Below are 115,343 nucleotides of genomic sequence, written 5' to 3'. Positions count from 1 at the left end.
CCAGCTTCCGACGGGAATCGACACGGGAATTCGACTCATCACGCCCGACGCCCGCGCCGCCCAAACTGCGCTTGCCGCAAAAGGACTCGACGTGGGCGATATCCTCGACTGGGAAACGGCCCCACTCATGTTCAGTTTCCGAGACCTCGACGGCAATCGCTTCTACGTCGGCCAGTCCAGCTGACTCGCGATCCGACGGGGACCCTCAACCCGAGGGGGCAGCGATGAAGACGAGCGCACCTCTCGCAACGACAGTCGTCGCGATTGCCGTCCTCGCCATCACCACAGCGTGTTCGCGCGCGTCCGCCGAACCCCCTGCTGACGGCGGCGGTTCGGCTTCTTCGGGGTCCGACCGCAACCGTGCGCAACCATGGTCCAGGGAGAGGGGTTCGACTCGCCGCACACGTTGGACTACGGACAGTCGGTGACCGGCGAACTCTCGCCGGGGCGCACGGTCACCTGCACGTCTGCCGTCGACGGACTGACCTGCACCTCGACCGACGAGTCCGGATCGCGGGGCTTCCATCTCACCGTCGACTCGTTCACGGTCACCTGACGCATGCCCTGGCAGATAATTTGCAAATCCGTCAAATTTCGCCATCCGGAGCGCCAGCAAAGGTAAGTTCTGATGTGCCGCGTGGCGGCGCTTCATTGCATGGTGCGCGGCTCTCGGTCGAGGAGGCCGCCGATGCCCATCCCCAATCTGCCGCCTGGCTTTGATTTCACCGATCCCGATATCTATAAGGAACGGCTGCCCGTCGACGAACTCGCTGAACTGCGTCGGACAGCGCCGATCTGGTGGTGCGAACAACCGATCGGCAAGGGCGGTTTCAACGATGGCGGCTTCTGGGTGGTGACCAAACACAAGGATGTGCGGGAGGTGTCGCTGCGCAGCGAGGTGTTCTCCAGTTACCAGAACACAGCTTTGCCGCGATACAAGGACGACGCGAGTCGCGAGCAGATTGAGGTCGGCCGGATGGCGATGCTCAACATGGACGCGCCGCACCACACCCGGCTTCGCAAAATCATCTCGCGTGGCTTCACCCCGCGGGCAATCGAACTGCTGCGCGACGAACTCAGCGCGCGCGCACAAACGATCGCCGAGGCCGCTGCAGATGAGGGCTCAGGCGATTTCGTGGAGCAAGTGTCGTGCGAGTTGCCATTGCAGGCCATCGCAAGTCTGCTCGGGGTGCCGCAGGAGGACCGCACCAAACTGTTCCATTGGTCCAACGAGATGATCGGCGAGCAGGATCCCGAGTTCTCTCAGATGAACGCGCTCGGTGCTGCCATCGAAGTCGTCAGTTACGCAATGCAATTGGCTGAGCGCAAGTCCGGTGAACCCGGTGATGACATTGTCACCACGTTGTTGAGTGCGGACATCGACGGGCAGAAACTGTCCCACGACGAGTTCGGCTTCTTTGTGGTGATGCTTGCGGTGGCCGGCAACGAAACCTCGCGCAATGCCATCACGCACGGGATGATCGCATTCACCGAGTTCCCCGAGCAGTGGCAGCTGTTCAGAAGAGAACGGCCGACCACCGCCGCCGACGAGATCGTCCGCTGGTCTACGCCTGTGACCGCCTTCCAGCGCACCGCATTGAAAGACACCGAATTGGCAGGCACAAAGATCAAGGAAGGGCAGCGGGTCGTGATGTTCTACCGCTCGGCCAACTTCGACGAGGACATCTTCAAGGATCCGTTCAAATTCGACATCACGCGAAATCCGAACCCGCACCTCGGTTTTGGCGGGCCCGGCGCGCACTACTGCTTGGGCGCCAACCTCGCAAAGCTGACCATCGACCTGATGTTCGGAGCCATCGCCGATCACATGCCGAACCTCAAGCCAATCCGAACAGCAGAACGCTTACGGTCGGGGTTCTTCAACGGCATCACGCACTGGCAGGTCGACTATTGCGCCACCGATGCTGAACGCGCTCAGCGGGTACAAGCCCTTCGGTACCCCACGCTCATCGGGTGAAGACACACCCCGACAATGGCAGCCGACCAGAACAGCGTTGCGAGTACCGGGGTCAGCACTGGACCGCCAAGTGACAGCCCTGCCATCGCATCAATGGCATAACTGAGTGGCTGATGTTGGACCAGGGGCTGAAGCCAGCTCGGATATTGAGATAGCGGAACGAACCCAGTGGAGAAGAAGAACAGCAGAGCCACCACGATGCCGGTCGACTCGGCCAGCACGGTGTTGGTCATGTACAAGGCCAGCGTGGTGACGAGAAAAGCGAACGCTACTCCGAAGACAACGGGAATCGCGAACCACGCCGCTGCTGCGGCAATCCCTTGCCTGAACCGGAAACCCAGCACCAAACCCGTACTCATGACCAGCACTGTGGTGGCGAGAATCCGGATCACCTCGGCCGCGAGCCGCGAGAGTAGATCCGAAGCACGGTGTATCGGTAGCACCCAGAACCGACCGAGCAACCCTTCGTCACGCTCGTGCATGAGGCAGATCCCGCTCGCGGTCGAGCCGAAAACGGCACCTACGAGGGCAGCCATCGGGACGCTGCCATATAGCGCGCTATGGCCGCTGACCGCCGAAACAAGCTTTCCGAAAACAAGATTGATCGATGCGAGGAACATCGGAGGCAGAATCAGAGCCTGCAGGAGCGTTTGGATGTCGTGGCTCCAGCGAGTCAATAGCCTTCGCGTCTGAATCCAGGTATGCAATACGAGAAGTCGAGCGGAGTTCTCGGATGGACTGCGATCGAGATGCGGTCGTACGTTATCGAACAACCGCACCCGGCCCGGCTCGCACACCTGCTGCGCGACGGCGTTCATCGCCGCCGCCACAGAACGAAGGCGTACAACGGCACCGTGACGGCCAACATTGCGGCCAACCAAACCAGCGCAGGCGCGGTTACCGACCACGTCGGCCACGGCACGGAATTCGTGGCATCCCCGGCTAACGCACGCAACGCGTAGATGAACTGCGAATAGAACTGATTGCGGACGAACCCCTGCAGCCAGACCGGAAACTGCTCCGGCGGAAGGATTCCCACTGACAACATCCCGAGAATCAACTGCGGAAGCAGAAGAATGTGAGTCGTCGCCTCGGGATTCTTGGACACGGTGCCGATGAGGTCACCCACAAACGACAGCACGATTCCGATGAGCAGCACCAAAACGCAGAAGCTGACGGTGTAGATGCCACTTCGGTAGAACCGAAAGCCGATCACGTAGCCGCACAGCAGAGCAGTCCCCAACGCTGCTGCGCATCTGTAGAAATTCCCAGACATGCGTGCGGCCAAGGGCGCCATCGGGACGATGGGCATGGCGCGAAATCGCAGATTGATGCCATGGACGGAGTCGGTCGCAGACCTCAGTGCCGCGGACATCGCGGCGAAAAACACGGTCTGCAGCGCAATCATCGGCATCATGTACTGCGCATAGCTGCCGGGTACGACGGTAGTCATGATCTGCTTGAGCGGCAGATACAGACTCGCGGTGAACACTGCGGACAGCGACAACGCGATGAGGAGCTCTCCACTTTTCAGCGTCGGTGCGATCACTCGGATGGTGAGCACCCACCATTGTTGGAGTGGCACCGGCTTCGGCCGGGCCATGGTCCAGGTGCTCATCACGTCACCCCTGCGGTCGGCCGCTTAGCCTCGCGAGTCGTGGTTTCCCTTGTCAGAGCGAAGAACACGTCGTCGAGCGACGGCCGACGCAGTGCGACGTCGGCGAACCTGATACCTGCCGCATCGAGTCGGCGCAGAACCTCTGCGACCGTGGCGACGCCGTCCGGTGCAGAGAACGCGATACGATCCGAAGCAATCGTCAGCGCCGACCTGACGTCGTCGAGCATCAGCGTGTCAAGCGCGTCAGCGATGGCCGAGAGCTCGCGCGGATCCTGCGGGACGATCTCGCACGAACCACTTCCAGTTCGGCGCTTGAGTTCGTCGGCAGTCCCTTCGGCAATGATCGTGCCGCGGTCGATCACGATGATGCGATCGCTCAGCGCGTCAGCCTCTTCCAGATACTGCGTCGTCAACACGGTGGTGATTCCGGCGGTCTTGAACTGTCCGACGAGGTCCCAAATGCTCTGTCTACTCCTGGGATCGAGTCCGGTAGTCGGCTCGTCGAGGAACGCCACCTCAGGGCGCACCATCAGACCGCACGCGATGTCGATTCGCCGCCGCATTCCGCTCGAATAGGTATCCACGCGACGATCGGCGGCGTCATCGAGTTCGAAATCGTGAATCAGCGCCTTTGCGCGGGTGCGGGACTCGGCCTTGGTCAGCCCTTGAAGCCGGCCGATCATCACCAGGTTCTGTCGTCCGGTCAGCATGTTGTCCAAGGCGACCTGCTGACTGGTCAGCATGATCGATCGGCGCACTTTCGCCGCTTGGGAGACCACGTCATGGCCGGCGACCCACGCTTGTCCCCGATCCGGCCGCGTCAGTGTCGACAATATGTGCACCATCGTCGTCTTGCCCGCCCCGTTCGGACCGAGCAGACCGATCACCTCGCCACGGCCCACTTCGAAACTGATGTCGTGCAACGCATGAACGTCGCCGAAGGACTTGCCGACTCCGCTGACGGTCACACTTTTATCGGAAGTAGACATCGGCACCCCTCCTGGTCGCATTGCTCACAGACCGACGGCGAGTTCAAGGTCTTTCAGAGCGGTTTCGATATGACCCGTGAAGCACTGTGGGTCGGGGACGGCCGCGATGGATGCGGCGATTCCGAAATCCAGATCGTCGGCCCTGCTGAACAACCCGAAGTTGAGTACTTGTCCCCTCAGCGTCGGCGCCAACGGGTACATGCCTTCGACACGAGCACCGCCCCAGTACAACGGCTCGCTCCTGCCGCGCACGTGGGTAATGGTCAGGTTGAACACGGGCGGTATCTTGGCCGCCAGTCCCCTCCCCCCGCTTATCGGCGCGCAGATCAACCCTGCGAGCTCAATCGCCAACTGCTGGGGCATCTCTCGGATGATCTGTACGTTGCGTTGCATCGACGCGTGGATGGCTTCCAGCCGTTTCGCCGGGTCGTCGACATCTGTGGCGAGGTTGCACACTGCGGCGCCGAGGACGTTGGCGCGCCGGTCGTCCTCTTCACCGCGCAGGTTCACCGGTGCCATCGCGACAAGGGGAGCGTCGGGAAGTTCGTTGCGCTCGAGGAGATACGCACGCAATGCGCCTGCGCACATGGCCAGCGCGACGTCGTTGACAGTCACCCCGGCCGCCTTGCCGACAGCCCCGATGCGCTCCAGTGGCCAAGACTGCGTTGCGCATCGCCGTGGACCTCCTGGAGCAACGTTGAAGATGGTTCGCGGGGCCCGCATCGCAGGGATCAACTCCCTTTCGCGCAGCGCGGACAGCATCAACTTCAGTGAACGCTTAACGCCGACAGCAGGTTTCGCAGCCGCGGCAGATCCTTGCGGTGGCACCGGCGCCTCAGGCCGCGGCGTCCACCCCACCCGTATCCGGCGGTCATTCGGGTCGGTGGTCATGTGCTCCTGCAAGGTCTTCGCCCCCGACACCCCGTCAGTCATCGCGTGATGGGCCTTCAGATACAGCGCGAAGCGCCCGTCGTTCAGACCGTCGATCACATGGCATTCCCACAACGGCCGAGTCCGATCGAGCAACCGGCTGTGCAGGTCGTCGACCACGCCGAAGAGCTCATTGGTGCCTCCCGGCGCCGGCAATGAGGTGTACCGAACGTGGTAATCGATGTCCGCGCGATCGGCATAGGTCCAGCGCATCCGCGAGGTACCCCGGCGCGTCTTCACCGGATGTCCGGAATAGGCAGGGCTGACGTCGCTGAATGAGCGCAGGGTCTCGTAGAGTCGCCGGGCGAAGTCGGGTTCGGCGTCCTCCGGCGGCCTGAACATTTCGAGCATCCCGAGGTGCATTGGATGTTCTTTGGACTCCAGCAGCAACAAAACTACTGCTTCGGGAGGCGCGAATTTCCCCATCTCGGTGTCCTGTGTTCTTGGAGGACCCCAATCCGCCACGATCAGCCGCAAGCGGCCCCCCGGCCTGACTGCGTGGGAAGGATGCTACTCACCGTCTTGGTCATCGCATTGCAATTCCGGCAAATTTTAACGCAATCGTCAGGACTCGGGCAGGGCAACTTTGATGGATGTAATTGAAGTCGCCCTGACGACTCAGATTGCGGACCCGGCCGGCAGCTTGAACGTGACGGACACAAGCTTGCTTGGCTCGTTCTCCCCGATAACTCGGCACCCGCACCACTAAACAGCTGACACACCTCCGTGTGTCGGCCTGACCGGTGATTATGTGCGCGTGACTCTATGGATACGCGGCGGCAACTGATGCGGCCACCGCCGTACGAGGGTTCTGGGTGGTACGAAGACGACGGACGAGACCGGACTTGTGTCCCGTATCGGAACGAGACCCTCGCCATCAGCGGCAATCGACGCCTAAGCACGGCGCGCGAGATCCTCACCTGAGGGTGATCAGGAGTGGCGCTACGGGGTTTCCGGTCAGCATCAGCCGAGCGACGATCTACCGCAACTTGGCGCTGGTGCCACCTGAATCAGGCGGCAACAAAACCAAAACTCTGTGGTCGGCGCCGGTCGGTCACGGCGAACGCATTCTTCGACGCATCCCACCGCACGAGCTGTATTGATGCCAAAACCCCGCCTATTGCAACGTACTGGAAGGGATTGCGCAGTGCCGATCTCAATCGTAGGTCGCTAACCAATTGTCACGCGGATGATGCGAACATCCTCGATTGACACGTCGAGCACGGTAGCGATGAAATCGCGTGCCATGTAATCGATCTCGCCTTCGTACCGGGCCTGTGTCGTGTCACTGAGATTGATCGAACCATCCGGGGCGACATACCCCGCAAGGCCTGGGACGGTGATCATCAGCCAGCGGCCATCGCGGGTGACTTCGACATCGAATATGGCCATGCGCTGCTCCACACCATGACTCCGCCCAACGGCGAAGTGAGTGAGAGTACTCCACTCTTCCGGCCGTAAACATGCGGCGCCGGGGCGGTCCGCTGCCGGGCGAGCAGGCCAGAACTTCAGATCTTGTCTGACTTTGCCAGGTTGCAGCGGCGGCATAAGAGTTGGATGTTCCCCACCGTGTCGGCACCGCCTCGGGATCGCGGGATTACGTGGTCGAATTCGAGGTAATCGGTCGCGTCGCACTGAACACAGCGGCCATGGTCTCGCTGCCACACTTCCGTCTTGACGTGTTGTGGAATCGGCGTGCGCCGCCCACTGCCGGGCAGAATCGTCCGACGGTCGATCCGTAACGTCGTGTCGATGACCGCTGCTGCCCATTCAGCGTCCTGCACGATGTAATCGCCGCTCATAGTGTTCGAGGTAGCTTCAAGCGTTAGGTAGTGCCGATTCGCGTGAAAGACGTTCAGCAGCTTGCTCAGTGCCATCTCGCTGCCACGCTGCCAGCCAATGAACCGAACCTTTCGATTGGTCACAACCAACTGCCCCGAGATGTCCTGGACGCCGGACTTCAGGTAGCGCAGTCGCCTCGCGGTGACGTTTAGGTAACAGTGTTCGTCTGTGGGCAGATGGAGGCCCTCGGCCGATGCACGAGGCAGGTTGCCGGCGCATACCGATGACAGCATGAACTTGCGGTACAAATCGGTGTCTATCTGGTGCGCCAGCTCTGGCGCCGGTTTCAGTACCGCGGCAGCCCGGCGGAAGTGCGACAACTCTTCCTCCGTGACTACGCCGTCACTCGCGGCGAAGACTGCGTACCGTCGGAGCCATTCGCTTGTGATATCGAGTATGGCTACACGGGAGTCGTCTGCAGTCAGCCCAACGGTCTCCCGCCATCGTTCAAGTTCTGCCCATTCAGGGCCTAAGGGACCTGCAACGCCGAGGACGCGACCTGCGGCGTGAGCGTATTGCCTTTTGAGTTCGTCGATTGTGGTCTTGCATTGCGCGCAGTGCCGGCGGCGAAGCTTGACCGCACCACCGCACCGTTCACAGGTCGAAGCCACGCCGGTGATATTAACTAGTGCGGCAGACAGCCATGACCCCGTCGTAGCACAGCGCCCAGAGACCCTAGACCGTTCGGCGTGCCGCCTTCCCATGTGAATACTCCGAGAATCCTGCGGCCATCGACGACTGCACGGTTCCAAGAACATCCCAAGGCATCCGCCGCATTCTCTACGTGACCGGCCAACAGGCCGCACTCACGGATGAACGGATCGGAGCGCTGATCACCATGCTGGACGTCGACGACCTCCACCAGGCCGTCAAGGGCGTTCGCTACACCGAGCGGACCGTGACGACCCACGATGGCGTTGCACTTGCGGTGCGCGAGTATGGATCACGCACTTCGGCCGACCACACCGTCGTCCTGCTTCACGGATTGTGCCTCGACCAAACCTCGTGGGATGTCGCGCTTCGTCCGCTGCTGCGCCGCTGGGGCCGCAAGGTTCGGGTCATCACCTACGATCACCGCGGCCACGGACGGTCCGGCCACGCCCCGATCCGCACCTACCGGATCGACCAGGCCGCGTCCGACCTCGCCGACGTGCTGGCGGCCCTGGATGTCACCGGCCCGCTCACGCTGGCCGGCCACTCGATGGGCGGCATGATCGCGCTGACCTACCTCAGCCGGCCGGCTTCCCAGCGACCCGCAGACCCTGTTGGACTGGTGCTGGTCGCCACCGCAGCGGGCAAGCTGACCGAGCGCGGGATGGGCCGCCTGCTGGCGACCCCGGCGGTGCGAATGCTCTGCGGCCTGGCACATCACGTTCGGCTGGATGCGGCCGAGCGGGTGATCCGAGCGGTAGCTCCGGCGGTGTGCGCGGCAGTCGCTCGCGCGGGTGATTTCGGCGACGACGAACGCACGACGTTCCTGTCGACGTCGGCGCGGGTGATCGGCCGCACCTCGTTGACCACCGCGGCGGGCTTTCTGACCAGCATGCGGGACTACGACGTGTACGGCGCGCTGGGTGCCATCTGCGCCCAAACCACCGTCATCAGTGGCGAACTCGACGTCATGACCCCGCCGTCGCACGCCTACGACATGGCCGAAGCCATTCCCGGTGCGACGCACTCCCACGTGGCCGCCGCCGGGCACATGCTGCTCCACGAGGCCCCCGACGTCGTCAACGCCGCCATCGCCGACGCGATCACGACGGAGTCGATCCTGGGTGCCGATCGAGACCTGGACGATCTCGACTCAGCTGCGGTTGCGGCGTTCGGCCTCGGCTCCACGGTGCGCGCGGCTTAACTACCTCCGAAGAACTGTGCGCCGAAGAAGTTGAAGCACGCGGGTCCGTCGCAGTTGCCCTGGTTTGGGCCTGGGAAGATCGCGACGTTGATGATGCCCGTGTTGTTGCCCGCGTTGTCGGTGTTGTCCGGCACGATCACGAAGTTGAAGACACCCGAGTTGTTGCCAGAACCGTCGCTGTCATCGCCGACCAACGCGTAGTTGGTGGCAAAGCCTGGGAACAAACGGTTGTTCGTGTTGTTACCCGAACCGTCGCTCCGATTACCGACGAACACCATGTTGTTTCCGAAGCTGCCGACACCGATGACGCTGTTGTTTCCGGACCCGTCACTGTTTCTACTGATCAATGCCATGTTGTTGGCGACGTTGAAGGCGCCGACAACGAGGTTGTTGCCTGAGCCCTGGTTGCCGTTCTCCATCAGCACCATGTTGTTACCGAAGCTGAACGCGCTGGCGACGATGTTGCTGCCCGATGGCTCCAAATCCACAAAGGGCGGAAGTGGCGTCAAGCCGAAGCGGCCGTTGCGATCTCCCATGAACACGAAGTTGCTGCCCCAGCTGCCCGGCAGTAGCACGAGGTTGTTGCCCGCCAGCTGATTGTCGTCGCCGATGAAGGCCCAGTTGGTACCCGTGCTGCCCGGGACCAGTAATTGGTTGCCGGACAAGAAGTTTCGGTCCCCGGCAGTGACGACCTGAAGGCCGGTACCGACGTTATTGGCGGTCAGCAGATTGTTGTCGCCGATGAACGCGAAGTTGAGCCCGCCCACGTCCAGGCCGGATAACAGGTTGCCCCCGCCCTGGTTGCCGAAGCCCGGTCCCGCGTTGGCCAACGCATTGCCGAAGCCGGTCAGCGCCCCGACAAGATCGGGCGGTGCGGGATTCGCGGGCGCAGCCGCTGTGGGGCCAACGCCTGCGGGTCCGGTGGCAGCGGCGGCCTTCGGCTGCACCGCCGCCGTTCGCGGGGTTTCCGATGCCGCGCGGGACGACGTCAACGCGCCGCCCGACGAGGACACCGAACTCTTCGGCATGTTCGACATCAAGTCTGTGCCGGCTTTGGTCAGATCTTTGGTGCTGCGTTGAAGCGAGCCGCCGAAGTCATTGAGTGACTTCTGAACTGAGCCGATGGCGTGCTGTACCGCGTCGCTCACGCTGTTGTTGGTGGCCCCGCCGCCGCTGTTGGCGCCGCCCGCACCTCCGTCGGCATGCGCGACGGGTGACGCCCACCCCGCGAGCAACGATGCGGTGGCCGCAGCGACGAGAAGAGCCCGTCGGCCTCCGTTGTGACGTGTGTTGGTGTGCTTGCCCACGATCGAACCCCCACCTGAATCGGGCCGCATCCCCCCGGATACAGCTAATCTCCCGACCACCATCAAGTGTGTCACAAAAGTTCGCGGGTATCGATGGCAGATCGTTTCCGGTTGCCGCTCGGCGGCGAGGGCGACGCGCTCGATCGATGCCCACTATCCACATCGCGAAATATCTTGCTATATCAGGCTTATCAACTTGTTGATCAAGCAATGTCCACCGTCCGGTATTGCGACCCGTGACCACGGGTCCACGGGGTCGTCCGCCGTCCGCCTGACGTTTGCTACAGCAACAAAACGTTTCGATACGTGCAAATTTGGCAACCATATCCAGACGACCGAGGGCCGGCTTGCCTCTCGGTGATCGACTTTGCCCAGAAACCGGTGGGGGCGACGGGATGATATCGCGGCACGGGATGCGAACTTCCCTGTCGCGAGCGGCTGCGATCACCACGGCTGCGATGTTGGCGGTCGCGGGCTGCGCCGAAACCAGCCCGACAATCAGCCATGCCGACCTGACCAAACTCGACGTGGGCAACTACTCGGCCCAGCTGCGGAACGTACGCAATGAGCCGTCCCTGCCGCAGGGCACCATGCTGGAGGGCATTCGGATGTCCGACGGGGTCGCGGATAGTTCGCAATTCGATTCGCTGCTGCTGTATCTGTGGCAGGCCGACCCGGTTCCGGATACGGCCAGCCTGGTCCAGCTGCTTGGCGAGGGGGGCAGGCAGGTGCTCGACCAATACGGCTGGGTGGCCGGCTATCGCGCCGGCTACGCCGATCGACCACAGCTGGAAAACCGAACCGCGCCGTCGGTGTTCATCGGCATCTCGATCCTGCTCCTCCGGTTTCCCGATGACGCGTCCGCACGAGGGGCGGCCTCGGCGCTGGAACCGATCAGCTGGAAAGACTTCGGCAAAACCGTTCCCCTGCCACTGCCCAAGCACCCTGAGGTAGTTGCGCGGTACACGCCGGGAACTGGGGCGCTGATAGCCGACGCGGCAGTCGGACCGTTTGTCGTGCACCTGATCCTCGAGGCGCCGCCGAATGGGATAGAGACCCATGTGGGCAGCCTCGATCCGGTCTTGGACGCCGAACACGGTCTGCTGCGCGATTTCAAGCCGACGCCGGTTTCAGACATTGCTGCGCTGCCTGTCGATCCCGACGGCCTGCTGGCTCGCATGGTCACCACCGACCCGGTGAATCAGCCACCGGTGACGGGCACATTCGCCGTCTACGGCGCCACCGGCGGACTGCGCGACCAGCCGCCGAAATTCCGCAAGGACGGGCTCTACGAGAAGTGGGGGGTGGACCGAATCGGCGTCACGGCCGAGCAGCACCTCTACCGACTCCGCGATCACCAGGCCGCCATGGACATGATGGAGGCCTTCATCGCCGACTCGTCTGGACGCGAGCACGAAATCGAGGCCGACAAGAACGTCCCCGACGAACACTGCTTTGAGACTGCGCAGCCACCGCCGAATGCTCCTGCGTTCGCCTGCCGGATCGTCTTCGACCGTTTCTACACACTCGTGCGCGGCGATACCGCGATCAGCGCCATGCAGAAAGCGGCCGCCCAATACAAGCTGTTGGCCGAAAACCCCTGACTCCTAAGACACCGGCAGAGCCCGGGCAGGCCATGATGGATGCCATGGAGTCGACCCGCGTGGACAAATGGTTGTGGGCGGTCCGGCTGACGAAGACCCGGACCGATGCCGCCGCGGCGTGCCGAGGTGGACACGTGCGTGTCAACGACCGTCCCGCAAAGCCCGCCACCGCGTTGTGTCCCGGCGACAGGGTGCACGCCCGGATCGGGGACAGAACGCGCGTCGTCGAGGTGACCAGGGTGATCCAGAAGCGGGTCGGGGCCTCCGACGCCGTGACGTGCTACCTCGACCGCTCGCCCGCCGCGCCCGCGACGCCGTATGTGCCTGTGGCCGTTCGTGATCGGGGCGCAGGCAGGCCGACGAAGCGAGACCGCAGGCTGCTCGACAAGCGGCGAGCGAGCCAACGCTGATGGCGAGACTGCTCGAGAACAAGGTTGTCATCGTTGCGGGCCTCGGCGGCATCGGCAACGGCCTCGCGCGTCGCTATGCCGACGAGGGCGCACTGCTGGTGATCGGCGACCTCGACGCCGAATTGGCGGCGCGGGTCGCCACCGACATCGACCCGTCGGGTGAGCGCGTACGTGGAGTGGCGCTCGACGGTGCCGACGAGAACTCCGTCATCTCGACGGTCAAACTCGCCGTCGACGGCTTTGGCCGCCTTGACGGCATCCACGTCAACTTCACCAACGCCGCCGACGCATACGAGCCAGGCGGCGTCGTCGAATTGCCCCTCGAGGCGTTCGACGAAGTAATGCGCGTCAACACCCGCGGGTTCGTGATCTGTGCCAAGCACGCGATACCCCCGATGATCGAAAGCGGGGGCGGCTCAATAGTGTTCACCGCTTCCATCGATGCCTACAACGGCGCAGGAACCCGCGTGTCCTATGCGATGAGCAAGGCCGCCGAACTTGCGCTGATGCGCCACATCGCACGTCGGTACGGCCCGAAGGGTATCCGCGCCAATGCCATTGCGCCAGGGCTGATCTGGCACTACAAATTCGACGAGCAGTGGATGCCGGAAGGCGTCGTCGAGCAGACTCGCGCACGGCAAATGATCAAGTCGCGCTTCGGAAAACCGGACGACGTCGCCGCTTTGGGCGCGCTGTTGCTATCTGATGACGGCAGCTTCATCACCGCACAGACGATCAGTGTCGACGGTGGAGTCACCTTCCGGCCCTGAGCGCAATGTCGTGACATCGCGTCCGACGCGCCCTGCGCAACGCCTTAGCCATCGCTGCTGCCGACTCCGGTGTGCTGGTGATCCTCCAGTCGAATTCCTTGGCGTGCTCGAACCAGACGAAACCGGCGACGTCCCTCTGTTCGGCGACGAAGTCGACGAAGCGGGCGATCCATTTCGCCTTGCGGCCACCACTTTCACTGCAGCCCACTTCGGCGACGAGGATCGGCTTGTCCGAACTGATCGCACGTAATTCACACAGCACATCACCGAAGAGTTCTTCCGGCTCGGTCCATCGGCTCATGGGAAGGCTTGTGCCCCAGTTGTATCCGTCGACGCCGAGTACGTCCACGTAGTCGTCACCGGGATACCACGCCGGTAGCGCACCGACGCCTGCCGCGGTCGGACACCACACCCACCTGACGTTGTCAGCGCCGCGGCTGGAGAACACGTCGTGGATGTGCTGCCACACCTCGACATACGTGGCAGGCGACGTCCCGCACGCGGGCGACCATGGATACCAGTCGCCGTTGAATTCGTGCGCGAGTCGCAGATGCACCGCCGATCCCCAGTCCCTGATCTCGTCGGCCCACCGGCACAGGTATTGATCGAGGGCACCCGAGACGATCGACCTGACGACTGCAGGCGACCGATCGTCGGTCCAGCACCAGGGCTCCCAGGTGACGATCGGATCGGCACCGCAGTAGGCCGCGACTGCTATCGCCGCGATCGGCGGGCTGGCGAAGAAGTCCTCGAACGCCATCACCATCTCGGCGCGGCGGCCCACCGCGTCGGCGACGGCCTGCAGTTCCCGCGCGGCAAGCAGGCCGCCCGGCGTGCTCAGACCGAACTTCAGCGGCGCTCCGACCGCGGTGCGAGGCGCACAAGTCACCGTCGTGGTCCCGTTCACTGGCGCCCCCAAGCTGCCGAAAAACGCTCGATGCCACGTAGCATAAATTGACGTATACGTCAGTGCTAGCAAATTCGCCGACTCGGGCGGCTCAGCGGTAGTAGGTTTCCCCGCCGGTCGGGTAGCCACCGCCAGTGGTCGTCACGTGGACGTGGTCGAAGTGGCCGTATCCGCCGCGCTGCGCCCCGCCTGGCGTGTAGTAGACACCGCGCCAGATCGCATCCTGGATGCCGAACACGGCCGCGTTCTGCAGCACGTACTCCACGATCTGGTTGCCCAGCGCGATGCCCGCATCACTGCTCGGGTTGGGGATCATCACGTCGAGCGCCAGTCCGTCCGGATGCCACCGCAGCGCATCCGGGCGAACGCCACCGATCTCGTGGATCTCGGGGAACTCCTCGCTGATGTGACGCGCAGTCAAGATCGTCCTGACCTGCAGCCCTCTCTCGGGGGCCACCCCCGGCGGCAGCGCGCGGTCGACGACCCGATATCGCGAGGCCGAAACCAACTGAGCAGCAACAGGATTCGCGTCCGAATGCGCACCTGCCGGTTCCACCAACGGCGCCGCAGGCGGTGCCGCGATGATCTCGGCGCAGCACGGAGGCGCTGTCTCGGCCGCAGGCGCAACGTGGGGCGCGGCGGGCTTGGCTACGGGTTCGGCCGCGAACGGATGCATATCCGCTCCGAGGGCGAAGAACATGGCGGCCGGGGCGATGAACGCAGCCAGCGCAACAGGCGGCTTACGCCGCTCCCTGGCTAATGAGTGCCGGCCCACGGCAAGCACCATACGAAAAAACAGGGCCAAATGTCACGAAGTTGTCACGACGGGATCACAGAATGGGGTTCGCGGCACCCGCCCCGCGAACCACAACCACTGCTATACCCGCAGCTCAACGGCGTTTAAGCGGCCGAGATCACCCGCCGAACATTTGTGAAGCCGACGGTCGATCACGGGATCGGTAATGGGCCGCCCCCGCCCTCGGACTCCTGCAGTCCGATGCACTGGCCGGTGTTGGCGCCGGTGCAGGGAATGCCGTCCACCTGCGGCAGGGCCGGGTTGCCCGGGATCGCCTCCGGCGCGGCTTGTTCGCCGCCCGTGACGCAGGCGCCGCTCGTCGGCTCCAGGATGGACCCAGCGGGGCATTCCGCGACCAGGCTCGGTGCAGTCAGGGCCGGCGCGACCGCAATGACCGCCGGAGCTGCCGCAATGGCGAGTGCAAACCCACCTATCGAAATTGCTCGCCGCGATGAACGTTTAACAGTCATCGTCGCCCCCTTTCACGGAGTTATTAACGCAAGCGAAATTAACTGTAGACAGCACCTGAACTCGTTGCGGGCCGAATTGGCAGACCCAACCGGGAGTAAGCTGCTGATGCTGCTGACAGCAACAATTCGCACTGCCGCAGTAGGGGTGGGCCGCGATGAGCGAGACTTCCGATCCGCGCGAGCACGAGCTGACCGTCGAACTGCGCGACATCGTGCGCGAGTACACCGTCGGCGGTCAATCGGTCCGGGCCCTCGACGGCATCAGCTTGCGCCTGTGCGGCGGGCAGTTCGTCTCCATCGTCGGGCCATCTGGCGCGGGCAAGAGCACGCTGCTGCATTTGCTCGGCGCGCTCGACTCCCCCGATTCCGGGTCGATCACATTCGACGGCGAAGAGATCGGCCGTCTCAGCGACGCGCAGCAGTCCGAGTTCCGACACCACCGGGTCGGCTTCATCTTCCAGTTTTTCAACCTGCTGCCGACGCTGTCGGCGTGGGAGAACGTCGCAGTTCCCAAGCTCCTCGACGGCGTGCGACTGGGCAGAGTCAAGGCCGACGCGGTTCGACTGCTCGACAGAGTCGGGCTGGGCAACCGCACCCAACACCGACCGTCGGAGCTGTCCGGCGGTCAGATGCAACGCGTCGCGGTGGCGCGCGCACTGATGATGGACCCGCCGCTGATCCTGGCCGACGAACCGACCGGAAATCTCGATACCGCAACGGGCGCTTCGATCTTGGCGCTGCTCGCCGAAGTGGCTCACGAAGACGGCCGTCGCCGCCTCGTGGTGATGGTGACTCACAATTCCGATGCCGCCGCCGCGACGGATCGGGTGATCACGCTGCAGGACGGTCGGCTCGGCTCCGACGAGATGTCGGTGGTCTCGGGGTGAGAACCGGTTCCGCGATCGCTGCCGCGGCCAGCCGCCTGCGGCTGTTCAGCCTGCGAGAGCTCGCTGTGCATCGGCGGCGCACGATCGCATCGATCGCCGTAATGGCAGTGTCTGCAATGTATTTGGTGGCGGTGTTCGGCATCTTCGGATCGATCACCGGCTCGGTCAACCGGCTGGCCGACGGCATCGCTGGTATCGCCGCGCTCGAGGTCTCCGGCATCACCGACGCGGGCTTTCCCGAAACGATCACCGCCGACGTGGCCGCGGTGCCCGGAGTTGCCGTCGCGGCGCCGATGATCCGGATGTCCGCACCGACGGCGACGGGCCAGGTTCTGCTGTTCGGGGCCGACAAGAGCAGTGCGGATTTGAGTGGTGTCCTGAAAGACGCTGTCTCACAACCGGTCCAACAGCTCTCGCAGACGCCGGATGGTGTGCAGGTCGGCCCGTCCGTCGGCCGCAAGAAGGGCGACAGGTTCCAGGTCGGCTCAGGCCAGGTCACGGTCATCGACGTGCTGACCGGCGAGCAACTCACCGACCTCAACGGTGGGCACTACGTGCTCGCCCCACTTGCGTTGGCGCAGAACGTCACAGGCAGGCAAGGTCAACTCGACTCGATCCTGATCACCACGAAGCCGGGCACCGACCCCGCAACGGTCCGTGCGGCCGTCACCAAAGCCGTCAACGGCCGCGCCATCGTCGCTCCCCCGAGCATGCGGGCCGCACGCGCAGGCGACGGTGTGAAGATGATGAACTACATGGCCCTGATGGGCGCCGTCGTCGCATTGATCGTCGGCGCGTTCCTCGTCTACACGACCATGACGATGGCGATCACCCAACGCAGGCCGGTCATCTCGATGCTGCGTGCGATCGGTGGCAGGCGCGCCACCATTGTCCGGGACATGCTCGCGGAGGCAGCCATTCTCGGCGCGATGGGCGGTGCCATCGGATCTGGTATCGGAATACTGCTGGGCCGCATCACGATTGGCCGCCTGCCTCCGGCGATGACTCAGGGCCTCGAGGCGCGCATCGAATACTGGCTGCCCGGCTACGCGATACCGATAGCCCTGGCGACAACGGTGATCACCAGCGTGCTGGCATCGGCGATGGCCGCGCGGCAGGTGTACAAGGTGTCGCCGATCGAGGCGCTGGCACCCGTCGGCGTCTCGGTGGCAGACCGCGTGCCCCGATGGTTACGCATCGCGATCGGCCTCGGCGCCGTCGCCGTGTTCGCCGTGTCGATCCTGACGGTCCTCGGTCGAACCGGCACCATCGCCGTCGTCGCGATGTCCGCGTTGTTCTGCGCCGAGATCGCCCTCGGCTTCGCGCTCGCCGGGCCCATCGTCAAGGCCAGCGCAGCCACCGCCCGGGTCTTCGGCTCGGCAGGCGCGCTGGCCGCTGCGACCATCGAGCGTTCGCCGCGCCGTGTCTGGGCCACCGTGATGACCGTGCTCATCGCCGTGGTCACCACCGTCGTCATCACCGGCACGAACTCGGACATGATCCGGTCGGCCCGCGGGATCTTCGAGCACGTCGCGGACGTCGACGTCTGGGTGAGCGCCGACTCGCCCGACAGGTTCGCCACCGATCCACTGCCGCAAGGCCTTTCGGAGAAAGTCGGCGCGGTTCCCGGCGTGCATAGGGTCACTCAGGGTGCGTTCGCGTTCGCCGACCTCGGCGGCACCCGCGTGATGCTCGACGGGTTCGCCGCAGGCACCGCCGATGCGCTCTACCACGCGCTCGACACCCGGGTCCGCGACGACGTCCTCGCAGGCCGCGGTGTGGTGCTCACCCAGAACCTCGGCAAGTCCCTGCGCGTCAAGGCAGGCGACACAGTGCGGATGCAGACGCCACACGGACCGCAGCAGGTGACCGTGCTGGCGCTGGTGCCGTACTTCTCGACGGTCATCGGCACCGTCGGAATGAACCTCGATCAGCTGCGGGAGTGGTTCGACCGCCCGGCGTCGACCACGCTTCAGGTCACTGCCGCCGAAGGTGCAGACCCCAAGCGCGTCCTGCACGACGTACGCCGCGTCGTGCCCGCCCCGAACTACGTTTACGACGGAGCAGCGGCGCTGTCGGGCATCGAGGCGCCGATGCAGCAGAGCATGTTCATCGCCAACGCGGTGTGGATCATCGTCGTATTCGTCGCTGCCATTGCGCTTCTCAACACGTTGACGCTCTCGGTGCTCGAGCGGCGGCGCGAAATCGGTGTGCTGCGCGCGATGGGTTCCAGTCGCCGGTTCATCCTCGCGATGGTGCTCGCCGAGGCCGCAAGCATCGGCGTCGTCGGCGGGGTGTTGGGGCTGCTGTTCGGCCTGACGGATCAGTGGCTCTACAGCCTCGTCAGCGAGGACATCATGAACTTCACCGTCGACTTCCGGCCAAGCCCGATGGCCCTCGCGTTCACCGTCGGCGCGATCGCGATCAGCCTGCTCGGCGCGCTGCCGCCCGCGCGAAGGGCCGCGCGGCTCAACATCATCGAAGCTGTCAGCGTCGAATAACCGTCAGAACCCGGCGCGCACCAGCGCGGTGAACAGTTCGGCGAACGGATCCTCGACCGGAATCGCGACCGAGAAATTCAAGAACGGGCTCATGAACGTGTTCACGGTGTGCCCCGCGACCCCGGTGCTAGCTGCGCCGAACCCCAGGTTGTCTTCGGGGTCCGTCCCCGACGTCAACACGTTCGTGAAGAACGGCGTGCGCAGAACGAACGCCACGAAGTGGTTGTCGTCCGGGTCGGCGGCCGACGTCACGGAGAACAGCCCGAAGAAGCCGTGGGTCGACGTGATGAAGTCGGGGTCGACCGCGGACGTCGTGGCGGCCGGTTTGACTGGCTGCGCCGCGGGGGCGGGTTCGAATTCGCGACGCGCTGCGGCCAGCGCCGTGAGGGCCGCAACCGTCTTCAGCGGTGCCGACGGAGTCCTCGGCGCGGAGGCAGCGGCTGCCGACGTGACCACAGGCCGCGAGGTAGTGCCGCCCTTGCGCAGGTCACTGCCGGACTTCTTCGGAGTGACGGCGGCTTCGGCAGCGTGTTTCGGCGGGTGCCGACGCGGGTTCGGGGCGTCCTTCTTTCCCGACGGCGCATCGGAGGATTGCGACGACTCGCCCGCCGAGCCCTTTCCGCTGTCGCCCGGTGCGGCCGAAGCCACGGCAGGCGTATTCGCCGCCGCAAGCCCTATGCCCAGCGCAACCGCCAAGACCCAACCGATTCGCTTTGCGTTTTCCATGGGTGCTTTCCCTCCGCTCACCCGCGCGACCGCAGTTCCTCTATACGGTTCACGGTGCACCCGCGCCAAGGGTTCAAACCTCGACGAGGGTGGCGAAGCCCAGCAGTTGTGGTGTGCACGGTGGCGGCACTGGCGTTCGTCGGATGGTGCGCAGTCCCCCCGTGTCGAATCCGGCCGCCGCAATGTTGTCGACGGTTCGGCGGTTCGGATGACAACCGGACGCCAGCCATGACCACGGCCTGGCGATCAGATCCTGGAATCGACCCATCGCGCCGTCGCCGCGGACATGCTCGAGGACGACCAGCCTGCCTCCTGGCACCAGCACGCGCCGGATTTCGCGAAGGCTGGCGTCCATATCGTCGACCGAGCACAACACCAATCCGACGTGAACGGACTCGAAACTGTTGTCCGGGAAGGGAATCGACTCCGCGATCCCGTCGACCACGTCGATGGCAATGCCTCGGCGGCCGGCGAGGGTCAACGCCATCCGCCGGAACACCGCCTCGGGTTCGACGGCGGCCACCGACGTCACCGCTGGCGGAAGGAACAGCACGTCGGTGCCGGGCCCGATGCCGATCATCAGGAGTCGGCCGGTCGCGTTGCGCATCGCCTCTCGGCGGTACCGGTCGTAGAACAGTTTGCCGAAGACCGGCATACCGAGTCGGTACACATACGGAAAAAGGGGATTGCGACGCGTTATGTTTCGCCCAGATCTAGTCGGAATGGCGGATATTCGTCCCGCATCAACGAAACATACACCGCAACCCGATAACGCCATCTGACGATTCCCATCAGGAGATCGAACATCCCCTGATGGGTTGCACCGGTGAACAACAACCACCCCGCATTGATCACGCAGAGCACTTGCAGAAACGGCTCCAACGCCCAGCAGAGCATGATCTGCGGGAAGCCAAGCAGCCACCATTTCACCAGCACAGCCCAATTCGACAACCGATCGGGATAGTCGACCTCGAGGTCACCGGGATAGTCCGGTCGCGGCGCCATCGTGAACGGCGGGTACTTGTCGGTGGTGTTCATCGGGAATCGGTAATTCATCACTCGCCATGACCAGCGCAGTACCCCGACATTGAATTCGAAGATCGGCCGCGGATACCGTCCGGTGAACAAGATCGCCACGCCCGCAACGAAAGTCGTCAACGGATACACCAGATACAGCCCGATCAAGATCGGGTAGTGCGGCGCCGCCAGCACACACCACTTGACCAGCCACAGCCAGCGGGACGGGGCGTCGATGGCGCCCCGCACGCGCACCGACTCGGTTGTCGTGACAGTCATGAGCTGGTCGCCGCCGAGAGGGCGCGGCTGACCTCAGCGGCGATCCGGCGGTGGCTCACCGCACTGAAGAAAGTCGTAAGCGCCCACGTCATGTACCGGTCAGGGATCACCGCGGCGGGCCGCAGGACGGGTTCACCGTGCGACACCTGCAGCGAGGTCACCCGCGACACCGCCGCCACACTTCGGCGCCGAGTCTTTTCGTACCAGCGCAACGCTTTCGCCAAGTCGCCGTCCCGCCGATCCGCGATTGCCTTACACAGCACCATCGTGTCGAGCAGCGCCTGGTTGGTTCCCTGGGCGAGGGTTGGCGGCATCGTGTGGGCGGCGTCGCCGAGCAGCGTCATCGGCCCGCGCCCCGGCGGTGGTATCGGATGCCGAAAATGCGGATACGGCGAATCGGCGAGATCGTCGTCGGTCAGCGTGACCAGTAGCGAGTCGACGGCCTCGCACCACCCGGTGAAATGCTCACGGATCACGTCAATCGGTTGTTGCGGCCGAACGAAGCCGTAGGACCACGGCAAGTCGAACCACCACTGCACCTCGGAGCCGCCTGCCGGCCACAGCCCCAGGTTTCCGCGCTCACCGATGACCAACAGTGCGACGCGCTTGTCGGCGATACCGCGATGTGTGGCCAGCCCCTGCCAACTGCACCACCCGGTCGGCTCGGCGTCGCCGGCGCCGAGAATGTCGCGCACCTTCGAATGCAGTCCGTCGGCGCCGACCAACAGGTCGCCCTCGGCTGCGGCGCCGTCCTCGAACTCGACCCGCACACCGCCGTCACCACCAGCCACGTTCGCGGCCCGGCAGCCGTAGCGGATGCGGTCGGTCGGGAAACGCTCGAGCAGCCGCTCGAGGACGACGCGCCGCGGAACCATCCGCACCGGTGCGCCCAATCGGTCGGTCATCGCGGTCAGGTCCATCGTGACGAGGGGGCGACCCGTAGAGGTCACCACGCGCACGGCCGAAAGCTCCTGGCCTGCGCCACCCATGTCGACGCCGAGCTGCTCGAGGACCGTCGCGCCGTTGGACCAGATGGTGACGGCGCCGCCGCCCGGCTGGGCCTCGGGTCGCTGTTCGAAGACCGTGACGTCGTGTCCGTCGCGCAGCAATCCCCTGGCGACGGAGATGCCACCCACACCCGCGCCGACGACGAGGACCCGTAGCCTCCGCCCCACGCAAACAGGCTACGACGAAGACTCTGGCAACATAGCCGTCTGATGAGACTGAGGCCGGCCGCGCTCGACCCCCTGATCGTCGGGGTGCTTGGCGCCGCAGTCAGCCTTGGCGGCGCCGCGCGCCCGTCCTTCTGGTACGACGAGGCCGCCACCATTTCGGCCGCATACAGCCGATCGCTGCCGCAGCTGTGGCAGATGTTGGGCAATGTCGACGCCGTTCACGGCCTGTACTACCTGCTGATGCACGCCTGGTTTCAAGTCTTCCCGCCGACGGAGTTCTGGTCTCGGGCGCCAAGCGGCGTTGCGGTTGGAGTCGCGGCGGCCGGCACAGTTGTGTTGGGCCGGCAGTTTTCGTCGAGAACCGTCGCGGTGAGCTCCGGGGTCCTGTGCGCGATACTGCCGCGAGCGACGTGGGCGGGCATCGAGGCTCGGCCGTATGCGCTTTCGATGATGGCAGCGGTCTGGCTGACCGTGCTGCTCGTCTATGCGTCGCGCCGGAACAATCCTTGGCTCTGGCTGTCGTATGCGGTCGCAGCGGCGGGTTCGGTTTTGCTCGACGTTTATCTGGCGCTGATGTTGTTGGCGCACAGCGTCTTTCTGCTCACGTTCCGGCGCTCGCTACCTGTGCTTGTCAGATTCGCCGTCGCGTCGGTGGCGGCGTGTGGCGCCGTGACGCCGTTCGTTCTCGAGGCCATGGGTCAGGTGCACCAGATCGTCTGGATCGCGCCGGTCGGCCACCGCACCATCGAAGACGTTGCGATCCAACAGTATTTCGAGAGAAGCCCGCCGTTCACGATCGTCTCGGCACTGGTGGCGGCGGCGGCCGTCGTGGTGTGGCTCTGCACATCGAAGCGCCCGGCTGCAGAAGAGCGGCAACTGCTGACGCTGGCCATCGCGTGGCTGGTGATACCGACCGCGGCGATACTGCTCTGGTCGGCGTTCGTGGTGCCGATCTACACGCCCCGCTACCTGTGCTTCACCGCGCCGGCGGTCGCACTGGCGCTGGGCGTCTGCATCGGCGCCCTTTCGTTAAGGCCATGGGTGGCGGCCGCCGTGCTCGGTGTATTCGCTATCGCCGCAGCACCGAATTATCTTCTGGTGCAACGCGGTCCGTATGCAAAGTACGGGATGGACTACAGCCAGGTGGCCGATCTGATCACCGCGAAAGCCACGCCCGGTGATTGTCTACTGGTCAACGACACCGTGACCTTCATGCCCGCTCCGATGCGCCCGTTGCTGGCTGCACGTCCTGACGCCTACCGGCCGCTGGCCGACCTCAGCCTGTGGCAGCGCGCCACGGACCGCAACGACGTCTTCGACACCAACCTCATTCCGGAGGCAACCGCAGGGCCGTTGAGCGATTGCCACGTCGTCTGGATCATCACCCAGGCCGACACACCCGGCCAGCGCTTCGAAGACACTGCGGCATACGCGGTTCCCAACGGCCAGGGCTTCCGGTTCCTCGACCGCTGGTCGTTCAACCTGGTTCAGGTCATCAAGGCAGCGAAATAGGCGCTACCAGACCCTGATCCAGTCGATGAGCATCGAGGACGGGAAGGTGCCGCCTGCAGGGTCGCCTGCACCCACGCCACCGACCGCGAGCGTGAACATCGGTGACAGCCAGTAGCCGGGGTTGTTGAACGGCCACCGCAAGTCAGTCACGTTGCCGTGCACCGGAATCGGCTTCGGTGGCACGGTGAAGTACGGCTTGGCGCCGTCGACGTAATCGCGCCAGAACTTGAACCCGTCGAGGTCCCAGCGCATCCGCCAGGTGTGCCACGCGCCGTCGACCATGCCGGGGATCGACTTGCCTTCCCAGGTCTTCCCGTTGGAAGCGGCGTGCACGGTGGTTCCGGGAGCCCATTCCCCGTTGCCGTACCACTCGAACATGTCGACCTCGCCGTCGGGCAGCGGATCCTCGTTCACCGCCCAATACGCCGGCCAGAGGCCGGGGAAGAGGCAGTCGAGTTTGATGCGCGCCTCCCACGTGTGGCCGATCGGCACTCGCCAATTGCCGCGCAGCTTGCCGGTGTAGTACTGGCCGTCGAAGTCATGGGTGGCCATCAGGACGAGGTTGGAGTTGCCGTCGAGGAACACGTTTCGGCGATCGTCGCGGTAGATCCCGTCGACCGGCGGGAACACGTCGTCCTGCCAGGTCTGCACCGTCCAGTTCGCCGGATTGGGTCCCGCGCCCATCGGGCCGTCGAAGTCATCGGAGAACAGGTAGGAACCGGTGTCACCGCTTGGCGGCGCAGCTCCGACCTTCGGTAGCGGGATAGCGGCGGCCAGCGCACCGAGCCCGGCCATCAACATCATGTTTCGACGATCCATCTGAGGCACGAGGTGAACCCTAAAGGTTGATCAAGTGACCGTGCGCGATTTGTCGGCGGTTTTTGTGAATTTGATTAGAGCGGTAGTGTCGGAACCGATTTATCTCCGATCGGGGAGCGACCAGGTGGACCTCGTACTCGGCCTCGCGATGACGTCGGCAGACGTGCGGTGGGTGCTGGTAGCGGGCCCGACGGGCGAGGGCGCCACCATCTGTCGCGACGCCGTCGATTTCGACACGCTGGACGACATCGTCGCCGCGGTGGGGGATCACACTCTGCACGCCATTGGTGTCACCTGGGCAAACGAGGCCGAAGCAGCGGCGTCCACCCTGCTCGACGCGCTCGCGGACCGAGGTTTGTACAACGTCATCACGGTCTGTCAGGAGGAGGCCGCCGACTCGCTCGCCGCCGGCATCGCAGATCGCGGCGGCTATGGCGACGTCGCGGTGTGCATCGTCGAACCCGACGAGGCGCTGGTGGCCCTGGTCGACGCCGAAGGGGTGCGGACCGAGTGGGTCGCGGCGGACGCCGACGCGATGCTCGCCGAACTGGATTCCGCCGACAGCCATCCCGAAGCGATCTTCGTGCTGGGTTCGGCGGACGACCTCGACTCGATCGCCGCCGCTTTCCACGGTGCCGCGGTTCCGGTCATCACGGCCGAGCAGGCCGATCTGGCCTTGGCCAGAGGCGCCGCATTGGCGGCTGCGCGGGCGGTCAACACACTCGATGCGCCACCCACCCGCTGGCGCAGGCCGTCGAGGATCGCCGCGCTGACATCGGTCGCGGCCGCGGCGGCGGTGGCCTTCGTCGTTTCATTGTCCGCGGCGCTGAGCATCGGCCTGACACCAGACAGGGATCCGACTGAGCCGCAACGAGATACCGCGGCCACCACCGATCAGCCGGCACAGCCGCCGCCTGTCACTTCGGTCGCACAGGCTGCGCCGCAACCCGTTCCGGTCGCACCACCACCACCACCGCCACCTGCCGCCGTCACGCCACCACCGGCCCAGACGATCGTCGAGGCCGCGGCGCCCGTACCGGACGCGATTCCGATGATCGAGCCGCCGGACGCTCCGGCACCAGCGCCTCCCCCGGCCTACGTACCGCCCCCTGCGCCGGCATATGTTCCACCGCCGCCCCAACCGCGGCTGCGCGACCGGATCATCGAACGCATCCCGATCATCAACCGATTCCACGAGCCGCAGTACCCGTACGGGAACTAGCGTCGCGAATTGTCGCGCCAGATAAAGCTGTTCACGTACTTGCCCATATCCAACGCCAGCTGCATGTTCACCCCGGACGGGTGGCCGCTGCCGAAGTCGGGGCTGAATTCGTGGTATGGACCGATCGCCGCTGCCACCAACGCATAGTTGTTCTTGATGGCCACCATGACCACCAACCGCAGCCGCGTGAAGGTGCCGGACGTATCTTGCGGGTACTCGTCTTTGACCACACCGTAGCCAGGGTGATAGCCGACCATCGCGTTGGGAATCTCGTAATCCGTTGTGGCATCGGGGTATTTCTCGTCGATCAGCTTCTCGGCGAGCTGCTTCGATGTGTGACCCTCGGCCGACACACCGAAGAACTGCATGGTGCCGGTGTCACCGGCCTTGAAGTCGACGTTCACGCCGTCGGGCTCCAACGCCACCTCGTATGCCGTTCCAGCGCGCGGATATTGGACGGAAAACTTGCCGTCGCTGGACATGAACCACGGATTCGTCTCGACGGGCTTGCCGATGGGGGGCTGCCCGCAATCGGGCGGACAGACGAAGCGCGGAACGCTCGGTGTCGTCAGCACCGACATGGTCACCGCCGCGGCGGTCACCACGACCGCCCCAGCACCCAGTGCCGTCAGCAGCCGGGTGTGTGTGGTGTGAGGCGCGGGCGCCGTCTGATAGGAGTCTGCAGGCGCCGCATACCCGGGCCGCGCCACGGCAGCCCCGACCGGCGCGTGCCGCGCGGCGCGCGCCGTTCGCGACGCAGCGCGGGTTGCGACCCCGCAGTTCGGGCAGAAAGCCGTATTCGGCACCACATGGTCGCAGTGCGGGCACAGCACATACCGGGTCGGGTCGCTGTCATCCTGCGCCTCGTGTAGCAACATGGCCTGCTGCCCAATTCGCAAGGCCAGCAAGGCAATCACCGTCACCGCCAGGTGCAGCCCGACGTGTAGGCCCTGGAAGAACGGCAGCGACTCGGCCAGTCCCAGTACGGCGTAGAGAACAAGTGCGACGACGATGCTCGTCGCGAGCAGAATGCTCGCAGGCCCTCGGCTGACGTCGGCGGGCCGGGTGAACCACAGCGCCGCGCCGACCAAACCGCCGATCGCGGCCGCGGTCAATGGCAGTGCGACACCCTGGATCGCGGCTTGAACCAGAAGATCACTGACCGGTCGGCCGGCATCGGCACGCGGGCCGGTGGCGAATTGGGGAGCCATCCGGGCCAGCGTCGCGGCCGCGGTGAAACCGATGGCGCCCAGCGCGCCGAACACGAACCCGTCCAACGACTCTCGGGTTGACGGTCTGAGCAGTCGAAGCACAATGGCCGGGGTGATCGTGAGGATGGCGGCAATGACCGCGACGGCAACTCCCGTGAGCACCGTCGCGGTGTCGGTCTCGACGTCCCCGAGCGCAGCGTCGTATGTTTGCGCGACGACCCCACCGCTCAACAGAGCCCATCCCACCCCGAGACCGATACCGAGCATCGCGGTCAGGATCAACGAACCGATCGGCAGATCGTCGTCGATATCGGTCTCGTGCAGGTACAGGCCGAACAAGAGCGGAAGTCCGACCGCGCAAACCGCGGTGAGTGGCGCCTGCCAGCGCAGCAGTGCGAACACGACCAACAGGAGAAACAACAGCGCCATCCCCGCCCGGAACGCGGCACGCGAGCGGTGCGGCAGATGGGGGAACAAGGTACTCGCGATCGACAAGCGCAGTACGTGTTCTCCGGCCGCCGCGGCAGACGCACCCATGCGCAGTCGGCCTCGGCCGTCGCCGCGCTGGGCCAGCAAATGCGCGCCGCATGTGCCGCAATACGCGGCGGCTGGCACATCCATGTCGCAAACGGCGCAGTGCATCATCGCGGGGCACTGCCCCTCTGGATGTCCAACAGGTCACGGACGAGGTAGTCGACGTTGGGACTTCCGAGGCCAGTCACCACGTCGTAGCCCGGCTGCGAGGTATCAACGGCGTTGCCACCAAAGCCGATGTCGCGGAACGCGGGCCGATTCGCCCCTGCCGCAACGCGATACAGCAGCGGGTTGATGTTGCCCAGCTGCTTTCCGCCATGCGCAAGCAGGTACTGATTCATCAGCACCGTGAGCGCGGCCCAGATCGGCGCCGCCTGCGATGTCCCCGCGCCAACCGCGTCCTGCCCGTTGAACACGATCCGCACTCCGGTGAAAGGGTCGGCGACAGCCGCGACATCCGGGGCCAACCGCCGGTGCCTGACGTCGCGTTCGATCGACAGGCTGCCCTGCCACGAGGGGCGGTCGAACAACGCCGACACTCCTCCGCTGGTGCCCTGCGACAACGGTGAGTCGATCCAGGCGCGTTCACTCATCCAGCCGCCGTTCTCGTCGGTCGACAAGGTGGTGCCGCCAACCGACGTCATCGTCGGGAGCGACGAAACCGCGTCCAGCCCAATGTCATCCGGCCCGGGAGGTGCCGACCACTCGTCGCCACCCTTGCATTCCAGGCCCGCCGTGTCGCCGCTCGCGTCGAACGCAGAGGTGCCGCGCTTCTGCGCGGCCGCAAGGGCCGCCTCGATGGGAGCCAGGTCGGCGGCCCTGACCAACGCGTCGCAGCCCCACCCGATCGAGAGGCTCCACACCGCGCCCGGAAACTGCCTGTCCACCGATTCGAACAGTTGCCCGATCTTCTCGTAGGCGCCGTCTCCTTCGACGGTGGGCCTGGCGTTGACGACGACCTTCTGTGCGTCGGGCGCAATCGCATGTGCGACTTCGAGATCCATCACGGTCTCGGCGCCGGACGGGCCCGGCTGACCACCGACCACAACCGGTGTGAAGCGTGGCAATCCCGACGAGTCGGCGAACGCGTCGAGGTCGCCCTGGTCGTATCCGCTGAATTCGAAGAACACGATGGTCGCGCCCTTGCCGGTGAAGCCGGCGGCGGCCAGCGGGCCCGCGTTGTACGCCTCCAGTAGCGCCTTCGGGTTGAGCCCGCCATCGGGTACGTCCAGCGGCAGCAATCCCGGCCTTGCCTCATGGTGCGGGGTGTAGCCCAGGATTCGGCCCAGCGCCGTGACGGCATCGCGGACCGGCGCCGGGACCGCCGGCTGTTGCGGCGACGCGTAGAACACCTGCCCCTTGCGGCCCCGGTAATCCTTCACCGGCACGTCGAACGCCGCTGCCACGTCTTGCGCGGCACCCTCGACGACGGCCCACGCGTCCCCCGGTCGCCACCGCACCGACATCCGGTGTGTGCCCGCCCATTGGATCAGCGTCTGCGGGCGTGCCGAGTCGGGCAGCGACGCCGTGAGCTGCACGCCGCCGTTCCGGGACGGGCCGAGATCCATTGAGCCGGCCAGTAATAACGCCAGCGGACCACCGATGACGTTGCGGTCGGCTGGCATCGACTCGGCACGTGCCCCCGCGGCGAGCAGGAGCGCACCCACCGCGAGGATGGCCAGCAGCCGGTGGTGCACCCGAATCTGCGGGTTACGGAACGCCGTTGATACCGGGGTGCTGGCCTGGCGGAACATTGGGCGCCGGGGTCGCCTGAACGGGCGGCGTGAAGAGGTTCCCGCCGGTTGGGTTGATGCTCTTCTCCGTCGGCGCTGCAGCCGGGGACGTGGTCGTCGTCGTCGTGGTCGTCGTCGTGGTTTCGGGTGCCTTTTCTTCCTTGGCACATGCGGCGGTCATCGCGCCCATCGCGATGATCGCGGAGACGCCAGCAACGGCCGCGACGCGACGACCCAAGAGATGTGAATCCATTGTGCAGTCCTATCTATGTCGTAGCTGGCGCTAGTTGTTGCGGTGAACGCCGGGAGGCGCTGTCGGTGCCGGAGGCGCGTAGACCGGCGGCGTGAACAGGTTGCCCCCTGTCGGGTTGATGCTCTTCTCCGAGGGTGCCGCGGGCGGCGGCGCCGCGGAGGTAGTGGTCGACGTGGTGGTGGTGGTCGTTGTAGTCGACGTCTCGGGCGCTTTCTGCTCTTCCTTTGCGCACGATGCCGTTACGCCGACCATCACGACGATCGCCGCACCTCCGGCAACAGCCGCAACACGACGAACCAGGCGTAATGACTCCATGTTGGTTCCTATCTATTGGCCTCGCGACTAGCTGACTTTTCGACCAACGGTAACCACGAGGAATCGCTGTAGCCCAGCCGCGATCATGACACAGTTAACTTCGCTCTGGCTGAAATCGCGGAAAATTGACGTCACTCGTCATTCGTTCCTCCCGCAAACACGGGACAGACCGAACACAAGAAATGTGCGAAAACGGTCGAGTTGCCGTCCGGAAGTTTTCCTTCAAGATGGCAACTCAGCCGAACGAAAAGGCGTACTGCTTTAGGGGAGTCAACCCACAAGCCAGCCAGAGGGAGCGAGATGAACACACTGCGCAAAGCTCTAGCCATCGTCTGCATCACCCCACTCGCAGCCTTTGGCGTCGCGGCGTGCGGCGGTAACAAAGGCGGCGGCGGTGGGGGCGGTGGCGGCGGCGGCGATATCAACGTTGCGCTGACGTCTTTCCCCGACTACGTCGACCCGCAACTCTCCTACACGGTCGAGGGTTGGGAGGTGCTCTGGAACGTCTACACCCCGCTGCTGACGTACAAGCATGCCAAGGGCAAGGACGGCACCCAGGTGGTGCCCGCGCTGGCCGAGAAGATGCCCGACATCTCGCCCGACGGCAAGACCTACAAACTCAAGCTGCGGCCGAACATGAAGTACTCGGACGGAACACCCATCAAGGCATCCGATTTCACGTACGGCATTCAGCGGCTGTTCAAAGCCGACTCCGGCGGCTCGGTGTTCTACAAGGTCATCGTCGGCGCCGCGGACTACGCGGACGGCAAGGCGAACACGATCACCGGCATCAAGACCGACGACAACACCGGTGACATCACCATCGAGCTGACCGAGCCGAACGGCACATTCGAAAATGTGCTCGGGTTGATGTTCGCCGCGCCGGTGCCGCAGACCACCCCGCTGGACAAGGACGCCACCAACACCCCGCCGCCCTCCAGCGGCCCGTTCATGATCAGCAAGGTGGAGGCGCCCCGCACCATGACATTGGAGCGCAACCCGAACTTCAAGACGGTCAAGGACGCCGGCGCCACCGAGGTAGCCGACGCCAACGTCGACAAAATCACCATCACGGAGAACAAGAACAACAGCGCCCAGGTCACCGACATCGAGCAGAACAAGGTCGACTTCATGGTTGACCCGCCTGCGTCGGACCGGCTGCAAGAGGTGAAGACCCGCTACGGCAATCGGTTCCGCATGGAGGACTCGATCAACACCTACTACTTCTTCATGAACAACCAGAAGCCGCCGTTCAACGATCTCAAGGTGCGTCAGGCGATCAACTATGCGGTCGATCCCGAGGCGCTGAACCGGATCTTCGGTGGCCGGATGCATCCCACCCAGCAGATCCTGCCGCCGGGTATGCCGGGCTACTCCGAGTACAAGCTCTATCCCGGCCCCGACATGAACAAGGCCAAACAGCTGATCGCAGAAGCGAATCCAGCGGATCGCGACATCACCGTGTGGACCGACGACGAACCCGACCGCAAGCGGATCGGCGAGTATTACCACGACTTGCTCACCCAACTCGGCTTCAATGCGACGCTCAAGGTGATCGCGGGCGACGTCTACTGGACAACGATCGGCAACCAGTCGACGCCCGACGTGGATACCGGATTCGCGGACTGGTTCCAGGACTTCCCGCACCCGGACGACTTCTTCCGTCCGTTACTGAACGGCAAGAACATCCTGCCGACCAACGGCAACAACTATTCACGCGTCGACATCCCCGCCAACAACGCCAAACAGGACGAGTTGCTGACGAAGCTGATCGGCGACGGCGGCGTCGAAGAGCAGTACGCGGCCCTTGACAAGGCATACATGGAGCAAGCGGTGTGGGCACCGTACGGGAACGAGCAGTACACGACGTTCCTGTCCGAGCGCATGGACTTCGACACGTCCTATCACCATCTGCTGTTCAATCAGGACTACACGTCGTTCAAGATCAAGTAGCGGCGCGATGGTCGCCACCGTCGGCGAAATGGAGGCCCCAGGAGAGCCGCCACTTCCCGCTGGAGTACCCAAATCGCAGATCCAGGGCCGCAGTCCGTGGTATCTGGCATGGCTTCGGTTGCGTCGCAACAAGGTCGCGTTGTTCTGCGCCGGCGTGTTCGTGCTCATCGTGCTGTTCTGCCTCGCGGCGCCGCTGTGGGCTGAACACGTCGCACACACCGGGCCGAACGAGAACCACATCACCGAGAAGGTGCTTATCGACGGGCAACCGACGAATGTGGTTGGGCCCGACGGCACCCCGATCGGGCCCGGGCTGCACGGCCAGTACCTGCTCGGTGCGGACCAAAACGGTCGCGACGTGATGGTGCGGCTGATGTACGGCGGACGCACGTCGATCTACATCGGCCTTGCCGCCGCCGCGGTGACTACGGTGCTGTCCGTCATCGTTGCCCTGCTTGCCGGTTACTACCGCGGCTGGATCGACTCCGTGCTGTCGCGGATCATGGATGTGATCTGGGCTTTCCCAGTGCTGCTGCTGGGCATCGCGCTGGGTACCGCGCTGGCCGTCGGCGGTCTCAAGATCGGACCCCTCGCGATCGCGGGTGACTCGATCTGGATTCCGATCATGATCATCGGCTTCGTGTACGTGCCCTATATGGCGCGGCCGATCAGGGGCGAAATCCTGGCGCTGCGGGAAAAGGAGTTCATCGAAGCCGCCGTCGCGCAGGGCAAGGGGCCGTTGCGGATCATGTTCTCCGAACTGTTGCCCAACATCATCTCCACGATCATCGTGTTCTTCACGCTGAACATCGCCAACAACATGCTGCTCGAGTCGGCGCTGTCGTTCCTCGGCGCAGGTGTGCGCCCGCCAAACGCATCGTGGGGCACGATGATCGCCGACGGTTACGAAATGATTTACACAGCGCCGCATCTGACAATCGTTCCGGGTCTGATGATCATCGCAACGGTGCTGTCCTTGAATGTGTTCGGCGACGGGTTGCGTGACGCGCTCGATCCCCGCGCGAAGATCCGGCTGGAGCACTGAGCCCGTGGCGAAACGAGCATTCTGATGGCCAGATTCATCGTCAGGCGTCTTCTCGGCATGATCGCAGTGCTGTTCGCGATCTCGGTGATCGTGTTTTTGATCTTCAACGTCATCCCGAACTCCGACCCCGCGGCGCGAATCGCCGGCAAGAACGCCGACCCTGCGCTGATCGCAAGGGTCAGCGCGGATCTCGGTCTCGATAAGCCGCTTCCGATTCAGTACCTGACGATGATGAAGCAGATCTTCACCGGTCAGCTGATGTCATATGCCAAGGACCGCAACGTTGTTCAGCAGATCTGGGACGGGATACCCGCCACGTTCTCGTTGTGCATCGGGGCCGCGGTGATCTGGATGGCACTGGCGGTGCTGTTCGGTTACCTGAGCGCGATGCACGCCGGGAAGTTCACCGACCGCGCCCTGACAATCCTTTCGCTGGTCGGCATTTCGATGCCCGTGTTCTGGCTGGCCGCGATCCTGCTGTACTTCCTCACGTTCAAGATTCAGCTATTCCCGACAGGCAGTTACGTGCCGCTGACGGAGGATCCGGTGGGTTGGGCGTCTCACCTGATCCTGCCGTGGTTCACGCTGGCCGTGCTGTTCGTCGGGTTCTACAGTCGAATGTTGCGGTCCAACATGCTCGACGCGATGAACGAAGACTACGTGCGAACCGCGCGGGCCAAGGGACTCTCCGAACGGCAGGTGCGCATCCGCCACGTGCTTCGCAACTCGATGATTCCGATCGTCACGCTGTTCGGGCTGGACTTCGGTCAGGTCGTCGGAGGTGGCGCCATCCTCACCGAGACGGTGTACAACCTCAACGGGGTCGGACTGTATGCGGGTGAGGCGATCCGCAGCCTCGACCTACCCCCGCTGATCGGCGTCACACTGTTCGGTGCGTTCTTCATCGTGCTGTTCAACACGATCGTCGACTTCGCCTATGCGGTGCTGGATCCGCGTATCCGGCTGGGTGAGGCGGCACCGGCATGACCGAAGCGATCCTCAAGGTCGACGACCTCAAAGTCAGCTTCGCCACCGAGGACGGTGTGGTGCAGGCCGTCGGTGGCGTCTCGTTCGAGCTGCGTGCCGGCGAGGTGCTGGCCATCGTCGGCGAGTCCGGATCAGGTAAAAGCGTTACAGCGCAAACGATTACCGGTCTCACCCGTGCCTCCAATGCCAGGATCACCGGATCCGTCAGCTACCGCGGCCGTGAGCTCAACGGGCTCGAGGACGACGAGCTGCGCGACGTCCGCGGCGAGCAGATCGCCATGGTGTTCCAAGACCCGATGTCATCGCTGAACCCCGTTTACCGGGTCGGGGATCAGATCATCGAGATGATCCGTGCACATCGCGACGTGTCGAAACACGAGGCGGCCGACCGGGCCGTGGAACTACTTCGGTCGGTGGGTATCCCGAACCCCGAACGGCGCGTGCGGCATTATCCGCACGAGTTCTCCGGCGGCATGCGCCAGCGCGTGATGATCGCGATGGCGCTCGCGCTCGAACCGGACGTGCTCATCGCCGACGAGCCGACCACCGCCCTCGACGTCACGGTGCAGGCCCAGATCCTGCGTCTACTCGACGATCTCAACCGCGAACGCGACCTCGCCATCGTCCTCATCACCCACGACCTCGGGGTGGTGGCGGAGATCGCAGATCGGGTGCTGGTCATGTACGCGGGCCAGATCGTGGAGAACGCCACGCTGGACGAGACGTTCTACGACCCCCAGCATCCCTACACCTGGGGTCTGCTCGGGTCGCTGATGCGGCTCGACCAAACGCGCGGCACTCGACTTGCGCAGATCCCCGGGCAGCCGCCGTCGCTGCTGGCGCCGCCGCAAGGCTGCCGGTTCGCGCCCCGTTGCCCGCATAGGTTCGACAAATGTGACGACCTACCACCGTTGCAGGCCCGTGTCGGCGGCGAACATCTGGACCGCTGCTGGCTCGACCCTGAAGAGAAGAAATCCCGTCGGGCGCAGGTGATTCCGTGAAGGGCGATCCGCTACTGGAGGTCACCGACCTCGTCAAACACTTCCCGATCAGATCCGGGGTGCTCATCGACCGCGAAGTCGCCCGGGTGCGCGCGGTCGACGGCGTCAGCCTCACCTTGCACGAAGGCGAAACACTGGGCCTTGTCGGCGAATCCGGTTGTGGCAAATCGACGCTGTGCCGCGCGATCTTGCAACTGACGCAGCCGACGTCGGGGTCGGTCAAGTTTCTCGGCGAGGAGTTGGTCGGTCGCTCGCACCGCGACCTTCGCCCGCTGCGGCGACAGATGCAGATGATCTTCCAGGACCCGTTCGCGTCGCTGAACCCACGCAAGCGCGTCGGCCAGATCATCGGCGATCCGCTACAACTGCATGGGCTGGCCGGCGGCGCCGAGTTGAAGCGCCGGGTTCAGGAGCTACTGGACCGCGTGGGCCTTTCCCCCGAGCACTACAACCGCTACCCGCACGAGTTCTCCGGCGGGCAGCGCCAGCGCATCGGTATCGCAAGGGCGCTGGCCCTGCATCCGAAATTCATCGTCGCCGACGAACCCGTTTCGGCACTTGATGTTTCGGTGCAGGCGCAGATCATCAACCTGCTCAAGGAACTTCAGGACGAGTTCGGCCTGTCGTATCTGTTCGTGGCCCACGACCTCGGGGTGGTGCGCCATGTGTCCGACCGGGTTGCGGTGATGTATCTCGGCAAGGTGGTCGAGAACTCGGACACCGAAGACCTGTTCCGCAAGCCGATTCACCCCTATACGAACGCGCTGCTGTCCGCGGTGCCGATCCCCGATCCGAAACGCAACGCCGCCCGCGAACGACTCGTGCTGCAGGGCGACGTGCCGAGCCCCATCGATCCACCGCCGGGTTGCAGCTTCCACACCCGATGCCCGTGGGCCACCGAGGTGTGCGCGACGGACGAGCCCGCGTTGCTCGAGCACGCAGTCGCACACGTGGCCGCCTGTCACCACCCGCGCAACGTCGAGCAGGCCGCCGTCTAGGGCACCTGCTGAGGCTGCGGGTACTCGTACTGCGGGGCCTGCGGAGCCGGATTGTTCGGCACCTGAATCGGGATCGGCACCGGAACGAACGGCACGTTGATGTACGTCGTCGTCATCGGTGGTGTCGTCGTGGTCGTCGTCGTGGTGGTGGTTGTCGTCGGTGTCGTGGTGGTCGTCGTTGTCGTGGTGGTTGTAGTGGTGGTTGTGGTCGTGGTGGGCTCGGTGGTGGTCGTCGTCACCACATGCGTCGTGGTCGGCGGGGGAACGTACGTCGTGACGGGCGGCGGTGGCGGCGCCTCGCTGGTGACGGTGACCGTCTCGACTGGGGCCGGAGCCGCAGGCGGCAGTTCCGCGCTTGTCGGTGGCGGCGGCGGTGCGGAGGTGGCGGTCTTGGCCGGCTCGGTCGCCTTGGTGCTGCCGCTGGCACTTGTGAGCGCGATCGCGACGCCGCCGACAGCAACAACGGCGACCACCGCGGCAATACCGAATATCAACTGCGGCAGCCGATTCCACGTTGAATGCGGCTCCTCGATCGGCTCGGTCGGCGGGACGTACTGAACTTGAGGGCGGGCCGACGTCACATCGGTCGAGTAGATGTCGCCGGTGTAGGGCACGACATCGTCGGCGTCGTCGTCCTGCGACCAGGCGAGCGCACGGAACGTCGCGGAATCCGGCGAGCTGACGGGATCGACGACCGGAACCGGCGGCAGCGGCGCCATCCCGGTCGGCGCCTCGGCATCGGCACCGTAAGCGGCATACAGGGCTGCCCCAACGGCCGCGTCGAGCGCAGGCTGAGGCGTCGTCACCACCGGCGCCTGCGAGTGCTCGGAGAGCTGCGCGGTGATCAGCGGAATGCTGGCACCACCGCCGATGGTGACTACCGCAGAGACATTCGACCAGCTGATCCTGTTGCGCTCCAAGGCTTTTTCCAGAGCGACGAGCACACCGCTCAGTGGCTGCGCGATCAGGTTTTCCAGATCGGCACGGGTCACCCGGATTGCCGAACGGTAGCCGGGCAGCTCGGCCGTCAGCTCGGTGGTGGTTTCGGCAGACAGCCGCTCCTTGGCGTTGCGGCACTCTTCGCGCAGCCTGGTCAGTGAACCGACCGCGGCGGTACCGGCAGGATCGACACCACCGGCGTCGGCGATGTTCTGCAGCACGTGGTTCAGCAGCGCCTGGTCGATCAGGTCGCCGGAGAACTCGGTGTAGCGGGCGGTGTCCTCCATCGGCTCGAAGCCGGCTGCGGCGTCGGCGAGCGTGATGCTGGTGGCGCCGCCGCCGAAGTCCAGCAGTGCGACCACACCGTGCGGGGTGAGGCCTGGGCTGGCGTGCAGCGCGGTCAGCGAGGCGACGGCATCGGAGACCAGCCGGACCGGGGTGCCGTTGGGTGCCAGGCTCGGCTTCGAGCGCATCACGTTGCGCAGCGCCCATAGCGTCGATGTGCCCCAATGTGCGGGCACGGCGATCGCGGTCTGCGGCGACGGCTGGCCGCCACTGGCGTAGACCATCGCCTCGAGGGCGTCGGCGAGCAGTTTGTCGGCGAGATGCGACGACCCGTCGGGGGCCACCAGCGGAACCGGGTCGCCGACCCGCTCGACGAATCCGCTCAGCACGACGCCGTCGGTGTGCGCAGAGGGCACACCGACGTCAGGCGCGGCGTGTCCATGCAGGGTCAACACCGAGCGCCGGATCAGCGGTTGATTGCCGACTCGCGCCGCGACCAGGTTGGTCGTCCCGATCGACAACCCCAACGGGTCGCTCATAACGGAGCTCACGATAGCGGTCCGAGGAGACCAATTCCGTTAGACACTCCGCTTTTTGGGCGCCATTGCCAGCGGGTTTACCTCAACCACATAGCCGGGACACAGGTTTCAATGTTGCGGCCAGGGTTTCGTCCGTGCCGGCCTGGGTACAGCGAAGGCCATGACTTCACTGTGGCTCGCCGATCGAATCGACCGGCCGCTACCGCCAAGTCCGCTGGCCGAGGCCAATAGGTCGGCAGACGTCGCGGTTGTCGGCGCAGGCCTGACCGGATTGATCACCGCCGTCCTGCTGGCCCGGGCCGGCAAGGACGTTCTCGTGCTGGAAGCGCACTCCGCGGGAGCCGGGGCGACCGGCAACACGACCGCGAAGATCAGCCTGCTGCAGGGCACCAAGATGTCGAAGATCGTCGGCAAGCACGGCGCGAAAACCGCCCAGCAGTACGTCCAGGGCAACCTCGAAGGCCAGGAGTGGCTGATTCAGCACTGCGAGGCACACGGCATTTCGGTGCAGCGGGAGGACGCATACACGTACGCACAATCCGAAAAGGGTGTGGCGGCCGCGCGCGCGGAACTGGAGGCGTGTGAGGCGGCGGGCTTGGCCGTCGACTGGGTGGACGACGCCGACGTGCCATTCCCCTATCACGGCGGAGCGCGACTGGCCGATCAGGCGCAATTCGACCCGATGCCCTTGCTGGACAGTTTGATTGTGGAGCTCGACGAGCGTGGCGGTCGATTGGCGCAAGGCGTTCGCGTGCAAAGCGTTTCGGGTAAGGGCGATGGATTGGCCCTACACGTGCGCACCGCCGACGGTGATGAGTTCGACGTCCAAGCCGCGCAATGCGTGCTGGCGACCGGCATTCCGATCCTCGATCGCGGCGGCTTCTTTGCGAGGCTCAAGCCGAGCCGGTCTTACTGCATGGCGTACAAGGTGCCGGGCAACATCACCCGCGGCATGTACCTGTCGGCCGACTCACCAACTCGCTCAGTGCGTTACGCGCCGACGGCCGACGGTGATCGGCTGCTGGTCGGCGGTGCAGGCCATCCGGTTGGCCGCGAGAAGAGCCCGGCGTGCTCGGTCCAGGAGTTGGATTCGTGGGCCAAGTTGCATTACCCGGGCGCGATGCAGACCCATTACTGGTCGGCGCAGGACTACACGCCTGCCGACGAGTTGCCCTACGTCGGCCCGATCCTGCCGGGCAACGAGAAGATCTTCGTCGCAACGGGTTTCGACAAGTGGGGTATGACGAACGGCACCGCTGCGGCGCTGGCGTTGTCGAGTCGGATCCTCGGTGGCCGGATGGATTGGGCGAACGCATTCGCCAGCTGGAGCCCGCACGAGCTGTCAGGCATTCCGAAGGCGTTGCAGGCCAACCTCGAAGTCGGATTCAACTTGGCCAAGGGGTGGATCACGCCGGTGACGCGGATCGGCAACCGCACACCGGAAAGTGGTGGTGTGGTCAGCGGTCCGCCGTGGGACCTGGAGGCCCGCAGCGTCGTCGATGGTGTCGAGCACAGGGTGTCACCGGTCTGCCCGCACCTCGGCGGGATCGTCAACTGGAACGACGCCGACGAATCGTGGGAATGCCCGTTGCACGGCTCGCGGTTCACCCCCGACGGCACGCTGCTCGAAGGCCCGGCGACGCGAGGCCTGACCGCGGCGCAGTAGCCTGTCGCCCATGGGCGACATCGACGAGATCCAGCAAGTCAAATACCGGTACCTTCGTGCCCTCGACACGAAGCACTGGGACGACTTCGCCGACACGCTGACCGAAGATGTGGTCGGCAGGTACGGCGAATCGATCGGCGAGGAGCACCACTTCACGAACCGCGACGAGCTGGTCTCGTTCATGCGCTCGTCACTCGGGCCTGAAATCCTCACCGAGCACCGCGTCACCCATCCCGAGATCACCGTCGACGGTGATGAGGCGACGGCGATCTGGTACCTGCAGGACCGGGTGATCGCGCCGGACTTCAACTTCATGCTGATCGGCGCCGGCTTCTATCACGACCGCTACCGTCGCACCGCCGAAGGCTGGAAGATCAGCGAAACGGGTTACGACCGCACCTACGATGCGTCGATGTCGACCGAGAATCTCAACTTCAAGGTGAAAGCCGGTCGCGCCCTTAACATTTGACGGCTATTTGGTGATCGCGATCAGCGCACCCGGTTGCAGCCAGCGCATGACCTCCACCAACGTGCCATCGTCGATCGCCACGCATCCCGCGGTGGGTCCACCGTCGGTGGTGTGAAGGAAGAACGCACCTCCGTTGCCAGGCACCCTGGCCTTGTTGACGCCCATCACGACGGCGTGTGCGTACTGCGGGATGTCGAGGTTCTCGGTGCCGCTGTCCGGCGATGTGTCGAACGGGCACTGTGCCTTCTTGCAGACCTGCATGGTGTTGTAGGTCGGGCTCTTCATATCGCCGTCCCACCAATGGTCCTTGCCGACTTGGACGTACTGCAGGCCACCGCCGGGGTTGGGCGCGGTGCCGAACGCGAAGTCGAGGGTGTAGATGCCAAGCGGGGTGGCCATGTTGCCGTCGTGGGTCTCGGCGGCGAAGCCGTTGGCGCCGACATGGGCGGGGATACCGGCGCGGACGGCCTCCCATCCCGCAGGGCCGCGTTGGAAGACGTCCATCTTCGCCGACGAACCACCCGCTCCCACAACGGAAATCACCTGCGTGGCATTGCCGACCTGCGGGGCGAACCACGGTGTGAAGTCAGCGTTCGCAACGGGCGCCGCAGTCAGATAGACGGCTGCAGCGCACAGCACAGCGAGCAGTCGGCGCACGCATTCATCGTCAGTGGTGCCACAGCTAGGGTCAAGTAAAGGTTCAGACACGATTGAGGATCGCCGGATCCGGCTACCTTGTCCTCATGGAATTGCTGCCCTTGCGAGGGCGCCGACGCGGTATTCGGCAAATCGGCGAGGGCCTTGGCACCCTGGACCGCGAGGTCTTCGAGGCCATCGCGGAATCACCCAGCCCCCTGCTGGACGCCACCATGCCACGGCTGACCTGGGCCGCTGACCATTCGAAGCTGTGGTTCGTCATCGCCGCCCTGCTCGGCGTGCTCGGCGGTCCATCCGCGCGCCGCGGGGCGACCCGAGGGGTTGTCTCGTTGGCGATAACCAGCCTGTTGACCAATCAAATCGCGAAGAGGATCTGGGTGCGGCAGAGGCCGAATAGGCTGACTGTGCCATTGGCCCGCCGGGGGCGTCGCTCGCCGACATCGAATTCCCTGCCGTCGGGCCACTCAGCCAGCGCCGCGGCTTTCGCGGTGGGGGTGGGTCTTGAGAGCCCGCCGCTTGGTCTTGGACTGGCGCTGTTGGCCGGCTTGGTCGGCCTGTCGCGAGTGGCAACCGGTGCGCACTATCCCGGCGATGTGTTCGCGGGTTTCGGCATCGGCGCGGGCATTGCGGTGCTGGGTGGGCGCGTGGTGCCCCCAGTCGTGGTGACCAAGATTCCGACGGCGGATCCGCTGCGCGTGGAGGCTCCCGAACGACCGGACGGCGCCGGCGTGGTGTTGGTGGTGAACCCGGCGTCGGGCGGCGGAACAGGCGCACGCGTCATCGACGAGGTGCGAGAGGCGTTGCCGCAGACCGAAATTGTCGAACTCGGCGAGGACGACGACGTCGAAGAGGCATTGAACAAAGCCGCGGGACGGGCCGAAGTCCTCGCGGTGGCGGGCGGCGACGGTACGGTGTCGTGCGCAGCCAGTGTCGCGACGGAGGCGGGTCTACCGCTGGCAGTGTTCCCCGGCGGCACGTTCAACCATTTTGCGAAGGACATCGGCTGCGACACCGTCGCGAAGACGGTGGACGCCATCCGGCGCGGCAGTGTGGCCTGCGTCGATCTGGTGTGCCTCAACGAGGGCCGAATGGTGATCAACACCGCGAGCATCGGCGCTTACCCCACGTTCGTGCAGACGCGCGAGCGCCTCGAGCACAAGATCAGCAAGCCGCTGGCGGGGCTGTACGCGATGTTCCACACGCTGCGGCACGACCAGCCTGTGCGCATCACCTACGACAACAAGACGTTGCAGACCTCACTGTTCTTCGTCGGCAATTCGACGTATCTGCCGTCGGGATTCGCACCGTCACGGCGCACGCGCATGGACGACGGCCTGCTCGATGTAAGGATCCTGGAGACGGGCCGACGCTTGAGCAGGACCAGGATCGTCGCTGCGCTTGCGCTCGGCCGCCTTGAGCGCAGCCCGCTGTACCACGAGTTGCGGGTGCCGGAGTTCAGCTTCCGCGCGGTGGACGGGCCGACGGTACTGGCGCACGACGGCGAAGTCGGCAGCGAGGTCACCGAGGCCACCTTCAGCGTGCGGTACCGAGCGCTGCCGGTCTTTCGTCCGTTACCGTGACGGGCCGCACCGGCGGGACGACCAGCAGGCACGCGACGAAATACGCGTAGCCGAAGGCCCATCCGGCGATCACGTCCGTTGGATAGTGCACGTTGAGCACGACGCGCCCGATGCCGATAGCAAGCACAACCAATGCGCCAACCGCGATCAGCCAACCCCTCAGCGGTCGGCGCACGACGGGAAGCGCAACGGTCAGCAGGGCCAGCACCGCTGTCATCACGCCGAGCGCGTGGCCCGACGGAAACGAGCTCGACGGCGCGGCGACCAACGCGGTCGCCGGACGCGGCCGACTGGCGGCGTATTTGGCGATCTCGGTGATGATTCCGGTGAGCTCGACACTGACCACCAGAAACATCGCGACCCGCACGTTGCGGCGCACCAACGCGAAGACGATCACGGCCAGGGTCAGCAGCCGGAACGCGGTGGGCCCGAGCACCGTGCAGAACACATCCCATGCGGTCACCCAGCCGCGGTGGCCGGCGGCATAGCGATGCCCGGCCTCCAGCAAGGACGCGTCAATCGTCGCCAGCCAGGCCCAGTTTGACGCGTAACCGACCCACATCAGCCCGAACACCGCGAAGGCCAGTGCGGCCGACGCGATCAGCCAGGTCTTGCGGGGTGTCACCCCTTCAGCTCTACCACCTCTGTCGCCCGCGCGGCTGCGAGGTCGCGTTAGGGTTACTGGACATGGCCGTGTTTCTGCGAAAGCTGCTGGGAATCGGCAAGCTGCCTGCCGAGTTGCGCGCCGAGGTCGAGGCGGAGGGCATCATTCACCTCGCCGAGTACGTTTCTGTCACTCGGCGGTTCAGTGGACGGGTCCCCGGTATGCGCTCGGCGGGCAGCATTTCGAGTTATGTCGGCTCGCTGGTGCTGACCAATCAACGGGTGCTTGCCACGTTGTCGTCGGTGCCGAAGCTGGCCGGGCGCACCGTCGATCTGCGGTGGGATGCCCCGCAGGGCGGGGCCGTCAAGGGCGAGCTTTCGACGACGGGGCTTCTGCTCGACGTCGACGTCGCCGAGGTCGATCCCCGTTGCAGTGGACATCTTTCGCTGCACTACAAGGAATCGCTGCCCGAGGATCTGCTCATGCGGCTGCCCCGGCGATCTCTGGCCTTCGATGTGCCTCCGGAATATGTGTTCCGCGCCGTTGGTGTGCCCTACCACCCGTAATCGCGCGAAAAGCGTTAGAACGGTGGTGGGTCGTCGCCCCCTGGTGGTGGGCGTGTGGGGAAATAGGCGTCGTTGCAATCGTTTTCGAGGTTTTGGCGGAGTTCGTGGTTGCGGGCGCGTTCTTCGTCGATGCGGTTGGCGCGGTCTTGGGCCCGGGTGCTGGTGCGGCGCGGCATCTTCAGTGCGCGACCAGGTTGAGCACTAGCTGCATGGGTCGGTGTGGTGACCGGTGCGGTGGGTCGGCACAGCGATGGAAACAGCAGCCGGCTACCCGGGTAGGTAGTGAAGGTCTGCCCGCTTGGGCTGGTCCAGATGACGGTGCCATCCGGTAGTTGTCGGTCTAACCAGCCGCAGAATGTCTTGAGCAGGTGGTGCTTTCGGCACAGGCATTTGATGTTCGACGCACACGTCGGCCCGTCTGGATAAGGGATCGTATGGTCCAAGTCGCAATGATCTGCCGGTTCGTCACAGCCGGGGAAGCGACACGTCAGATCCCGGCAGCGCACAAACCGCGCCAACCCCGCCGAAGGCGCATATCGGGGCTCGGGCGGACTGTCACCGGGGTGAATCACCGGACGAATCACCGCAGTGGTGGCCAGTTTGGCCGCGAGCAACGGTGCGGGCAGAATCCCGCCGCCCATCACCAGAGCGGGCTTGGTGTTCGGGCTGCCCGTCGGCTCGGGCTGCGCCAACGCCTGCGCGATGCTCATCTCTCGCAGCTCTGCGGTGCTTGGCCCTTGCGCCTCGGCCCCGTCCAGCCGCGCGGCGGTGTCATCAGTGAGGCTGTCCTGCTCGGCGATCACGTTGATCACCACCGCGCTGGGCGTCTTGGTTGCCGCGTCGCAGTCGGGTCCTCCGCACAGGCACTGCAGCCGGTCGGCACCGTGGCCCAGCGCGCCCAACGCGTCGCTGCGGCGCTGATCCAGCGTGCGCGGATCGGCCTCACACACCGCGCCCGCCATCGCCTCCAACCGTTGATCCAGCGCCGCGCCGTCCTGGCTGAGCAACGTGGCCTCCAGATAGGACACCCCGCTGCCGTTCGCGGCGTCGACCACATCCACATGCCGGCCCCGGACACTGGTTTCAATGCGGCGCACCGCATCGGGGTCAACCCGATCCACCCAGTAATCGATGGCGGCCTCGACCTTGGCCACCGACATCGATCCCCAGCCCACCGCTGCCGCGGCCAACTCCACATCGACTGCGGCCTGCGCCCCGGCGTCGCGGATCAGCCCGGTGCGATACACGATCGCATTGACCTGCCGGTAAGAAATCCGGCCGGTGGCAAAAACCTCGGCCACCCGGGGCAGCCGCTCGCGCAGCGCCATCGCGATCAGCAGCTGATGGGAGGCCACCCCCAGCGACACATCGTGGGCCGCGGCCACCTCAGCGGCCACGGCATCCCAATTGTCAACACACCACTGCTCGCGTTCGGCGCAATCATCGGCCGCCATCCGCGCGGCAAGCACGTCGGCGATCGCGGACAACCTTCGAGCACACACCGCGTTCTCCACCCGCGCCCACGCCCCCACCGCACCGGCACCACAGGCACCGGCCGCGGCCGCCACGAGTTGATCGAACATATGAGCGAAGCTACCCACTTCGAAGGACGCAGACCCGGTTAAACCTGGCCACCAAGCCCAAGCTGTGGATGAATTCGGACCTGGGGATAACTTCGTCAGTGAGCCAAAGGGTTGCCGAATTCCCGCATGCGGTGTTCGGTGGGCCGACGGCAGAAGGAGGACCAACCGAGTGACTGTGCGACGGGACAACGTCCTGCTGGTCCACTGGCACGACCTCGGCCGCTACCTCGGCGCCTACGGCCACACCGACGTCGAGAGCCCCCGACTGGACCGGCTGGCCGCCGAAGGCATCGTCTTCACCCGCGCCCACGCCACGGCGCCGCTGTGCTCGCCCTCGCGCGGCTCGCTGTTCACCGGCCGCTACCCGCAGAGCAACGGTCTTGTCGGCCTTGCCCACCACGGCTGGGAGTACCGCGCGGGTGTTCGCACGCTTCCCCATATCCTTGCCGAATCCGGTTGGCACACAGCGCTATTCGGTATGCAGCACGAAACGTCATATCCGGCGCGGCTGGGCTACGACGAGTTCGACGTGTCCAACTCCTACTGCGAGTACGTCGTCGAACACGCCACCCGCTGGCTCACCGACGCGCCCGAGCAGCCGTTCCTGCTCACCGCGGGCTTCTTCGAAACGCATCGGCCCTATCCGCGGGACCGCTACGACCCCGCGGACGCCGACGACGTGGTCGTGCCCGACTACCTGCCCGACACCGACGACATCCGCGAGGACCTTGCCGAGTTCTACGGATCGATCACTGTCGCGGACGCCGCTGTCGGCCGCCTCCTCGACACCCTCGATCAAACGGGCCTCGCCGAAAACACCTGGGTCGTATTCATCACCGACCACGGTCCAGCGCTGCCGCGCGCCAAATCGACGCTGTACGACGCGGGCACCGGTATCGCGCTGATCGTGCGGCCTCCGCGCGGTGCGGGCATCGAGCCCCAGACCTACGACGAGTTGTTCAGCGGCGTCGACCTACTGCCCACGCTGCTCGATTTGCTCGGCCTGAACATTCCCGAGGACGTCGAAGGTCTGTCCCACGCAAGGGGCCTGCGAGCGGCAGGCGCCAACCCGGTGCGGACCGAGGTCTACACGACCAAGACGTACCACGATTCCTTCGACCCGATCCGGGCCGTGCGGACGAAGGAGTACAGCTACATCGAGAACTACGCAACGCGCCCGCTGCTCGACTTGCCTTGGGACATCGCGGAGAGCGCTCCCGGCCGCGTGATGGAGCCGCTCATCCAATCCGAGCGGCCGGCGCGTGAGCTCTACGATCTCGTCGAGGATCCGACGGAAACGCACAACCTGTTGGCAGCCGACGTCACCGACAAGTCCGAAGCGATCGCCAACGATCTCGCGCTGCTGCTCGACGACTGGCGCCACAAGACCAACGACGTCATCCCATCCGAGTTCGCGGGCACGCGGATTGCCGAGCGCTACACCGAAACATATTTACGCATTCATGGCCCACAGATCACCAGCCGATCGGCGATCGCGGCGGAGCGAGGCATCGAAGAGAACCACAGTTCCGGGCAATAGATTTACTCATTGTGATCGCAATGATCGCCCCTGCCAACCAAATTGAATGCGGTTATGCTCTCGCCCATGTCACATGCGACGGCCTATTTGGTGCTCGCTTCACAGCGCAGTGGCAGCACGCTGCTCGTCGAATCGCTGCGCGCGACGGGGGTGGCAGGCGAACCCGGCGAATTCTTCCAATACCTGCCGACCACAAGCCAATCCCCGCAACCGAGGCAATGGTTCGAGGGTGTCGACGACCCGTCGATCCATCGCCTGCTTGATCCGCTCGACGAAGGCAAGCCCGACCTCGCACCACCCGAGATATGGCGGGACTACATCCGCACCGTCGGCCGCACGCCGAACGGCATCTGGGGCGGCAAGCTGATGTGGAACCAGACGCCCCTGCTGCTGCAGCGCGCAGCGGGCCTGCCCGACCGGTCGGGCGACGGCTTGCTTTCGGCCATCCGCGACGTCATCGGCAGCGACCCGGTCCTGATCTACGTTCACCGCCCTGACGTTGTCTCCCAGGCCGTTTCGTTCTGGCGTGCGGTGCAGACCCGGGTCTGGCGCGGTAGACCCGATCCAGTGCGTGACTCCCGAGCCGAGTACCACGCAGGGGCAATCGCACACGTCGTCACGCTGCTGCGCGAACAGGAGAAGGGCTGGCGGGCCTGGTTCGACGAAGAGAACATCACACCGATCGAGATCGCGTATCCCGTTCTGTGGCGCAACCTCACCCAGATCGTCGGCGATGTGCTCGAGGCAATCGGGCAGGACCGTCGGCTCGCACCGCCACCAGTTCTGGAACGCCAGGCCGATCAGCGCTCCGACGAATGGGTGGACCGCTATCGCGCCGATGCGGACAAGCTCGGGCTACCCACCTGACCCAACCTGCGCCACTACGAAGATCCGGCGGAACGGGAAGAACGTCTTGCCATCGGCCCGCGCCGGGTAGGCCGCGTCGAGCATCGGGATCAGCTCCCGCCGAAACTCCTGCCACTGTTCGTCGTTGAGTCGGCTCTTCACCGGGGTGAGCGCTGTGCCGGTGATCCACTCCAGCACCGGATTCTCGCCGCTGAGTTCGTGAACGTAGGTGGTCTCCCATGCGTCGACGGTGCAGCCTGCGTCACTGAGCAGACCGGCGTACCCCGACGGGTCATCGACCTGCCCCTCCCGAAACGGGAAGTCCTGCAACGCTTCTGCCCACCGCTCACGACGGGCTAGCTCGCGCACGGCCCGGTGCGACGGCGCGTCGAAGTTCCCTGGCACCTGCATTGCGATCCACGACCCGGCGTCAAGCTGCTGGGCCCACCGGACCAACAACGATGCGTGCTCCTGCACCCAGTGCAGCGTCGCGTTGCTCACCACCACGTCGGTGTCCGACCGCGGAGTCCACTCCCGCACGTCGCCGACGTGAGCGTCGACGCCGCGCTCGCGGGCGGACTCGACCATCTCGACCGAACTGTCCCACGCCTCAACGACCGCGTCGGGCCACCGCTGCGCGAGCGTCGCGGTCAGATTCCCGGGGCCGCAGCCCAGGTCGACCACCCGCCGGGGAGCATCGGCGTTGACCCGCGACAACAGGTCGTAGAACGGGCGTCCGCGATGATCGGCGAAGGTCAGGTAGACGTCGGGATTCCACATGCCGCCAGTGTGGCATTCACACAACTCACAGCGGGTTCGCAGCCCTGGCACAGGGCCCCGGCTGGTAAATACCGGCACCGTATGCGTCGTGACTGCCCTCGTCGACGAACCGGTCCGCCCGGTCGCCGCGCCGACGACCGCGCCGGCACGCGCCACGCCCTGGTCGCGGTGGGCGCTGGCCGCACTGCTCGGTGCGACGGCGGTGCTGTATCTGTGGAACCTGTCAGCGAGCGGCTACGGCAACACCTTCTATGCCGCAGCCTCGCAGGCCGGTTCGCAGAGTTTTTCGGCGTGGTTCTTCGGCTCTCTTGACGCGCAGAACTTCATCACCGTCGACAAGCCGCCCGCCTCGCTGTGGGTCAGCGGGCTGGCGGTGCGACTGTTCGGGATGAACAGTTGGTCGGTGCTGGCGCCGCAGGCGCTGATGGGGGTTGCGGCCGTCGCCGTGCTGTATTGCGCGGTGCGACGCGCGTTTTCCGACCCCAACCATGGTGCGGCCGCGGGGTTACTTGCCGGCGCGACCATGGCGGTGACACCCGCCGCGGCGTTGATGTTCAGGTTCAACAACCCCGACGCGCTGCTGGTGCTGCTGTTGACCGTCGCCGCCTACTGCCTGATGCGCGCCACCCTCACCGCATCGTGGCGCTGGCTAACGCTCGTCGGGGTGGTGATGGGCGTCGCCTTTCTCACCAAGATGATGCAGGCGTTCCTGGTGCTGCCCGGCTTCGGTGTCGCGTATCTGCTTGTGGCGCCGACGACTTGGGGCAAGCGCGCGCTTCATCTGCTCGGCGCGGCGGCGGCGTTGATAGCCGCGGCGGGTTGGTGGGTGCTTGCGGTGCAACTGATCCCGGCGAATGCGCGCCCCTACATCGGCGGGTCGACGGACAATACTGTGCTCGATCTGGCGTTCGGCTACAACGGGATCAATCGCCTACTCGGCCACCGTCGAGAGGGAAAGCCGCTCGGCGATTGGGGCAGTTCGAGCGTGCCGATGCTCGGCGGGCATGCCGGTCTGCGCCGACTGTTCACCGGTGAGATGGCCAACGAGATCTCGTGGCTGATCGCGGCGGCGTTGTTCGTCGTCGCATTCGGAACGTACCTGGCCGCGCGGCGAGCGCTGAGCCGCGCCGAGTTGTGTGCGCTGGTGACGTGGGGCGCCTGGCTGCTGGTCACCGGCGTGGTGTTCAGCTTCATGGGTGGGATCGTCCACCCCTATTACACGGTCGCGCTGGCGCCCTCGATCGCCGCACTTGTCGGCATCGGCGCGATATGGGCGTGGCGGCGAAGAGCGCGCTGGGACGGCCGCTGCGCGCTGGCCGCATTGGTCGTGCTTGCCGCAGTGCCATCGGCATTCCTATTGCGCCACAATGCCTTTGGCTGGACATGGTTGCCGTGGCTGATCGTCGTTGTCGCCGTAGTCAGCGCTGTCGGTCTACTGTGGCCGCGCCCACCGGTGATTGCGTTGGTGACCGGAGGTGTGGCTGCGTTGGCCGCGACGACGGCGTTCTCCGTCGCGACGGCCGCCACGCCGCATCACGGGACGATGCCCACCGCAGCCAGGACGTCACAGGTCTCGGGTGGCTGGATCAACGACGAGGCCAGCAATCCCCAACTCGCAGCCATGTTGGCATCGACTCACACCAAATGGTCGGCTGCGACGAACGGTTCTCAATCGGCAGCCGCCCTCGAAATCGCTTCTGGCACATCGGTGATGGCCGTCGGCGGCTGGAGCGGCGACCCGGTTCCGACGCTGCAACAGTTCATCGACGACGTACACGAGGGCAAGATCTCCTACTATGTCGAGGCGGGCCGCGGCCCGAATTCACCAGGCGTAAACGGCAAGGTCATCCGCAGCGAACTGCACACCGCTTCGCATACTCGCGAGGTCTCGGATTGGGTGGCTGCGCACTATCCCGGCACATTCGTCGGCGGATCCACGGTTTACCGGTTGAACTGAGGGCTACCATGCGGAAATGTCCAGCACGCGGGACTCCGACGCCCTTCCCGTCGATCCTCCGATCCCTGTCCCCGACGTTCCCGGTGCCGACGCAACCGTGCGTGGACTGCCGCGCCGCGTCGACCTCACGCTGCGGCAACGTCTGATCGTCGACTCGTCCGCGGTCGCCGACGTCGCCCTTCGCACCGCGATCGCGTCGCTGCTGAGCGCCACGATGCTGCCGGCGACGCTCACCGCCGCGCTGCGCCGGTCAGCGGGCCGCGCCGAACTCGACCACCTCCGGTTTTACGCCGAGCTCGCCAGCGCCCGCGACCCGGAACTGTCCTTCCCCAAACCGAAACAAGAACCGCGAATCTCCTCACGCCCGGCCAGTCCGATTGCCGAGTGGATGGCCAAGGGCCGAGTGAACAACATCCGCTTCGACAGCAGCTTCGAAGCGGTCAACCCGGCGCTGCGCGATCAATGCCACGGTTACGTCCGCAACAACGTGGTGCGCGCACAACACTGGGTCCACGACGATGGTCCGCATCCCACATTGTGCGTGATCCATGGGTTCATGGGTTCGCCGTATTTGTTCAACGGCCTGTTCTTCTCACTGCCATGGTTCTACCGGTCCGGCTACGACGTGCTGTTGTACACCTTGCCGTTTCACGGCGCCCGCGCCGAAAAGGGCTCGCCGTTCAGTGGATACGGATACTTCGCACACGGTTTCGCCGGTTTCGCGGAAGCCATGGCCCAGGCTGTGCACGACTTCCGCTCACTGATCGACTATCTCGAGTTCACCGGGGTCGACAGGGTGGCACTGACCGGCATGTCGCTTGGCGGGTACACATCGGCGTTGATCGCGTGCGTCGATGACCGAATTCAGGCAGTGATTCCCAACGTTCCCGTCGTCACCCCGGATAGGACCGTCGACGAGTGGTTCCCCGCCAACTACGTGGTGCGGCTGCGTGACCTGATCGCAGGCACGGACGATCAGCTGGTGCACGAGGCGACGAAATACCCGTCGCCACTGAACTATCCGCCGTTGGTACCCAAGGATCGGCGGCTGATCATCACCGGGCTCGGCGACCGGCTGGCGCCGCCCGAACAGGCCGAAATACTGTGGGAGCACTGGGACCGCTGCGCCTTCCATTGGTTCCCCGGCAATCACATCCTGCATGTGAGTCAGCCGGACTACCTGCGCCGGATGACGCGGTTCATGCGCGACTTCATGTTCGAATGAGCCTGTCCACCGACAGCGGATTCAGCGCGTCAAGCGCAAGCCGGTGGCGCCCATTCAACGGTGTGGCACCCGCGATCTGGTCCGGCTTGCCGGGGGTTCTGATCGCACATGCCCGGTCGACGCGCAGGTCGGCTGCGCTGCCCGTGATCTCCAGCGCCATCCAGATTTCCGACGATGGCAGCGACGCAACGTCGTCGAGGCTCGCTACGCGATAGGCGGCGACGTAGCCCGACCCGTCGTGCAGACCACCCCACGTTTCCTTGGCATCCGGCCGTGCCGGGGTGTCGGCGCTGTCGACGATCATGGCGTCCCAGCCCTCCTCACGGAGATGGTTCGCCAGCCGCCTCCCGACCACTTCGGCAGTGTCGTGCAACGGAATTCGCGGCGACCGTGCGCGCAGAGCGGTCAGGTTGTCGGCCGCGCCGATTGTGATCCCGATCCAGGTCGTGCGCGAGCCGCTGAGGTCGCGGCTGGTGATGCGGATCTTGTCGCAACGGATGCCGTACCGGTCGAGGTAACCGGCGATCAGCGGCAATGGCAGTCCAGCGGGCTCTACCCGAAGCAGGACAGTGGTGTAGTCCGATGATTGGTGAGCGCCGTTCTTCTGGTTCCGGCGCAGCAGCATCGCCACGCGACGGCCGATCAATGTCATCACGAATGTTCCACGCCACCAGCCGAATAGCACCAGACTGCCTGCCACCGCGATGCCGGGCAGCCACCGGTCGGCTGTCGACGTCCATGGGTAGGTCATCGCCGCTGGAACGATGAGCAGGGCTGCCAGCGCTATGCGGGCCGTCATGTGAGGGGGTCCTTTCGTCGGCGCAATCCGATCGTGACCAGCGTGACAAGGGCCAGCACTGCGGTGCCGATGAGCGCAGCAGTGCGTGGGGTGTTGTCTTCGGCCTGCGGTTCCGGTGGTTCGGCGATCGCTCTGGCGGCCGCAGTATGCGACACGGAAGCCTCGGGTACGTCCCAGGTGAGAGCGGCGACGGCGTCCACGCCGCCGGCGCCAACCAGATTCGACGGTGAACGGGCCGCGCCGTGTGCCGTCGCGGTGATGCGATGGATCACCTGAGCCGCAGTTAGATTGGGAAACTTGCTGCGCACCAACGCTGCAACGCCCGATATGTAGGCGGCCGCATAGCTGGTGCCGCTGATCGGTGACATCTCGTTCCCGTCGTTCGGTATGCCGTTGGCCAGGCCGCCGCCTGGACCGTTGCTCACCGAGACGATGCGCTCACCGGGCGCTGCCACGCCGAGCCAAGGACCTGCCATGGTGAACTCCGATGGCCGACCATTGGCCGCCACGGACCCGGCCGACAACACAAAGGGTTGCCACCACGACGGTACCGACACGGAGGTGACGCTGGCCCAATCCCCGGCGTTCGACTCGCATGCCGCCCCGTCGCGAACGTTGCCCGCCGCTGCGACGATCACCGCGTCCTTCTGCACCGCAGCGTATTTCAGTGCTGCGCCCAGCTCTGTCTGATCAACCGGCTTGTCGGCGGGCACACACGTCACCGCCGAGATGTTGATGACACTCGCCCCGAGGTCGGCAGCCCGCACGACCGCGCGGGCCAAGCTCGCGACGTCGACCGCTGCGCGCGCTTGCGTCGGATCGCTGGCAGAGATGCGCGGGGCGTACTTGGCCGATGTCTGGCGGATCGAGATCAGCCGTGCGCCTGGTGCAATGCCAGAGAAGCCGTCATTGCCCGGTTGGCCCGCGATCAGGCCGGCGACCAACGTGCCGTGCCCATCGCAGTCGGTGAGCCCGTCGGTGGCCGCGACGAAGTCACCACCACCCTCGACGTTCGGTAGCCGTGGACCGGGCTGCACGCCGGTGTCGATCACCGCGACGGCCTGACCATCGCCGCGACTGTGTCGCCACGCCTCAGAGAGGTTGAACGACAACTGGTTTGGTGTCGTCATATGTGGATCCATACCTGGCATCACGCCGGTGGCCACACATGCGCCGCGTTGCGTCATCGGCTGCGGCGGGCCCGGATTGCCCGGTGGCGGTGCGGTCTCGGCATCCACTTGCGGCGGGCTGATGGCGCCCGCCGGCGGTCCGGCACTCATCAGCACGGCCAGCGCCGCCGCGAACACGGAGATTACGCGCAGAGTCACCGATTCAGCACCAACGCGAACAGGCCGGCGAGGTAGGCCATCACCGGGATCAACGACGCGTCGATGGCCGACGCCACAAACCCGACCAGTCGTCGCATCGGGAGCGAGTAGCTATCCGGCTCGCCGATACGCGGATTCAGCGCCACAACCACCCACATCACGACCAGTGCGGCCAGCACGGCAAGCGCCCACCAGGCCGCTTCGTAGCGTCCGGTGACGGCGAAGAGGACCAGCACCGCGACCGCCACGAGGTAGGGGTGCGCGAGCAGCCACGCCTTGCACGTCGCTGAATCCCACACCCGCGCACGCAGTACCGCACCGACGGCAGCGGCCGCCACCAGGTACCACGCCCACGGCGACGACCCTTCCGGACCGACCAACGCAAGCGAGCCGACAACCGAGAGCAGCACACCGCCCGCGATCAAGCCGGTCTGGTGGGACTCGCTGACTCGGACGCGGCGCGGCAGATCCTCGAGCACCCGTAGCGGTCGCGCCGACGGCGTTGCGTCACCCGGTGCGGGGATCACCGGCAGCGGGAACCGCGCCCACAGCGCTGACAACTGCGCCGACTGCACCGTAACCAGGAGCGCGAACAGGACAACGACGCAACCCAGCGTCGCTGTCGGCAACTCCCACATGGTCGCTGCGGCCGCGGGCAGCAGGACGCCGAAGGCCGTGACCGCAGCGGCAGTGAACACCGCGATTGCGCGCTCTTCGATGGTGATGCTGATGATCGACCATGCCGTCACACCTGCGGCCGCCAGCAGAACCTGGGCCGGCCCGAATTCACCAGGCACCGCGAGCAGGAACACAGCGGCCACCGGCGCCAGCCCCGTCACCGCCAGCGCCGTGGCCACCCGCGCCGACCGAAGGCGGCTCACCAACGCCGCGACCACCGTCGCAGCGGCCACTCCACCGGCCATGAACAGCCCAAGCGCTGCGCCGGTCGCCAGCCGGTGCGCGACGGAGAGTCCGGTGAGCACAAGGATCAGGCCGATGAGTGCGCCGACGGCGGCTCGCTGGATATGTGCTGTGCCCCAAGGTCGTTCGCGTGCTGCCGAGAAGAGCGCCGCGGCGTCGGCGATGTCCTCGGCGATGTTCGGTGCAGACGGGCCGGCGGGCAGCGGCTGCAGGGCGAGCAGATCACCGTCGACCACACCGACGGTGTCCAGCGTGGTGTCCAGGCTGAACGGCGCACCGCCGATGGGCGCCAGACTCAGCGGAACCTGCGTTTCGACGCCGTCCTCACTGACCGGCGACACCATGCGTTGCACAGCGGGCAGGATCTCTCGCAAAGGCAGCCCGGCCGGCAGCGCCAGATCGGTCATTCTGCCACTGTCGTCGGCGGTCGCGAGCACGGCCACCCGCACGATCGGCATTACAGCGTTGTCGGGCATCGGTTTTCCGTTCTGTCGAAGTCGCGGGTGAGCTGGATGTCGGGAAACCAGGACCCGTCGGGAAGCGTGGCGGTGAGGCGCTCGATCGCAGCGGCGATCGCCATAGGTGTGCCGGGTGCGAATGTCGAAATCCATTCGCCGTCGAACGCCTTGGCCGGGCTGACGAGGATGCGGCCTTCGGTGGTGTCGACGATGCTGACGCCGACATCCGTTGTGATGCGGTGACCGTCGCGGTGCTGTCCGGCGACAACCTCCACATATGTGCGTCGCTCGTCGAACGCCGCCTCGGCCACGGGACGCGCTGAGGCTGGAATTCCCAAGTAGTCCAGGGTTTCCCGCAGCCGAGCCCCGGATCGCAACTGTTCGTCTGCCTGTGCGCCTGCGCGCGAAGGCAGGGAGAACTCGGTGAACTGGGCTGGGCGCCGCCGACTCAGACCCGATGCCAATACGGGCACCAGCGCGTGCGGGTGGTCGATGTCCATGGCGGTCAATGTGACGAGCCCGGCGTTGCGCAGCGCAACGACAGTGCTCCCGCCTGCGCGTGACACCACTCCGCGCAGCATCGCGCCGCGGCCGCTGACGAATCGCATCTCCAGCCACTGAGCCGGTCGGCAGGTCACCGCAATCCACCGCGTGGCCGACTCATCGATGCGACCGCCGGATAGGACGCCGAGCCGGGTCAGCTCGTCGGTCTGCGCCGCAACGAACGCCGTCCGCTCCGCAACGTCGGCGTATGGCTGCGTGATCGCCAGCACCCATGGGAAAGTGCCCGCGCCGCACGACTCTGCGACAAACCACGCCGCGTCGACGGTCAGCTCAACAGCGTTGGCTCGCACTCAACCCCACTTGGCGCCCTCGGCCTGATCCCGGGCGCTCATCGACATCGTGTTGGTCTCGTGTGTGCTCGCCATGGCGCGGTAGGCGCGGACGAGTTCCTCCATGCCGGCGTTCCATTGCGCCTGCCACGCCTGATAGGTTATCCCGGTGTCGCCTTGCCATCCGCTGGCAAGCGCGGCCTGCTCGCTGGCGATGTCGGCGCCGACCGCGTGCAACGCACCGGCGTAGCCTGCCATTTCACCGGCGTGCGCCAGCATGGCCGGGTAGTTGTACATGATCTGAGACATGACTTGACCCTTTCCGATCAGATAGCGGTGTAGCTGCTGGCCGCGGCGGCGTCCTCGGCCGCGTATGTGCCTGCGGCGTCGCCGATGTTGGCCTGCGCGATGTCCAGCAGCGTGTTGATCTTCGCGGAGACCTCGACGAACCGGGCATGCGCGGCCTGGAAGGCAGCAGAAGATTCACCCATGTGGAAGGCCTGAGCGAACTGGGCCGCCTGCTCGGCCTGCGCGATGGTGCTGCGCATCAATGCAGCCTTCGCACCGAACGCCGCCTCCGAGGCGACGAGTTGCGGAATGTGAGCGTCGAGCAAGCTCATTGATCTTCCCTTCTCTCTTCTGTAGCGGGATCCCACGTTGAGGGCATCATCGGGTTGACGGGGCCGCCGCCGAACGAATCTCCTTGCAGCATCGTCAATCCGGTGGCTTTGGGCGTGCCGGTGGCCGCGGTGCCGGAGAACCCCATCGGGCCTGAACCGCGTGTCGACGCGGTGACGCGCGGTTCCTCGACGGGCGGGCTCGGATCGAGATCGGCGTCCATGTCCATGTATTCGTCGCCGTAGTCCCTCGCGATCGCGCCGCGTTTCTTGCGGGCGCGGCGCCGTTCGCGTGCGGATACGGCTGCCGAAGCCGCTGCGACGGCCGGAATGTCGGCAGCCGGCGCCTTCGCACCGGTCTCGTCACGCAGCGTCGGGGTGAAGCCTTCATCGGGGTCCAGGCCGGGGATCGCGTACGGTACGGCGCTCGCGGCAGCAGGTGCAGCGGGTGCCGCAGGACTGGCAGGCGCTGCGGCACCACCGGCCGCCGACGCGGCAGGGGCCGCCACAGTCGGTGCGACGCCCGCGACCGGCCAGACTCCCGGCTGATCGGCCCTGACCGGAGCAGGCGATCCAGGCACCGGTGCTTCCGCGGGCACCTCGGCCGGCGCAGGCTGATCGAGGTACTGCGGCAGAAGTGCCCCGACCACACCGAGGGTGATCGCCAACAACGGTTGGATCAGCAGCTGCGGATAGGTCAGCGACGCGCCGATCCACGAGAACACCTGGTAGGCAACGGCAAACAGGAACGGCCCCCAGGTGACCAGTGCCTCCGACGGATTGGTCAGAAAATCGGTGATCAGCTGGATCGAGTTGCCGATCGGATCCTGCAGGAAGTTGATGATCGGCTCGAACAACCGATAGGTGTAGTCGGAGTACCACTTCAGCAGCTGCGCAATGAGATCGGCGAGGTTCTGTCCGGCGCCGGCATCGGCGGCCTGCAGTTGTGCGGACGACTGACTGATGTCGGCAACGGCGCGACCGGTTTCCCCGACGCCCGGCGTCAACAGCAACGGCGCAGGCGATATCGTCGGCGTCGCGGCCACCGCAGCACTCGCGACAGCCTGATAGCTGGTCATGGTCGTGGCGGCCTGAATCCACATGCGGACGTAGTCGGCCTCGTTGAGTGCGATCGGAATGGTGTTGAGGCCGAAGAAGTTCGTTGCCACCAGCGCGGCATGGGTGGTGTGGTTGAGCGCGAGCTCGGCCAGGGTCGGCATCGCGGCAACGGCTGTGGTGTAAGCGGCCGCGGCGGTTTCGTGCTGCACCGCTGCCGCCGCGCTGTTGACGCTCGCCTGCGCCAGCCATCCGAGGTACGGCGTGTGCGCGGCGATGTACTGTTCGGCGCTCGGCCCCTCCCACGAGCCGGCCTGAACCGCACTCAGTATCCCTGTCAGTTCCGCTGCCGCCGAGGCATATTCGGTGCTCAGCGACTGCCACGCTCCCGCTGCCGCCAACAGCGACCCGGGCCCGGGGCCGCCGGACAGCAGGGCCGAGTGCACCTCAGGTGGCAGGGCCATCCACACGGGGGCGGTCATGGTCAGCCGCGGGCAATCAGGTACGACGAAGCCGCCAATGCGTCGCCGGTGACATAGCTGGCACCGGACTCGCCAACACCAATCCCGGATCGACCGAGTTCCTCGACGCCCTGCGCCGCGATCGCCTGCTGTGCTGTGGCGTGCGCGTTGAATCCCATTGCAGTGGACAGTGATACGACATCGGCGGCTGGCGGGATAACGGCAGTCACCAGAGGCGCGGCGGCAGTGTGCGCGGCGGCCAGCCGAGCGGTCAGCGCCTCGACGGCCGCGCCGGCGGCGGTCAGGCCCTCGGGTACCACACGCAGGGTCATCAGCTGTATTCCTTTCCATGCGAGGCATGCTCGGCCACAAGTGGGTTGACGAGTTGAACGAAGATTGGAGTTTCTGTGTCGGTGAGTAGGACGCCGCGCCCCGCGGGCAGGCGGCTGAACCGGTGCCCGCGAATCTTGCCGCTGTCGTGCGGGTTACCCGACAGCATGATTGTCGTGGCCTGCAGATCGTTGAGCCGACGCAGCAGTGGCGCAGTCATCACCGCATGCGCCGAACCGGCGGCACGCGCGGTGACGATGACCCGCAAACCGAGATCGGTCGCCTGGGACAGCAGCCCGATCAGCGTCGTCCACGGGCGCTGCCCTGCGTACGGACCCGTCACGGCGGGCGTGTCGGGAATCTGGTCCACATCGTCGATGATCAGGTAATGGGTATGACCCTGATACGTCCAGCCGCTGAGTTCGGCGGCACTCAATCCGCCGGGCGGACGGCGCTTTTCGAGCAGTGCCGACAGCCCGAGCATGGCAGGCAGAATCCGGTCGACGTTGGGCGTGTACTCGTTGTCGGCGAACAGCGGCTCGTCGACGAGCTGCAGCCGCCGGTCGATCACCGTGAACGCGACGTCATTCGGCCGTGAGTTCTCGCGGACAGTGCGGATCAGGTGCCGCAGCAGCGTCGTCTTACCTGACTTTGCGTCGCCGAACACCATCAACAACGGGTTGTCGGCGAAGTCGACGGCGACCGGGGTCAGGTCTTCCTCGCGTTGACCGATGACCACGCGGTCAGCTGCCGGATAGAGCGGCGCAACGGTCGCAGGTGCCAGGTTGGCGGGAAGCAACCTGACCGGGGGTGCCGTGACGTCGGGATATTGGGCGTTGATGGCCGCGATGGACTCCAGCGCGGGGCGGGCGAACAGGAAGTGCTCGGCGGCCATGGTCAGGCCGCGTCCTGGCTGGTCGGCAGGCACGGCTTCAGCGGGTCTGCGCAGCGCGCCCGGCACGCGCACATTGCTGTCCTGTGCGTCGTTGAGCCGCAGCTCGAGCCGCAGCCCGAGCCCGTCACGCATGGCCAGCGGCACTTCGATCCAGTTCGGTGTCGTGATCACCGCGTGGATGCCGTAGGGCATTCCGGTGTTGACCAGTTCGGTGACCTTGGCCAGCAATGGGTTTCGGGTATTGAAGGCGTCGGTGTTGTCGCGGCTGAATGCGTAGAGGTTGTCGATGAGCAGGAACACCTCGCCGTAGCCGTCGTCGCGATCGTCCGCCCCGCGCGCCTGCCGCGAGCGCAACAGCTGCTCGAGTTCGGCGAAGGTACGTCGAATGCGTTCCGGCTCGAGCGGCGAGGCCACACTGCCGACATGCGCGAGATCCTTCAGCGGTGCAAGCTGACCGCCGCCGTAGTCCAGGCCGTAGAACGTGACGTCCCGCGGGGAATGCAGCGCCGCGGCGGACAAGACGAAGGTCTGCAGCGCAGTCGATTTTCCGGACTTGGGCCCGCCGTGGATGACCAGGTTGGCACCCGCCGACGTGGCGTCGAACACCAAAGGGTCGCGACGCATCTCGAAGGGCTTGTCGATCTCACCGAGCGGCCACCGCCACTGTCGAGGGGCAACCCCCGAGCGGTGCACCACGTCGGCGAGGGCGATCGGCTCGTCCAGCGGCTCCAGCCACAGCGGCGGAGCCTTGGGACCATATTGCGCCAACTGCTCGCCGATGGTGGCGATCAGCTTGCGCGGGGGAAGCACGTCGACGTCAGGATCTTTGAGGATCACCGTGTCGGGCTCAGGTTCGACGCGACCGGCGGTGAACAGCTGCGGACGCGGAATAGCTCGAACGACAACGGATTTGTCCACACGCGGCGGTTCGTAGATGCCGTCGACATACGTGCTGCGGAATTTGATCGGCACCGCCCCCGGCGCGGGCACCAAGAACCCGACGCCTTTGTGATCGCGGCCCGACTCGATGTGATAGGCGTCCTCGACGCCGATGACCTGCCGGGAGATGCTGGGACTGGCCACCTTCAAGCCGATCCGATAGGACGTGTTCTTGTCGATGTCCTTGATCCGGCCCACGTCCAGTGTCTGCGACGCGAACAGAATGTGGATGCGGAATGAGCGTCCCTTGCGGGCAACGTAATCGAACAGATCGGCGTACTCGGGATGGTCGGCGAGCATCAGCGTGAACTCGTCGGCCACCACGAACAGCGTCGGCAGCGGCGGCAGTTCGTGGCCCGCGGCGATCGCATTCTCGTACTCGGTCACCGAGTTGAACGCGCTGCCTTGTACACGTCGGCCCGCCTCGCGCAACAGTTGTTCGCGACGAGCCACCTCGCCGCGCAGCGTGTCGGCGAACCTGTCGGCCAATGACCGCTTCTCGGCCATGTTCGAGATGACCGCGACCACCTGCGGGAAGTTGCGGAAGATGTCGGCGCCCGCCTCACCCTTGAAGTCGGCGTAGATGACGATCAACCGGTCGGCGGGATGAGTGGTCAACAGCGCCAACAGAATCGACATCAGCGTCTGCGACTTGCCCGAGCCGGTCATGCCGATCATCAAGCCGTGCGGCCCCATCCCGCCTTCGGCCTCGTCCTTGAGGTCGAAGTAGAGCGGCTCGCCGGTGGCGGTGACCCCGATCGGGACTCGGAGTTCGTCATCGCGGTGGCGTGGCGCCCACAGCGTGGCGACGTCGAGCGCCGAGGCGTCAGGGATGTCGAGCAGCGTGCTAAAGGTGGTCCCGCCGATGCTGGTGGCACGCGAATGGTTCGGGTTGGATTCCCACCGCGACAGCCGCCGTGCCAGGTGGCGGGCGTCACCGGCACCAAGATGGTCTGCGCTGTCGATGAATTCATGCCAGTCGCCGCTGTGCCAGCGCTGAATCGAACCGCCGGCTATTTGCAGGATCGGCCGCTCGGGGTCGGAATATTGTTCTCGGTGAGGAGGGTTCGCCGAACGGTGGATGACGGTGACGCCTGCAGAAAGCAGTGGCCGCGGGTCCGCGTCGGGATCGTCGAGCACCACCAGCCAGTGCTTCGCCGAGCCGTCAGGCAGCTGCAACTCGGACGCATCGGTGTGCAGGTGGCGAGCGGGCCCGACCCCGTCGGCCTCGCCGGGGTTGTCGACATGTGGCAGCCATTTCAGCCAGGACCAGTCGTCGCTTTCCAGATCCGGTCCGCTGAAAGCGATTCCTAATATCGTGGGGTCGTGCCAGGTGGCGGCCTGTGCGATCCATGCCCGCAGCACCCCGCGCACCTCATCGTCGTCGCCGAGCACCGTGATCCGCGACAGCTTGGTCAGGTCAATACCCGCCGGTGCGTCGTGGAGCGTGCGTTGAGTGTCGAGCAGACCACGCAACGTCGTGTGCGAGACGGGTTCGAGGTCGATCTCGTCGGCGGAGTCTTTCACGCGCAGCGTGGTGTCGAGCGGCACGTCGTGCAGCCCGGCGCGAAGCACGAGAAAGTCGTCGTCGTGTGGGTCGCGCTCCCATTGCCTGCGAGTACCGGGGACCACGATGAGCGCTGATGGCGCGGGATGCGACCACTCCAACCGGGCGCGCTGATCGGCTGCGTGCGCACGCACGTTGTCGCGGATCACCGAAAGGTAGCGCAGGTAATCGGCGCGTTCGGCGTCCACCTCTTCTGTTCGCATCTTGTTGTCTGAGCCGCGGTACAGCGCGGTGGCGGCGAGCAGCAAGACGAACGGGAAGAACAACGTCTGCGGCGAGATCAGCCGCATACCGGTGGCGACCAGGGCCACGATCATTCCGACGATCAGCAGCACGATGAGGTAGGGCAGCACGCGGCGCAGCAGCGACGGCGGCACCTGCCGCGGTAGTTCCGGCGGCGGCTCGATGGTGATGGTGCCGGTGCGGGTGGCCGGTGGGGCCAGCCGGCGGTGAGTCTCGAAGATCAACCTGCTCATGGCGCTTGCCTCCCCACACCGTCGGGCGACAGGGCGTCGTGTGCCAACAACGCGTCGGCGCGTGACAGGGTCGGTCCCGCCGCGAACTGGGACAGCACCGACCACGATATCGGCAAGGGGTGGGCCGTCAGGCCAAGCGACGCAGCGGTTTTCGAATCTTCGATGCCGTAGCGGACGCCGGTGTCGCTGACCCAGAACAGCGACGAGTTGCTGTCGACGAAATAGCCGGTGCCCGGCGAAAGCGAGACCCGGTTAGGTGAGCCGACGAGTTCCACGGTATGCAAGCCGTCACGTACTGGCACAGCGGCGCCGGTCAGCAACGTCAGCGAACTCACCTGCGCTCCTTCCGGTTTCGCCCATTGCGCGCACGTGATGGGATCCTTGGCCATGTCGACGAGGGTCACTTTCTCCGACGGATATGCATCGGTATCGATTCCGCGGGCCACCGGCATCCGCGCGATCTCGTCAGCCCCGAGACGTGGTGGCTGTTCCAGACCGAAGGAGTTCGTATTGCGCAGAATCCCGGCAAGCGCCTCGGAAATCGGTTGCAGCCCGTCACTCAGTACCGCGTAATACCGGATGGTGTTGTCGGCTTCATATGCGACGACGACCGCGCCAACCGGGACAGGAACAGACAGCGGGAAGCGAGGGGCTCCGCCTGCGCCGGCAATGGCAGGCGCGGTCAGTGCGGGACCCTCGGGGATTGCGTTGAACAGCCCGACGGGGATCGGCCGCGGCGCCGCAATGTCGGTACCGAGGCCGAGCGCATCGGTCACTGTACGGTCGGCGAGGTCCAGCGCGCTGCGTCTGCCGTCCCACAGCAGCCAGGTGCGCCCCTCGTTCGAAGCGAGGACCGCGTGCAGCGGTTTCAGTTCAGAAGCGCGTTCACCGCCGGTTCCCAGCGATCCGGCGATCACCGTGACCCCCGGATTCGCATCGCCGCACACTGTCCACAGCGCGTCGCGAGATGCGTTCTGCACCAACCGTTCCGGGGCACCCGGGATGCCGAGGAGGTTTCCGCGGGGGAACTTGTCGAGCTCGGCGCTCTTGACGGTTGTCGGGTTGTCCGGCCGCCCGGCGATCAGCCGTGCAGAGGCGAGGTTCAGTACCGGGTGAAGCTGGTCGCCGACCTTGACGTACAGCGCCGCGGTGGACCGGTCGGCCAGCACCACATCGTTGCCTGCCACACCCGAGGGCCGGATCAGCGAGAAGATGAAGCAACCGGCGAGGCCGGTGGTCAACACCAGTGCGCCGACGAGCACGGCACGGGTCTGGGTGCGCAACGGGTCGACCAGCATTCGGGTGTCATGCAGTGCGACACCAGAGGCGATGCGGCGCATGACGAATCGCCAGCCCGACACTTGATGCCGCGTGACGAAACCGCGGCGATGCACCACGCGGTTGGCGTTCTCGTTGACCGGAGTGCGCGACGTGAACTCCCGGCGATCGCGCCCGCTCACCCTGGCACCGACAGCCCGAGCCCGCGCAGCAGCGGAGCAGCAGAGGAGTTGACGTCTTTTGCAGTGATCGTCATCAGTTCGTCGTCGGTGAACTCTTCCGCGTCGGAATGGTCGAGTCGGTACTCGCGCTCCTCCTCCGACCGCTCGACGAGGTTGCGGACGAAACGGCCGTTGCCTGCGATGTCGAGGCTGCGGCGCGCGACTCCCGCGGCGTCCGGCGTCGTCGTATCGGCGAGGTGACCGAACAGCGCCTCCATGTCGGCGAGCGCTGCGTCTTCGAATACGCTGTCGCGCTTCTCGGCCATCCGCATCGCGATCTCGACGAGTTCAGCCGCTGAGTAGGAAGGAAAGTCGATACTGCGGGTGAACCGTGAGCGCAGACCCTCGTTGGTATCCAGGAAGTGGTCGAGGTCTTTGCGGTAGCCGGCGACGATGACCACCAGGCGGTCGCGGTCGTTCTCCATGCGGGCCAGCAGGGTGTCGATGGCCACCAGCCCGAAGTCGTTCTTGGCGCCGGTGGACACCAGCGCGTAAGCCTCGTCGAGGAACAGCACTCCGTCCAGGGCGCTGTCGATGATCGCGTTGGTCTTGGCCTCGGTTTCGCCGATGTGCTGACCGATGAGGTCGGCGCGGTGCACCTCGCGCACGGTTTCCTTCTTCAAAAGCCCTAGCCCGCAGTAGATTTTCGCGACGACACGCGCGATCGTGGTCTTACCGGTCCCGGGCGGCCCCGCGAACACCAGGTGGTTGGTGCGCTGCGCGACGGTAAGACCGCGCTCCTGGCGCCGAAGTGCCATGGCCACTGAGCTTTTCAGCCGCGCCACCTGATACTTGACTTCCTCGAGTCCGATGAACTCGGCGAGTTCGGCTTCCGCCTCGATCAGCAGGTGCGCCTTGCGTTCCTTGGCTCCCGGGTCGACGAAGTCGGCTTCGTCGGGTTCTGAATCCGGGTCCCACGGGTCGGTGCGGGCGTCGATGCGCGCAGCGGTGGTGGTCCTCATCCCGAACGACGAATCCGACAGGGCCTCTTCGATGTTCGCGTTGTCTGGATGGGCCGCGTACAGGTCCTGCAACAGGTCGTTGGCCTCGTCGTCCTCACCCTGAGCGCGTAGCGAGAGCGCCTTGGCGAGCGCCCCGTCAACGGCGGCGACCGCGACAGGCCCTTCGGGCTCCTCGAGATACGACAGTGCGGGAGCGAACATGCCCAGCCGGGCCAGCGCGATGCCGAGTGTCACCCGGGCGGCGTGGCTGAAGACGTCGTCCAGTGACGGATCGTTGACCACCGTGGTAAGCAGTCGCACGACGTCCGACCACCGCTCGGCGCGGTAAAAGATGGCCACGCGCTGCCACGTCGCGTCCAGCCAGCCGGGTCGGCGTTCGAGCACCTCGGTGACCAGCCGGTCGGCATCGGCATAGTTGCCTGCGTTGGAAAGAGTTGCCGCATAGGCCAATTGGAAGTCGTCAGGATCGGATGCGCGCAGCTGGAGGTAGAGGCCGGTGTCGTAGGTGAACACGAGGGCACGCGGCGCGAGACCGGCTTGCCGCTGAAGCAGTCCTGCAGTGGCCGACGTGCGCCAGACCGATTCGACGACATGGGCGTCCGCCTCACCCGCTGCGGCCAGGCCAGTCCAGGCATCGCACTGCTCGTGCGCGATGTGGGTCAGCGCCGCGAAGCCGGATCGGGCGGCGGGCAGGTCGGGTGGACGCTGCCGGCCGTGAACGGACAGGCCGAGTGCGCGACAACAGGTGGCGAACCGGCTGATCAGGTCGCGATCGACCCGGGTCAAGGCATGCGGAGCCGCCAGAGTGTCACTCCCCACGACGCCTCCTTACTTAGCCTTGCCTTAGCTAACTCGGCTGAAGTTAGCATTGCATAAGCTAAGTGTCGAGACGTACCTACGTCGTGGCGCGCGCTTCGCGTCCTCCTGGAAGCAGCAGCACCGCCAGCAGCCACCCCACCAACCCGGCGACAATCGGTGCGCCCGTCCACATTTCGACGACCGCGGGTGTATGACCCACGGTGATCGACGCGACCGCGATGTAGAGCCCCCAGGTGACGAATGCAGTTCCCGCACCGAACAGCCAATACCCGCCAGGCCGGTCGGCGGCGGGACGCAACCAGCGCGCAAACAGATCGGCCAGCAGACCTGCGGCAACGAGCGTCAGCAGAGTGCCAGGGTTGCGCGCCTCGGTCTCGGCTCCTGCGAGTCCGATGGCGGGCAGCCACACCGCGGTCACCGTCCAGAACGGGATCTGCCAGCGCCGGGCGAGGAACAGCACCGGCGCCAGCAGCACGACGTTGGAGATGATCAGCTTGGCCGCGAGCACCGACGCAGCCTGCTGAGCGCCCGAGAATCCGTTGACGATCCAGTCGGCGCGGTACTTCAGCGCATCTCCGTAGCCCAGGAACAAGAAAACCTGCGCGACGGCCATGCCAGCGCTCAGCGCCGCAGGCCAGAACTGCCGAAACGACGGCGCTGCAGGCAGATCAGGATCCGACCACATGGCCCGCAAGGGCGACGTCACGATGATCACCATCGAAGCGCCGAGGCCGAGGTGGCTCGGGCTGAACAGAATGTTGATGGTCGTTTCGATGCCCCAGACGGTGTGCCATACACCGTCGGCGATACCGGAAACCCCGAACACTGCCAGCGCGACGACGGTCCATCCGTAGCCGACCGGAATCACGCCGACGCCCGATCTGCCCTGCCGAACGTTTCGCACGATCATCAGGAGCACCCATGCGGCGGTTGCGGTGAAACCGCTGTAGAAGACGGCGTGCCACGGTGTGAAGAACGTTTCGAGATTCGTCAGATTCGAGTGCGCCCAGGCATCGAGGATCAGACCGGCCAGAAGCCAGCCGGACAACAGACACATCACGATGTTGTCGCGCCGCGTCGCCCGTGGGCGCAATCGCCCGCCCACCTGCTTCGTCAGATCGAGATCGGTCACCCTCGCAGTCTCGTCTGGCTCAGTCTTTGATCGCGCTGACCAGGCTGATGTTGCCGGTCATCACGCCCGCCTCGGAGTCAGGGGCCGGCACCGGTCGGCCGAAGGCGCGCAGCTGATACGGCAACGGCGTGGAGACGGCCCACCAGCCGCGGCTACCGAACCACTCGTGCGCGGGCGCGTGCTGCTCGTTGTAGACGAGGTTGAAGAACGTGTCCTCGTCGCCCGCGGCGCGTTCTTCTTCCCGCTTCGCCTGAAAGACCTCAGCGTCCAGGGGCACCGCCTCCTCCACCGCGAGGTGGCTGCCCGGTGCGGCCAGCGAGTCGATGCCCGCGAACAGCTGGTGCTGCGCGGTTGCGGGCAGGTAGATCAACAGGCCCTCGGCGATCCAAGCCGACGGCTTGGATGGGTCAAAACCGTTGTCGCGCAGGGCCTGCGGCCAGTCGTGGCGCAGATCGACCGCGACCTCTTTACGCTGCGCTGTCGGCGCATCACCGTGTGCCGCCAGCACCTCGCGCTTGAACTCGAGCACCCGCGGTTGATCCAGCTCGAACACCACCGTTCCGGCGGGCCAAGACAGCCGATACCCGCGGGAGTCGAGGCCGGCGGCCAACAGCACGATCTGGCGAACCCCTGCAGCGGCGGCGGCCTCGAAGTAGGTGTCGAAGTAGCGGGTCCGCACGCCCTGGAAGTTGACGAAGTGCTCGCCGAACTCGGTCTTCAGCGGGTGCTCGAGAGCACCGCCGTCCAACAGGTCTGCCCACTCGCCGCCGACGGCCCGGCAGAACACCTCGGCATACGTGTCCACCGCCGCGGGGTTGGGCTTCTGCGCCTCCAAAGCCCGCGCCGCGGCGACGAACAACGCCGTCGAGCCGACACTGCTCTGGATGTCCCAACTGTCATTTTCGGTACGCACGTACCCGGTTATACCCGCGCATCCTGACATCGCGGCCAGACTGGATGTGTGGCAGAACCGTGGAATGTCAACATCCACTACGACGGCAAACTCGAAAAGTGCGTACCTGGGCACGCTTCGTCGGTGCTCGAAGTTGGCTGTGGCGACGGCTTTTTGGCCGCTCGGCTCTCGCAATGGGTCCCACACGTCGTCGCTGTGGACGTCGATGAGCCGGTGCTGCGACGCGCCAGGCAACGTTTCCCCGACGCGCCCGTGACGTGGCGGCACGGCGACGTCCTTGCCCTCGCCGATGAGCTGGGCGAGTTCGACGCCGTCGTGTCCAACGCGATGCTGCATCACGTTGCCGACACCCGCGCGGCGCTGGCGTGCCTGCGCGGACTGGTCAAGCACGGCGGCACACTGGCCGTGGTCACCTTTGCCAGGCCGGGGTGGCGCCACTTGCCATGGGCGCTGGCCACACTGGTGATCCGCGGCGTGGCGATCCGGGTGCGTGGCAAATGGGAGCACTCCGCGCCGACGGTGTGGCCGCCGCATGACACCGTCGCAGAGTTGCGCCGTCACGTCTTCGCAGAACTACCCGGCGCCCAGGTATCGCTACTTGCACTGGGCCGCGTGTTCGTGAAGTGGCAGGCGCCCTAGACGAGCGGGCGTCCGGTCCGGATCCGCCAGTCGAGATCCTTCAGCAAGACGTTGAACGGAAACTTGCGGATGAAGCTCGGCATCAGGTGGTTGGCGAAGCGAAGGACGCCGATGATGCGATCGAAGCGGCGTTGCTTTGCAGCGTTCCACTCCAGCTGCATCTCATCGCGGAAGCGTTGCGGCAGAAAGCCCGTCGTGATCAGCAGACCGAAGTCGTCCAGTGCACGCTGTACCCGCGTCGGCAGCGTGACGCCGCGGACCCGCCCCGCCGCGATCGGCCATAGGTATTCGCGCACCGCGTCGTCGATGTGCACCTGCTCCAGCGACTCGCGCCAGTACCGGTCGAATGCGGCGCGGTCCTTGGGCCACATGTCTTCTGGCACCTGCAACGTGGTACCGAGCGGCGACCCCTCGCGATAATGGCGCTCGGCGGTCTCCTCGTCCATCTCGCCGACGAACAACCGATAGATGTCGACCGCGCCCTTGTACAGGCAGGCACCCACCCACAGCTGGAGGTCCTTGTCGAAGGCGTGGTATTTGACCGGACTTTCGTCGGTCGAATAGACCTGTGCGTGCGCCCGGTTCACCGCGCGCCGGAAGGCCGCCTTCTGCTCGGGCGACCCGTTGAGTGCAACCGCAAGATAGGTGAACGTCGTGCGGGCGCGCTTGATCGGGTGCAAGTCGACGCGACCGCTCTCGACACGGCTCTCCATCACGCCGTAGCCGACGCCGGGGCGCGCGAGTTGCATGATCACGTTGGCAGGCCCGGCCAGCAGCGCCACGCCCATCAGCCCGTCGTCCAGGCTGGCGCCGCGGCGGCGCGGTTTCGGTACGGCCAGCGCGGCTTCGCTCACTGGCCGCTCGACATGGTGTTGCACCGGCTCACTGATCGTCATTGACCCACCTAGAGACGCTGTAGACAAATGTGAGAACATCTGTTTCCAGATATATTGCTCCCCCGACCTCGGCGGTGTCAAGATGGACCCGATGGCTCAAGTGCGGCCCTACCGCGGCGTCGAAGCGGCTGACCGGGTTGCCGAGCGCCGCCGACGCTTCCTCGAAGCCGGTCTGGACATCCTCGGCTCCGACACCGACTTGTCAGAGCTGACGGTCCGCGGCGTCTGCGGTCGCGCGGGCGTGGCATTGCGCTATTTCTACGAGAGCTTCACCGACAAGGACGACCTGATCGCGGCGGTGTTCGACTGGGTGATCGCCGATATCGCGGCGACGACGCAAGCCGCCGTCGCGTCCGCGCCGCTGGCCGAACAGAGCCGGGCAGGCATGGCCAACATCGTGCGGGCGATCGCCGCTGACAGCCGGGTCGGTCGTCTGGTGTTCAGCTCGCAGCTGTCCAATCCCGTGGTGGCGCGCAAGCGCACTGAGTCGTTCGCGTTGATGGCGCTGCTGACGTTCCAGCATGCCGGTACCCTCGGCGCGCAGCACACTGACCGCGTCAAGGCCGCTTCGCATTTCGTGGTCGGCGGCGTGGCACAGATGGTCACGGCGTGGATGGAGGGCGACATCGCCCTCACCAATGACCAGCTCGTCGACCAGCTGGCCGCGATGATCGACGGCCTGGCAGTGCCAGATCTCTACCAGTCCTGACCAAGACGTTTACCGCACAACGCTTCCCGTTGTCGCGGAGAAAGACGGCTGCACAACTCGCGCAGCGCGGCATCGGGCAGCATCAGCTGGGAGTAGGTCAGATGCGGGCTTCTGCTGCAGTACGCGAAGGTGACCGAGTAGCGCTCGGACTCAACCGGGGAGACGACGCGGTGCAGCACCTGACCCGTATCGACGTAGATGGTCGTCATCCTTGGACCGGTCACCTGCCTGCGCATGACCACGGGTACCTCCCGACGAACCGCCTCGTCCAGGTGCACAGCACGGAAGGGGCGACCTCGCTTACCCAAAAAGGCTTTCGAGGTCGCGAGGTCGAGGTATTCGAAGGGTGCTGACGTCTTGTCGACGTCGCTGAGATAGACGATGACCTTGAGGATCCTGCGATCTTCATGATCGAGATGCCACCGGCGAACGGCCGCGTGACTATGTCCGGCGGCAGGGTTCACGATCTCGCGCTTGACTTCGACGCCGAGGTACCGCGGAGGCAGCCCGATGTGACACTCAGCCAGGTCGAGGAGATCCTCGGACAACCCCCACAGGAATAGCTCAGGGTCCCATGCCAATTCGCGAGATGTCGTCTTCGCACATGGTTCGTTGGTCTGCTTGGAGCGCAGCAAGCCTACGAAGCGACTTGCCGATTCAAGCGTTGCGGGCGGTAGCGCCAGAGTACGGATGGCGACCCCGGCGCCACGGAGGTCGGCAAGGACACCACTGTGCTGTGGCGACACCGACGGCAGGTTGTCGGCATGACGAGAACGCAGAGCGTCATAGCGGTCGTCGCCCCGTGACCACGGGGACGACAACACGCGCTGAGCGAAGAATGCCCGCCGCCTGACACCCTGGTAGCCCTGCTGCAGCATCTCCCGAACAGCTCGGCGTGGAGGCGGCCACCCCAGGGCGCCGGACGACTCGATTGCCTCAGTGCAGCCCGCCGCCACTCGCCCACGCAGCGCGGTACCGCGGACCATCGATGTTCGAGTGATAGTGTGCTGGTCATCACACAGCACACTATTATGGGCCAGCTCCCGATGAGGTTCGGCTCCGCGTTCGGACGTATCAATACTGTTCAAATGTAATCAGCGTGCGCCGACCGCTGAATGCCGTCAACCTTTGCCAAGTTTCTAGCAAAGGTAAACAGATTTGCTATTAGTTCTCTGGTCAGCGCAGAGGCCCGCCCTCATGGCAGCAACGGGATTCGCCACAGCGGCATCCCGGGATCGAGCACGTACAGCCGGGTGGCAGTCAGTCGAAGGATGCGTAGCGCCCCGGTGATCAGCACTGCCGCCATCGGCAACTCCCCGGCCACGGCTGTCAACACCGACAGCCACCGATCGGCGGGAGCTGCTGTCATCAGGTCGAACCACGCGTCGCAGACCAACAGGATGCCGGTGGTGAATGCGGTCAGCACGAGCAGCTGTCGACGTAGCAGGCCTAGCACGGCCGTCGCGGCCAGGAACAACAGGATCAGCGCGTCGAAGCCCACCCACGTCGTGAGCCAGTTGTACGCGATGTACTTGTCCGGCAACGTGATTGCCAAGTAACCGATCCACGGCGTCAGCCCGATGACCGCGCCGAACATCACCACCAGGCGCACCCGCCGTAACCTCGCGAGCTCCGAGGCGGGCAGGAGCTCACCGAGCGGGCGTTCCAGCCGGCTGATCAGCTCGCGGCGTTCGGCCGCCGACATCGCGGCGATCTGGGCGTCAGACAGCGCGCCGTCAGGCATAGCGCCGGTTAGCGCCCGACGGGCACTCGAGGCCGGCGATCCGCGGCGGTCTTCGGCGCCGTCTGGGTGTCGTTGTCGGTGAATTCCTTGGTCCAGCAGGCGAACTCGAGCGTGATGCCATCCGGGTCGAGGAAGTAGAACGACCGCACGTATACGCCGGGGTGCACGGTCGCCGACACCTGCGCTTCGCTCTCGTCGTGGTTGAGTACCGGACCGACGCGCACGCCCTTGTCCTTCAGACGCCGCCGGTACTCATCGAACTTCTCCGCAGGCACATGGAACGCAAGATGGTTCATCGTGCTGACAGCGCTGACGATATCGCCGATCCCCGGGATCGCTTCCGGTGACGAAACGCCCGGCACGCGATCGGGTGCGTCGGCGAACCAGAAGAACGCCACACAGTCGCCGTTTCCCGCATCGAAGAAGAAGTGCTGGCCCATGCCGCCCGGCAGGTCCAAGGACTTGATCAACGGCATACCAAGGACATTGCTGTAGAAGTCGACGGTGCGCTCCATGTCAGAGCAGACCAACGCCACATGGTTGATGCCGCCGAATTCGAATTCGGAATTGAGATTGTTTGGCTTGATCACGTCGCTGCTCCTCTAGCCAAGCTCGAAATCTGAATCTAACATCAGATTCAGTTTCGATCAACGGCCGAGGAGCCCAGTGACCGTCAGCCCCCGTGAACAATTGCCGACGCTGCGCGGCAGGCAGACGCAGGCCGCGATCGACGCGGCGGCGCGGGCGGTGATAGCACGCAAGGGCATTCTGGCCACGACGATTTCGGACATCGCCGCCGAAGCGGGTAAGTCCACGGCCTCGTTCTACAACTACTACGACTCCAAAGAGGCGATGGTCCGCGAGTGGGCCGTCCGGTTCCGCGACGAGGCAAGAGAACGATCGCGCGCGGCGGCCGATCCCGGGTTGACCAACTGGGAGCGCTCGTACGAGGCCGCGGCCGCGCATTGGAACACCTACCGCAACCGGTTGGCCGAGATCATCAGCGTCTCGCAACTCGCCATGGTCAGCGACGACTTCGCCGGATATTGGGCTGAAATCTGCTCGCTACCAATTGAATTGATCACCCAGATGGTGAAGCAGGCGCAACGGCAGGGCTTCTGCGCACGAGAGGATGACCCGCATCTGATGGCGGTGGCGATGGTCTCGATGCTCAACCAGTTCTGCTACACGCAACTCTCCGGCAGGACGGCAACGGCAACCGTCGACGACACCGCGTGCGTCACCACGCTGGCCAACTTCTTCTACCGGACCATCTATCACAAGGAGACCGGCCTGACATGACGAAAACCTCGACGTCGAGCGGAACACCGGGCGTCACAAGAGAATTCGTCGGAATGGACTCGCCGACGGCGCGGCGCGCCGGCTCGGGAGGGCATCCGTGTCAGGGGCTGTACCACCGCGGCGTCGGGCGCAAGCCGAAGGTCGCCATGATCGCCACGCACTACCAGATCGATTTCTCCGAGCATTACCTCGCCGACTACATGGCCACCCGGGGCATCGGATTCCTCGGGTGGAATACCCGCTACCGCGGATATGAGAGCAGCTTTCTGCTCGACCACGCCTTGGTCGACATCGGCGTCGGCGTGCGCTGGCTGCGCGAGGTTCAAGGCGTCGAAACCATAATCCTGCTCGGCAATTCCGGCGGTGGCTCGTTGATGGCCGCCTATCAGGCCCAGGCCGTCGACGCACATGTCACGCCGTTGCCGGGCATGCGGCCCGCTGCCGGGCTCACCGACCTGCCTCCCGCCGACGGCTACGTGGCCAGCGCCGCGCACCCCGGCCGCCCCGACGTGCTGACCGCCTGGATGGATGCCTCGGTGGTCGACGAAAACGATGCCCTGGCAAGCGATCCCGCCCTGGACCTGTTCAACAACGCCAACGGCCCCCCGTACTCGAAGGATTTCATCGAGCGCTACCGCTCGGCGCAGGTCGCCCGCAACCACGCGATCACCGACTGGGCTGAAAGCGAACTCAAACGAGTGCACGCCGCGGGCTTTTCCGATCGCCCGTTCACCGTGCTCCGGACGTGGGCGGACCCGCGGATGGTCGATCCGACGCTCGAACCGACGAAGCGCCCGGCCAACATGTGTTACGCGGGACCGCCGGTCAAGGCCAACCGGTCGGCGCACGGCATCGCCGCGGCGTGCACACTGCGCAGCTGGCTGGGCATGTGGAGTCTTCGGCATGCCCAGACCCGCGCCGAACCGCACCTGGCGCGCGTCGACTGCCCGGCCCTGGTGATCAACGCCGAACAGGACACCGGGGTTTATCCCAGCGACGCGCAGCGCATCTACGACGCATTGGCCAGCAAGGACAAGTCCCGCACCTCGATCGACACCGATCACTACTTCACCACCCCCGGCGCGCGCAGCGAGAAGGCCGATACGATCGCCAAGTGGATCGCGAAGCGGTGGCGCTAAGGGTTCTCGCGCACTTCGTTCCCGGCGCCAAGGTCACCGAATTCCTTGCCCCAGAATCGGATTGGTTGGACATCCGGTACTGCGCCGAGGACGACGACGACACCTTCTATCGCGAGCTGACCGAGGCCGAGGTCATCTGGCACGTGCTGCGGCCGATCTCCGGCGCAGACCTCGAAAAGGCGGGCAACCTGAAGCTGGTGCACAAGATGGGCGCCGGGGTGAACACCATCGACGTCGAGACCGCGACGCGGTTGGGCATCGCGGTGGCGAACATGCCGGGTGCGAATGCGCCGTCGGTGGCTGAGGGCGCCGTGCTGCTGATGCTGGCCGCGCTGCGACGGCTGCCCGCACTAGACCGCGCAACCCGCGAGGGCAACGGCTGGCCGTCGGATCCGAGCCTCGGCGAAACAGTGCGTGACATCGGCGGCTGCACGGTCGGCCTGGTCGGCTACGGCAACATCGCGAAGACTGTCGAGAAATTCGTATCAGCGATGGGCGCCCATACGCTGCACACCAGCACCCGCGACGACGGCCACCCCGGTTGGCGCCCGCTGCCGGATCTGCTCGCCGAAAGCGACATCGTCTCGCTGCACCTACCGCTGACCGAGAAGACCTCCGGCCTGCTCGACCAGGCCGCCCTGGCCCTGATGAAACCCGACGCGGTGCTCGTCAACACCTCGCGCGGCGGCGTCGTCGACGAGGACGCTTTGATCGACGCGCTGCGCAGCGGCGCGCTGGCCGCGGCGGGGCTGGACGTCTTCGCCGTGGAACCGATACCCGCGGGCAATCCCCTGCTCACGCTGGACAACGTCGTGCTCACTCCACATGTCACCTGGTATACCGCCGACACGATGCGGCGCTATCTCGAACATGCGGTGGACAACTGCCGACGGATCAGGGACGGCCGGAAGATAGTCAACGTCATCAACGAGTAACCTGGCTCCCAACCGACCGGTTAATTGGGAAAGGCAACGACGCAATGCCCATCGCGATCTCACCTGAGCACAACGACCTGGCCGATTCGGTGCGGTCCCTGGTGGCGCGTGTGGCGCCGTCGGAGGTGCTGCACGAGGCGCTCGAGACGCCCATTCCGAACCCGCCGCCGTATTGGAAGGCCGCCGCCGAGCAGGGTCTGCAAGGCGTGCACCTGTCCGAATCCGTTGGTGGTCAAGGCTTCGGCATTCTCGAACTCGCGATCGTGTTGGCCGAGTTCGGCTACGGCGCGGTGCCCGGTCCATTCGTCCCGTCGGCGATCGCCAGCGCGCTGATCGCGGCCAACGATCCCGACGCGAAGCTGCTCAACGACCTGGCGTCGGGCGGCTTGATCGCCGCGTACGCGATCGACTCCGGACTGACGGCCACCCGGCACGGCGAAGCTGGATCGGCTGGGCTGGTCATCCGGGGCGAGGTGCGGGCGGTGCCCGCCGCTGCGCAGGCGTCGGTGCTGGTGCTCCCGGTCGCGATCGACAGCGGTGAAGAGTGGGTGGTGCTCGACGCCGACCAACTGGAGATCGAGCCGGTGGCCAGCGTCGATCCGCTGCGCCCACTGGCACACGTGCGGGCCAACGCCGTCGAGGTCGCCGATGACCGCGTGCTGAGCAACCTGAGCCGGACCCTGGCGCGGGCGCTGATGTCAACGCTGCTGTCCGCGGAGGCCATCGGCGTCGCACGGTGGGCTACCGACACCGCCTCCGCGTACGCCAAGATTCGCGAGCAGTTCGGCAGGCCCATCGGCCAGTTCCAGGCCATCAAGCACAAGTGCGCCGAGATGATCGCCGACACCGAGCGGGCCACCGCAGCGGTGTGGGACGCCGCTCGCGCCATCGACGAATATCGCGAAACCGGCTCAGAGGAAAGCGGTTTCGAGTTCGCCGCCGCTGTGGCTGCGACCCTCGCCCCCGCTGCGGCGCTGCACTGCACGCAGGATTGCATCCAGGTGCACGGCGGCATCGGTTTCACTTGGGAGCACGACACCAACGTCTACTACCGCCGCGCGATCATGGTCAACGCCTGCTTCGGCCGCGCCGCGGACTACCCGCAGCAAGTGGTCGACGTCGCGACGAGCACCGGACTGCGCAAGATCGACATCGACCTCGATCCGGACACCGAGAAGCTGCGTGACGAGATTCGTGCGGAAGTCGCAGCGCTGAAAGCGATTCCGCGTGAGGAGCGCACGATCGCGATTGCCGAGGGCGGTTGGGTGGTGCCTCACCTGCCCAAGCCATGGGGGCGCGCGGCGAGTCCCGTCGAGCAGATCATCATCGCTCAGGAATTCACCGCAGGGAAGGTGCGCAGGCCCAACATGGGCATTGCGGCCTGGCTGATTCCGTCGGTCGTGGCGTTCGGCACCGAGGAGCAGAAGCAGCGCTTCCTGCCGCCGACCCTGCGCGGCGAAATGATTTGGTGTCAGCTGTTTTCCGAGCCGGGCTCTGGTTCGGACCTGGCCAGCCTCACCACGAAGGCCACCAAGGTCGACGGCGGTTGGCGGATCACCGGCCAGAAGATCTGGACGACCGCTGCCCAGTTGTCCCAGTGGGGCATGCTGCTGGCGAGGACGGACCCCAGCGCTCCGAAACACAGCGGCATCACCTACTTCCTGCTCGACATGTCCAGCGAGGGCGTCGAGGTCAAACCGCTGCGCGAGCTCACCGGGAACGCGATGTTCAACACCGTGTTCATCGATGACGTGTTCGTTCCCGACGACCTGGTGCTCGGCGAGGTGAACCGCGGGTGGGAGGTCAGCCGCACCACGTTGACGGCCGAGCGGGTTTCCATCGGCAGCAGTGAGGCGCCGTTCCTCGCCAACCTCAACGGTTTCGTGGAGTTCATCCGCGACGGCCACTTCGATCAGATCGACCAGAACCACGCCGGCCGGCTGATCGCGGAAGGGCACGCGGCCAAGCTGCTCAACATGCGCTCGACGCTGCTGACGCTGGCAGGCGGTGACCCGATGCCCGCCGCCGCGATCTCCAAGCTGCTTTCGATGCGCACCGGCCAGGGCTACGCAGAATTCGCGGTGGCCTCGTTCGGCACCGACGGCGCGATCGGCGATCCCGACCAGCTTCCCGGTCAATGGGCGCAGATGCTGCTGGCCAGCAGGGCAACAACAATCTACGGCGGTACGTCGGAGGTACAGCTCAACATCATCGCGGAGCGACTGCTTGGACTGCCGCGCGACCCGTAGGACACCCGTTTCGTGCGTGACCTCGGTCCGACGCTGCGCCGATATCATGCACGGAACCGATTGACCGTCGGCTACGTCCTACCGATGTGATAGCTGGACGGGTTGGGCAACCTAACAACCACGAAGCAAAGGTGCGCTCGTTAGCCACCCATCGCGATGATTCACGCTTCGTCGACATGTAATTCGCTTCCCCAGCTACCTCGCAGAAGCGCTGGGACAGCACGTTACTCTGAGAGTTTGGTGCTTGTTGGTGCCGTTCGGGCTATTAGTGTGCATCATCCCCAATTAGAACATCTATGATTGGGCACTGATCTTTAAAGAAGTTGCTGGCTTGGCCCGCAGCGTGGTGGCGAGGGGTGGCGATGGAGCCTCGGGGAGATCCCTCGGCAGTGACTCGCTCGGCGGTGCCAGCGCGCAGGTTGCGTATTGTCGCCGCCGCCTACTTCGGCGCGCTGATTGTCACCGCACTGTGGCTGTGGCAAAAGTGGGGTGGCGCATTCGCGACCCGAGTGGTCGACGACGTCGGTTCGTTGTTGGGGATTTTGTTCGCAGCCGCCTGCGCGGTCTGGGCTGTGCGCTCGCTGAATGGACGAGCCCGAAACGGCTGGCGGGCAATGGCATTCGGCCTGTTCGCTTGGGCTATCGGCGAATCCATCTGGGGCTACTACGAAGTGGTGCTGCGCTACGAACAATCTCCGTCGCCGTCGTTGGCCGACGTCTTCTATCTGATGTATCCGGTCGGCGCCGGAGTAGCTGTGGTGTTGCTGTCGACCGCAGGCACAAATCGGTGGCGCGTCCGGCTGATCCTGGACGGCGTGATTGTCGCGGCTTCTCTCTTTCTGGTGTCGTGGGTCAGCGTCATTGAAGGCGTGTTCCACGCCGGTGGCGATTCTCATTTGGCACTCGCCGTGTCGTTGGCCTATCCCATCGCCGATGTCGTGGTCATCACGATCGCGTGGTCCAGTGCCGTCGTCGCATACCGGCCGAGCATCGGTCTTCTCCTCGCGGGCCTGATCATCGTCGCTTTGACCGACAGTGTCTTCACCGGACTGACTGCGGTGGACGACTATTACACCGGAAATCTCATTGACCTCGGCTGGATGGCCGGATGCGGTGTGCTGGGTCTGGCCGCGCTGCGCAGCATCGGAGAGTCCCCGCAGGAGCGGACCCGGTCCGTCATCCCACCCCGTGCGCGACTATGGCTGCCGTACTTGCCGCTCGTTCTCGCCGCTGCTGTCGCGATGGCCAAGATCCTGCCCGGACTCAATTCACTTCCGTTCGCCGCCGTTGTGCTGCTCCTCGTCATTGCCGTATTGACGCGCCAATTCGTCGCGCTTGCGGAGAATCAACAATTGCTGTCCGATGTCGGACGATTGGCGTTCGCGGATCAACTGACCGGTCTTGCCAATCGCGCGCTCTTCATCGATCACCTCGAACAGGCGCTGAAGCGTCAACAGCGAGAACCGCTCACCCTCACCGTGTTGTGCCTGGACCTTGACGGCTTCAAGGCCGTCAATGACCAACTCGGTCATCCAGCCGGTGACGAGCTGCTGGTCCGGGTCGCCGACCGCCTGTCGGCGAGCGTGCGCAACACCGACACCGTCGCCCGGCTCGGCGGCGATGAGTTCGCAATACTGATCGAGGGTCCCGTTGAGGACACCGTCGCGGCCGCAGAGCGAATCCTCAACGCGTTCGGCGAACCGATCGTGGTCGACGGCGTCCCATTGCCAGTGCGGCCAAGCATCGGGCTGACTATGGCCACCGCTGACATGCCGAGGACCAGTGTGAGCAGTCTCATCAGGCAGGCCGACCTGGCTATGTATGCGGCAAAGCGCGACGGCGGTGGGTGTCTGCGCAGTTTCGTGCCCGATCTGCCGGACCCGTATGAATTACCCAGGCGATTCCCGACTTTCGTCGAGCCGCCGGGAGAGCCAGATGTTCCCGCGACGGCGGATTCCGATGCCGAGGAAATAGTCGCGTCCCCGCCCGTGGCAGTCCCAGAGCGGCCGCCGTGGCCGCCGGTAGGCGTGCGGATCGCGTTGGCCGTGTTGTTGACCGGCCTCGCCGTGTTCGCCCTGTCGACGTTGCTTCGCGAAAGACCTGGCCGCATACCGCTTTTCGACAGTTGGCTCGAGTCGACTTTGCTGCTTTCGGCTGCGGGAATGGTCGCCGTTCGGTCATGGCGTATCGCCTCAGAGCGGTGGGCTTGGCTGTTCATCGCCGTAGGGATGACAGCCACCGGGCTGGCCACCGTGGTGTACGCGATATGGGTACCGGAGGGCAAGTTGCCGTCCGTGGCCGATCCGCTGTTTCTCGCTTTCTATCCACCCGTCTTCATCGGCGTGGTGCTGCTGATTCGACGGCGGTTGCGGTACCTGCCTCGTGCTATCCGATTCGACGTCGTGATGGTGGGACTAACCGTGGCCACCCTGGCCGTCGCAGTCGCGTTGGGACCGATCAGGCCCGCGACCACCGGCCAGCTGACCACCGTGGTCGTCGGGCTCGCTTACCCGATCGGTTCCCTCGTGCTGGTGGCGCTGACGGCGGGCTCGCTTTCCATCGTTGGATGGCGCGCCGAACCCAGTTGGGCCTTGGTCGCCGCCGGGCTCGTGTTGTTCGCGACCGCAAACACGATCTACCTGTACGAGGTGGCACATCACTCGTATCTGGAGGGAACATTCCTCGATACGTGTTGGTCGGGGGCCTTTGTTCTGATCGCCGCGGGCGCCTGGGTGTCGCAAACTCACACTGTCCCGCGGCCGAACACCAGTCGGGCCCCGTTGCTTCTGCCGGTGGCGTGCACGATCGCTGCTCTTGGCGTGACGGTTCTGGCCAACGGTGACCGCCTGCCCATGACGCTCGCCGCGTTGACCCTGACATTCGTCGCGGCCCGGTTCGCGATCACATTCCGCGATAGCAGCGCGATGGCTGAAAGCCATCACCAAACGATGACGGATCAGCTGACCGGACTGGCCAACCGGCTTGCCGTCGCCACCGCGTTGACTGCCGCAACGTTCGACCAGCCAGACACACCCAGGTGGGATCGTCGCGGCGCAAAGCTCGGGCTTGTGCTGCTGTCCTTGGACCAGTTCCACGAAATCACCTCGTCCCTCGGCCGGCATGTGAGCGACGAACTCTTGTATCGCATCGCGAACCGTCTGTCGCAGTCGATACGGCAAGCGGATCTGGTGGCGCGTGTCGGTGACTACGAATTTGCAGTCCTGCTCCACCAGGCTGATTTGACCACCACCCGAGCCCAGGCCGGTGCGCTGATGGACGCGCTGCGCGCGCCGTTCGCGCTGGATCACATCACGGTTCAGGTCGACGCGAGCATCGGAGTCTCGTTATGGCCCGACAATTGCGCGCATCCGCAGGAGTTGCTGACATGTGCCGAGATGGCGATGTCTCACGCAAAGACGACGACGAGCCGTATTGCCGTTTACAACGCAGTCGCCCAACTGCACACCAACAGCGACGGCCAGTTCATCGCTGATCTTCGCAGCACCCTCTCCACCGATGCACCAAACGATTCAACGGCCGACTCGCGGCGCGACGGCGGCCGCGATGTGGGCGAGCTGACGTGTTACTACCAGCCCAAGATCAACGCACGCGATGACAGCGTGCACAGTGTCGAGGCACTCGTGCGCTGGCGTCATCCGACCCGGGGATTGCTGCTGCCCGATCAATTCCTACCGGCGGCAGAACATGCCGGGCTGATGCGCCCTGTCGCGGCCCGTGTGCTCGACATGGCGCTGACGCAGATCCGTTCCTGGCGCGACCGAGATATCGCGCTGACGGTCGCCGTGAATCTGTCCACGACGAACCTGCTTGACCTGGGGTTGGTCGACACGATTGCGCAATTGTTGCGTAGCAACGGCTTACCCCCGGAATCGCTGATCCTGGAAATCACCGAAAGCACGCTGACGACCGATTCGCAGCGGGCGCGCAATACGGTGGCGGCCCTGCGGCGCCTGGGCACCCGACTCTCGCTTGACGACTATGGGACCGGGTGGTCGTCATTGGCGCGACTACAGGATCTGTCCGTGGACGAACTCAAACTGGACAGGGTGTTCGTCGCGCGGCTGGCACTCGATCCCAGGTCCATCGCGATCGTGCGTTCGACGGTGGCACTCGCACACAGCCTCGGAGCGGATCTCGTGGCCGAAGGAGTGGAGGACACCGCCACCCTGCGCGCGCTGCGCCAGTACGGCTGCAACATCACCCAGGGCAATGTGCACAGCCCGCCGTTGTCCTCCGACGACTTTCGCCGCTGGCTCATCGCCCATCCCTCGGCGCTGTCGTCGGCGCGAGCGAAGTAACTGAACCATTTCGGCCGTCTAGTTAGCCCGATTCGAAGGGGGTGACCCCTGATCGTTTGCTCACGCGCCTTCGTCAAAACTGACAAAACCCCCGCCGTCGGTCATAATTCCAAAATGGACCGGCGAACGCAGCGCCAACTGGTACGTCCGCCCGACGCGACCCTCGACCAGATGCCCGCTCGACTGGTGCTCGAGCGAATTCCAGTGCCATCCCTAGCGATTGCTCGAGACGGCCGGATACTGTTCGCCAACCAGGCATTCGCCGAGATGGTCGGTTACTCCACCGAAACATTGACCTCGATGGACTTTTCTCAACTCTTCTGGCTGTTCCCGACGGATGCGTCGCCTATTTCGGTGGTACGCAAGTATGCAAACCAACTTGTTGAGTTGATGCACGCGGATGGTTCGCTGGTGCGAGCGCGGATGAGCAAGTCGGCGCTGATGCGTGATGACGACCCGCTGGCATTGGCGACGTTTCACGATTTGACCGAACAACTATGGAACCAGGGGCGCTGACCGCGAGGGGGTTGCCCTACGTCGACGCCGACCGGCTATGACGGCGCATCGATTCTCGGCCAAGGTATTCGCGTAGGTACGGCAGTGACTGTTCCGAGGCCACCGCTGGGAGCAGAAGCTCCCACGTTTCTGTGACGCGCTCCAGCGCGTCCGCGCCACCCGACAAGGCGTTCGAAACGAGCTCGGCGCCGAGCAGCGCGCTCATGATGAATTCGGCTGCCTTTTGTGCGTCGATGTCAGCGCGCAGGTCGCCCTCGCTTTGCGCTCGCCGAGTCTGTGTCGCCATCTCTGCGAGCCACGCACCATAGTTGGTCGTGCTCACATCGCTGAACTTCGCGAAGATTCGCAGCAGCACCGCACCCATACGCACCAATTTGTCGGCGTTGGCCATTTCCACAACCACGAGGACGCCGTGAATGATGCTTTCCAGCGCGGGCGCGGGCGATCGACTAATGCTTTGAAATGTCTTCAGCAGGATGTCGGATCCCTCGTCGATGATCGCTGCCGCCAGCGCTTCCTTCGAACTGAAGTGGTGGTAAAGAGCACCTTTGGTCAGTCCGGCGTGTTCGACGATGTCGCCGAGTCCGACGTTGCTGTAGCCGATGTCGTTGAACAAACTTACTGCGGCGTCGATGATCTTGCGGCGGGTCACCTCGGACCGAGCTTGACGCATAGTCATAGGCGTCCCTCCCCGGTGCGACGAATACGCATGCGACCCGCCAGAAGCATGGCTAGCAATTCGGCGGTGTCATCTTTCCCAGCGCCACAGCGGTCCGGCGATGGACGAATTGTTGCAAGTAACCCATCCGCTCGGGATTGGCAAATCCTGGCAACAGCAAGTTCCATGCCTTCTCGATGTCGAGTAGGAACTGCCGTGGGGCGTCGAGATCGCTGGTGTGGCGAACACCTATATACATCGACACCAGCAACCGTGCGACGTCGTCTGGATCGCGTCCTGCGGCGATGTCACCCTCGTCGACTGCGCGCCGTGCGATTTGACTGAGTGCGTTGACGAGTTCGCGCAGGCTTCTTTCCTCGATTCCGTCGGCCCGACCGATGGACTCGAGCAGGTACAGGCCGGCGCGGGCCATCTCGTCGCTCAGGTCCAGCACCGCGACCAGGTAGGAAAGATCGATCAACGTCTCCAGCCCGGAAAGCTTGCTGGCGAGCACACCGGCCGCAGCTTCGCGGCCCAGCTTGTCGGCCTCATCGATGACGGCGATCGCCAGCGCCTGCTTTGAGGGAAAGTGGAAGTACATACCGCCGCGAGTGACGTCCACAGCGGCAACAACATCATCCAGGTTGACCAGGCTGTAAGGCTTGTGAGCGAACTGTTGCGCCGCGGCGCGCACCAGTGGAGCGCGAGCCGAATCCGCGCGCCGGTCGGTCTGGTCAGTCACTACGGCCTCGATCCAGCAATCCGGAAAGCTATGCCGGCAAGCCTCGGGGCCGCAGCACACAGGTGTGAGCAGGATTCTGCCATTGCTGAATGGCACCACCCACTCGGCGAGACATTTCGCTACCGATTGTTGCAGGCCGGGCATCCGCTTCACGGTGGAATGAACGACTCAAGTCGACGTCAGCGCGCTGAACTCCAAATGAACTAACGGCAAATTTGACGTACTTGTTATGCGGTAAGGCTTCCCAAACCATAACAAAGGTATGTAGCATCGCGTACTACTGAACTTGGAGTCGGTTCAGAAGGTGACAAAGAGGCGCGGAACATGATCCGCGAATCATAATTTGCACGAGTGAAAAATATCAGTAGGTGCCCTTGGAGGGGGACAGCGGACCATCGGCGTGCCTGCTCGAGACCGGATAGACCGTAAGTCATCCGTGCTGGAGGCCACGTTGAAGTACACCGATACCGACATCGACGGAGTCACTGTCGTCGACATTGAGCCTCACAATGACGAGCGCGGGTTTTTCGCGCGGTCGTTCTGCGCCGACGAATTTGCCAAACACGGTCTGGATTCGACTGTCGCTCAAGTCAATTACGCCTACAACCATGCCCGCGGCACGCTTCGCGGCCTACACCGGCAGGTGCCACCATATGCGGAAGCAAAGCTCGTGCGCTGTACGCGCGGGGCAATCTTCGCCGTCGCCGTGGATGTTCGGGCAGACTCCGAGAACTTCGCAGAGCGGGTCACAGTAGAACTGACCGCCGAGAACCGGCGCGCTCTGTTTCTGCCACCCTACGTCGCGCACGGTTTTCAGACCCTCGCCGATGACACTGAGGTCATCTACCAGGTCAGCGGCCCCTATGACGCTGCCAGTGAAGAGGGATTCCGTTGGGATGAACCGGTTTTCGGCATTCCGTGGCCTCTCCCGATAACCGTCATCTCCGAGAAGGACATGAACTGGCCGTTGCTCGCCGAAGTCGGCTGCCTGTCACGATGAGCCCGCCGCCGGTACGACGCAGCGTCCTACGTCGGGTTCGGTGATTCCAATCTTTGCTCCGGAAAACTTCCGCCAGCGGTTGCATGCCCGTTAGCAAAGCTTGTGCATTCCACGTCAATTGGTAGTGTCGCGTTCTAATCGACCACAACAGCGATCTGAGATCGCGATCGCCGTGGCTGGTTCAGTCGCCAGGGGGTGGCGTCGGCGACGCGAATTGCGTTGACACTGGGAGGAAATGCGCAACAATGACTGCCCTCGGACACCCTGCCGAAGACGACGGAAATTCTCCAGACGGTGCTGACTTCAGGAAATCAACGCGCCCCCTTGAGAGTCCGGAGCTATGTAGTGGACGGCGGGCCCAAGGCGGTCTGCAAATCTTCTCGGTTCGCTGCGTCGATAGGCTTGCGCCTCCCACCGGGATGCCGACAGATACATGAGCGCGATTGTGAAAGGACGGGAAGATGGCCACGCTTCCTGCGTTACGTCCAATGGGACGCGCCCAGAAGGCATCTGGGCCGGAGCCGGCTTTCGCGGCGCAGCATGGGTCGCGACCGCCATGGCAGACGTGGTACCGCAGGGTGCTAGTCGTATCGGATACGGCCGTGATCGTCAGTTGCGTCCTAGCCGCCCAATGGGTGCGCCTTGCCCTGCTGCCCGGCGCGGTGCCCGCCGTGGTCTGGCTCTACTACACGACAATCTCTTTGGTCATTGCGATGACATGGCTGGGCTTCTTGTCTGTGTACCGCACCCGGTCGCTGAGAATCGTTGGCGCGGGAGCCGAAGAGTATCGCCGTGTGCTATCGGCAACGCTTACCTTTGTCGGGGTCACCGCGACCGCCCTTGTCTTCGTCCGTCCGGAGGTGGCGCGAGGCTATCTGGGCCTGGCACTGCCGCTCGGCGTCTGCGCGCTGCTACTGAGCCGAAATCTCTGGCGTCGCTGGATCGCAGCGCAACGCCGCAACGGTAGATGCATGTCGGCGATCGTGGTCGTCGGCGACCCGCGTGCCGTGCGTGCGTTGGCCATATCTCTGGCGCGCCAGCCCAGCCACGGCTGCCGAATCGTGGGCGTCTGCGTGCCGGGAGGCAGTGCCCTCGAAGCCATCGACGTACCCGGCCGTTCGTCGTTGCCGATCTGCGGCGATGAATACTGCATCGAGTCCGTAGTCGCACAGACTCGTGCCGACACTGTGGCCCTGACAGCGACGGAGCACCTTGGGCCAGAGGGAATTCGCGATCTGTCCTGGCGCCTTGATGCCCTCGGTCTTGATCTGTTGGTTTCGCCCGGCGTGGACGACGTCGCGGCACCGAGGCTCACGATGTGGCCGGTAGCGGGGCTCCCACTGATCCGCGTTCACCGGCCGAGTTACAACGGCGCCAAACGCTTTCAGAAGCGCGCATTCGACGTATGCTTCGCAACCATCGTTCTCATCGCATCCCTGCCTGTGTTGCTCGTTGTTGCCATTGCTATCAAGCTCACGAGCAGAGGTCCGGTGTTCTACCGGTCAGAACGTATCGGGTTGGACGGCAAGCCCTTCAGCATCATCAAATTCCGAAGCATGGTAATCGACGCCGAGGCCCAGCTCGAAAGCCTCGCGGAGCTCAACGAGTGCGGCGGGGGCGTGCTGTTCAAGATCCGGCAGGATCCGCGCGTCACGAATGTCGGCCGCATCATCCGCCGTTTCAGCATCGACGAGCTACCTCAGTTCATGAACGTGCTGATGCGACACATGAGCGTGGTCGGTCCTCGTCCGCCGCTGCGCCGCGAGGTCGACACTTACGACGACCTCGTCAGACGCAGATTGCTTGTCCGGCCGGGCATTACAGGACTTTGGCAGGTCAGCGGCCGGTCCGACTTGTCGTGGGAAGACTCGGTGCGCCTCGACCTGTCGTATGTCGAGAATTGGTCAATGCTCAGCGATCTGGTGATCGTGGCCAAGACATTGCGGGTAGTCGTCAACGGCGCCGGCGCCTACTGACAGGCTGCCATGCGCGTCATGTCCGCAGTCGACAATCCTCCGAATGCGTACAGCCACCGGAATCAGGCATGTCGGATTCGCGTTCGGCATCGGGATCCAGCGTTGCGGCCAGCGCATTGAGCGCCCTTGGATGCGGTCGGTGGTAAACATGCATTCCTCGGCGCCGAGAGTCGATGAAGCCGGCGTGGCGCAACTGTCGCAGGTGGTGGCTGATCGTCGTCTCGGGCAGACCGGTCGCGGTCGCTAGCACGCGGCCGCACTCCTCACCGCGCGAGGCGGCGAACAACATCGAGAGCAGCTTGATCCTCACCGGATGGCTCAGCACCCTGAGCCGAAACGCCATTTCCGTTGCGGCGAGATCGCTGACCGGACCTGCGGCGACTGGAGTGCAATGCAGGGGTCCTGCAGTATCGGCGACTGGCACTGGGTGTTCCTCCGTTCTCGTCACCGCGCCCCCAGGATTCCCGGGGAGCCGGAGTGATTACGCCCGGCCTAACATGCATAGCGTCGGTTACTAACGCACTTTAGATACCTTTTGACTTTTTTGAAAGCCCTTTGCTGCACATATATATTGACGTGATCGTAGTTACGCTTCCGTCGATTTTGAACGGCGTTGCTGACGAGTGCCCATTTACGGGAACAGGTTGTGTTCGCGTTCGGGGCCGGCTACCAGTCAGGCGGGCACAGGCCGGGAAACCACGCCGTCGAGGAGGTCGAGCAGGTAACGACCGTATCCGGACTTGTACTGGAGCTCGGCACGCTCCCGGAGTTCGTCGTCGCTGATGAAACCCCGCCGCCAGGCAGCCTCCTCAGGCACCCCGATCTTCAGGCCCTGTCGCTCCTCGATCGTGTGAACGTAGTTCGCGGCTTGAAGCAATGAATCGAAGGTGCCGGTGTCAAGCCAGGCGGTGCCGCGGGGAAGCACCTCGACCGAGAGCTTTTCCATCTCGAGGTAGGCGCGGTTGACGTCAGTGATCTCGTACTCCCCGCGATCGGAGGGCAAAAGGCCGGCAGCGATGTCGACGACGTTGTTGTCATAGAAGTACAGCCCCGGCACCGCATACTCCGACCGGGGCACCTTCGGCTTCTCTTCCAAAGACACCGCCCGGCTCCGATCGTCGAACTCGACCACGCCGTACCGCCCCGGATCTGACACGCGGTAGGCGAAGATGACCCCGCCGTCGACTTCGCTGAACCGACTCAGCCGTGATCCGAGTCCGGGACCGTTGAAAATGTTGTCGCCGAGCATTAGTGCGACTGATTGGGTCCCGATGTGATCCCTACCGAGTACGAACGCGCGCGCCAGCCCGTCAGGGACGGACTGAATCGCATAAGTGATCGAGATCCCGAACTGGGCGCCATCCCCTAACAGCCGGTGGTATGCCGCGGCGTCCGTCGGCGTGGTGATGATCAACACGTCGCGAATGCCGGCAAGAATCAACGTCGACAGTGGGTAGTAGATCATCGGCTTGTCGTAAACAGGCAACAGCTGCTTGCTTGTGCCGACGGTGATGGGGTGCAGTCGTGAGCCGGTTCCACCGGCGAGGATGATCCCGCGCATATCCAGCAGTGTGACGACTCTTCCGAGTTTCCGCCAGCCGAATTCCAATTTGCCGCAGATTTAGATGGTTAACTCTTGGTAACGATGAGACGGGACCTTTGCCAATTTTCTGGCAAACGCTATAACGGTTGTGAATGCCTGGTGTTGATGTTGCCAGAGTGGTAGTGCGTATTGACGCTCACGGCGACGGGATCTGCCAGCGCAATACACTACGTAGCCGATCTTCAATTTTCGCAAACACGTACACTTGCCGTTACTAACTGGTCTTTTCCGTGCCCTTCCGGCCGTTAGACGCGACCAACGGCCTGCGCAGCTTTACCAGATTCATGGCATAGGTGCGTCCAACTCGTACAGGGATTGCAAAGGGATTCGCAAAGCTTGTTTCTCAACGTCAGCAAAGTAATCTGTGCACCTAAATGTCGGCAGATGAACGAGGTTGGACAATCAAGAATGAATAGCTGTCTGCTACTCAGACCCCCCGCGGGAAGAGCGGGAGGTGGTCGGCTCCGCCCCAGTGCCGGCCACCTCCCGGCCCCCCGCCACATCCCGATGCGTGACGCCGCATGCGGATCCTGATCACCGGGCACCTCGGCTATATCGGCGTGGAGATGACGTCCTACCTGGCCGATCTTGGCCACGAGATCATCGGTCTCGACACGGATCTCTACGGCGAATGCAACTTCCTCGGCGCGCCTGACCCGGTGCCGACACTCGATGTCGATGTGCGCGACGTGACCGTCGCCGACTTGATTGGTTTCGACGCGGTCATCCACCTTGCCGCGTTGTCCAACGATCCTCTTGCAGATCTCAATCCGTTGCTGACTTACGCCATTAACCGGGACGCCTCAATAAACCTCGCTCGAGCGGCGAAAAACGCTGGGGTAAAGCGATTCCTCTTCGCATCGTCATGCAGCTTGTACGGCCGGGGCGGCGACATGGAACTCCACGAGGGGGTTTCGTTCGACCCCGTCACTCCTTACGGCGAATCCAAAGTCGACGTCGAGCGCGCGTTGTCAGCGATGGCTGACGAGAAATTCTCCCCCGTGTACTTACGCAACGCGACGGCATACGGCGTTTCGCGTCGTCTTCGGGCGGATGTATTGGTCAACAATCTCGTCGGCCACGCGGTGACCAGCGGCGAGGTGATCATGCAGAGCGACGGCTCACCCTGGCGGCCTTTGGTCCACATTCTGGACATCGCGCAGGCCTTCGGCCAAGTACTGGTCGCTCCCCGCGACGTAATCCACAACCAGGCATTCAACGTCGGCCGGGTCGGCGAGAACTACCGAGTGCGCGATGTGGCCAGCCTCGTCGCGGCGGTCATGCCCGGCGTCAGCGTCAGCTGTGCAGCGGGAGCCACTTCCGATATTCGGGACTACCGCGTCGATTTCGGCAAGATACAGCGCGCGATACCCGGCTACCGGCCCCGGTGGACTGTGCGGCAAGGCATCGAACAACTATTGGCCGCATACGTACGGGCCGGAATGACGGCCGATGACTTCGCGGGCCCAACGTACTTTCGTCTGCGCACCATCAGAGCGCTCATCGACCGCGGCGACCTCGATCTCGAATTGCGACAGGTCGCCCGACGATGAGCATCGATGCGACGGTAGCGGTCAACGGCAATCCGACGGCTGCGGAGCGCATTCCGGTTGCCGGCCCCTGGGTCACCGATCTCGAGGTGCGCTACGTCGCAGAAGCGGCTGCCAACGACTGGTACGGCACCGCGGGGCAGTCGGTCGACCTGTTCGAGTCGGAGTTCGCGCAATACCTCGATGTCAAACATGCAGCGGCGGTGCCACACGGAACCTCGGCATTGCATTTGGCAATGCTCGCACTGGATATCGGCCCGGGCGACGAGGTGATCGTGCCCGAAACCACATGGGTGGCGAGCGCCGCCCCGATTGTGTACCTCGGCGCCACCCCCGTCTTCGCCGATGTCGACCGTACGACATGGTGCTTGGACCCCCTGTCGCTCGCACAGTGCATCACCGCGCGGACAAAAGCGATCGTGACCGTCGATTTGTACGGGGCCATTCCCGACATGAGCGCGATCGGTGCACTCGCCCAAGGCATTCCGATCATCGAGGACGCCGCCCAGGCAATCGGTGCCACATGGCACACGGCTCCCGCAGGCACCCTTGGCGATATCGCCATATTCAGCTTCCACGGCACCAAGACGATGACCACCGGCGAAGGAGGAATGGTCGTCACGAATAGAAGTGACCTGTTCTCGCGAGTGGCGACCATGCGTGATCATGGCCGGAGCACGGCGAATCATCGGTTGTTCACGACTGACGAGATCGGCTTCAAATACCGAATGAGCAGTCTGCAGGCGGCATTCGGAAGGGCCCAGCTCTCCCGTATCGATGAACTACTGGAGAAGAAGCAGCAGATCTTCTCCTGGTACTCAGAGCGGTTGGCCGACATACCCGACATCAACCTCAATCACCACACCCCGGACGTCATGAACACGTACTGGATGGTCAACCTCGTCGTCGACCGCTCATATCAACTCTCGACCAAGGAGATGATGCGGTACTTCGACCTGCATGGCGTAGATACCCGCCCGTTCCTTCCGCCGCTGAGTTCGTTGAGCGCATTCGCCGGATACGACACAGTGTTCGGCGCACCCGACCGCAATCCTGTCGCCTACGACATCGCCGCTCGATCGATCAATCTCCCCTCGGCCCTGATGTTGAACGAGTCCCAGGTCGATCGTGTGTGCACCTGTTTACGCGAGTTACTCACCTCAGCAAGGAGCGATAGATGAAGGCTGTAATTCTTGCCGGCGGACGCGGTACCCGGATCAGCGAAGAGTCCCAGAGCCGACCCAAGCCCATGGTCGAGATCGGGGGGCGCCCGATCCTGTGGCACATCATGAAAATCTATGGCACCGCGGGGATCACCGAGTTCATCGTCCTGCTGGGCTACAAGGGCTACATGATCAAGGAGTTCTTTGCGAACTACTTCCTTCATTCCTCCGATGTGACGATCGATCTCGCCGCTGACACTGTCACGACACTGCAGTCCAATACCGAGCCATGGAAAGTCACGCTGCTCGACACCGGTGCGAACACCATGACCGGCGGACGACTGCTACGAGCCAGAGATCACATCGGAAGCGAAACATTTACGTTCACTTACGGCGACGGCGTCACGGACCTCGATGTCCGCAAAGTCGTTGACTTCCATCGCAGTACGGGAACCATTGCGACAGTCACCGCCGTTCAACCACCGGGTCGCTACGGAACCCTGGATCTCGAGGACGGTTGCCGGGCCCGATTCGCAGAGAAGCCGCAGGGCAGCAGCGGCTGGGTCAATGGCGGATTCTTCGTTGCCTCTCCTTCGATCCTCGACTACATCGACGGCGACGAAACAGTTTTCGAACAGGCGCCGATGAACCGACTGTCCGCTGACAGCGAGCTGTCCGCATATCGCCACGACGGTTTCTGGATGGGCATGGACACCCTGTGGGACAAGATCAATCTCGACAACTTGTGGAACGACGGCAAGGCGCCGTGGAAGATCTGGTCCGACACCCCGATCGGATCACTCCGGTGACGGGGAGGTGCAGGCACTGCGGGTTGCCGCTCAAACACTCGTTCTGCGATCTGGGTATGTCACCGCTGGCGAACTCGTACCTGACCGAAGCACAGCTGGATCAGCCTGAGATCTTCTTTCCGCTGCACGCGCATGTGTGCTCGGAGTGCCTGCTGGTGCAGGTAGGCGAATTCGAGGCGCCCGACACGATTTTCAATGACTACGCATACTTCTCGTCCTACTCGCAGAGCTGGCTGGATCATGCTCGGGCCTACGCGAAGGACGTGATCGCCCGCTTCGCGCTGGATCAATCGACACAGGTCATCGAGATCGCGAGTAATGACGGTTACCTGCTAAGGAATTTTGTCGCCGAGGGAATTCCGTCACTGGGCATCGAACCGGCAGAGAATGTTGCGCAGGAGGCGCGCCGGCTCGGGATACCAACAGAGACAATGTTCTTCGGTTCCGATCTCGCGAGCGAACTCGCGGCTCGTGGTACCAGAGCAAAGCTGCTGATCGGTAACAACGTGCTCGCGCACGTGCCCGACTTGAACGATTTCGTCGCGGGCATGTCCATCGTGCTGTCCGAGGACGGCGTGATCACCATGGAGTTTCCTCACGTTCTGCAATTGATCACGCAGAACCAGTTCGACACCATCTACCACGAACACTTCTCATACTTTTCGCTATTGACCGTGACCCGCGTCTTCGATTCAAACAACCTGCGCATCTTCGACGTCGACCAGATCGATACCCATGGCGGATCGTTGCGAATCTACGCCTGCCACAGAGACTTCGACGGACATCAGACGACCGGTCGAGTCCGTGACATAGAAGCAGCCGAGCGCGCAGCACGCCTCGACACCCTCGACGGGTACCTCGGCTATCCCGAAAGTGTGCAGGGCGTGAAACGCAGCCTGCTGAGAATTTTGATCGAAGCTCGCGACCTCGGTTATTCCACAGTGGCATACGGTGCACCGGCCAAGGGCAACACTTTGCTCAACTACTGCGGTATTCGGGATGACCTCATCGAATACACCGTTGACCGCAGCCCGCACAAGCAAGGTCGCTACCTGCCGGGTACACACCTCCCGATCTACCCGCCCTCTCACATCCGCGAGACCCGTCCGGACTACGTACTGATCCTGCCGTGGAATCTGAAGGACGAAATCATGCGCGAGATGTCCTATGTCCGCGAATGGGGCGCCCAATTCATCGTTCCGATCCCCGAATTGGCGATTCTCGGGTGATCACCACGATCACGACCTTCGCATGAAAGGAAACACGTTATGGCATGGGTAGTCTCGACCGAGACCGACATCAGCGACGACGAGCGACGGCGACGACTGTATACCGGCGAGGTCTTCTGCATTCCGCCGCGCGAATCGGTGAGGGCCCTCACGGAATTCGCCCTCGACATGATCGCCCAGGCATTTGGTGATCACGATCCGCTGACCGCGCACAACGCGCTGACAGTCGGGGATTACGTCGACAAACTCGCGGCGCTCAAACCCCGTTTCACGCATCACTACAAGTCCAAACAACTTCTCACCGAGATACTTGTCGACCTCGGCGCCGACCCGACCAAGACCTACTTCGATCTGCCGAAGTTGAGGGTCGTTCCGCCATCCGACTACCTGTCGGCCGGCCTCGGCTACAACTACACACCGCATCGCGACACGTGGTACTCGGCCCCCCAATGCCAGAACAACTGGTGGACACCCATCGCGGGCAACTCGGCGGCGACGGGCATGCAGTTTCATCCAGACTTCTGGTTGCGGCCGGTCCCGAACACCAGCGCAGATTTCGACGCGTATGAGTGGAATCGGACTTCCCGACGGGACGCGGCCGTATACATCAAGGACGATCCGCGTCCTCATCCCAGATTGGTTGGGGGCCAGCCCGCTTCGGAGCTCCGAGTTGTGGGCGAGCCGGGTTCGCTGCTGTCGTTTTCCGGCGCGCAACTGCACTCCACGGTGCCCAACCAAACCAGAACCGCGCGCCTGAGCATTGACTTCCGGACGGTTCACGTAGACGACCTGATGACCCGTGCAGGCCCCGAGAATGTGGATTCGCGTAGCACTGGCACTTCGGTGCGCGACTATCGCCGTGCCGATACCGGAGAGTCTCTGCCGCACAATGTGATCGCGGAGTATGACCACAATGGCAGCCGCGACGGCGTCCTGGTATTCGATCCGTCGGTGCTCAATGTCTGACCTCGCTTTGGCCCCCACACCGCGAAGGGTCACATCGCATGCACCGCCGACGGTCAGTGTCTGCATACCTGTGTACAACGGAGCGGAGTCGATCGTCCGCAGCATCGACAGCGTGTTGGCTCAGACATACGGCGACTTCGAATGCGTTGTCGTTGACAACAACTCGACTGACAACACAGTTCAGCGGGTTTTGTCCTATTCCGACCCGCGGATCCGGATCGTACGCAACGGGCGCAACCTCGGGATGGTCGGCAATCACAACCGGTGCGCATCGGTGGCGCGGGGCCGGTTGATCCAGTTCCTACACGCCGACGACTGGCTATTACCGAACTGCCTGGCAAGACTGGTGCCCGCATTCGACAACGACAGCGTGGGCCTGGCATTCGCGCCGCGGCGGGTGATAACGACGGACGAATCGTGGAGTGCGCGCTTCGGCAGGCTCGAAGACCCGCTGCGCCCTCTGCACCCTGTCAACCATGGTGCCGAGCTCATCCGTCGATACCTCGCCGCAGGAGCCGACGGCAACCCGATCGGCGAACCGACCTCGGTGATGTTGCGGCGCGAAACTCTCCTTGCAGCAGGAGGATTCCGTCAGCAGGTGCCACAGCTGCAGGACATCGACGCATGGTTGCGCATGCTGACCCGCTGCGACGCGGCGTTCATCGAGGAGGAGCTCACGGTTCGCTGGCACCACGCCGGAACCGCGACCGATGCCTTCGCCGGTACCGAGACGCTCGATCAGATGTGGGTGCTTTCCGACCTAGTCCACAGCCGAGATCTGGTTTTGTCACTGCGCCTTCACGCGTTGGGGTTGTGGGGGAAGGCACTTGCCAGGTGCCCGAAAACGATGCTGGCGTCCCCGCGCGGGCTTCGACTCACGCGGGCCCGCGGATTCGCCGTCCAAACGGGACATCTGTGCCTTGGCAGATCGCTTGCCTTCAAGGCAGACATACATGGCTAGCCGTACGGGCGGATCAGCGGTGCAGTCGTTGCGGGTCGGCGCGATCGCCCAAGTCCTGCCGCTGATCGCCGGATACGGGTTGAACTTGGTCGCAACCCCGTATGTCGTCAGTCGGCTCGGTCTGCACGACTTCGGTGTGTGGGCAATGACCGGAGCCATCGCTCAGTACGCCGCTCTTTTCGACCTCGGTGCGTCGCGCGCCGTGAACCGATACGTAGCGCTCTTTCACGCGCGCGGTGACACCGCCGCCGACCGTGCCGTGGTCGGGATCTGTGTGTCCGCCGCGCTGACTCTCGGCGCCGGCTTCGGCGTGCTCGCTGCCTTACTGCCGGGCCCGCTCGAAACGATCCTGCACACAGGCGATCCGGCGCTGACGCGGTCGCTGCTGCTCTGTTCGGTTGCGATCTTGACGTGCGGGCTCACCGCCCGCGTGTTGGCCGGTGCGTCGTTCGGACGCGGCAGACAGGTGCCGGCCAACATCGGCCTTGCGGTGCTGGGGATCACCCAGGTGACCGGCGGCGTGGTGGCGTTGACATTCACTGCGGGCCTGCGCAGTTACGCATTGGGGACCGTAGCCGGAGCAGCGGTCGGCTTGTGTGCCGTCCTGGGCGCCATCGTTCTCGACGAGGGCCGGATAACCATTGGCCGCCCACGCATGGCCATGGCCCGGGAGATCATCGGCTTCGGTCTGAAGAGCCAGGCGCTCGGCGCGGCCGACGTCGTGCTCTTCCAATCGGGCAAGTTGATCGCAGGCATCGTGATCGGTCCAGCGGCGGCAGGAGCTTACGAGCTCGGGATCCGTCTTGTGCAGGGTGTGCAAGCGTTCGGCTCAGCTGCATCGGTGGCCATCACCACACACCTGACACGGGCATTTGCAGTCGGTGGCATTGACGAAATCCGGCGACAGTATGCACGGCTAACGAGCCGCAATGCCGCAGCAGCGATTTTCCTGCCGTTCCTGCTTGGAACCACGGCATCGTCGGCGATCCCGCTGTGGCTGGGCGAGCGACAAGGGGCCGTCGTCGGCGTGGCGACGGCACTGGTGTTCGGCATCGCTGTCAACGTTTCGACGGGTGTGTGTTCGGCCACGATGTTCGCAATCGGGCGGTCGGGCACCATTGGGGCAACTGCCATCACATCGGCCGCCGGATGCGTCGCCTTGGCAATTCCGATGGCAATTGGCTTCGGGTTCAAGGGTTTGGTGGCCGCATATGCCACCTGGTTCGTAATTGGCAACGTGCTTGGCGTGTGGTTTCTGCAGTCGCGGGTCGACATTTCCATGAGGACGTACCTGCGCGCGGTTTCTGGTCCGTTCGGCGTCGCACTAGTCGCCTCTGCTGCAGCAGCGCCGATCAATTTCATTGCCGTTCCGCATGATCGGGTATCTGCGGTTGTCCCGTTCATCGCCTCGGCCGCGGTGTTCTGTGCCATCTACATCTGCCTGGCTTCGTGGCTCGGCTACTTACCCCGGTTCAAATCGCGAGCTCGCCCACCACTTGGGCCTATCGAGCCCGAAGAACCGCTATCCGCGACGACAGGGAGAGTCACCATGGGAAGAACCAACCGCATTGGGTCCGTTGCGATCATCGGAACGAGGGGTTATCCCAGCTTTTACGGCGGTTTTGAGACTCTGGTGCGCAAGCTGGCGCCGTTCTTGGCCGACCGCGGCTGGGATGTGACGGTGTACAGCAGGCCCGGTGCCACCGTTGATCGGCCCGAATTCGCGCACCCAGGTATCACCAGCGTCACCACCAAAGGCGTCGACTCGAAATCGTTGAGCACGTTGAGCTTCGGCGCCACGTCTACCTTCGACGCCGCCAGGCGCAAGCCCGACGTCGCCCTTGTGATGAACGTCGCCAACGGCTACTGGTTGCCGATGTTGCGGTCCCGCGGCATCCCTTCAGTGCTCAACGTCGACGGCATCGAATGGCAGCGGGACAAGTGGAGCCGACTGGGGAAGGCCGTCTTCAAGGGCGGGGCGAAAATGACGGCCAGGTTTGCCGACACCCTGATCTGCGACTCGGTGGAGATAGGTCGGTTCTGGCACGACAACTTCCAGCGCGACGGCATCTTCATACCCTATGGAGGCGATCAGCCGAGCGGACAGCAGGAGGTTCTGGCCGGCCTCGAGAAGCGCAACTACGTACTGCTGGTCGCCAGGCTGGTGCCGGAGAATTCCATCGGTGAATTCCTTGACGCCGCAGAGTCGGTTGTCGACGAGTTCCCGGTCGTGGTCGTGGGATCGTCGGGTTCGGGCGGTCCGCTTGAGGACAGAATCCGTTGTCTTACAGAGAAACACAACCAGTTCGTCTGGCTGGGTCACCTGAGCAATGACAAATTGCTCTCCTCGCTCTGGCAGAACTGCGGAGCATATTTTCACGGTCACAGCGTGGGAGGCACCAACCCAGCCCTTGTGCAGGCGATGGCATCGGGCGCACCCACGATCGCCCGCGACACCGTGTTCAACCGCGAGGTCTTACAGGACTCCGGCCTGTTCGTGCCGCCGGACCCCCGTGAGATCGCGGCGGCCACGCGCCTTCTGATGAGCAGTCCGTCGCTGCAGAATTCCCTGTGCGCCAAGGCCAGAGAACGCGCATGCGAGACATTCTCGTGGGACGCAATCTGCGATGCGTATGAAGACGCCTTGCTGGCTGCCACCGACAGGCAAGTAGTGCCACGACCGGTCCGACGAGGCCGGCGACGCGCGACGTCGCTTGCGCACGCGGCGCCCAGCTACGCCGGGTGACGGGGAGATTGATGAACATCCTCATCGACGGCTACTGGTGGGCCGAAGGGCCGATATCCAACCGCATGGTGCTCCACGAAATCGTCCAACGGTGGACCATCGACTATCCCGACGACCGAATCATCATTGCTGCGCCCGGTGAAGCGAATACCTCGGCGCCGGTACCCGACGGAGTCGAAACGGCCCGCACTCGACTGCGGGTCCATCCGGCGATCAATTTTCTGGAACTTCCCGTCATCGCCCGACGCCGAGGTGCCGACGCGATACTGGCGTTCAACTTCGCGGCCAACTCAACTGTAGGTGTGGTGTTCCTTCACGATGTTCTCTTTCAGTCGAATCCCGAATGGTTCACCAGGATTGAGCGCCTCTACTTCGGCTTGATGCCACGCTTGGCTCGACGCGCCAACACCGTCATCGCCACTTCGCAATCCGAACTAGGCCGAATCCGCCGCTATAACCCACGGCTGCGCCGCGTGGTCAGTAGCGGATTGTCCGTCGCAAGCGCATTAAGCACCGCCGAGCCCACCGACCCCGGGCTGGGCCTGGTCACTGGAAAGTATCTACTCTGCGTCGGCCGGCTCAACGTGCGCAAGAACCTTGCGGTGACGTTGCGTGCCGCCCTGCGGTCCGGGGTTTTGTCGAAAGACTTTCCTCTTGTCGTGGTGGGCGAGCCGTCCGGACGAATCACGCGCTTGGATGCCGATTGTCAATCTGCGGTCGCGGCTGGCAAATTGCGAATCGTCGAGCGGGTCAGCGACAGCCACTTGAAGTGGCTTTACACCCATTGCGCGCTGTTCGTGTGCCTGTCGCTCGATGAAGGCTTCGGCCTACCCGTGGTCGAGGCGGCCACCCTGGGTTGTCGGGTCTTGGCCAGCGACATTCCGGTTTTTCGCGAGACAATCGGGTGCCACGCGACGTTTGTCGATGCCCTCGACGTGGATGGTATTTCCCGGGCCATTCGCGACATCGTCGGTCAGCAGCCCACCCCGGCCGCGGCCGAATACCGGCAAGCCCACACCTGGAGCAGCGTTTGCGCTGCGATCAGAAGTGAACTGGCTCAAGGCCGGTCGAGCGTTCACGAACTGGCTGTGAATCCCTCGTCGTGAGATCTGCGCTCGACCGCCGCGGCGGGTTGGCGACCGCGGCACCAAGCGCGATTGCCCAGACGCTCAACAGACTCAGCCACGAGTGAATCGAAAGATACAGGCCGGCAGCAGTGATGAGCAGGGCCATGTGGCTCCACCAGCGATCGGCTCGCACCCGAGCGATGACGACGACCACAATGACGGCCAGCAACGCCAACCCGAAGTAACCGTATTCCAGTGCCGCATGCACCACTTCGGAGTCGACGGTGGCACTGACGTCAAGAGTGCCGAAAGGACTGCGCAACGTGTACATCCCCTCCGGCGGACCTGAAGCACCCCATCCCAACGGGTGAGTTCGCAATGATTCCGGCATGATCGCGTAAATCGCCCGGCGATACTGAGCGCTGGCGGTGGTGGGATCCGAGCTTGTCACGCCGTAACCCACGGCCCCTTGTAACAGAAGAACCATTGGGGCTGCGAGCAACAGGAACGCCGTGGCCGGTGCCCTGGCCGCCGCGATGTACCGACGGATCCCCGGTGCGCGACCCGACACGGCCACCACGATCACGTAGCAGACCGCCAGTATCATGGCGCCTCGGCTGAAGGTGGCCGCGATCCCTGCTATCAACACCGAGACGAAGAGCACCCGTCTCGTTCCCGCTGTCGCAACGATCGCCACGGTCAGCGCGCAGAGAAGCAATGCGGATAGCACGAGCGTCTGCTCTGAGAACACGGCAGACCGGAATTGACCGTCGATGAATTCGTCGAACGTGTTCCCCTTCAGAATCGGCCCGTCAGTAACCACCTCCGTTACCGCGAGAACTGATGTGATCACCGCGACGCCCAACATCGCGTAGCCCAATTCGGCGATTCGACCGCTGCGAACCAACAGATATCCGTAGGCGGCGGACAGCGGTGCCACCACGAAGTAGCGGAAATAGGTGTCACCGACTCCGGCGGTGACCACTTGGAAGCCGAGAAACGCCACGAGCATGACGCCGGTGAATCCGAGCACAATCACCGAAATCAACGTTCTGGTCGGCACGCTCGCGGCCAAACTCAGTGCGCACGAAACCGCTCCGAGCGCCAACAACACAGCTAATGCAAAGCGCGGCGGCATCGCCAACTCGTACAGACGTGGCCACATGACGGCGGTGACAATCGCAACGTTCGTCAGATGGCCGACGACACGGGGCGCCGAGAGGCGGCATGCTACACCCATAGCTAACGCTGCCAGCAGTACCGCCAGCGCGATGTGAGATGGCACTTCAGCCTCCGGTGTGCCTAGCTTCAGTCGATCGCCAGACTGGTCGAGCGCCGCATATCAGCGCGGTGGACATCGAGCAACACTATAACCGAGCCGACCGCATCCAGCGAACCTTTGCAAGCTTCTTGCAAGGGTTGTGGCCTGCTAAAAAACCGGATTAGATCACTTCTGAGCAACTTATAATCGAGCGATCAGAGGTGCAGCTAGGCGATGGACGAACTACGGGAATTCTTTCGAGTTGTGCGATATCGAATCCTCGTCATCGCTTTGCTGACGTTGGTGGGTGTCGGTGGGGGTGCGCTGTGGCTCATGCACTCACCCTCGCAGTACGTGGCTACCACGCGGCTCTTCATCTCCGGCGCCACATCGACCTCGCAATATGACGCTCAACAGGGCGGCATATACGCCAGGGACCGAGTCGTCTCCTACGAGCAATTGGTGAACAGCCGCGCGCTGGCGCAAAGGACCATCGACGCGTTGCATCTCAACATGGACGCAGCGACGCTGGCGGAGCACGTGGCGTCGAAGTCGTTCCCGGACGCCGCGGTCATGGATGTCACGGTCACCGCGGATTCACCAATCCAGGCTCGTGACATCGCGAATGGACTTGCCAGCCAGTTCATTGCGATGGCGAGCGCATTGGAAACACCGCCCGATGGCACTGCCCCGGTGGTCCGGTTGACCGTAGTAGACCACGCCGAGGCCGGTCTGCCGGCACAGCTTCTGCCGCCAAAGTTGATTTACATATTCGGCGGCATCTGCGGATTTCTCGTCGGTCTGGTCATCGCGTTCGTTTGGGAGAACTACGCCAGGCGCATCCGTGATGGTGTCGACGTGCAGCGGGCGATCGGCCAGCGTCCGCTGGCTGATCTGCCGGCATCCTCGACAGATTTGATGCTGAATTCGCGTACCGAAGCCGCCGAGGCGACGGCGCGGCTGCGGGTCAGCATCACCACCGCCGATGGCTCGGTTCCGCCCACCGTCGCGCTCGCAGGCATGCCAGGAGATTTGGCGCGCCGGTTCACCGCGGAAGCGGGTCTCAACTTGGTCGATGCCCTGGTCGCCAACAAACGAAGAGCGGTTCTGCTCGTCCTCGATGCCAGTCCCGACATCAAAGTCAGAATCACCCGGTATGCGCGAAAGGCCCGCAAGAAGACCGATCGGCTGATCCCCGTTCAGTGGGGATTCGACGATGATTCGCAAGGCAATCCTGTGGACCGACAAGCGCTCGCCGAGCGGCTCCGGCAGCTCAAGTCGGCATACGAATTCGTGGTCGTGGTTGTCCCGCCGCTCAGCCTGTTCGCACATTCCGCTGCCATCGCGCCCGTCGTCGATGGCGTTGTGGCCATTGGCATTTACCACCGCACCAAACGCCGCGATCTCGAAGAACACATGGCAGAGGTGAACCGCGCAGAGGCCACTTCGCTAGGCGCCGCATTCGCCAGGCGCACGCTGATCCCGCGGCCGCCAGCGACGGCGACCACGCTGGGGACCGTAGTGTCGGTCTCCTCGCCGAGTGACGCGGACCTCATGACCCCTGCAGACGCTAAGCGCAACGGCGCGCGGAATTCCCACGGCGCCCCACGCGAGTCCGAGAACGGCGACAGCCCGGCGCAGGCTATCGGCCTGACGCTTCGATGATCGGTCGACGACCTTTCCTCAAGGTGTCGCTTCTCCTCAGTGCAGCGACGGCTGCCGCGCCGCTCGTTGGCGGCTGCGGGCGGCCCGCCGAGGTCGAGGCGGCCCCTTGCTGGAATCCCGATGTGATTCCGGGGCTGGATCTGCATTTCGATGCGACTCGGCTTGATTCAAGCCCTGTCGACAGCACCGATTTCGCGACCATGAAAACGGGCGCTCGCATCGTGTCGGCGCGCGGCCACGTGTGGACGCACACCGGCAACATCGGCCGAGAGACCTCGGCAATGGTCGACGCTGCACCGCTCTCACAGGCCAAGATCCGGGCCACCTTCGACGCGGGCAAATCGAAGGCCAGCGTGTGCATTCTACTGGAGGACAACGACTTTCGGAACTGGGAAATCACCGTACGGAAGTGGGGTGAGATCGACTCGGTCGAACTGCGTGGCTTTCGCTGGGGCGTTGCAGGGCTATACCGAAGTCCGTCAAGGCTTGTACTGGGCGGCGCCAACGTGATCGAGGTCAGAATCACCCCGCGAAGATTGGAAGTCTGGGTCAATCACATCCAGGTCGCCGCGACCGACCTCAACGATGGGTGGTCGGTGAAGCGTTACGGGGTGGGATTGCGCGACGGTGACGCCGAGACAGTCATTCGCGGCTTCGTGATCAGCGACACCGAGCCCCGACGGTTGCGCGACGGCGAACCGGTCGAGCGAGTGCCCCAACTCGCTCAGCCAAACAACTGTCTGACCGCACACCAGCAGGGTGATGCGAAAGCGCCTGTGCTGAAGCTCAATTCGATTGGATCGCGCCAGAGTCTACTCTTCGATGGCGCAGACACACTGTTCACCGGGGCACCGTTGGACGGCACCAGTATGACGATAGTCGCCGTCATCCAGGGTCGCGGCACGATCATCGGGCCCGACGAATCGACTGGCGGACTCCAGCTTCGGATCGACGACGACGGATCGCTTGCCGCGCTCAATGCCGGCCGAGCCGGAATAGCGCAGACACAACCAGGGGCGGTCGGCGAGTCCGCAACCATCGCCGCGTTCAGCCTTGACTCCGTGGGAAACTCCGCACTGTACGTCGACGGCCGGCCAGCTGCAGGCGCATTGTCACCAGTGAAGTTTCCCCCCGGCGTCACGATGACCATCGGCTCTGCCTACAACGCCGAATTCTTCTCGGGAACTATCGGTGAAATCCTGCGTTGGAACCGTCCGCTCGGTGGTGCCGAACTGCGCACGGTGTTTGACGCCCTCGCCGCGAAGTGGAGCATTCCGGTGGCCCGGCCCGTCAATGGCCCGACAACCGCACCACTGCGAGCCACGGCATTGAAGGGATCAAACATCATTCCCCCGCTTGTTGATCTGGCCAATGACGATCCCGCGGCGTCGGCATGGCTGAATCTGTGGTCGAGGTGGGACTGGCGGTGGATCGAGCTTTCGGTCCGGCGTGCCGTGGAGCAAGGGGCCAACACCATCCGACTGATAGGTGATGTCAACGCCGTACACAGCGGGCTGATCACCGAAGCGACCTATCACGCCCGGTTGCAGCAGGTCATCAGTCTCTGCCAATCGCTTGGCTGCCGGTTTTACTACTGCGCCATCGATCTACGTCACAAACGTGACGCCGACTCGGTGTTCATCGCGCATTTCCTCTCCGGCGTCGCCGCCGTCCTTGCCCGCCACAGCAACGTCGTTGCGATAGAGCTCTGCAACGAAGTCGCCAGCGCGTATGACATCTATCCGGAACAGGAAGTGCTCGCCTGGATCGGTGCGTGGGCGGCCGCTATTCGCGCCGCCGCGCCTGCTATTCCGTTATCCATCAGCGACGTGTCGCCCGGCACGCTCCACGACAAGATCGGGCAGATCGACCAATACGCGAAGTACGCATACTTGGTCGACTTCTTTGATCTTCACGTATATGACGGCCTCGAGATCGCTTCCGACTCAGCGATCCTGGCGCCCTACGAGCTCGGCGTTGACCGCCCCATGCTCATCGGCGAGTTCGGCATCGACCGGACAGCCGCCGGCGCGGATCCGGGTGCCTTCTACTCGCGTGTCAAGACGTTGCGTGATTCGAGCCGGCTTGTGGTCGGCGCGTTGCAGTGGGGAGCCATCAACGATCAGTGGGGTTTGTACTCCGAATCGGACGATCGCCTCGAGGTCGACATCGCCGACGAGTGGGCCCGATTCTGATGCGCGTGAGGCACGACGGGAGGAACGCGATGCACGCTGCGACGTCGCCCGAATCAGACGTGAGCACGATGGTGGCACTACGGGTTTCACTGGGCAAGATGGACGGCGGCGGAAGGCGGGTGACCGCGTTTCGCCGTGTCCTGGAGAGTGTCGGTGCCGTCCGTCTGGTTGCGGTCGGCCCGAAGGGGCCGGAGGCCGACGCCGCTGTCCTCCATTCACCGCTGCACCGCGCCAAGCGCCGATTACTGCCTGTGCCGTTGCGCAGCCCCGTCGAACGCCTGCTGGCCAAACAGGCGTGCAGCGGACCGACGCTGAGTTTGGTGCCTTCCGCTCATCATTGGAGCCTTGGCTGCGGCCCGACGTGGCTCGACTTCGCTGATCTGTGGAGCGACATTGCCCGAAATCACGCTCGCACAGTGGATCCCATTTCGGCCGCGTTCAATCGTGCGCACGCCAGAATGTGGGCGGACCGGGAGACCGCCGAAGTGCGGCACGCCGATGTCACTTCGGTGGCATCGTGGGCCGACCGCGATCGTCTCGGCGGCGACGCAGTGTGGCTTCCCACCCCGGTCTCAGACCGGTTCAACACAGCACGGCGACCAACCACGCCCATTTCCCGCACCTGCGGGATGCTGGCCAACTTCGATTACCCGCCGAACCGTGACGCCTATCGACGCCTGGTGAGCGAATGGCTCCCGCTGCTGGCCCCGAATTTCGACCGTGTCGTTGTCGCGGGGTTCGGATCGGAGACATTGCCGCCCTCGCCACACATCGACATCCTCGGGTCCGTTGCCTCCGTCGACTCGTTCTATCGAAATGTCGACGCCGTTGTCGCACCGATCGAACGGGGCGGCGGAATGAAAGTGAAGGTGGTCGAAGCCATGATGCACGGGGTACCGGTAATCGCCACGGAACATTCCAGAGAGGGTCTGCCGCCTGCCATCTCGGCGGCGTGCACTGGTATCAGCGAACGTGTGCCGTTGGGACACGATCCCCGCGAATACGCCTCCGTCGCCGAGGAGTTGCGCCACTTCACTTTTGAGAGTTTCGCGCAGCAATTTCGCACGTTGTGGTTCGAGCGAATGGAAGCACGCCATGGTTAACCGTCTCGCAGCATCTGTCGTCGTGGTGACGTATAACTCAGCAGGCACGATCCAAACCTGCCTGAATTCGATACCGCGCAATTGTGAAGTCATCGTGGTCGACCAGAGTTCCTCTGACGACACCATCGCCGTAGCCAGGCGGGCCCGCCATGAGGCAACGGTGATCTCGGCGGGGAGCAATCGCGGATTCGGCGCCGGATGCAATCTCGGCGCCGCCAACGCTCATTCGGATGTCTTGATCTTCCTGAATCCGGACGCCTCGTTCACCCAGGGGGCGGTTAGGTCACTGGCACAGCGGGTCAGGATCGATGACGCCCTGGTCGGTCCGCGCATCGCCGACGAGGACGGATTCGATCAGACTCGGGCGCGGTTCTGGTCGACGCCTCTGTCAGTGCTCGGCGAAGTCTGCTTGCCGACCTCTTTGGCCAAGCTGTTCCTGCAAAGAGACATCCCTCCCGAATACTCGGTGTACCGATATGGCGGCCCCGTCCCCTACATCCAGGGCACCTGCATGGCGGTCAGTGCCGAGAACTTTTGGCGTGCGGGCGGTTTCGACGAGCGGCTGTTCCTCTACCACGAGGAGGAGATGCTGGCTCGACGGCTCGAATGCGTCGGAGTTCCTGCCATTCTCGAAACCGCGGCGTCCATCACTCATCTCGGCGCCCGATCAACTGAACAGGTACGAGACTTCGCGGCGGGCCAGTATTACCGCTCGGCGGCGATAACGCTCATGGCGCACCATCCGCGCCGCATCGCAATACCGACGGTCACCGCCCTCTGGCTCTTGTTGACGATGATGGCCGTTACGACACCACTGCGCATGCTCGTCGGGTTTCGTGCCGAAAAGGGAGTCTCCTGGTACCGATCGGGCGCGGCTGGAGCGCTGGCCGGACTGTTTGGCCGGGTCGTGAAGGCGCCGACAACCGATCGATCGGCCGACGTCATCAGCTTGGCGTCCAGCAGCAAGGTGGTCTGACCTGTGCGGATCTTGGTGACCGGTGGTGCGGGATTCATCGGAGCGAACTTCGTGCAGGGTACGGTGCGCGACCGTCCCGAGGTTTCGGTGACGGTACTGGATGCGTTGACCTATGCGGGCAGCCGCGAGTCGCTGGCTGCGGTGGAAGACGATATCCGACTCGTGGCCGGCGACATCACCGATGCCGACCTGGTGTCGAAGTTGGTCGCCGAGGCCGACGCCGTGGTGCATTTCGCCGCCGAAACCCACGTCGACAATGCGCTGGCCGACCCGCAACCGTTCGTGCACACCAATGTGCTGGGCACGTTCACGGTATTGGAAGCGGTGCGCGCCGAGCGGGTGCGGTTGCATCATGTGTCCACGGACGAGGTCTATGGCGACCTGGACCTGGATTCCCCCCAACGGTTCACCGAGTCCACGCCCTACCACCCGTCCAGCCCGTACTCGGCGACCAAGGCGGCGGCCGATCTGTTGGTGCGCGCCTGGGTGCGCTCCTACGGGGTAGCCGCCACGATCTCGAACTGCTCCAACAACTACGGCCCGTATCAGCATGTGGAGAAGTTCATTCCACGCCAGATCACCAACGTGTTGACGGGGCGGCGGCCAAAGCTCTACGGCAGCGGCGCCAACGTCCGCGACTGGATACACGTCGATGATCACAACAGCGCGGTGTGGCGGATCCTCGCCGACGGCCAGATCGGTCGCACCTATCTCATAGGCGCCGAGGGTGAACGCGACAACCTGTCGGTGCTGCGCACCATTCTGGCGCTGATGGGCCGCGACCCCGATGACTTCGACCACGTCACCGACCGCCCCGGCCACGACCTGCGGTATGCCATCGACCCCTCACCGCTTCATGACGAACTGGGCTGGACTCCCAAGCACATCGTCTTCCAAGACGGTCTGCGCGACACCATCGCGTGGTATCGCGACAATGAATCATGGTGGCGCCCATTGAAAGACGCGGTCGAGGCCAAATACGAAAAGCGTGGCCAGTGACGACGCGCGAACTGTCGATTGCGGCCGGGTGGGGATTCACTCCCACCCATTCACCAACGAAGTCCGCCGAGGGTCACCACCGCTGACCAGCCTGCCGCTACGCTCGGGTTTACCAACAATCTCGCGGAAGGGAACCGGGCCAACGAGCGGTGACGTCACGCTGCGCCAGCTGCGCTACTTCGTCGCGCTCGGCGAGGAGCTGAATTACCGGCGCGCCGCGGAGCGGCTGTTCATCACGCAGCCCGCGCTGTCGACGGCGATCAAACAGCTCGAACATCAGCTCAGCGTGATGCTGTTCACCCGCAGCACCCGCGAGGTGGCCCTCACTGAGCTCGGCCACGCCTGGTTGCCGAAAGTGCGTGACGCACTGCGTGGGATCGACGGCGCGGTCGACGACCTCATCGCGCTGTCGGCGCACTACCGGCGCGTCAGGCTCGGCTACCTGATCGGCACCGGAGCGGACCTGCTGTTCCGGCTGTTGCGTCACTTCGAGGCCGCCTACCCCGAAATAACGCTGGAACCAAGGGAATTCGATTTCTCCGATCCGACGGCCGGCCTCGCCGACGGCAGCACCGAGGTCGCGATCATCAGGCCACCGGTCGATCTGCCCGACCATCGAATGTTCATCCTCGACGCCGAAGACTGGGTGGCCTGCCTGCCGCGCGACCATCCGCTGGCGGGCCGGTCCGAACTGAAGATCGCCGAGCTGCTCGACGATCCGATTGTCGTCGCCCCGGCCACCGCGGGCCGCTGGCGCGACTACTGGATGGCGATGGACGCCCGCGGCGGCAAACCGGCGACCATCGCCGCCGTCGCCGCCACCTACGAAGAGGAGACCACCACCATCTCGCGCGGCCTCGGGATCAGCTTCACCAGCGAGGCCAGCGCTCGGCTGTACAACCGGCAGGGCATCGCCTACGTGCCGATCGTCGACCGGCCGCGCAACTACACCGCGCTCGCCTGGCACCCGGCCGGCCTCAGCCACGAGGCCGCGCAGCTCGTCAGGCACGTCCGCGAGGAATGGAGCTTTGGCGAGGGCCAGGCGATCGAACGCCCGGCGACCTACTACTGATAAAGCGCGCTTATGAGTAGATCAGAAAGTGCAACTTCCCTGGAAACACCCAGTCGGGTTTCCTCATCCCATGACTGACACCGCCTCAACCGTTACGCCTGTGGCGCCGACGAATGACGAGGACGCCAAGCTCGCACAGTTCGGCTACACCCAAAGGCTCGACCGCTCGGTCGGCCGCCTCGCGTCGTTCGCGATCGGCTTCGCGACGATCAGCGCCACCACCGCGGTGTTCACCGGGTTCGGTGCTGGATACTTCACCGCCGGTGCCCCGTTCGTCTGGACGCTGCTGCTCGCAGGAGCGGTGTTCGTCGTCTGGACGTTCATCGCGGCCGACCTGACCGCCAAGATCCCGCTGGCGGGCTACGCATACCAATGGACGAGCCGGATTCACGGCTCGACGCTCGCGTGGTTCACCGGGGTGATGGCGCTGGCCGGATGGGTGTGCGGCATGACAGGAGTCGGTTTCATCCTGTCCGGATATCTCGGCAGCCTGTTCGGCTGGAACATGAGCCAGACCGCGCAGATCCTCGTCGCCATCGGCGTGATGGCGGTCTGCGTGGTGGTGAACCTCTACGGTGTCCGCTTCGCAACGATGGTCAACAACATCGGCGTCAGCCTCGAACTGGTTGTCACGGTGGGCGCGACGATCCTGGTCGCCATCGTCGCCTTCTCCGCACCCGAGAACCACCAACCGATCTCGGTGTTGTTCACCGGTGGGACGTCGGATCAGCACAGCGCCTACATCTTGGCCTGGCTGGCCGCTTCGCTCGGACCGTTCTTCGGGCTGATCGGTGTCGAGGCCAGCGCGGACGTCGCCGAGGAGACCGTCGGAGCGCGACACGTCATCCCCCGCACGATGTTCTATGCGTTGACCACCTCGATCATCATCGAGTTCGGAATGTATGTCGTCTACGTGCTGGCCATCAAGGACCAGGACGCGGTCGCGGCGGCCCAGGCGGCCCCGATCGAGGAGATCATCACCCAGCAGGTAGGTCCGGTGGTCACGAGAATCGTTGTCGCCGTGGCGCTTACGAACATCATGGCGTGCATCCTTGCGAACATTCTCGTGGCGACCAGGCTGACCTACTCGATGGCACGCGACAACATGCTGCCCTTCTCTCACATCTGGCGGCACGTGTCCCCCTCTAACCGCACCCCCACCTACGCGGTGCTCGGCCTCTTCACGCTGTCGACGATCCTGCTGCTGTCGGCGTTGGTGAGCGAGAAGGTGTTCTTCCTCATCATGGGGCTGTCGTCGCTGGCCGTGTTCGCGACCTACTTCCTGCAGACTGTCGCGCTGCTGATCGGCCATCGCCGCGGCACCATCCCGGCCGCGGAGCCCGGCACGTTCGACTTGGGACGCGCCCGGATGCCGGTCTACGTCCTCGGCATCGTGGCGTTCACGCTCGTGTGTGCGGCGCTGATCTTCCTTCCGCAGTTCGTCAACAACGGCTACGTCTTCCTCGGTCTCGTCGCGCTGGCCGGCCTCTGGGCGGTCACCGGACTCCGTAAGCGCCTTGCCGACGGCGACGCCGGACCGGACTACGCCAAGACTCACCTCTCCTGAATCCTTCGAAAGGACAACTCTTCTCATGACCGTGGTAGACCAAGGCACCAGCAACCTCGTCGCCGTAGAGCCCGGGGCCATCCGGGAGGACACACCGGCCGGTTCGGTGATCCAGTACAGCGACTACGAGCTGGACACCTCCAGCCCGTACGCCGGCGGCGTGGCGTGGATCGAAGGCGAGTACATCCCGGCGTCGGAGGCGCGGATCTCGATCTTCGACACCGGCTTCGGCCACTCCGATCTGACCTACACCGTCGCACATGTGTGGCACGGCAACATCTTCCGGCTCGGCGACCATCTGGACCGGCTGTTCGACGGAGCGCGCAAGCTGCGGCTCGACCCGGGATACAGCAAGGACGAGCTCGCCGATATCACCAAGCGTTGTGTGGCCATGTCGCAGCTGCGGGAATCCTTCGTCAACCTCACCGTGACGCGCGGATACGGAAAGCGCAAGGGCGAGAAGGATTTATCCAAACTGACCCATCAGGTCTACATCTACGCGATTCCCTACCTGTGGGCATTCCCACCCCATGAGCAGATCTTCGGCACGACGGCGATCGTGCCGCGGCATGTGCGACGCGCAGGCCGCAACACCGTGGATCCGACCATCAAGAACTATCAGTGGGGTGATTTGACCGCAGCCAGCTTCGAGGCCAAGGATCGCGGCGCGCGCACCGCGATCCTGATGGACGCCGACAACTGCGTCGCCGAGGGGCCCGGCTTCAACGTCGTCATCGTCAAGGACGGCAAGCTTGCCTCGCCGTCACGAAACGCGTTGCCCGGCATCACCCGCAAGACGGTGTTCGAACTGGCGGACACCATGGGGATCGAGGCGACGCTGCGCGATGTCACCAGCCACGAGCTGTACGACGCCGACGAATTGATGGCGGTCACCACGGCGGGCGGTGTCACGCCGATCAACACCCTCGACGGCGAACCCATCGGAGACGGCGCACCCGGCCCGCTCACTGTCGCGATCCGTGACCGGTTCTGGGCGCTGATGGATGAGCCCTCGCCGCTGATCGAGGCCATTGATTACTGACGATTGCGTCGAAACAGGTCTACGATCGAAATAGTCAGGTAGTCGCTCGGCGTTAGCAGTGCATATGAGCACCTTTGTACGATCCATGGTGCGTCTCGTGGTCATCGGAGCCGCCGCGCTCGCCTTGCTGGTTTCGCCCGCCGCGCTCGTCACCGTCACCGCACCGCCCGCATCCGCGCAACCCTGTTACAACGGCGTACTCCCGTGGGGTCCCTTCGTTCCGAGTTGCACCGTGCCCGGTCCGACCGCACCCAGGGTCCGCGGCGCGGCGCCCGACGCCAACGCGATCATCGCGTGCCGCAACCATCCCGGCTGCCTGTCCTGGTACGTGAACGGAGGCCCGTAGCCAAGGACATGTCGCACGACGTTGAGAAGCGCTTCGACCGGCCCGGCACATTCCACGAGGCTGCGATGTACGTCGGTGCCGTTCTCGCGGTTGCAGGCGTCATGTTCGCCGTGTGGGCGACGACCTGGCGAGAAAACGTGATCATCGCGTCGACGGTGCCCGCGGTGCTGTTCGGCGGCGGTGTCGGCGCATTCGTCAAGACCTACCGGGTCTGGAAGGACGAGGGCGCGTGGCCGGCGTGGCAGGGCGCCGGCTGGTTCCTGCTGACCTTCATGCTGGTGTGCCTGGCCGTCCCCGGCGCGGCGATCACCGCCGGTTAGGACTTTTCCGAATTCTCGGAGTTCTTGGCGTTCTCCGAGTTCTCGGACTCATCGGACTTCTCCGACTTTTCGTCCTCGCCGTCCAGAGACATCTCCCGCAGCTCGCGCTTGAGCACCTTCCCGGTTGGATTGCGCGGTAATTCATCGAGGAACACCACCTCACGCGGCACCTTGTAGCGGGCCAGGTGCTCTTTGACGTACGACTTGATGTCCTCCTCGCCGATGCTGGCGCCGTCGCTCTTGACGACGAACGCCCGCAGTCGGTGTCCCCATTCCTTGTCCTCCACGCCGAGCGCGGTGGCCTCGACGACGTCGGGATGGCCGCTGATCAGATCCTCGACCTCGGCGGGGAACACATTCTCGCCACCGGACACGATCATTTCGTCGTCGCGCCCGCTGACGTAGAGCAGACCGTGCTCGTCGAAATAGCCGACGTCGCCAGACGACATCAGCCCGTCGATGATCTGCTTGTGGCCGCCGCCGGTGTACCCCTCGAACGGGAAGGTGTTGCCGACAAAGATCCGGCCGACGTCCCCCTGGGGCAACTCTTTGCCGTTGTCGTCGAGGATCTTGACCTTCACGCCCTTGACCACGGGCCCGACGGTCGCCGGATTGATCGAAAGATCCTTGGGTCGCGCGATGGTCGCGAACGCGATTTCCGTTGAGCCGTAAAGGTTGTAGATAACCGGGCCCAGGTCCTTGAGTGCGCGCTGAGCCAGCTCTGCGCCTAGCTGCGAGCCGGACACGAAAACGATCCGCAGCGAGGACAAATCGGGTTTCTTGTCCATCTTTTCCAGCGCATCGAGCATGCGCGAGAGCATGACCGGGACGACGACGACCGCACTGACTTTGTGCTTTTCGATGTCCTCGAGAACCGTCGGCGGCTTGAAGCGCCGCCGCAGCAGTAGCGTGTCGCCGAGCATCATCGCGATGGTGGCGTGCAGATACCCAAGCGCGTGGAACATCGGCGCCGGAAGGGACGTGATCTCACCGGACCGGAACGGCACGTGGGAGAGGATGCCGCCGATCGGCGCGAGCGACGGCGGCGTACTTCTGTTGGCGCCCTTGGGAGTTCCGGTGGTGCCACTGGTCAAGATGATGATCGAGGAGTGCTTGGTCACCTTCGGGGCGGGCTTGCCCGAGTTGCGGGCGACGAAGTCTTCCAGCGTCTCGTCGGTGCTGGCCGACGACTCGCCTTTGTCAGGGTTGGTGCCCAGCGCGCGCAGCTTGCCCAGTTCCGGCTCAGCTTTGGACACCGCGTCGAAGTACTCGTCGTCGTAGATGATCAGTTTGGCGCCCTCACGTTCGGACACCTCCTTGATCTGAGGTCCGGAGAACTCACTGTTGAGAAGGATGATGCGCGCACCGGTGCGGGCAGCCCCGTATACGGCGATCAGGAACCAGCGGTGGTTGCGGGCCAAGATGGCGATCCCGTCACCGCCCTTGATGCCCTTTTCCAGCAGCCCGTTGGCGACCTCGTGCGCGGCCTGATCCAGTTCGCCGAACGTGAGCTCGCCGAAGTCGTCGATGATCGCGGTGCGGTTGGGGGTGCGACGCGCGTTCAGCGCGGGAATCATGCCGAATTCGCCCCAGCGGCGGATGTCGGCGAGCATCGCGGCGATGTTCTGCGGCGGCTCCAGCTTGAACGCGCCTGCCTCCAGCATCTTGAGGAAGTAGTGGAGTTCGGCGGACCCTCGCTCGGCGTACTGCTGGGCTTTGGCGACTGCCTGCAACGGAAGATCGGTGAGCTTAGGCATGATCACACCCTAGTGACGGGCGTCTCAGCGCGACCGGGAAATTACCATGACGATATGGCCGCTTCCATGTCGCTGGACGTGGACGGTCGGCAGGTGTCGATCACCCACCCGGACAAGCTCGTTTTCCCGGATATCGGGGTGACGAAACTCGACCTGATTCGCTACTACCTCGCCGTGGCCGAAGGCGCGCTGCACGGTGTGCGTGACCGGCCGATGATCCTCAAGCGGTTCGTCAAGGGCATCACCGAGGAAGCGGTGTTTCAGAAGCGGGCCCCCGAGAAACGACCCGACTTCGTCGACGTGGCCGAGTTGAAGTACGCGTCGGGCACCTCTGCCAAGGAGGCCGTCATCCGCGACGCCGCGGGTCTGGCGTGGGCAATCAACATGGGCTGCGTCGATCTCAACCCGCATCCGGTACGCGCCGACGACCTCGCCCATCCCGACGAACTGCGCGTCGACCTCGACCCGATGCCGGGCGTGCAATGGCGCCAGATCGTCGACGTGGCCCTGATCGCGCGCGAGGTGCTCGAGGAGCACGGCCTGACCGCATGGCCCAAGACGTCGGGCTCCCGCGGGTTTCACATCTACGCGCGCATCGCGCCGCGGTGGCCGTTCAAATTCGTGCGGCTTGCGGCGCAGACGGTGGCCCGGGAGGTGGAACGCCGCGCGCCCGAACTCGCGACGGCGCGGTGGTGGAAGGAGGAGCGCGAAGGCGTCTTCGTCGACTTCAACCAGAACGCCTTCGACCGCACGGTCGCGTCGGCGTATTCCGTTCGGGCCACGCCGGACGCCCGGGTGTCGACGCCGCTGTTCTGGGACGAGGTCGCCGACTGTCAGCCGGAGCGGTTCACGATCGCCACCGTGCCCGCGCGTTTCGAGGAGCGCGGCGATCCGTGGGAGGCCATGGACGACCACGCGGGCACACTGGACGCGCTGCTCGACCTCGCCGATCGGCTCGGTCCGGCCGAGAAGGCGCCACGAGGCGCCAAGAAGGGGACCGGTCGTCGGCAATCGACGATGCCGCTGATCGAGGTTGCACGGACCAAGACCAAGGACGAAGCAATGGCCGCGCTCGACGAATGGCGCGGACGTTACCCGGCAGTAGCCGAAATGCTCCAGCCTGCAGACATTTTGGTGGACGGTATGCGTGGGCCCAGTTCGATCTGGTACCGGATCCGGATTAACCTGCAGCACGTGCCCGAGGAGCAGCGACCTCCGCAGGAACCGCTGCTGGCCGACTACAACCCCTGGGAAAACTACTCTGGGCCGCAGTGGATGCGACGCGGCTGAGTGGTTTGCTGCTCGACGCAAAACCGGTTCTTAATAAAGTATTAGCCGTTACTCCCCGTTGCCTTAGATCGGCTCCGTAGCTTCGGTATTAGTTCACCGATCGAGGGGAGGCGCCAGATGTACGGCAATCCGGCATTCGACTGCGACGGCGCCCAGATCCGGGTGTGCAGTCGCCAACTGGCGACCGTTGTGACGGTCACAGGTGATCTCGACGACGCGAACCTCGAAAAGGTCAGCGCATATGCCAAGCGCTTCGTGCTACGGGAAAAGCCCGTCGTGCTCGATCTCAGTGGCGTGAATTCCGCTACACCGCACATCATTTCGCTGCTGAGCGAACTCGATGACGCTTGCATCGTCGCAGGGGTCGAATGGTCGCTGATCGCGAGCCAGCCGGTCAATCACGCGGTACGCACCTTCGACGACCGAGTCGAGCTGCCAACGGTGGCATCGGTCGCAGACGCACTCCACAATTTCGCCGACGCCATACTCGAGCGGCGTCGCCTACTTCCGCTCCTTACCAAGAGCGCTTAGAGACGGGTTCGAACTTCGATGCTTCTCGACATTCGGTGGCTGGCCTACCTGGTGCACGGCCGCCACAAGCCGCGCTCGCGGCCCCTGGCACTCACTGCCCGCTGATCCACCCGTAGCTGACTAAGATCGCTGCCCATGTCGGGTAGTTGGGCGGCGATGCTCGGCCAGCTCATCCCGCTGGCGTTGGTGGTTGCCATGTCGCCCCTGACGATCGTCCCGGCGATCGTGCTGGTGCTGCAGTCCGACCGTGCCCGGTCCACCGGCCTGGCCTTCATGTTCGGCTGGCTCATCGGTCTCGCGGTGACGACGGCGGTGTTCGTCCAGTTGCCTCGCCTTCTCGATGGGCTCAACCGGCCCGCCCCCACGTGGGCGGCATGGGTGCGGCTCGCGGTCGGCGTCGCGTTCATCGTGTTCGGCGTATGGCGGTGGCTGACGCGTCACCTCGTCACCAAACAGCCGGCGTGGTTGAACAGGCTGGGCAGGCTGACGCCCGTCGGCGCGTTCGCGGTCGCGGTTGGGCTGATTCTCGTCAATCCCAAAGTGCTGCTGATGAACGGCGCGGCCGGGCTGGTGATCGGCACGGCGGCAGTGGGTGCTGCGGGTGTGTGGGTTGCCGTCGTCTACTACACGGCCATCGCGGGTTCGTCGGTGCTGCTACCGATACTCGCTTATGCCATCGCCGGCGACAGGGTCGACCATCAACTCGAGCTGATGAAGCAGTGGATGGAACGTCAGCACGCCGTCCTGACAGCGGGCTTCCTGGTCGTCGTCGGTTTGTTGTTGGTGTACACCGGGATTCGCGCGGTTTGAGCCGCCTGGCCGCCGGGTACGCGGCGAGGGTGGGGCGCACTGCGAATTGGGTTCTGGCCCTGGCCACTGTGCCGGGCGCCATCGCGGTCGTCGTGTTCCTCTACATGCAGATCATGGGCACGGCGGGCTGCAACAAGCAGCCGTGCCCACGCGAGGGTCCCGGTGAGCTGGGGTTCACGCTGATTCAGTACGGCGCGCCCGCTGTCGCGGTCGTCGCAGTCGTGCTGTCTTTCTTCACGGCGCGGCGGCCGGGCGGGTTCATCGTTCCGGTCGTGGCGTGGCTGTTGTTGATCGCAGCCTTTGTGGTGCTTGCCTTTTCGTTCACCCCGACCGGCTAGCCGCTAGCGGATGGGCAGTCCCGTGATCGCCCTGCCCATGACGAGGCGCTGAATCTCGCTGGTGCCCTCGAAGATCGTGAAGATCTTGGCGTCGCGGTGCATGCGCTCGACGGGATAGTCGCGGGTGTAGCCGTTGCCGCCGAGAATCTGGATGGCCTCGTCGGTCACATAGACCGCGGTTTCACTGGCGACCAGTTTGGCCATCGAACCTTCGGCATTCGTGAAGGGCTTGTTGTTGCGCGCCATCCATCCCGCGCGCCATACCAAC

Annotated in this window: 103 protein-coding genes and 1 pseudogene (2 of these 104 cut by a window edge); 56 read left to right on the top strand and 48 right to left on the bottom strand. The window is 64.4% G+C overall.

All coding sequences use genetic code 11. The features are described 5' to 3' along the window. The 3 genes from J3E61_RS11670 to J3E61_RS11660 form a co-directional block, all read left to right on the top strand. A protein-coding gene (locus J3E61_RS11670; protein WP_210083654.1) for a glyoxalase crosses the window boundary here: on the top strand, positions 1-184 show its final stretch. 191 nt of this gene lie to the left of the window's left edge; only the last 184 of its 375 coding nucleotides appear in the window; its start codon lies off the left edge, out of view; its stop codon occupies positions 182-184. Positions 185-370: 186 nt separating this feature from the next. Then, on the top strand, positions 371-556 hold the full coding sequence (locus tag J3E61_RS11665) for a hypothetical protein (protein ID WP_192725738.1): 186 nt from the start codon (positions 371-373) through the stop codon (positions 554-556). A gap of 132 nt (positions 557-688) precedes the next feature. Then, positions 689-1,978 carry a cytochrome P450 gene (locus tag J3E61_RS11660; RefSeq protein WP_210083653.1) on the top strand — a complete coding sequence of 430 codons (1,290 nt, stop codon included), beginning with the start codon at positions 689-691 and terminating at the stop codon, positions 1,976-1,978. On the opposite strand, the gene J3E61_RS11655 is transcribed toward J3E61_RS11660, so the two are convergent. From J3E61_RS11655 to J3E61_RS11630, 6 genes are all read right to left on the bottom strand, one after another. Next, positions 1,936-2,796, bottom strand: coding sequence for an ABC transporter permease (locus J3E61_RS11655; protein ID WP_210085518.1), 861 nt, complete (start codon positions 2,794-2,796; stop codon positions 1,936-1,938). The genes J3E61_RS11660 and J3E61_RS11655 overlap by 43 nt on opposite strands. Further along, positions 2,793-3,596 carry an ABC transporter permease gene (locus J3E61_RS11650; RefSeq protein ID WP_210083652.1) on the bottom strand — a complete coding sequence of 268 codons (804 nt, stop codon included), beginning with the start codon at positions 3,594-3,596 and terminating at the stop codon, positions 2,793-2,795. Before J3E61_RS11650 ends, J3E61_RS11655 begins: the two co-directional genes overlap by 4 nt. Then, complete coding sequence (locus tag J3E61_RS11645) at positions 3,596-4,585, bottom strand: ATP-binding cassette domain-containing protein (RefSeq protein ID WP_210083651.1); 990 nt, start codon at positions 4,583-4,585, stop codon at positions 3,596-3,598. The genes J3E61_RS11650 and J3E61_RS11645 overlap by 1 nt, the downstream gene beginning before the upstream one ends. Before the next feature lie 24 nt (positions 4,586-4,609). Continuing rightward, complete coding sequence (locus J3E61_RS11640) at positions 4,610-5,941, bottom strand: wax ester/triacylglycerol synthase family O-acyltransferase (RefSeq protein WP_210083650.1); 1,332 nt, start codon at positions 5,939-5,941, stop codon at positions 4,610-4,612. A 744-nt stretch (positions 5,942-6,685) separates the two neighbouring features. After that, a complete protein-coding gene (locus J3E61_RS11635) occupies positions 6,686-6,907 on the bottom strand; it encodes a hypothetical protein (protein ID WP_210085517.1) in 222 nt (73 codons plus the stop codon). A 116-nt stretch (positions 6,908-7,023) separates the two neighbouring features. Then, positions 7,024-7,968: an HNH endonuclease gene (locus J3E61_RS11630; protein WP_210083649.1), complete on the bottom strand. Its 945-nt coding sequence runs from the start codon at positions 7,966-7,968 to the stop codon at positions 7,024-7,026. Positions 7,969-8,195: 227 nt separating this feature from the next. Here J3E61_RS11630 and J3E61_RS11625 point away from each other — a divergent pair, with 227 nt between their 5' ends. Continuing rightward, complete coding sequence (locus tag J3E61_RS11625; protein WP_210085516.1) at positions 8,196-9,212, top strand: alpha/beta hydrolase; 1,017 nt, start codon at positions 8,196-8,198, stop codon at positions 9,210-9,212. Here the strand turns inward: J3E61_RS11625 and J3E61_RS11620 are convergent. Next, on the bottom strand, positions 9,209-10,519 hold the full coding sequence (locus J3E61_RS11620) for a hypothetical protein (RefSeq protein WP_210083648.1): 1,311 nt from the start codon (positions 10,517-10,519) through the stop codon (positions 9,209-9,211). The genes J3E61_RS11625 and J3E61_RS11620 overlap by 4 nt on opposite strands. Positions 10,520-10,932: 413 nt before the next feature. On the opposite strand from J3E61_RS11620, the gene J3E61_RS11615 reads away from it, so the two are divergent. Genes J3E61_RS11615 through J3E61_RS11605 form a run of 3 tightly spaced genes read left to right on the top strand, consistent with a single transcriptional unit; the run spans position 10,933 to position 13,303 of the window. Further along, positions 10,933-12,123: a hypothetical protein gene (locus J3E61_RS11615; RefSeq protein ID WP_210083647.1), complete on the top strand. Its 1,191-nt coding sequence runs from the start codon at positions 10,933-10,935 to the stop codon at positions 12,121-12,123. Between the two features lie 44 nt (positions 12,124-12,167). Then, positions 12,168-12,533, top strand: a complete 366-nt coding sequence (locus J3E61_RS11610) for an RNA-binding S4 domain-containing protein (RefSeq protein ID WP_210083646.1) — start codon at positions 12,168-12,170, stop codon at positions 12,531-12,533. Next, a complete protein-coding gene (locus J3E61_RS11605; RefSeq protein WP_192725957.1) occupies positions 12,533-13,303 on the top strand; it encodes an SDR family oxidoreductase in 771 nt (256 codons plus the stop codon). The genes J3E61_RS11610 and J3E61_RS11605 overlap by 1 nt, the downstream gene beginning before the upstream one ends. Here J3E61_RS11605 and J3E61_RS11600 read toward each other — a convergent pair. From J3E61_RS11600 to J3E61_RS11590, 3 genes are all read right to left on the bottom strand, one after another. Next, positions 13,287-14,192, bottom strand: coding sequence for an endoglucanase (locus J3E61_RS11600; RefSeq protein WP_192725958.1), 906 nt, complete (start codon positions 14,190-14,192; stop codon positions 13,287-13,289). The two genes, J3E61_RS11605 and J3E61_RS11600, sit on opposite strands and share 17 nt — an antisense overlap. Positions 14,193-14,301: 109 nt before the next feature. Continuing rightward, positions 14,302-14,997: a hypothetical protein gene (locus J3E61_RS11595; protein ID WP_192725746.1), complete on the bottom strand. Its 696-nt coding sequence runs from the start codon at positions 14,995-14,997 to the stop codon at positions 14,302-14,304. Between the two features lie 161 nt (positions 14,998-15,158). After that, on the bottom strand, positions 15,159-15,476 hold the full coding sequence (locus tag J3E61_RS11590) for an intersectin-EH binding protein Ibp1 (RefSeq protein WP_210083645.1): 318 nt from the start codon (positions 15,474-15,476) through the stop codon (positions 15,159-15,161). A gap of 188 nt (positions 15,477-15,664) precedes the next feature. Here J3E61_RS11590 and J3E61_RS11585 point away from each other — a divergent pair, with 188 nt between their 5' ends. After that, entirely contained in the window at positions 15,665-16,363 is a 699-nt protein-coding gene (locus tag J3E61_RS11585) for an ABC transporter ATP-binding protein (RefSeq protein WP_210085515.1), read from the top strand. After that, positions 16,360-18,864 (top strand): FtsX-like permease family protein, encoded by a 2,505-nt coding sequence (locus J3E61_RS11580; RefSeq protein WP_210083644.1) that lies wholly within the window; start codon positions 16,360-16,362, stop codon positions 18,862-18,864. Before J3E61_RS11585 ends, J3E61_RS11580 begins: the two co-directional genes overlap by 4 nt. A 3-nt stretch (positions 18,865-18,867) precedes the next feature. On the opposite strand, the gene J3E61_RS11575 is transcribed toward J3E61_RS11580, so the two are convergent. From J3E61_RS11575 to J3E61_RS11560, 4 genes are all read right to left on the bottom strand, one after another. Further along, complete coding sequence (locus J3E61_RS11575; protein ID WP_210083643.1) at positions 18,868-19,590, bottom strand: hypothetical protein; 723 nt, start codon at positions 19,588-19,590, stop codon at positions 18,868-18,870. Between the two features lie 73 nt (positions 19,591-19,663). After that, positions 19,664-20,290 carry a class I SAM-dependent methyltransferase gene (locus tag J3E61_RS11570; protein WP_210085514.1) on the bottom strand — a complete coding sequence of 209 codons (627 nt, stop codon included), beginning with the start codon at positions 20,288-20,290 and terminating at the stop codon, positions 19,664-19,666. Beyond that, complete coding sequence (locus tag J3E61_RS11565; protein WP_192725961.1) at positions 20,287-20,856, bottom strand: DUF4389 domain-containing protein; 570 nt, start codon at positions 20,854-20,856, stop codon at positions 20,287-20,289. The genes J3E61_RS11570 and J3E61_RS11565 overlap by 4 nt, the downstream gene beginning before the upstream one ends. 26 nt (positions 20,857-20,882) lie before the next feature. Continuing rightward, on the bottom strand, positions 20,883-22,061 hold the full coding sequence (locus tag J3E61_RS11560) for an FAD-dependent monooxygenase (RefSeq protein ID WP_192725750.1): 1,179 nt from the start codon (positions 22,059-22,061) through the stop codon (positions 20,883-20,885). Positions 22,062-22,103: 42 nt separating this feature from the next. Here J3E61_RS11560 and J3E61_RS11555 point away from each other — a divergent pair, with 42 nt between their 5' ends. Beyond that, a complete protein-coding gene (locus tag J3E61_RS11555; protein ID WP_210083642.1) occupies positions 22,104-23,573 on the top strand; it encodes a glycosyltransferase family 39 protein in 1,470 nt (489 codons plus the stop codon). 3 nt (positions 23,574-23,576) lie between these two features. Here J3E61_RS11555 and J3E61_RS11550 read toward each other — a convergent pair whose 3' ends face one another. Next, positions 23,577-24,392 carry a family 16 glycosylhydrolase gene (locus tag J3E61_RS11550; RefSeq protein WP_192725962.1) on the bottom strand — a complete coding sequence of 272 codons (816 nt, stop codon included), beginning with the start codon at positions 24,390-24,392 and terminating at the stop codon, positions 23,577-23,579. Positions 24,393-24,516: 124 nt separating this feature from the next. Here J3E61_RS11550 and J3E61_RS11545 point away from each other — a divergent pair, with 124 nt between their 5' ends. After that, positions 24,517-25,614: a hypothetical protein gene (locus J3E61_RS11545; RefSeq protein WP_210083641.1), complete on the top strand. Its 1,098-nt coding sequence runs from the start codon at positions 24,517-24,519 to the stop codon at positions 25,612-25,614. Here J3E61_RS11545 and J3E61_RS11540 read toward each other — a convergent pair. The 4 genes from J3E61_RS11540 to J3E61_RS11525 are packed head-to-tail and all read right to left on the bottom strand — an operon-like array spanning position 25,611 to position 29,660. Further along, positions 25,611-27,470: a zinc ribbon domain-containing protein gene (locus tag J3E61_RS11540; RefSeq protein WP_210083640.1), complete on the bottom strand. Its 1,860-nt coding sequence runs from the start codon at positions 27,468-27,470 to the stop codon at positions 25,611-25,613. The two genes, J3E61_RS11545 and J3E61_RS11540, sit on opposite strands and share 4 nt — an antisense overlap. After that, positions 27,467-29,113 (bottom strand): peptidase S53, encoded by a 1,647-nt coding sequence (locus J3E61_RS11535; RefSeq protein ID WP_210083639.1) that lies wholly within the window; start codon positions 29,111-29,113, stop codon positions 27,467-27,469. The genes J3E61_RS11540 and J3E61_RS11535 overlap by 4 nt, the downstream gene beginning before the upstream one ends. Next, positions 29,070-29,345: a hypothetical protein gene (locus tag J3E61_RS11530; protein WP_192725754.1), complete on the bottom strand. Its 276-nt coding sequence runs from the start codon at positions 29,343-29,345 to the stop codon at positions 29,070-29,072. Before J3E61_RS11530 ends, J3E61_RS11535 begins: the two co-directional genes overlap by 44 nt. A gap of 30 nt (positions 29,346-29,375) precedes the next feature. Then, positions 29,376-29,660 (bottom strand): hypothetical protein, encoded by a 285-nt coding sequence (locus tag J3E61_RS11525; RefSeq protein ID WP_192725755.1) that lies wholly within the window; start codon positions 29,658-29,660, stop codon positions 29,376-29,378. A gap of 300 nt (positions 29,661-29,960) precedes the next feature. On the opposite strand from J3E61_RS11525, the gene J3E61_RS11520 reads away from it, so the two are divergent. Genes J3E61_RS11520 through J3E61_RS11500 form a run of 5 tightly spaced genes read left to right on the top strand, consistent with a single transcriptional unit; the run spans position 29,961 to position 35,644 of the window. Continuing rightward, a complete protein-coding gene (locus tag J3E61_RS11520; RefSeq protein ID WP_210083638.1) occupies positions 29,961-31,613 on the top strand; it encodes an ABC transporter substrate-binding protein in 1,653 nt (550 codons plus the stop codon). A gap of 7 nt (positions 31,614-31,620) precedes the next feature. Continuing rightward, the gene (locus tag J3E61_RS11515) at positions 31,621-32,658 is read left to right on the top strand and encodes an ABC transporter permease subunit (RefSeq protein WP_192725757.1); all 1,038 of its coding nucleotides are present in this window, start codon (positions 31,621-31,623) and stop codon (positions 32,656-32,658) included. Positions 32,659-32,682: 24 nt separating this feature from the next. Continuing rightward, positions 32,683-33,645, top strand: a complete 963-nt coding sequence (locus tag J3E61_RS11510; protein ID WP_192725758.1) for an ABC transporter permease subunit — start codon at positions 32,683-32,685, stop codon at positions 33,643-33,645. After that, positions 33,642-34,646, top strand: a complete 1,005-nt coding sequence (locus J3E61_RS11505) for an ABC transporter ATP-binding protein (protein ID WP_210083637.1) — start codon at positions 33,642-33,644, stop codon at positions 34,644-34,646. Before J3E61_RS11510 ends, J3E61_RS11505 begins: the two co-directional genes overlap by 4 nt. Further along, a complete protein-coding gene (locus tag J3E61_RS11500; RefSeq protein WP_210083636.1) occupies positions 34,643-35,644 on the top strand; it encodes a dipeptide ABC transporter ATP-binding protein in 1,002 nt (333 codons plus the stop codon). The genes J3E61_RS11505 and J3E61_RS11500 overlap by 4 nt, the downstream gene beginning before the upstream one ends. On the opposite strand, the gene J3E61_RS11495 is transcribed toward J3E61_RS11500, so the two are convergent. Next, positions 35,641-37,407 (bottom strand): Hsp70 family protein, encoded by a 1,767-nt coding sequence (locus tag J3E61_RS11495; protein ID WP_210083635.1) that lies wholly within the window; start codon positions 37,405-37,407, stop codon positions 35,641-35,643. The two genes, J3E61_RS11500 and J3E61_RS11495, sit on opposite strands and share 4 nt — an antisense overlap. Before the next feature lie 160 nt (positions 37,408-37,567). Between J3E61_RS11495 and J3E61_RS11490 the strand changes: the two genes are divergently transcribed. Both J3E61_RS11490 and J3E61_RS11485 read left to right on the top strand, forming a co-directional pair. Further along, positions 37,568-39,073, top strand: a complete 1,506-nt coding sequence (locus J3E61_RS11490) for an FAD-dependent oxidoreductase (RefSeq protein WP_210083634.1) — start codon at positions 37,568-37,570, stop codon at positions 39,071-39,073. 10 nt (positions 39,074-39,083) lie between these two features. Next, the gene (locus J3E61_RS11485) at positions 39,084-39,542 is read left to right on the top strand and encodes a nuclear transport factor 2 family protein (RefSeq protein ID WP_192725763.1); all 459 of its coding nucleotides are present in this window, start codon (positions 39,084-39,086) and stop codon (positions 39,540-39,542) included. Positions 39,543-39,545: 3 nt separating this feature from the next. On the opposite strand, the gene J3E61_RS11480 is transcribed toward J3E61_RS11485, so the two are convergent. Beyond that, positions 39,546-40,199, bottom strand: coding sequence for a L,D-transpeptidase family protein (locus tag J3E61_RS11480; protein WP_192725764.1), 654 nt, complete (start codon positions 40,197-40,199; stop codon positions 39,546-39,548). Between the two features lie 86 nt (positions 40,200-40,285). On the opposite strand from J3E61_RS11480, the gene J3E61_RS11475 reads away from it, so the two are divergent. Beyond that, positions 40,286-41,779: a phosphatase PAP2 family protein gene (locus J3E61_RS11475; protein ID WP_210083633.1), complete on the top strand. Its 1,494-nt coding sequence runs from the start codon at positions 40,286-40,288 to the stop codon at positions 41,777-41,779. On the opposite strand, the gene J3E61_RS11470 is transcribed toward J3E61_RS11475, so the two are convergent. Then, on the bottom strand, positions 41,733-42,404 hold the full coding sequence (locus J3E61_RS11470; RefSeq protein WP_210083632.1) for a phosphatase PAP2 family protein: 672 nt from the start codon (positions 42,402-42,404) through the stop codon (positions 41,733-41,735). The two genes, J3E61_RS11475 and J3E61_RS11470, sit on opposite strands and share 47 nt — an antisense overlap. A 62-nt stretch (positions 42,405-42,466) precedes the next feature. On the opposite strand from J3E61_RS11470, the gene J3E61_RS11465 reads away from it, so the two are divergent. Next, positions 42,467-42,949 carry a hypothetical protein gene (locus J3E61_RS11465; protein ID WP_192725767.1) on the top strand — a complete coding sequence of 161 codons (483 nt, stop codon included), beginning with the start codon at positions 42,467-42,469 and terminating at the stop codon, positions 42,947-42,949. A gap of 14 nt (positions 42,950-42,963) precedes the next feature. Here J3E61_RS11465 and J3E61_RS11460 read toward each other — a convergent pair whose 3' ends face one another. Beyond that, a complete protein-coding gene (locus tag J3E61_RS11460) occupies positions 42,964-44,532 on the bottom strand; it encodes a DUF222 domain-containing protein (protein ID WP_210083631.1) in 1,569 nt (522 codons plus the stop codon). 169 nt (positions 44,533-44,701) lie between these two features. Here J3E61_RS11460 and J3E61_RS11455 point away from each other — a divergent pair, with 169 nt between their 5' ends. Continuing rightward, a complete protein-coding gene (locus J3E61_RS11455; protein ID WP_210083630.1) occupies positions 44,702-46,072 on the top strand; it encodes a sulfatase in 1,371 nt (456 codons plus the stop codon). A 66-nt stretch (positions 46,073-46,138) separates the two neighbouring features. Continuing rightward, positions 46,139-46,939, top strand: a complete 801-nt coding sequence (locus tag J3E61_RS11450) for a Stf0 sulfotransferase family protein (RefSeq protein ID WP_192725770.1) — start codon at positions 46,139-46,141, stop codon at positions 46,937-46,939. On the opposite strand, the gene J3E61_RS11445 is transcribed toward J3E61_RS11450, so the two are convergent. After that, a complete protein-coding gene (locus J3E61_RS11445) occupies positions 46,928-47,698 on the bottom strand; it encodes a trans-aconitate 2-methyltransferase (RefSeq protein ID WP_210083629.1) in 771 nt (256 codons plus the stop codon). The genes J3E61_RS11450 and J3E61_RS11445 overlap by 12 nt on opposite strands. An 88-nt stretch (positions 47,699-47,786) precedes the next feature. Here J3E61_RS11445 and J3E61_RS11440 point away from each other — a divergent pair, with 88 nt between their 5' ends. Beyond that, entirely contained in the window at positions 47,787-49,655 is a 1,869-nt protein-coding gene (locus J3E61_RS11440) for a glycosyltransferase family 39 protein (RefSeq protein WP_210083628.1), read from the top strand. Between the two features lie 16 nt (positions 49,656-49,671). Continuing rightward, positions 49,672-50,880, top strand: coding sequence for a prolyl oligopeptidase family serine peptidase (locus J3E61_RS11435; RefSeq protein ID WP_210083627.1), 1,209 nt, complete (start codon positions 49,672-49,674; stop codon positions 50,878-50,880). Here the strand turns inward: J3E61_RS11435 and eccE are convergent. The 13 genes from eccE to J3E61_RS11370 form a co-directional block, all read right to left on the bottom strand. Continuing rightward, positions 50,867-51,679: a type VII secretion protein EccE gene (eccE, locus tag J3E61_RS11430; protein ID WP_210083626.1), complete on the bottom strand. Its 813-nt coding sequence runs from the start codon at positions 51,677-51,679 to the stop codon at positions 50,867-50,869. The two genes, J3E61_RS11435 and eccE, sit on opposite strands and share 14 nt — an antisense overlap. Further along, positions 51,676-52,959 carry a type VII secretion-associated serine protease mycosin gene (mycP, locus tag J3E61_RS11425; RefSeq protein WP_210085513.1) on the bottom strand — a complete coding sequence of 428 codons (1,284 nt, stop codon included), beginning with the start codon at positions 52,957-52,959 and terminating at the stop codon, positions 51,676-51,678. Before mycP ends, eccE begins: the two co-directional genes overlap by 4 nt. A 44-nt stretch (positions 52,960-53,003) precedes the next feature. Continuing rightward, the gene (eccD, locus tag J3E61_RS11420; RefSeq protein ID WP_210083625.1) at positions 53,004-54,404 is read right to left on the bottom strand and encodes a type VII secretion integral membrane protein EccD; all 1,401 of its coding nucleotides are present in this window, start codon (positions 54,402-54,404) and stop codon (positions 53,004-53,006) included. Continuing rightward, complete coding sequence (locus J3E61_RS11415) at positions 54,386-55,240, bottom strand: ESX secretion-associated protein EspG (protein WP_210083624.1); 855 nt, start codon at positions 55,238-55,240, stop codon at positions 54,386-54,388. The genes eccD and J3E61_RS11415 overlap by 19 nt, the downstream gene beginning before the upstream one ends. After that, positions 55,241-55,528 carry a WXG100 family type VII secretion target gene (locus J3E61_RS11410; protein ID WP_210083623.1) on the bottom strand — a complete coding sequence of 96 codons (288 nt, stop codon included), beginning with the start codon at positions 55,526-55,528 and terminating at the stop codon, positions 55,241-55,243. A 17-nt stretch (positions 55,529-55,545) separates the two neighbouring features. Further along, positions 55,546-55,839, bottom strand: coding sequence for a type VII secretion protein EsxS (locus J3E61_RS11405; protein ID WP_210083622.1), 294 nt, complete (start codon positions 55,837-55,839; stop codon positions 55,546-55,548). Beyond that, positions 55,836-57,374: a PPE family protein gene (locus J3E61_RS11400; protein WP_210083621.1), complete on the bottom strand. Its 1,539-nt coding sequence runs from the start codon at positions 57,372-57,374 to the stop codon at positions 55,836-55,838. Before J3E61_RS11400 ends, J3E61_RS11405 begins: the two co-directional genes overlap by 4 nt. Before the next feature lie 2 nt (positions 57,375-57,376). After that, entirely contained in the window at positions 57,377-57,685 is a 309-nt protein-coding gene (locus J3E61_RS11395) for a PE family protein (protein ID WP_210083620.1), read from the bottom strand. After that, positions 57,685-61,560 carry a type VII secretion protein EccCa gene (gene eccCa / locus J3E61_RS11390; RefSeq protein ID WP_210083619.1) on the bottom strand — a complete coding sequence of 1,292 codons (3,876 nt, stop codon included), beginning with the start codon at positions 61,558-61,560 and terminating at the stop codon, positions 57,685-57,687. Before eccCa ends, J3E61_RS11395 begins: the two co-directional genes overlap by 1 nt. Further along, positions 61,557-63,020 carry a type VII secretion protein EccB gene (gene eccB, locus J3E61_RS11385; protein ID WP_210083618.1) on the bottom strand — a complete coding sequence of 488 codons (1,464 nt, stop codon included), beginning with the start codon at positions 63,018-63,020 and terminating at the stop codon, positions 61,557-61,559. The genes eccCa and eccB overlap by 4 nt, the downstream gene beginning before the upstream one ends. Then, positions 63,017-64,786 carry a type VII secretion AAA-ATPase EccA gene (eccA, locus tag J3E61_RS11380; protein ID WP_210085512.1) on the bottom strand — a complete coding sequence of 590 codons (1,770 nt, stop codon included), beginning with the start codon at positions 64,784-64,786 and terminating at the stop codon, positions 63,017-63,019. Before eccA ends, eccB begins: the two co-directional genes overlap by 4 nt. A gap of 130 nt (positions 64,787-64,916) precedes the next feature. Further along, positions 64,917-65,972 carry a hypothetical protein gene (locus tag J3E61_RS11375; protein ID WP_210083617.1) on the bottom strand — a complete coding sequence of 352 codons (1,056 nt, stop codon included), beginning with the start codon at positions 65,970-65,972 and terminating at the stop codon, positions 64,917-64,919. A 19-nt stretch (positions 65,973-65,991) separates the two neighbouring features. Continuing rightward, positions 65,992-66,885, bottom strand: a complete 894-nt coding sequence (locus tag J3E61_RS11370) for a class I SAM-dependent methyltransferase (protein WP_210083616.1) — start codon at positions 66,883-66,885, stop codon at positions 65,992-65,994. A 48-nt stretch (positions 66,886-66,933) separates the two neighbouring features. Here J3E61_RS11370 and J3E61_RS11365 point away from each other — a divergent pair, with 48 nt between their 5' ends. Next, entirely contained in the window at positions 66,934-67,524 is a 591-nt protein-coding gene (locus J3E61_RS11365) for a class I SAM-dependent methyltransferase (protein ID WP_210083615.1), read from the top strand. On the opposite strand, the gene J3E61_RS11360 is transcribed toward J3E61_RS11365, so the two are convergent. Next, positions 67,521-68,420 carry a DUF2236 domain-containing protein gene (locus tag J3E61_RS11360; protein WP_210083614.1) on the bottom strand — a complete coding sequence of 300 codons (900 nt, stop codon included), beginning with the start codon at positions 68,418-68,420 and terminating at the stop codon, positions 67,521-67,523. The two genes, J3E61_RS11365 and J3E61_RS11360, sit on opposite strands and share 4 nt — an antisense overlap. An 82-nt stretch (positions 68,421-68,502) precedes the next feature. On the opposite strand from J3E61_RS11360, the gene J3E61_RS11355 reads away from it, so the two are divergent. Next, entirely contained in the window at positions 68,503-69,129 is a 627-nt protein-coding gene (locus J3E61_RS11355) for a TetR/AcrR family transcriptional regulator (protein WP_192725787.1), read from the top strand. Here J3E61_RS11355 and J3E61_RS11350 read toward each other — a convergent pair. The 3 genes from J3E61_RS11350 to J3E61_RS11340 form a co-directional block, all read right to left on the bottom strand. After that, positions 69,117-70,115: a hypothetical protein gene (locus tag J3E61_RS11350; protein ID WP_210083613.1), complete on the bottom strand. Its 999-nt coding sequence runs from the start codon at positions 70,113-70,115 to the stop codon at positions 69,117-69,119. The genes J3E61_RS11355 and J3E61_RS11350 overlap by 13 nt on opposite strands. Before the next feature lie 209 nt (positions 70,116-70,324). Continuing rightward, positions 70,325-70,873: a hypothetical protein gene (locus J3E61_RS11345; protein WP_210083612.1), complete on the bottom strand. Its 549-nt coding sequence runs from the start codon at positions 70,871-70,873 to the stop codon at positions 70,325-70,327. A gap of 8 nt (positions 70,874-70,881) precedes the next feature. Beyond that, positions 70,882-71,463, bottom strand: coding sequence for a VOC family protein (locus tag J3E61_RS11340; RefSeq protein ID WP_210083611.1), 582 nt, complete (start codon positions 71,461-71,463; stop codon positions 70,882-70,884). Positions 71,464-71,539: 76 nt separating this feature from the next. Here J3E61_RS11340 and J3E61_RS11335 point away from each other — a divergent pair, with 76 nt between their 5' ends. The 6 genes from J3E61_RS11335 to J3E61_RS11310 all read left to right on the top strand — a co-directional run bounded on the left by J3E61_RS11335 (position 71,540) and on the right by J3E61_RS11310 (position 81,333). Next, positions 71,540-72,175: a TetR/AcrR family transcriptional regulator gene (locus tag J3E61_RS11335; protein WP_210083610.1), complete on the top strand. Its 636-nt coding sequence runs from the start codon at positions 71,540-71,542 to the stop codon at positions 72,173-72,175. Next, positions 72,172-73,314, top strand: a complete 1,143-nt coding sequence (locus J3E61_RS11330; RefSeq protein WP_210083609.1) for an alpha/beta hydrolase — start codon at positions 72,172-72,174, stop codon at positions 73,312-73,314. The genes J3E61_RS11335 and J3E61_RS11330 overlap by 4 nt, the downstream gene beginning before the upstream one ends. Further along, the gene (locus J3E61_RS11325) at positions 73,290-74,249 is read left to right on the top strand and encodes a 2-hydroxyacid dehydrogenase (RefSeq protein WP_210083608.1); all 960 of its coding nucleotides are present in this window, start codon (positions 73,290-73,292) and stop codon (positions 74,247-74,249) included. The genes J3E61_RS11330 and J3E61_RS11325 overlap by 25 nt, the downstream gene beginning before the upstream one ends. Before the next feature lie 44 nt (positions 74,250-74,293). Beyond that, positions 74,294-76,498: an acyl-CoA dehydrogenase family protein gene (locus tag J3E61_RS11320; RefSeq protein ID WP_192725794.1), complete on the top strand. Its 2,205-nt coding sequence runs from the start codon at positions 74,294-74,296 to the stop codon at positions 76,496-76,498. A gap of 362 nt (positions 76,499-76,860) precedes the next feature. Further along, entirely contained in the window at positions 76,861-80,817 is a 3,957-nt protein-coding gene (locus tag J3E61_RS11315; RefSeq protein ID WP_210083607.1) for a diguanylate cyclase, read from the top strand. Positions 80,818-80,931: 114 nt separating this feature from the next. Continuing rightward, positions 80,932-81,333 carry a PAS domain S-box protein gene (locus J3E61_RS11310; protein WP_192725796.1) on the top strand — a complete coding sequence of 134 codons (402 nt, stop codon included), beginning with the start codon at positions 80,932-80,934 and terminating at the stop codon, positions 81,331-81,333. Positions 81,334-81,349: 16 nt separating this feature from the next. Here the strand turns inward: J3E61_RS11310 and J3E61_RS11305 are convergent, their stop codons facing one another. Together J3E61_RS11305 and J3E61_RS11300 are read right to left on the bottom strand one after the other, a co-directional pair. Then, positions 81,350-82,006: a TetR/AcrR family transcriptional regulator gene (locus J3E61_RS11305; RefSeq protein WP_210085511.1), complete on the bottom strand. Its 657-nt coding sequence runs from the start codon at positions 82,004-82,006 to the stop codon at positions 81,350-81,352. A gap of 58 nt (positions 82,007-82,064) precedes the next feature. Further along, a complete protein-coding gene (locus tag J3E61_RS11300; protein ID WP_210083606.1) occupies positions 82,065-82,733 on the bottom strand; it encodes a TetR/AcrR family transcriptional regulator in 669 nt (222 codons plus the stop codon). A 451-nt stretch (positions 82,734-83,184) separates the two neighbouring features. Between J3E61_RS11300 and rfbC the strand changes: the two genes are divergently transcribed. Then, a complete protein-coding gene (rfbC, locus tag J3E61_RS11295; protein ID WP_192725966.1) occupies positions 83,185-83,733 on the top strand; it encodes a dTDP-4-dehydrorhamnose 3,5-epimerase in 549 nt (182 codons plus the stop codon). Between the two features lie 488 nt (positions 83,734-84,221). Then, positions 84,222-85,709: a sugar transferase gene (locus J3E61_RS11290; RefSeq protein ID WP_210085510.1), complete on the top strand. Its 1,488-nt coding sequence runs from the start codon at positions 84,222-84,224 to the stop codon at positions 85,707-85,709. Between the two features lie 16 nt (positions 85,710-85,725). Here J3E61_RS11290 and J3E61_RS11285 read toward each other — a convergent pair whose 3' ends face one another. After that, entirely contained in the window at positions 85,726-86,052 is a 327-nt protein-coding gene (locus tag J3E61_RS11285; RefSeq protein ID WP_210085509.1) for a helix-turn-helix transcriptional regulator, read from the bottom strand. Between the two features lie 330 nt (positions 86,053-86,382). After that, positions 86,383-87,270, bottom strand: coding sequence for a glucose-1-phosphate thymidylyltransferase RfbA (gene rfbA / locus J3E61_RS11280; protein ID WP_192725799.1), 888 nt, complete (start codon positions 87,268-87,270; stop codon positions 86,383-86,385). A 563-nt stretch (positions 87,271-87,833) separates the two neighbouring features. On the opposite strand from rfbA, the gene J3E61_RS11275 reads away from it, so the two are divergent. The 8 genes and pseudogenes from J3E61_RS11275 to J3E61_RS11240 all read left to right on the top strand — a co-directional run bounded on the left by J3E61_RS11275 (position 87,834) and on the right by J3E61_RS11240 (position 97,842). Next, positions 87,834-88,865, top strand: coding sequence for an SDR family oxidoreductase (locus J3E61_RS11275; protein ID WP_210083605.1), 1,032 nt, complete (start codon positions 87,834-87,836; stop codon positions 88,863-88,865). Then, the gene (locus tag J3E61_RS11270; RefSeq protein WP_210083604.1) at positions 88,862-90,043 is read left to right on the top strand and encodes a DegT/DnrJ/EryC1/StrS family aminotransferase; all 1,182 of its coding nucleotides are present in this window, start codon (positions 88,862-88,864) and stop codon (positions 90,041-90,043) included. The genes J3E61_RS11275 and J3E61_RS11270 overlap by 4 nt, the downstream gene beginning before the upstream one ends. After that, complete coding sequence (gene rfbF / locus J3E61_RS11265) at positions 90,040-90,834, top strand: glucose-1-phosphate cytidylyltransferase (protein WP_210083603.1); 795 nt, start codon at positions 90,040-90,042, stop codon at positions 90,832-90,834. The genes J3E61_RS11270 and rfbF overlap by 4 nt, the downstream gene beginning before the upstream one ends. A gap of 8 nt (positions 90,835-90,842) precedes the next feature. Next, positions 90,843-92,063 (top strand): annotated as a pseudogene (locus J3E61_RS11260) (methyltransferase domain-containing protein); the annotation flags it as partial. A 39-nt stretch (positions 92,064-92,102) separates the two neighbouring features. Further along, positions 92,103-93,029 carry a hypothetical protein gene (locus J3E61_RS11255; RefSeq protein WP_210083602.1) on the top strand — a complete coding sequence of 309 codons (927 nt, stop codon included), beginning with the start codon at positions 92,103-92,105 and terminating at the stop codon, positions 93,027-93,029. After that, complete coding sequence (locus J3E61_RS11250) at positions 93,022-93,990, top strand: glycosyltransferase family 2 protein (protein ID WP_210083601.1); 969 nt, start codon at positions 93,022-93,024, stop codon at positions 93,988-93,990. Before J3E61_RS11255 ends, J3E61_RS11250 begins: the two co-directional genes overlap by 8 nt. Then, on the top strand, positions 93,983-96,736 hold the full coding sequence (locus J3E61_RS11245) for a DUF1972 domain-containing protein (protein WP_210083600.1): 2,754 nt from the start codon (positions 93,983-93,985) through the stop codon (positions 96,734-96,736). The genes J3E61_RS11250 and J3E61_RS11245 overlap by 8 nt, the downstream gene beginning before the upstream one ends. Positions 96,737-96,747: 11 nt before the next feature. Continuing rightward, positions 96,748-97,842, top strand: coding sequence for a glycosyltransferase family 4 protein (locus tag J3E61_RS11240; protein ID WP_210083599.1), 1,095 nt, complete (start codon positions 96,748-96,750; stop codon positions 97,840-97,842). Here J3E61_RS11240 and J3E61_RS11235 read toward each other — a convergent pair. Continuing rightward, positions 97,778-99,088: a hypothetical protein gene (locus J3E61_RS11235; protein ID WP_210083598.1), complete on the bottom strand. Its 1,311-nt coding sequence runs from the start codon at positions 99,086-99,088 to the stop codon at positions 97,778-97,780. The two genes, J3E61_RS11240 and J3E61_RS11235, sit on opposite strands and share 65 nt — an antisense overlap. A gap of 210 nt (positions 99,089-99,298) precedes the next feature. On the opposite strand from J3E61_RS11235, the gene J3E61_RS11230 reads away from it, so the two are divergent. The 10 genes from J3E61_RS11230 to J3E61_RS11185 all read left to right on the top strand — a co-directional run bounded on the left by J3E61_RS11230 (position 99,299) and on the right by J3E61_RS11185 (position 110,349). After that, entirely contained in the window at positions 99,299-100,729 is a 1,431-nt protein-coding gene (locus J3E61_RS11230; RefSeq protein WP_210083597.1) for a hypothetical protein, read from the top strand. Positions 100,730-100,752: 23 nt separating this feature from the next. After that, positions 100,753-102,924, top strand: a complete 2,172-nt coding sequence (locus J3E61_RS11225) for a cellulase family glycosylhydrolase (protein WP_210083596.1) — start codon at positions 100,753-100,755, stop codon at positions 102,922-102,924. Positions 102,925-102,929: 5 nt separating this feature from the next. After that, the gene (locus tag J3E61_RS11220) at positions 102,930-104,027 is read left to right on the top strand and encodes a glycosyltransferase (RefSeq protein WP_192725809.1); all 1,098 of its coding nucleotides are present in this window, start codon (positions 102,930-102,932) and stop codon (positions 104,025-104,027) included. Further along, positions 104,020-105,003 (top strand): glycosyltransferase, encoded by a 984-nt coding sequence (locus J3E61_RS11215; RefSeq protein WP_210083595.1) that lies wholly within the window; start codon positions 104,020-104,022, stop codon positions 105,001-105,003. The genes J3E61_RS11220 and J3E61_RS11215 overlap by 8 nt, the downstream gene beginning before the upstream one ends. Before the next feature lie 3 nt (positions 105,004-105,006). Further along, positions 105,007-106,002, top strand: coding sequence for a dTDP-glucose 4,6-dehydratase (rfbB, locus tag J3E61_RS11210; RefSeq protein ID WP_210083594.1), 996 nt, complete (start codon positions 105,007-105,009; stop codon positions 106,000-106,002). A 160-nt stretch (positions 106,003-106,162) separates the two neighbouring features. Next, positions 106,163-107,074: a LysR family transcriptional regulator gene (locus J3E61_RS11205; RefSeq protein ID WP_210085508.1), complete on the top strand. Its 912-nt coding sequence runs from the start codon at positions 106,163-106,165 to the stop codon at positions 107,072-107,074. Between the two features lie 70 nt (positions 107,075-107,144). Next, positions 107,145-108,641 carry an amino acid permease gene (locus J3E61_RS11200; protein ID WP_210083593.1) on the top strand — a complete coding sequence of 499 codons (1,497 nt, stop codon included), beginning with the start codon at positions 107,145-107,147 and terminating at the stop codon, positions 108,639-108,641. Between the two features lie 25 nt (positions 108,642-108,666). Then, complete coding sequence (locus J3E61_RS11195) at positions 108,667-109,683, top strand: aminotransferase class IV (RefSeq protein WP_210083592.1); 1,017 nt, start codon at positions 108,667-108,669, stop codon at positions 109,681-109,683. A 64-nt stretch (positions 109,684-109,747) separates the two neighbouring features. After that, positions 109,748-110,029, top strand: coding sequence for a hypothetical protein (locus J3E61_RS11190; RefSeq protein WP_210083591.1), 282 nt, complete (start codon positions 109,748-109,750; stop codon positions 110,027-110,029). Between the two features lie 8 nt (positions 110,030-110,037). Further along, complete coding sequence (locus tag J3E61_RS11185; RefSeq protein WP_192725815.1) at positions 110,038-110,349, top strand: hypothetical protein; 312 nt, start codon at positions 110,038-110,040, stop codon at positions 110,347-110,349. On the opposite strand, the gene fadD2 is transcribed toward J3E61_RS11185, so the two are convergent. Then, the gene (gene fadD2, locus J3E61_RS11180; protein WP_210083590.1) at positions 110,346-112,106 is read right to left on the bottom strand and encodes a long-chain-fatty-acid--CoA ligase FadD2; all 1,761 of its coding nucleotides are present in this window, start codon (positions 112,104-112,106) and stop codon (positions 110,346-110,348) included. The two genes, J3E61_RS11185 and fadD2, sit on opposite strands and share 4 nt — an antisense overlap. 54 nt (positions 112,107-112,160) lie before the next feature. On the opposite strand from fadD2, the gene ligD reads away from it, so the two are divergent. From ligD to J3E61_RS11160, 4 genes are all read left to right on the top strand, one after another. Further along, the gene (gene ligD / locus J3E61_RS11175) at positions 112,161-113,396 is read left to right on the top strand and encodes a non-homologous end-joining DNA ligase (RefSeq protein WP_210083589.1); all 1,236 of its coding nucleotides are present in this window, start codon (positions 112,161-112,163) and stop codon (positions 113,394-113,396) included. A 117-nt stretch (positions 113,397-113,513) separates the two neighbouring features. Continuing rightward, positions 113,514-113,927 (top strand): anti-anti-sigma factor, encoded by a 414-nt coding sequence (locus J3E61_RS11170; RefSeq protein ID WP_192725818.1) that lies wholly within the window; start codon positions 113,514-113,516, stop codon positions 113,925-113,927. A gap of 135 nt (positions 113,928-114,062) precedes the next feature. After that, the gene (locus J3E61_RS11165) at positions 114,063-114,737 is read left to right on the top strand and encodes a GAP family protein (protein WP_210083588.1); all 675 of its coding nucleotides are present in this window, start codon (positions 114,063-114,065) and stop codon (positions 114,735-114,737) included. Beyond that, positions 114,734-115,075, top strand: coding sequence for a hypothetical protein (locus J3E61_RS11160; protein WP_210083587.1), 342 nt, complete (start codon positions 114,734-114,736; stop codon positions 115,073-115,075). The genes J3E61_RS11165 and J3E61_RS11160 overlap by 4 nt, the downstream gene beginning before the upstream one ends. Before the next feature lie 3 nt (positions 115,076-115,078). On the opposite strand, the gene J3E61_RS11155 is transcribed toward J3E61_RS11160, so the two are convergent. After that, positions 115,079-115,343, bottom strand: partial view of an acyl-CoA dehydrogenase family protein gene (locus J3E61_RS11155; protein ID WP_210083586.1) — the final stretch only. The gene runs 947 nt beyond the window's last position; the window shows 265 of its 1,212 coding nt (coding positions 948-1,212); its start codon lies off the right edge, out of view; the stop codon is at positions 115,079-115,081.

Origin of the sequence: Mycobacterium sp. OAE908, from assembly GCF_017872775.1 — a bacterium.
GTDB lineage: Bacteria > Actinomycetota > Actinomycetes > Mycobacteriales > Mycobacteriaceae > Mycobacterium.
This window is presented reverse-complemented; position numbering and strand designations above follow the sequence as displayed.

Coding starts and splice junctions, on each gene's coding strand:
- J3E61_RS11255 (WP_210083602.1), top strand. CDS start 92,103: ATGGCATGGGTAGTCTCGACCGAGACCGACATCAGCGACGACGAGCGA.
- J3E61_RS11445 (WP_210083629.1), bottom strand. CDS start 47,698: ATGTGGAATCCCGACGTCTACCTGACCTTCGCCGATCATCGCGGACGC.
- J3E61_RS11520 (WP_210083638.1), top strand. CDS start 29,961: ATGAACACACTGCGCAAAGCTCTAGCCATCGTCTGCATCACCCCACTC.
- rfbF (WP_210083603.1), top strand. CDS start 90,040: ATGAAGGCTGTAATTCTTGCCGGCGGACGCGGTACCCGGATCAGCGAA.
- J3E61_RS11535 (WP_210083639.1), bottom strand. CDS start 29,113: ATGTTCCGCCAGGCCAGCACCCCGGTATCAACGGCGTTCCGTAACCCG.
- J3E61_RS11505 (WP_210083637.1), top strand. CDS start 33,642: ATGACCGAAGCGATCCTCAAGGTCGACGACCTCAAAGTCAGCTTCGCC.
- J3E61_RS11495 (WP_210083635.1), bottom strand. CDS start 37,407: ATGAGCGACCCGTTGGGGTTGTCGATCGGGACGACCAACCTGGTCGCG.
- J3E61_RS11550 (WP_192725962.1), bottom strand. CDS start 24,392: ATGGATCGTCGAAACATGATGTTGATGGCCGGGCTCGGTGCGCTGGCC.
- J3E61_RS11475 (WP_210083633.1), top strand. CDS start 40,286: ATGGAATTGCTGCCCTTGCGAGGGCGCCGACGCGGTATTCGGCAAATC.
- J3E61_RS11555 (WP_210083642.1), top strand. CDS start 22,104: ATGAGACTGAGGCCGGCCGCGCTCGACCCCCTGATCGTCGGGGTGCTT.
- J3E61_RS11400 (WP_210083621.1), bottom strand. CDS start 57,374: ATGACCGCCCCCGTGTGGATGGCCCTGCCACCTGAGGTGCACTCGGCC.
- J3E61_RS11640 (WP_210083650.1), bottom strand. CDS start 5,941: ATGGGGAAATTCGCGCCTCCCGAAGCAGTAGTTTTGTTGCTGCTGGAG.
- J3E61_RS11510 (WP_192725758.1), top strand. CDS start 32,683: ATGGCCAGATTCATCGTCAGGCGTCTTCTCGGCATGATCGCAGTGCTG.
- J3E61_RS11610 (WP_210083646.1), top strand. CDS start 12,168: ATGGAGTCGACCCGCGTGGACAAATGGTTGTGGGCGGTCCGGCTGACG.
- J3E61_RS11315 (WP_210083607.1), top strand. CDS start 76,861: ATGGAGCCTCGGGGAGATCCCTCGGCAGTGACTCGCTCGGCGGTGCCA.
- J3E61_RS11395 (WP_210083620.1), bottom strand. CDS start 57,685: ATGACCCTGCGTGTGGTACCCGAGGGCCTGACCGCCGCCGGCGCGGCC.
- eccE (WP_210083626.1), bottom strand. CDS start 51,679: ATGACGGCCCGCATAGCGCTGGCAGCCCTGCTCATCGTTCCAGCGGCG.
- J3E61_RS11200 (WP_210083593.1), top strand. CDS start 107,145: ATGACTGACACCGCCTCAACCGTTACGCCTGTGGCGCCGACGAATGAC.
- rfbA (WP_192725799.1), bottom strand. CDS start 87,270: ATGCGCGGGATCATCCTCGCCGGTGGAACCGGCTCACGACTGCACCCC.
- fadD2 (WP_210083590.1), bottom strand. CDS start 112,106: ATGCCTAAGCTCACCGATCTTCCGTTGCAGGCAGTCGCCAAAGCCCAG.
- J3E61_RS11355 (WP_192725787.1), top strand. CDS start 68,503: ATGGACCCGATGGCTCAAGTGCGGCCCTACCGCGGCGTCGAAGCGGCT.
- J3E61_RS11465 (WP_192725767.1), top strand. CDS start 42,467: ATGGCCGTGTTTCTGCGAAAGCTGCTGGGAATCGGCAAGCTGCCTGCC.
- J3E61_RS11530 (WP_192725754.1), bottom strand. CDS start 29,345: ATGGATTCACATCTCTTGGGTCGTCGCGTCGCGGCCGTTGCTGGCGTC.
- J3E61_RS11590 (WP_210083645.1), bottom strand. CDS start 15,476: ATGACTGTTAAACGTTCATCGCGGCGAGCAATTTCGATAGGTGGGTTT.
- J3E61_RS11405 (WP_210083622.1), bottom strand. CDS start 55,839: ATGAGCTTGCTCGACGCTCACATTCCGCAACTCGTCGCCTCGGAGGCG.
- J3E61_RS11320 (WP_192725794.1), top strand. CDS start 74,294: ATGCCCATCGCGATCTCACCTGAGCACAACGACCTGGCCGATTCGGTG.
- J3E61_RS11240 (WP_210083599.1), top strand. CDS start 96,748: ATGAACATCCTCATCGACGGCTACTGGTGGGCCGAAGGGCCGATATCC.
- J3E61_RS11615 (WP_210083647.1), top strand. CDS start 10,933: ATGCGAACTTCCCTGTCGCGAGCGGCTGCGATCACCACGGCTGCGATG.
- eccCa (WP_210083619.1), bottom strand. CDS start 61,560: ATGAGCAGGTTGATCTTCGAGACTCACCGCCGGCTGGCCCCACCGGCC.
- J3E61_RS11490 (WP_210083634.1), top strand. CDS start 37,568: ATGACTTCACTGTGGCTCGCCGATCGAATCGACCGGCCGCTACCGCCA.
- J3E61_RS11450 (WP_192725770.1), top strand. CDS start 46,139: ATGTCACATGCGACGGCCTATTTGGTGCTCGCTTCACAGCGCAGTGGC.
- J3E61_RS11275 (WP_210083605.1), top strand. CDS start 87,834: ATGCGGATCCTGATCACCGGGCACCTCGGCTATATCGGCGTGGAGATG.
- J3E61_RS11360 (WP_210083614.1), bottom strand. CDS start 68,420: ATGACGATCAGTGAGCCGGTGCAACACCATGTCGAGCGGCCAGTGAGC.
- J3E61_RS11170 (WP_192725818.1), top strand. CDS start 113,514: ATGTACGGCAATCCGGCATTCGACTGCGACGGCGCCCAGATCCGGGTG.
- ligD (WP_210083589.1), top strand. CDS start 112,161: ATGGCCGCTTCCATGTCGCTGGACGTGGACGGTCGGCAGGTGTCGATC.
- J3E61_RS11665 (WP_192725738.1), top strand. CDS start 371: ATGGTCCAGGGAGAGGGGTTCGACTCGCCGCACACGTTGGACTACGGA.
- J3E61_RS11575 (WP_210083643.1), bottom strand. CDS start 19,590: ATGGAAAACGCAAAGCGAATCGGTTGGGTCTTGGCGGTTGCGCTGGGC.
- J3E61_RS11245 (WP_210083600.1), top strand. CDS start 93,983: ATGGCTAGCCGTACGGGCGGATCAGCGGTGCAGTCGTTGCGGGTCGGC.
- J3E61_RS11605 (WP_192725957.1), top strand. CDS start 12,533: ATGGCGAGACTGCTCGAGAACAAGGTTGTCATCGTTGCGGGCCTCGGC.
- J3E61_RS11165 (WP_210083588.1), top strand. CDS start 114,063: ATGTCGGGTAGTTGGGCGGCGATGCTCGGCCAGCTCATCCCGCTGGCG.
- mycP (WP_210085513.1), bottom strand. CDS start 52,959: ATGAGTGCCGGACCGCCGGCGGGCGCCATCAGCCCGCCGCAAGTGGAT.
- J3E61_RS11290 (WP_210085510.1), top strand. CDS start 84,222: ATGGGACGCGCCCAGAAGGCATCTGGGCCGGAGCCGGCTTTCGCGGCG.
- J3E61_RS11305 (WP_210085511.1), bottom strand. CDS start 82,006: ATGCGTCAAGCTCGGTCCGAGGTGACCCGCCGCAAGATCATCGACGCC.
- J3E61_RS11660 (WP_210083653.1), top strand. CDS start 689: ATGCCCATCCCCAATCTGCCGCCTGGCTTTGATTTCACCGATCCCGAT.
- J3E61_RS11195 (WP_210083592.1), top strand. CDS start 108,667: ATGACCGTGGTAGACCAAGGCACCAGCAACCTCGTCGCCGTAGAGCCC.
- J3E61_RS11190 (WP_210083591.1), top strand. CDS start 109,748: ATGAGCACCTTTGTACGATCCATGGTGCGTCTCGTGGTCATCGGAGCC.
- J3E61_RS11285 (WP_210085509.1), bottom strand. CDS start 86,052: ATGGCGTTTCGGCTCAGGGTGCTGAGCCATCCGGTGAGGATCAAGCTG.
- J3E61_RS11185 (WP_192725815.1), top strand. CDS start 110,038: ATGTCGCACGACGTTGAGAAGCGCTTCGACCGGCCCGGCACATTCCAC.
- J3E61_RS11435 (WP_210083627.1), top strand. CDS start 49,672: ATGTCCAGCACGCGGGACTCCGACGCCCTTCCCGTCGATCCTCCGATC.
- J3E61_RS11650 (WP_210083652.1), bottom strand. CDS start 3,596: ATGAGCACCTGGACCATGGCCCGGCCGAAGCCGGTGCCACTCCAACAA.
- J3E61_RS11525 (WP_192725755.1), bottom strand. CDS start 29,660: ATGGAGTCATTACGCCTGGTTCGTCGTGTTGCGGCTGTTGCCGGAGGT.
- J3E61_RS11635 (WP_210085517.1), bottom strand. CDS start 6,907: ATGGCCATATTCGATGTCGAAGTCACCCGCGATGGCCGCTGGCTGATG.
- J3E61_RS11350 (WP_210083613.1), bottom strand. CDS start 70,115: ATGGTCCGCGGTACCGCGCTGCGTGGGCGAGTGGCGGCGGGCTGCACT.
- J3E61_RS11540 (WP_210083640.1), bottom strand. CDS start 27,470: ATGATGCACTGCGCCGTTTGCGACATGGATGTGCCAGCCGCCGCGTAT.
- J3E61_RS11310 (WP_192725796.1), top strand. CDS start 80,932: ATGGACCGGCGAACGCAGCGCCAACTGGTACGTCCGCCCGACGCGACC.
- J3E61_RS11215 (WP_210083595.1), top strand. CDS start 104,020: ATGGTTAACCGTCTCGCAGCATCTGTCGTCGTGGTGACGTATAACTCA.
- J3E61_RS11625 (WP_210085516.1), top strand. CDS start 8,196: ATGCTGGACGTCGACGACCTCCACCAGGCCGTCAAGGGCGTTCGCTAC.
- J3E61_RS11410 (WP_210083623.1), bottom strand. CDS start 55,528: ATGTCTCAGATCATGTACAACTACCCGGCCATGCTGGCGCACGCCGGT.
- J3E61_RS11515 (WP_192725757.1), top strand. CDS start 31,621: ATGGTCGCCACCGTCGGCGAAATGGAGGCCCCAGGAGAGCCGCCACTT.
- J3E61_RS11330 (WP_210083609.1), top strand. CDS start 72,172: ATGACGAAAACCTCGACGTCGAGCGGAACACCGGGCGTCACAAGAGAA.
- J3E61_RS11595 (WP_192725746.1), bottom strand. CDS start 14,997: ATGGTGCTTGCCGTGGGCCGGCACTCATTAGCCAGGGAGCGGCGTAAG.
- J3E61_RS11460 (WP_210083631.1), bottom strand. CDS start 44,532: ATGTTCGATCAACTCGTGGCGGCCGCGGCCGGTGCCTGTGGTGCCGGT.
- J3E61_RS11485 (WP_192725763.1), top strand. CDS start 39,084: ATGGGCGACATCGACGAGATCCAGCAAGTCAAATACCGGTACCTTCGT.
- J3E61_RS11250 (WP_210083601.1), top strand. CDS start 93,022: ATGTCTGACCTCGCTTTGGCCCCCACACCGCGAAGGGTCACATCGCAT.
- eccD (WP_210083625.1), bottom strand. CDS start 54,404: ATGCCCGACAACGCTGTAATGCCGATCGTGCGGGTGGCCGTGCTCGCG.
- J3E61_RS11270 (WP_210083604.1), top strand. CDS start 88,862: ATGAGCATCGATGCGACGGTAGCGGTCAACGGCAATCCGACGGCTGCG.
- J3E61_RS11645 (WP_210083651.1), bottom strand. CDS start 4,585: ATGTCTACTTCCGATAAAAGTGTGACCGTCAGCGGAGTCGGCAAGTCC.
- J3E61_RS11345 (WP_210083612.1), bottom strand. CDS start 70,873: ATGCCTGACGGCGCGCTGTCTGACGCCCAGATCGCCGCGATGTCGGCG.
- J3E61_RS11230 (WP_210083597.1), top strand. CDS start 99,299: ATGGACGAACTACGGGAATTCTTTCGAGTTGTGCGATATCGAATCCTC.
- J3E61_RS11655 (WP_210085518.1), bottom strand. CDS start 2,796: ATGAACGCCGTCGCGCAGCAGGTGTGCGAGCCGGGCCGGGTGCGGTTG.